The organism is Nocardia vaccinii NBRC 15922 (assembly GCF_001613305.1).
GTDB classification, from domain to species: Bacteria; Actinomycetota; Actinomycetes; order Mycobacteriales; family Mycobacteriaceae; genus Nocardia; species Nocardia vaccinii.
The window spans coordinates 1-98981 of sequence record NZ_BDCC01000039.1 but is presented as its reverse complement, the minus strand read 5'-3'; the positions used below and the strand labels follow the sequence as shown (position 1 = coordinate 98981).

Here is a 98981-nt window from a genome sequence, read left to right as displayed (position 1 = left end):
CCGTATCCATTTCCGGCATGAACGAGGCGCTCCGCGGTTACACTCCGCTGCCGCCTCCGCGCCCGACCGTTCATGCCGACGCCCCTTCATTACCTGTAGTGCGGTCGTCGCCGAGGGTGGCGATTTCCATCGGCACCGCAACAGCTTGTGCCGCACCGGGTTTGAGTTCGAACAGTTCGCGCAGAGCCTCGGCGTAGGTGCCGCCGCCGGGTGCGGATGCCAGCTGCTTGACCCGCACCGTCGGCGCGTGCAGCAGCTTGTCGACCACGCGGCGCACCGTGCGCGCGACCTCGGCCCGCTCGGGATCGGCCAGACCCGGCAGCCGCGACTCGAGTCGCATCAGCTCGGCCTCGACCACGTCGGCCGCGCGCTGCCGCAGCGCGGCCACCGTCGGGGTGACCTCCGCAACGCGTTGGCTCGCAAGGTATTTGGAGAGTTCCTCGGCGACGATGGCACGCGCGGCGGAGGTGTCGTCGGCGGCCGCGCCGGCCGCCGGATCACGCTGCAACGTCTCCATATCGATCACCGTGACGTCGGGCAGCCCGGCGACGGCGGGGTCCACGTCCCGCGGCAATCCCAGATCGCAGACGACCATCCGACGTCCGGCCGAGGCCGAATTCAGCGCCCGATGCGCGTCGGCCAGCGTCACCACCGCACCGACCGCGCCCGTACTGGTGATGACGATATCGGCGGCGGCCAGTGCGCCGACCAGATCGGTCAGATCCTGCGCGGTCGCCTCGACGCCGTGCATGCTCTCGGCGGTGTGCGCCAGCCGCTGCGCGCGTTCGAGGGTCCGGTTCACCACGATGATGCGGCCGATCCCGGCGCGCGCCAGATGCGCCACCGACAGTCCGCCCATCGCGCCCGCACCGACCACGACGCCCGTTCGTCCGGCCAGATCACCGAGTTCGGCCCGCGCCCGGTCCAACGCCACCGACACCACAGACGCGCCCGCGCGGTCGATCCCGGTCTCCGAATGCACCCGCTTACCCACGCGCAGCGCGTTCTGCGCCAACTCGTGCAGGGTGCGCCCGGCGGCCTGCTGCGCGTCCGAGGCCGCATAGGCGGCGCGAATCTGGCTGAGCACCTGCTGCTCGCCGACCACCATCGAATCCAGGCCGCTGGCCACCGCGAACAGATGTTCCGCCGCGGCCTCGCTGTAGCGCACGTAGGCGTGTCTGGTCAGTTCCGGCAGCGGCAGATCCGCGTGCGTGGCCAGCAGATCGCCGATCTCGGCCAGACCGCCGTGGAAGGCGTCGACCACCGCGTAGACCTCGACGCGGTTGCAGGTGGAGACGATCATCGCCTCCGAGACGTGCTGGGACTTCAGTATGCGGTCGATCAGCTTGGGCCGATCGTCTTCGGTGACGGCAACCTTCTCCAGCACCGCGACCGGAGCGCTGCGATGCGAAATTCCGACTAGAAGGATGCTCATTGCGCGACCACCGATCCGTTACTCATATGCGGTGTGTCCGAGGCCCCCGCGTGGTTACGCAGACTGCCTCCCCCGGACCCGCCGCGGCTGGTTGGCTCCATTGCCGAAACCACGACCCCCGCTGAGCGGATCGCGGACGCTGATGTGTGTAACGCTGCGGACGCCGGACGATGCGCGATCCCTCGGTCGTCCTCGGCCGCCGCCTCGGCGCTGCGCGCGCGCTCGAACGACAGCATCTGCATCTCCACGGCCAGATCGACCCGGCGCACCTCCACCGACGGCGGCGCGTCCAGCGCGATCGGGGAGAAACTCAGAACGCACTGCATCCCGGCGGCCACCAGCCGATCGCAGACAGCCTGCGCGGCCGGGTCCGGGACGGTGATGACCGCGATGGTCGGCTCGAGTTCGGCGACGGCGTCGTGCAGTTCGGCGACGTCGCGCACCGGCAGGCCGCTGATCATCGCGCCGATGACCTGCGGATCCCGGTCGAAGATGCCGACCATGGCGAATCCGCGGCGCCGGAAGCCGCCGTATCCGGCCAGCGCGCGACCCAGATTTCCGGCTCCGACCAGGATCACCCGATGTCCTTCGGACAGTCCGAGCACATCCTCGATGCGGGCATGCAACTTGGCCACGTCGTAGCCGACGCCGCGCACGCCGTTGGGACCGAGGAAGGAAAGATCCTTGCGCAGCTTCGCCGAACCGACACCCGCCGCGACAGCCAGTTCCTCACTCGATACGATGAGCACGCCCTCGTCGGCCAGGACGGCGAGGACCCGGAGATAGGTCGCCAACCGCGTGACCGTAGCCTGCGGAATGTCCTTGTACGGTGCGTTCGACCGCAGAGCCCTGCCGGAGACGCCTTCGGGCGTCTCATGCTGCTCTGTCACGTCGTTCGGCTCCTCGTCCGGCCGGGGGTCAGGTATCCGGTGTTTCTCCGCCGCCGACGCCTGCGGCCAGCGCCGTCTGGCGTCCATCGGGGGTTGTCGGCTGCTTCCGCTGCCGGAAGCGCGCGGCTTACGTGCCACCACCGTAACCGCTTGTGAAGCCCTGCACAAAGTCGGTGAATTCAGTCACTGCATTTTCGGCCTACGCTCCGCTTCGGAGAGGTCGGGACTCCCCGAGGAGCCATTCTTCCCTCATGCGCCTCGCCGCTTCACTCCCCGCTCCGTCCGTCCGGAATCGACCCGGGCCCCGACCTCGGTGTTGATGTCATCGAGAGTGAACGGAACCGGGTGACCTGCGTTGGTCCCGCATTCCTGTGTGAGCACCCCGGGCCGCGGCCTTCGGAGGTGGGCGTTGGTCGAGGTGAACGTGGCTGGTGATCCCGGATTTTCGGGTGATCAATCCATTCTCGGCGTCGACGTACAGATGTGGGGGAACACACAGGCATCCTGACAGCTTTAATGGGCGTATGAGTGATCGACATGCGGTGACGTTGCTGACCCGGGCGGGTTGCGGGTTGTGCACCGTCGCATGGGAGCAACTGCGTTCGATTTGCGCGGATTTCGGGATCGAGCCCGGGACGGTCGACGTGGACCAGGCCGCGGCGACCGATGCGGGGCTGCGGGCCGAATACGGCGACCGGTTGCCGGTGGTACTGCTCGACGGCAAGGAACACAGCTATTTCGACGTCGACGAATTGCGGTTGCGGGCCGATCTGAACCGCTGAGCTCCGGTGTGGGCAGCGCCTCGTCGTTCGTACGGCAACAGGTCACCCCACTCGGTTAATGTTGGGGTGTTCGCGCGACGGGCGGAGGTTAGTGGTGCCGGAACGATCCAAAGATGCGAGGACAGGTTTCATCGCGGGCAGATTCGGTGAATTCCCGGCACGGTGGGGGCAAGGTCTGTCCGATCAGCTCACTCGCATCACTCGCAGCCCGTTCGGGCCGAGCGAGGAGGAACTGCGCGCCAATGTCGCCGGTGAGGCCAGTGCCGACGCGGCGCTCGCCCTGCATGATGCGGAACTGGCGGAATCGGTTGCGGCGGAATATGATTCGCAGCCTCCCGAACACGCTCGCCCGCCCCGCGACCTGACCGCGGCGGCATTCTTCGACGTGGACAACACGATGGTGCAGGGCGCGTCGATCGTGCATTTCGCCCGCGGTCTGGCCGCGCGCAAATATTTCAAGACCTCGGATCTGGCCGATATGGCCTGGAAGCAGGTCAAATTCCGGGTCACCGGCAGGGAGAGCCAGGGCGATATGGCCAGCGGTAAGGAGAAGGCCCTGGCCTTCATCGCGGGCCGCTCCACCGCCGAACTGGCCGAACTGGGCGAGGAGATCTACGACGAGATCATCGCGGACAAGATCTGGCCAGGAACCCGCACGCTGGCGCAGATGCACCTGGACGCCGGTCAGCAGGTCTGGCTGGTCACCGCCACTCCGGTCGAACTGGCCCAGGTCATCGCCAAGCGACTGGGCCTCACCGGAGCCCTGGGCACGGTCGCGGAGAGCGAGGACGGGGTGTTCACCGGCCGCCTCGTCGGCGATATCCTGCACGGTCTCGGCAAGGCGCACGCGGTGCGAACCCTCGCCATCCGCGAGGGCCTGAATCTCAAGCGCTGCACCGCGTATTCCGACAGCCACAACGACATCCCGATGCTCTCGCTCACCGGTACCGCCGTCGCCATCAACCCCGACTCGGACCTGCGCGAGGTGGCCAAGAACCGAGGCTGGGAGATCCGCGATTTCCGCACCGGCCGCAAGGCGGCCAAGATCGGCGTGCCCACCGCGCTGGCCCTCGGCGCGGCCGGCGGCGCCGCAGCAGCAGTCCTCACCCGCAAACGAGCTGCGTCCTAGGCTGGGTTTTTGGCCTCCGCTTCGCTCGGCGGGGTTTTCGGCGCTGTAAGGCTCGTCGTTCAGCCCTCGAGACTCGGCCTTCGGCCATGCGCTTCGAGGGCTGAACGACGAGCCCGCGCCGAAAACCTTTGGTGTTGGTGTTGCTGAGCCTTTCGCTTCGCGGGCGACTTCCAGCGGGACGGAGACGCTTAGCCGCTGGGCACGATACGAGGCGGCTGGTCTCGAATACAGAACAGAAACGCTCCGCCGCTGGGCGCGATACGAACTGGCTGGTTTCGAGTGGGGAACAGAGACGCTCCGCCGCTGGGCACGTCGGATGTGGGTGTCGTGTCCGAGGGGCGGTCGGGTCCGGCCGCTTCGGAGGAATCGCCGCCCCCTTCGGGATGGCCCCTAGCCGCTGAAAGCGTTGCGGCGCTTGGCCAAACGCTTGTACAGCGTCTGCTGGATGGTCTCCCGGACCTGGTCCGTGATATCGAACATCGTCATCGCGTCATCGGCGGCCTCGGGATCGTATCCCCCGGTCCCGATGGGCTCGCCGAATTCGATGTACCACTTGGCGGGCAGCGGCATCATTCCCAGCAGACCCAGATGCGGAAACAGCGGCGTCACAGGGAAATACGGCAGGCCGAGCAATCGCGCCAGCGGCTTGAGGTCGGCGAGTTTCGGATAGATCTCCTCCGAACCCACGATCGAGCACGGGATGATCGGCACCCCGGTGCGCACCGCGGCGGAGACGAACCCTCCGCGCCCGAACCGCTGCAACTTGTACCGATCCCCGTAGGATTTCCCGATTCCCTTGAAGCCCTCGGGAAATACCCCGGCCAACTCGCCGCCGCGCAACAACCGCTCGGCATCGGCCGGGCAGGCCAGGGTGTGTCCGGCCTTGCGCGCCAACCCGCCCAGGACCGGCGTCTCGAAGACCAGATCGGCGGCCAGCAGGCGCACCACGCGCTGCGCGGGCTGGCGGTCGTGCACGGCCAGTTGCAACATCAGTCCGTCCAGCGGCAGCACGCCCGCGTGATTGGCGACGATCAGCGCGCCACCGGATTCGGGCAGATGCTCGATTCCGTTGACTTCCACGCGGAACCACTGTTCGGCCAACGGCCGCAACGCGGGCAACAGCACCGATTCCAGCAGGTGCTCGTCGAGGCCGAACTCGTCGACCTGGTAGTCGCCGGTGAGCCGGCGGCGGGCGAAATCGGCTGTGCCGCGAATGCCCTCGGCGACGGTGTCGCGCACCAGATCAGCCAGGGAGCGCGGCGGCGGCGGAGTGGTCTCGGCCAGGCGTTCGGTGAGCGAAGTCACCGGATTGCCCGCACTCTCCCCCGGCCAGCGCCGCGACACCGCGCGTTGCCGGGCTTCGAAGTCGATGTCGTGCAGTTGAATGACCTTGGCCACGTCGTTCATCGGTGTGCTCCCTCTCCGGCCCCGACAAGGCCGAGAAGTCTCGTTTCAGCGGCGTCGATCCAACGCGGATCCAGGACGGGCCGCAACGCTGCGCCCCCGACGAAATCGTCGAAGGCCTGCATCGTGGTCCAGCGCGGCTCGAACCCGAGTTCGGCGCGCATTCGGGTGGTATCCAGACCGCACCCGAAATGGAAGTAGTCGATCTGCTCGGACGTGAACTCCTGCATCACCGGCCCCATGAAACTGCGGCCCACGGTGCGGAACAGTGCGAACGGAATGGGCATCGCGATCCGCCCGGCTCGGCGGATCGCCTGGGACAACGTCAACGAACCGTCTCCGGCGACGTTGAACGTCCCGCCCGGCGCGGCCAGAGCCGCATGCGCCAGCGCGGCGATCGAATCCTGTTCGTGCAACACCTGCATCCGCGGATCGCGGCCGAGAACCGTCGGCGTCACCGGGGACCGGAAATACTGCACGCCACGGTCGGCCAGCCGAGCTCCGACGATCGGCGGAAAACGCAGAATTGCCGTGGCGATATCCGGGCGACGTCGCGCGAGCCCTCGCACATAACCTTCCATCTCGATCATGTCGCGCGCGAAATAACCACTCGGTGGGGTTCGCGCACTCATTTCCTCGGTGAATTTCGCCGGATCCTTCGCGCTGCATCCGTAGACAGCCGAGGAGGAGCGCACGACCACCCGGCGCACGCTCGGGGATTTCTGGCAGACCGCGAGCAGTTGCATCGCGCCGAGTACGTTGAAATCCTTCATCGCCGCGCGCCCGCCACTGGACGGCGGCCGGGACAGCACCGCGGGATGTACGACCGTATCCACCTCGTTACCGTCGACGATCTTGCGTATCAACGGATTACGAATATCGGCCCGGACGAATTCGGCGCGGCCCATGCGACGCAGCAACTCCCTGCCGGGTTGCCGGGCGTCGACCGCGATGATCCGCTCGACAGAGGGGTCGGCGGCTAGGGCGGCAACCACGTTGCCGCCGAAGAATCGACTGGCACCGGTGACCAGCACAACTCTCGGTCGGTGCCCGTCGCGCTCGTTCTGGCTCACGCCGAAAATCCCAACTGAACCCCTTTGCGGCCTGTCCCCGCGCTCCAGGGTAACGGGTTCCGCAGGCACCTGGAGAGGGTATTTACCAGGATCTAACGATGATTTTCGCCACCTGAAACGAAAGAACCCGCCATCTGTCGATGACGGGCCTGTCGATGGCTACAGCCTACTTGCCGAGTTTGCGGCGCTGCACCCGGGTGCGGCGAAGCAGCTTGCGATGCTTCTTCTTCGACATCCGCTTACGGCGCTTCTTGATCACAGAACCCATAGGGTTGTTCCTCGCGTTCTCTCTCTACTCGGCGCGCACGCCGGTTCACGTACGCTCTGTTCCCCGGGTCGCCCGGCCCGCATGGCTCCCGGTTTCCGCGCTCCCAATATTCGCGCTCACCGCTGCCTCGGCTCTCGGGCACCGGCAGGCGAACACGACGGTGATTCATCGTACCGGGCCGCTGACCGGCAAACGAAACGGGCCTCGCACCCGCCGCGCGTCCGAGCGGCGAGACGGGCCACGAACCGAAACGACCACTGCCCCGGTCACCCGGGGCATCGCTCCCGTTACGGGATCAACCCGCGTCGAAATACGAGGTCTGCAGATAATCGTGCACGGCCTTGGCGTGCACTCGGAACGATCTGCCGACCCGCACCGCGGGCAACTCGCCCGAGTGCACCAACCGATACACCGTCATCTTCGATACCCGCATCAGATTCGCCACCTCGGCGACGGTGAGGAACTGCGTCCCTCCATTGACCACGGGTCCCGTACTCGCAGAGCTGTTTCCAGACATCATTGCGTCACCGACCTTCGGCACGTCCGCGCCGCCGGCTTCCCCACCGGCGGAACAGACACGCACGTGCTCCTTGAAGCTTAGCGGGACCAGTGGGATTGCTGCGACGGGTGTGAGAAATCGGATTTGCCGGGCAGATAACCGGCCGGTCAGGCTACGGACGCGTGGCGTTCAATTACCTGCGCGAATCAGGGGTCACCCGTCGTGTGCCGCCGAGCGGTCACGCGCCGCGTTCAGGCCCTCGATGAACGCCGAGCGCACTCCGGCGCGTTCGAGCTCGCGCACCGCCGCGGCCGTGGTGCCCGCGGGCGAGGTGACCGCGGCGCGCAGTTCGGCCGCGTCCTGGCCGGACTCGTCCAGCAGCGCCGCCGAACCGAGCATCGTCTGCACCACGAGCCGAGTGGCCACCTCGCGGCTCAGGCCCATCCCGACGCCCGCCTCGACCATGGCCTCGACCACCAGGAAGAAATAGGCCGGACCCGAACCCGATACCGCGGTCACCGCGTCCATCTGGGATTCGTGCACGGTGACCACCTTCCCGACCGCGGACAACAGCTCGGACACCTGCTCGAGCTGCGCCGCGTCGGCGTGCCGGCCGGCCGCGATCGCGCTCATACCCTGGCCGACCAGCATCGGCGTGTTGGGCATCACCCGGACCACCGGGAATCCGGCGGGCAGTTTGGCCTCCAGACGTGCGGTGGTCACCCCGGCGGCCAGCGAGACCAGCACGCGTTCGCGCGCGTCATCCAGGTAGACCTTGCTCACCTCGGCGAGCACGCCGTCCACATCGCCGGGCTTCACGGCGACGACCAGCAGATCCGCACCGCTCGCGGCGTCGGCGACGGCGTCTGTGACCCGGATGCCGAGGCGCTCGCTCAGGAATTCCGCACGCGACGCCATCGACTCGACGACGACCAGATCCTTACTCGCCCAGCCGGATTCGATCAGACCGGCGAGCAACGCCTCGCCGATCCGTCCGCCACCGATCACCGCAATTCTCGTCATGGCGTCAAGGCTATCGGTGCCCCGCGACCCGGTTCCGGGCACGCCGTCGATCAGCGCGGGATGAGCGCGAGCTGGCGCGATTGCGCCACGACCGCACCGGTGGCATCCAGGACCAGCTGATCCTCGTCGAACATCCGCTCGCCGATCTCGTGAGCGGTGGCGATGACGCGCAGCCAGCCCGGGGCCGGGCGACGGCGCAGATAGGTGGTCATCTGCACGGTCGGGGCCCAGCCGAAGCGGCCCAGATTCATCGGCAGCGGCGGGCTCATATCACCGGCCATCATCGCGAAATAGGCCGCGACGTCCGGGTCCTGCTGGTCGCCCTCGCGGGCGCGGATCCACAGCCGCAGCCGCGGCTCGCCCTGTTCCTTTTCGAGGAAGCGGGCCCATTCGGGGTCCAGGGCCACCGAGGCGCCCTCGGAGACGTGCACCAGGCGGCCCATCGGCGAATCCGGCGTGTAGATCTGCGCGGCGGCGGGCGGTTCGGCGGGCATGTCGGTATGGCGGTCGGCGGTGTAGGCCGGGGCGTCGTCGTCGAGGTGACCGAAGGTGAACGCGGTGTGCACCAGCGTCCGCCCGCCCTGCACCAGGCCGGTGTCGACCAGGCAGATCTGCCGGCCGGTCTTGCGGATGCGGACCTCGTACTCGACCTCGCCCGCCTCGGGCGCGCCGAGGAAGTCGGTGCTGGCCGCGATCGGGAACATCTCGGACAGATCGGGCGCGGTGGCGCGCAGCCGGCGGGTGGCGGCCGCGGCGCTCGCGGCGACCATAGTGCCGCCGTGCAATTTACTGCCAATGGTCCAGATCGGCTCGATCGTGCCGTGGTAGCGACCGATCTCCGGGTCCCGGCCGGGCAGTTCGGTCAGTGCGCACACCCGGCTGAAGGGTGCGTCATCGAGATCCGGCACAGCTCCACTGTCCGATCGTTCGGCATCGATGGCCAGTTCCGTCACCGCCGCTCCTTCCCGCCGCATGGCTCGTACACCGTACAAGTGTTACCGCAGGCGCCGCGATTCCCGAACCGGATGTGACCAACTCACCATCGCGGCATCGGCGCGCGCTAACTTCCCCCGACGCCGCTGGGTTCCGGGGAGGACGCCGGTTCGTGGCGGTTGAGATGGGTGTGCGCGAAATCCAGCGCCCGCTGCAGCATGGCCGCGCGGGCCGCGGTCGTGCGGGCGTTCTGGGTATTCGCCTCGATGACGACCTGCCCACGAAAGCCGTTGCGCGCCAAGGTTTGACAGACCAGCGCACACGGCTGCGTCCCCTCACCCGGAATCAGGTGCTCATCGTGCGCGGCACCGCGTCCGTCGGCCAGATGCAGATGAGTCAGCCCCTCGCCCATGCGTGCGGCGAGCTGCATCGCATCCATACCTGCGGTCGCGGTGTGCGACAGGTCGAGGGTGTAGTGCTGGAAACCGGTATCGGTCGGGTCATAGGACGGGCTGAACGCCGTCACCGACAGTCCCGGCCCGCCCCGGCGCTCGAGCCGCCGCACCGACCCCTCGCGCCGCCCGAACAGACTGTCCGCGCGCATCGGGAACATATTCTCCACCGCCACCGCCACCGGACTGTTCTGCTCCAACTCGGCGACCTGTGCGGCGAATCCCTCGGCGTACCGGCGCTGCCAGCGGAACGGCGGATGCACCACCACGGTCGCCGCGCCCAGCGCCTCGGCGGTGCGCACACTGCGGTCGAGTTTCGCGGCCGGCTCCGCGCCCCAGACCCGTTGGGAGATCAGCAGACACGGCGCGTGCACGGCCAGCACCGGCATCGAATAACGTCGCGAATACTGCTGCACGGTGGCGATGCTCTGACTGGCCGGCTCGGCCCAGACCATCAATTCCACACCGTCGTAACCGATTTCGGCCGCATAGCGAAAGGCCGCCTCGGTGTTCTCCGGATATACCGACGCGGTCGACAATCCGACCTTGACCCCGGTCGCCGGCGAGTCTCTGTTGCCCACGTGCTCACTCCCGAATCAGTTCGTACTGAGCAGGAAAGCCAGTGGCCCGAGCGTCACGAAAATGCCTACGACGACCGCGATCACCGTGCTGTACATATCGTCGGTGCGCCGCAGCACCCGTACCAGCGCCACCAGTCCCAGGATCACCACCACCGCCAGCGCCAGCGCGACGAACGGCAGCAGATCCCACATCTTCTCGAAGCCCTTGAACAGCAGCATTCCGGCCACCGCCGCCCCGACGACCTGACCGGCCAGCACCAGCCACTGCCGGCGCTCGGATTCCTGACCACCGCCGAAGCTCAGCCACTGCGGCCGATCGCCCTGCAGCAACGCCTTGGAGCGAACACTCAGCGACCGGTCGCGCGAGGAGCGCCCCGGCGAGCGACGAGCCCGGCGGACCGGACGCTCGTCGAAATCGTCGTCCTCCTCGTCCTCGTCGTCGAAGTCGAGCAGGTCCTCCTCGTCCTCGTCGTAATCGAGGTCGAGATCGTCGTCCTCGATTGGATCGAAATCGGGGCCGACGGCGGGGTAGATCTCGGTGCGGCCGTGCACATCCACGGCCAGCAGATCGGTCACCGGCCGGACATCGCGAGGCAGCGGGTCGGAGGGCAGCGGCCGGCCGCCGCGGCGGTAGTCGAGATCCTCGCGCGGATCACCGACGGGCCCGGGGCCCGGCTTGCCCTGGTTGGCCAGGGACCACACCGCGGTCGACGGAACCTCCGCACCGTTGCGGGGCGGTTCGCCGCCGTTGCGGTCCGGGGGCGGCGGGAAGTCCGCGGGCGCACGCCGACGCGCCGACCAGGCCGGCAGGCCACCGGGCGGAGGCGGACCGTCGGCGCCGTTGCGTCGCCCCATCCGCGGGGCCGGGCCGGGCTCGCCGCGGTCGAGGTCGGGTGCGCGGCCCGGCTGCGCCATCGGCTCGGGGCCGCGCGGCGGACCCCACCCATCCGGGCCCGGAGAGAACGAATTACCGTTCGGAGCAGGAGAATTCGGTCCGGGAGCGAAAGCGTTGGCGCCCGGCCCGCGAGAGTCCGCACCGGGACCGAAGGGCGGACCACCGGGCCCGCGGGAATCCGGTCCGAACGAATTCGGGCCCGGCCCGCGAGAGTCCGGGCCGAACGAATTCGCGCCGGGCCCACGGGAATCCGGCCCCGGAGCGAAACCGTTGAGACCGCGGGAGTCCGGGCCCGGCGCATAAGCGTCCAAACCCTGCGGCCCGCGGAACGGCTGCACCTCGGTCAGCTGCTCATCGGGTTCGCGGCGACGCCTGCGCCCGCCGCCACCAGGCGAGGGCACTTCCGGAACCGGGGCCGAACCGAATGGATCGGCGTACGAATCATCTTGTGCGGCAAGTGATTCGGCTAGTTCGCGACGAGCCCGGCGACCACCCGGTGTCGGCTGGGCGGCACGGGGACTGCCGAACGGATCGGCGGATGCCTCCCGCCCGTTCGGTTCCGGCGCACGATACGAGCGATCCACCCCCGGCGAACCGAAATCGGTTGCGCCATAACCCGATCCCAGGTCCGATGAGCCGGACTCGTAACCACCGGAACCGAAGGAGCCGACCCCGAAACCGGTCGACGAGTAACCGGGCGACTCGCTCGGCGAGGAACCGCTCGGCGCGAGCGGGTCGTAGAAGGCGATCGGCCCCGACAGCGGCGAATAGTCCGATTCCGGCGTCGCGGAATAGGCGAGAGCGGGGTCCGGAGATGGCGGCGCGTCGTACCCGGCGGGCTCCTCCGGGGCGGCATGGGAGGAACCGCCCTCCCGCACCACGGGCATATCGCCGGTGAACTCGTTGACCCCGATACCGCGGCCGCTGCGCCGCCGGCGGCCACCGCCGCCGGAGGCGGGCGCGCCCTGGCCGTTGCGGGCCAGCAGCTCGGCGACCGAGAGCTGAGTCGAATCTTCACTCATCGCAAAACCGTTTCCGTCGGGCCCGGCACATCCGAGGACCGGCCGTTACCGGTCGACGGATCGCTGTCCAGGTCGGTATCTAGTTTGCGCAGGATCAATCCCTCCCGCAGCGCCCATGGGCAAATCTCGAGAGTATCCAGCGATAACGCACGCATACCCGCCTCCGCGACCAGTGCGCCGGCCACCAGTTGCTGTGACCGATCGGAGCTGACGCCCTCCAATTCTGCCCGGTCCGAGGCCGTCATTCTGGAGATGAACGCAATCAGCTGCCGCAGACCGGAGATGGTGAGAATACGCCTCTCCCGGGGGCCCGCGGCAGAGGGGGCGGCGCCGGTGAGCCGGGCCAGTGAGCGGAACGTCTTCGAGGTGCCCACCGCCAGATCCGGACGACCGGGCTCGAGCAGCTGTTTCGCCGGGGCCACCATCTCGGCCTCGAGCCAGTCGCGCAGCACCGCGATACGACGCTTACCCGGCGGGTCCTCGCGCAGCCACTCCCGGGTCAGCCGGCCCGCGCCCAATTGCAGCGACAGCGCGACATCCGGGGCCTCGTCCGCGCCGTTGCTCAACTCGAGTGAGCCGCCGCCGATGTCGAGGTTCAGGATGCGCCCCGCGCTCCAGCCGTACCAGCGGCGCACGGCCAGGAACGTCAGCCGAGCCTCGTCGACCCCGGACAGCACTCGCAACTCGACGCCGGTCTCCCGGCGCACGCGCAGCAGCACCTCTTCGGAGTTGGTCGCCTCGCGCACCGCCGAGGTGGCGAACGGCATCAGCTGAATGCACCCGGAAGTCTTTGCGATGCTGGCGAATTCGGCCACCGTCGCGATCAGCCGATCCGCGCCCGCGCCGGTGATGCGACCGTTGTCGTCCATATTCTCCGACATGCGCAAGGTGGCCTTGGTCGAACTCATCGGCATCGGGTGCCCACCCCGATGCGCGTCCACCACGAGCAGGTGGACGGTATTACTTCCCACATCGAGCACACCGAGCCGCACAACAACACGGTACTGGGTGGCGCTGTGACGTGTCGGAATACCGTTGGTACTCGGTACCCGGCCGGTCCGTGCGAACCGCCGCGGGAGCAATACACTCACACCTGTGACGGCAGGAGCTTCCGCGAGCGCCCCGACGGGGCTGCGACCAGCGACGAAGATCGACCCCAGCCCCGAGGTCGGTCTCGACTTCCCGCGCGAGTGGATCGAATTCACCGATCCGGCGAACGACGAGCACACCATCGCGGCCGACCTGACCTGGTTGCTGTCCCGCTGGACATGCGTCTTCGGCACCCCCGCCTGCCAGGGCATCATCGAGGGCCGCCCGGATGACGGCTGCTGCTCGCACGGCGCGTTCCTGTGCGACGACGACGATCGCAAGAAGCTCGCCAAGGCTGTGAAAAAGCTCACACCGCAGGATTGGCAGCTGATGGGCGAGGCCACCGACGCCGACGGCAAGGTGCGCAGGAAGCTCTATCTGGAAGAGGACGAACTGGACGACGAGCCGGCTCTGCGGACCCGCCGCTACGAGGGCGCGTGCATCTTCCTCAATCGGCCGGGCTTCGAGGGCGGGATCGGCTGCGCCCTGCATTCGATGGCCTTGCGCACCGGCGTGGAACCGCTGACGGTGAAGCCGGAGGTGTGCTGGCAGTTGCCGATTCGCCGCACCCAGGACTGGGTGGACCGCCCGGACGGCGTGCAGATCCTGCGCACCACACTGACCGAATACGACCGTCGCGGCTGGGGACCCGGCGGCGAGGACCTCAACTGGTACTGCTCCGGCTCGCCCGACGCACATGTCGGCTCACGGCCCGTGTGGCAGTCCTACGCGCCGGAGCTGATCGAGCTGATCGGCCGGCCCGCCTACGACGAGCTGGCCCGGCACTGTAAACGTCGCGAGGGCCTGGGCCTGATCGCGGTGCATCCGGCCACGGCGCGGGCACAGCACGGAGCCGAGGAGCGCACCGCCTGAACCAGTCCGGCCGCCGATGCGACGCGGGACATCGGGTCGGACAGATCTGTCCGACCGAGCAATCCTCGGGCAAAACAGCTTTCGGACGGCCGATCAGCTGCTCCCGACACTCGCGAGCGGGTGGGCGGCGCCGGGAGCGAACCCTGCGCGACACCCTTTCGCCATGCGGATGTCATCTTTCGATGTTAGAAACCACCGCCATGATGAGGAAACTGATCACCACCGCTCTGCTCACCGTCGCCGGCGCCGCGATCGTCGCCCCGGCCGCCCACGCCGACGACACCCGCGACTACAACGACGCCACCTCGAACTTCGTGCTGTACACCGACCCGGCCGCGATCAACGCCAAGGCCAACGGCAAGCAGGTCGTCGCCAGCATCTACGGCACGAGCCACCCGATCTACTGCAAGGGCGCGTCCCCCAAGGGCCCCTTCACCGACTGCATGCAGCACGACGACTTCGGCTGGTTCCACCTGAACCAGACCCAGCTTCCCCAGATCGGCACCGTCTGGGTCCACCTCACCTAGAACACCGCCGCGAGATCCGTGACGCCCGACGTTCCCGGTGATCCGGGAGCGTCGGGTGTTCGCGTATCGCCCTGGCTCGGAACATCGTTACCGACAACACATTCCATCATCGAGCGAGGTCCCGGACCATGGAACCGCCGTCTTGTAGCGATCCAGGTTCCGAGATGCGATATATGGACTATGAGCACGTTGAAAAAGGCTTCCAGCGCAATACTGTTCGCCACTTCGGCGATCATCGGACCGGTTGCGCTCGCCGGTTGCGACAATTCCGGTCACGGAACCGCGCCGAGCACCACGACCACCGTGGCGCCGACGGCGCCTTCCTCGGCATCTCCCACGAGCGCCACGGCGACCAGCGCGCCCCTGGTCCCGGCCTCGTCGGCCCCGGCCGTCGCGCCGCCACCCCAGACCGCGCAGCCGCAGGCCACCGAACCCCAGGCTCCGCAGCCCCAGGAGCCCCAACCCCAGGCTCCGCAACCCCAGGCTCCGCAGACTCATCCGCAGACCGCCGCGCCGAAACCCCCACCGACACTGTCGGATCCCGGCTTCACTCCGCGAGCCGGTTACTGAGGCGCCACGCACGATGCGAACGAATATCTTCACCGCGGCCCGAGGCCGCTTCGGCGGCGCCCTATTGGCCGCCTGCGCAACGGTGCTCGCCGTCGCCGTGAGCGGCCCGGCCCGAGCCGACTCTCCCGCCGACAGCTCCGGAGCACACCCGTCGGGCAGTGAATTGGTCGTCATGGGCGACTCGTACACCGCGAACGGCATTCGCCTGGACGGCGATTCGCGAGATTGCAACCACGGCCCGACCGCGTGGCCGATTCAGCTGAGCCGGCTGATGGGGATCGCGGGTACGCGGGATTTCGAGGACGTCTCGTGTCCGGGGGCGTCACTGCAGAGCCACACCGCCTACGACATCGTATCGGAGGCCCGCATCGCCGCGGCCGCGGGCGCGTTCGGTCCGCGAACCAAGGCGGTGGCCCTCCAGTTCGGCATGAACGACACCTGGGGGACCAGCAAGACGATGCTGTGGACCTCGATGGGACCGTGCATATTCAACTTTCGCGACGGCTGCGGCCCCGAGGCGGCGGCGCAGGGCCGGCTCGCCGATTTCCGAGCCATGACCGGGCAGGCGTACGCCGACCGGATCCGCGAGGTCGTCGACTACGTCCGCTATTACGCGCCGAATGCGCGCATCATCCTGGTCGGATATCCCGAACTGTTCCCGGCGCACTCGACGACGGTCTGCACCAGCGTCCTCGGTATCGGCACCATCGTGCAGGACCGCGGCGCCGGACTCGTGGACTACCTCGACCGGTTGCAGCAGGCCCAGCGCGACGCCGCGAAGCTGTTGGATCTCGAATTCTTCGACACCCGCGCGATCACCGCCGGGCACGGCCTGTGCTCGCCGCAACCATGGCTGAACGGGTTCTTCGACCCACGGGCCGACTTCGTCGGCATGCCGTTCCACCCCAGCGCTCAGGGGGATTCGGTGACGGCGCAGGCACTGTACCGCCGGATCGCACAGTGACCCAGGTGCAGTCACCGCCTGTGCACACCCCGGCGGCGGCTCCGCGACGGCACTCGGGGCGTCTGCCGTCGCTGACCGCCGCTCGGTGGTGGGCCGCCTGTGCGGTCTTCGCGGCGCATGCGCTGATTCTGTTGCCGGTCTACCCATTTCAGAAGACCGAACTGTTCCGGCGGATCCACCAGGACTTCGTGCCGATGCAGTTCGGCGCGGCCGGAGTGACGTTCTTCTTCGTGCTGTCCGGGTTCATCATCTACTGGTCGGCCGGACGCGGCGGTTCGGCGCGCAGCTTCTACCGCCGCCGGGTGCTCAAGATCTATCCGACGCACCTGATCACCGCGGCGGTGTTCATCCTCGCCGCGAGCGTGCCCCTGCACCGCGTGGTGGTGTGGTTGCCGAACCTGCTGCTGGTGCACAACTGGGTGCCGAAGTGGAGCACGGTCGGCGGGCTCAACGTGCCGTCCTGGTCGCTGTGTTCGGAAATGCTGTTCTACCTGAGCTTTCCACTGCTGTTGCCGCTCGTGCGGCGCATACCCTCGGCTCGGCTGCTGTGGTGGATCGCGGGCTTGCTCGTATTCGTCCTCGCGCTGCACGCGGCCTACCTGATCGCCTTGGACGGCCCGACCGCGATCGGCAATGCGTTCGCGCCGCGCCTGGTCGGCGGTGATGTGTCACCGCACGCCGAGCTGCACGCGGCCCGGATCTGGTTCGAGCAGCCGGATATCCCGGTGCTGCGCTCGTACTGGTTCAGCTACAACTTTCCGCTCTCGCGGCTGCCGGAGTTCTACGTCGGTGTGCTGACCGCCCGAATGGTGATCGAAAACCGTTGGCGCAACACGCGATTGACCCTCCCACTGCTCGCCGTGGCACTGTCCTACCTGGCCACCTGGGTGGTTCCGGTGGACTTCAAGATGTCGGCGCTGGAAGTCGGTCCGATGGCGGCGCTGATCGCCACGCTGGCCGTTCGCGATGAACGCGGACCGTCCGCTCGCACCCCGTCCAGGCCGATGGTGTGGCTCGGCGAGATCTCCTACGCCTTCTACCTGATCCAGTTCCCGATCATGGTGCTGGTGACCAGGTTCGTGATCGGCGGTCACCGATTCGGGCTGTGGGGCTGGCTGGGCTGTGCGGTCCTGTGCCTGCTCGGCTCGATCGTCGCGGCGGCAGCGATCTACCAGCTGGTCGATCTGCCCCTGATGCGCCGTTTCGCGCGGCCGCGCACGAGGACTCCGGCGGCGTCGACCTCGGCCGGACCCGGCTCCACCGGCTCGGCGCCCGACGGTTTCACCTGACCTGGAACCGCCGCCCGACGCGCAGCACCCGACGTTCCCGAAGATCCGGGACGTCGGGTGTTCTTCGTTTCACGGCCGGTCCGAAGGTGCCCGGCAGGCCCGCCGCGACCGTCGCGGCGAGCTCACGCCTCCAGCTTGTAACCCAGGCCGCGCACGGTGACCAGATGTTCTGGTTTGGCCGGATCCATTTCGATCTTCGAACGCAGTCGCTTGACGTGCACGTCCAGGGTTTTCGTATCGCCGACGTAATCCGCGCCCCAGACCCGGTCGATGAGCTGCCCGCGGGTGAGCACGCGACCGGAGTTGCGCAGCAGATATTCGAGCAGATCGAATTCCTTGAGCGGCAGAGTGACCGGCTTGCCGTTGACCTGCACGGTGTGCCGGTCCACGTCCATGCGTACCGGGCCCGCCTCGAGCACGGCGTTCTCGCTGCCGCCGTCCATCTCCTCACCCGCACCGCGCCGCAGGACGGCCCGGATCCGGGCGATCAGCTCCCTGGACGAATAGGGCTTGGTCACGTAGTCGTCCGCACCCAGTTCCAGGCCGACCACCTTATCGATCTCGCTGTCGCGGGCGGTCACCATGATCACCGGCACACTGCTGCGGATGCGCAGCTGCTTGCAGACGTCGGTGCCACTCATTCCGGGCAGCATCAGGTCCAGCAGGACGATATCCGCACCGGAGCGGTCGAACTCGGCCAGCGCGGAAGGTCCGTCGCCGACGACGGTGACCTCGAACCCCTCCTTGCGCAGCAGAAAGGCGAGCGGATCGGCCAGCGACTCCTCGTCCTCGACGATCAGCACACTCGTCATCGGGTTGCCTCCACACCGTTTGGTCTGGCTCGCCCCGGGGGGCGTGAGCCGGTTTCCTTCTTGCCCGCCGGAGATCCCGGCGGGATTCTCTTGTCCGCGGCGGCGGCCGCTACGGCCCCGCCGCGGGCACTGTGATCCTCGATCTCGACCGCGGGAATGCGCAGTGTGAACGTCGAACCCGTGCCCAGCTTGCTCCACAGCGTGATTTCGCCGTTGTGATTGGCCGCCACGTGCTTGACGATAGCCAAGCCCAGTCCGGTGCCGCCCGTGGCGCGCGAACGAGCCTTGTCGGCACGGAAGAACCGCTCGAAGACGCGTTCCTGATCCTCCTTGGCGATGCCGATACCGCGATCGGTGACCGCGATGTTGACATGGTCGTTGCGCAGCGCGCGGCTCACGGACACGTGCGAGCCGCGCGGGGAGTAGTTGATGGCGTTCTCCACCAGATTCGACAACGCCGTGATCAGCAGCGTCTCGTCGCCGAGAATTTCCAGCCCGCTGTTGGAATCGGTGCTGACGGTGATTCCGGCGGCTTCGGCGGCGGTCCGGGAACGTTCGATCGCGGCGTTCACCACGACGTCCACCTCCACGGCCTCGAGCTGCGGCAGCTTCTCCGCGCCCTGCAGCCGCGACAGCGCGATCAGCTCGGTCACCATCTTGCCCATCCGCCCGGATTCGGCCAGCAACCGATTGCCGAAGTGCCGCACCGAATCCGGATCGTCGGCCGATTCCAGCAACGCCTCGGCGAGCAGGCTCATCGCGCCGACCGGCGTTTTGAGTTCATGGCTCACATTGGCCACGAAATCGCGGCGAGTGGCCTCCATGCGGGCGGTCTCGGAATCGTCGTCGGCGAACAGCACGACGAAATTGGATTCTCCGCGCGAGAGCGGCCGGGCCATCCCGCGCACGGCGATGCGGCCGCGGCCGGGCACCGGATTCTTCAGCGTCAGATCGAATTCGACGTCGTCGCCGCTGGAGATGACCCTCTCCACCGCCGCCCAGGCGCGCTCGTCCAACAGGCGATTGCGGACCACACCCAATTCCTCGGCGCGCGGATTGACCAGCACCACGTCGCGGTATTCGTCGACGACCGCGATACCGCTCTCGGAGGTGAGCACGATCAGATCGAGCACCTGGGACATGGTCAGGCCACTCTCGGCCTCGCGCCGCTGGGCCTGGCGAGCATTCACATAAGGAATGAGCAGCCCGCCCACGGCCAGCCCGACGACGGCCGCGAGAACTGCCAGCAGCACGGCCTGCGGAACGCTCACAGGTGAATCGTACGGTCGCGGACCGACACGGCGAGTGCCGGACGGCTAAGTTTCACGCAGGTCGCAGGGCATTACGACGGTGTTAGCCAGTCGTTCACGCGGTGTTTATCGGCGAGTCGGCCCGCACCGGCCGGGCCGGTCCCCGCGCCATCGCCGATCCCGCGACCACATTGCGTTGCGGCACCGCGCATCTGGGGAATGCGCGAAGGCCACTCGAACTCGCCCGTCCGCGCGGCCGGCGGCTGTGACGAGCCCGGCGGGGTGCGCCACTTGTGAAGTTTGCCTCTTTTTCGCCGAAACGGAGTCCGTTCACCAACCGTCGTCGCCGCGCACGGGAACGTTCACGAAACTCGGATTGCGCGGGTCGAGCTGCACATGTTCGGGTTTCACGCCGGTGTCGACCAGCATCGGCAGAATCGGCAGGCCCTTGGGGAAATTTCCGGCGAACACGTCCACCCGCAGGCGATGCCCGGGGGCCAGCACCGCCCGAGTGGCGGGCAGCGCGATGTCCAGGGTGGTCGGCACGCCCGGCACGGTCGGCTGACGCCGGTCCAGCGAGGTATAGGCGCGCGGATCGGTGTAGTCACCGTCGGCCGAGCGCGAGCTGTGCGCCGCGTCGACCTGTCGCAGCGAGGCCATCAGCTGACCCGAGGACAGCACCGTCGACTGCCCGTCGGGGGCGACGTCGTTCAGCGTCGCCACCCAGTACCCGTCCGCGGCGTCCTGCACGGTCTCGAGATGGAGGGCGAGCGGGCCGGAAATCGTGGTCGCGCCCGGAACCGGCGCACTGGTGAAGGTCAGTGCGCCGGTCTCGGCGATCCGGGCGTCCTTACCGCACGCATCGATCACCGCGAGCACACCCGCGGTGGCCTGTGCGGCATCGTTGGAACACAGCGTGGTCAGGCCGGGCGCGACGGTCAGCCTGGTGGATTCGCCGGTGGGTGTACCGCTCAGCGATCCGTCGTACACGCTCGACGCGGTTCCACTTCGGTTGGCGGACAAGTACATTCGGCGATATTTCGCGGCCTCCTCGGCCGGCGCGGACGGGCCGAAACCGCCCTGGGTGACCCAGCCGCCGCCCTGTTCGCGCAACGTCACCGGACCGTAGCGATCGACACCGTTGTCGATTCCCTTGAGCCACTTGTCGAACCACGCGCGCTGCAACACGTCCAGCCGCGGCGGCAGGCCCGGCCTACCGGATTCGCTACCCGAGTTGAGGTGATAGGTATTGCCCATCAGCAGCTGCTTGTGCCCGGGCGCGAGCGGAATCTCGTTGTAGATCTTGGATTCCGAATAGGTGAACAGATCGTGCCAACCGCCGGTGACGAAGGTGGGGATCGCGATCCGGCTCGGATCACCCAGCCACGCTTTGCGTTCGCTGGACATATCGGTGAGCATCCGGCGCACCCGGGGATCCAGATCCTGCATGCGCGTTCGGGTGTAGGCGTTGATCAGCACGTCCATATAGGTGAACGGGTCATCGATGCGGTCGGTGAGCCACGTCGTATCGAACTTGCCGGTCACCAGCGACTGCAGATCCGGCACCCACTTGAGGCCGTTGATCGCGCCGAGCCACAACGGAATGAAGTTGAATCCGAAGCCGCCGCCCGGTGCGAGCACGTCGTCCACCAGATCGCTGCCCGGCACCACCGGGAAGATCGCCTTCAGCGCGGGCGGATGCTTTTCGGCAGCCTGCACCTGGTTGATACCCGAGTACGACAGCCCGTTCATCCCGACCTTGCCGTCGGACCAGGGCTGACGCGACGCCCAATCGATCGTCTCGACGGTGTCCTGCTGCTCGCGTTGGCGCAGCATATCCCAATCCCCTTGGGAGAAACCGGTTCCGCGCACATCGACCACGACCTGCGTGTAGCCGCTCTCGACCAGTTCGCGATCCACCGAGAAGTTGCGCAGTTCGCCGCCGCCGAGCGCCTTGGTCAGATCGGTGACGCCGGACAGCGGGGTGCCGGACAGATCGATCTGCCGGAACAGGTTCAACAGCGCATCGGACAGTCCCGGAACGGAATTCGCGTGGTCGGCCAGATTCGACACCAGTTTGGTGTACGGGGTCATGTTGAGCACGACCGGTGTTCGCACGTCGATCGGGCGTCCGGCCGGGTCGGCGGGACGGTACACGTTGCCCTTCAGCACCGTGCCGTCGCTCATGGTGATCGGCACATCCCAATCGATGTGGATGTTCGGGTACTGCTGCGGACCGTCCTCGGCGGCCGTCCAGGCGGCGCCCGCGGCGCCGCCGTCGGGCCCGGTCGGCTCGGGCGCCGCCGAGGACGTTCCGGTGAAGAACGGAAGTGCCAGGGTCGCTGCGGTCAGCACCGCCGCAGCACGGAACGCGTACTTCATCGGACGTGATCCACCTCTCGATCGAACGAAACGAGCGAGAGTTTAGCTACTGGCTAGTAAGTTGCAAACAACCGCTAACCCCTTATTTGGCGGCGCCCTGGCTCGCCACCGCCGCCGCACCCGCCGCGGCCGCCTCCGGATCCAGATACTCCCCCGGACCGATCGGACGCAGGTTCTCGTCCAGCTCGTAACGCAGCGGGATGCCGGTCGGGATGTTCAGCCCGGCGATGTCCTCGTCCGAGATGTCCTCCAGATGCTTGACCAGCGCGCGTAGCGAATTACCGTGCGCGGCAACGAGAACCGTCTTGCCCGCGCGCAACTGCGGGGCGATGTCCGACTTCCAGTAGGGCACCATCCGGGCCACCACGTCCTTCAGGCATTCGGTGGCCGGGGCCTCGATACCGGCATAGCGCGGATCGCCGTCCTGGCTGAATTCGCCGCCCGCCTCGATCGGCGGCGGCGGGGTGTCGTAACTGCGCCGCCACAGCATGAACTGGTCGTCGCCGTACTTGTCCCGGATCTCGGCCTTGTTCTTGCCCTGCAGCGCACCGTAGTGCCGCTCGTTGAGCCGCCAGTCCCGGATCACCGGAATCCAGTGCCGATCGGCCGCGTCCAGCGCCAGATTCGCGGTGCTGATCGCCCGCCGCAACAGCGAGGTGAACACGATATCGGGCAGAATCCCCCGCTCGGCCAGCAGCTCCCCGGCCCGCCGCCCCTCGGCCGCACCCTTCTCGGTCAAATGCACATCCACCCAGCCGGTGAACAGATTCAGGGCATTCCATTCGCTCTCGCCGTGGCGCAGCAACACGAGGGTGTACGTCATGCGGCCATCGTAGCGGGGGGCTCACCCGCCTCTCCGCGGCTCATCCGCCTCTCCGCGACTCCAGCGTGCCGTCGGGCGCGGGGAGACTTCGGCGTCGGGGCGACGGTTCGGTGGTTGGTTACCTTTCGGTCGTCCCCGGTGAGTTACCCATGTTCCTGCGAAATCAGCAAGCGACTTCTACGTTGCGTGAGTAGCCCGTGCTTCGCGTTTCGGTCCGACGGCCGGGTGCCTACTCGGGCTCCGAACCTACGTCGACGGGTCGGTCGTGGCATCAGGTGTGATCTGCTCGGTGGCCAGGACTGCCGCGCCGACAAGGGTTGCGCCGTTGTCGATTTGGGAGTGCACGACGCGCAGGTCGCGCAGGAAGCCGAGGCGGGCGTGCTCGGCTATCGCGGCGCGCATCGGGTTCCACAGGGGCTCACCGGATTCGGCGAAACCGCCGCCGATGACGACGCGGTCGATGTCCAGGAGGGCGGCGGCGGACGAAATCGCCTGGCCCAGAGCGGTTCCGGCGCGCTCGAGGGCGGCCAGGGCGATCGCGTCGCCGCCGTGCGCGGCCTGGGCGAGTTCGATGCCCGAGCGGCCGGTCCAGCCGTGATCGCGGGCCCAGCGCACCGAGGACATTCCGCTGGCCACCGCCTCCACACAGCCGATACCGCCGCAGCCGCAGCGTTCGCGGGAACCGGGCACCACGATGTGGCCGACGTGTCCGGCGTTTCCGGTGCGGCCGAGGGCGACCTTCCCGCCGGAGATGAACCCGCCGCCGATCCCGGAGGACACCGTCATGGCCAGGCCGTCACTCACCCCGCGCAGCCCGCCGATGTGATATTCGGCCAGCGCCAGGCACGCACCGTCCACCGCGAGCCGGACCCCGGCCCCCGGGAACAATCCCCGCACCGCGTCCACCAGCGCGAATCCGGAACTCCACTCCGGGATATTGAGCGGGGAGGTCGTTCCGGCCCGCACATCCACCGGCCCCGCGGCCCCGATCCCGACCGCGGCGACCCGCTCCTGGCCCACCACCTCGACGAGCAACTCCCGGCACGCATCCCACACCCCCTCGCGCGGCACCGCGATCTGCCGCACATCGCGCACCTGCCGCCCCGCGCCCACAACCCCGGCGGCGAACTTCGTCGCCCCGATATCCAAAGCCACACCGATCACAGCCCGAAATCCTCGCATCCGCGACCCGTTCACCGCACCCGAACCGCACCGTTATCGCTGCGCGGCCCAGCTGCCCACACTGCTTCCGAGCCCCGGCCGAGCAGACCCGTGTCCACCCTCCTCGGCTTCGACGCGGGCGTTACCGGCCGATCATTCGAATCGCGTCATCCTCTCGAACCGGAAACGCGGCAGCCGCCGTGGCGCGGCGGCTGCGCGCGAAATACCGGCGCGAGGTCCGGCCACCGCGACGCAGCATCCGGCCGCACCGGCACGAATCAGGCGGTGAACTCCGGGCCGTCGAAGCGGTCGAGGGTGGTGAAGTCCTCGACGGCGGCTCGGCGCAGTTTGGTGGGGCGGCGGACGGGGTGGCCGAGGGCCAGGGCGGCGGCCACCGCGAATTCGTCCGGGACGCCGAGCAGGGCGCGAACCTCGGCCTCCTGCCGGGTGAGCATGGTGGTCATGACGCCGCCCAGGCCGCGGTCGCGGGCGGCCAGCAGGATGTTCCAGGCGAACGGGTAGATCGATGCGCCGCCGACCAGGGTGTACCGGTCCAGGTCGCGGTCCGAGGCGGCGAGTGCGCGCAGATCGGCCAGCAGCACGATCAGGACGGGCACCTCGTGCAGTTGTTCGGCGAACGCACCCCGCTTCGCCGCGCTGGCGGGCGCGTCCCGCAGCGCCCGTGCCTCGGCCTCCCGGTCGGTGACCGGAGCCCACGCCACCAGCCCGGCCCGGCCCATTGCCAGATATTCGTCCCACCCCGGCAGATACAGATCCCGCAACCCGAGCCGCACCCGCGGATCCCGCACCACGACCGCCCGCCACCCCTGCCGGTTACCGCCGCTCGGCGCGAACCGGGCGTCGTCGAGAATCTCGTAGACCGTGCGGTCCTCGACCGCCTCATCGGTGAATTCCCGAACCGCCCCCGTGGTCCGCATGACATCGCTGAGCTCCATACCGCCCATTGTCGTCGTCGATCGGGGTGGTCCGGGAACTCAGGGCTCTTCGGCGTCCACCAGATGTTCGAAGGCGCGCAGGTTCTTCAGCGACTCACCCCGCGATACACGCCATTTCCATTCCCGCCGAATCGATTCCGCGAAGCCGAGTTCGAGCAGGACATTGAAGTCCCCGTCGACGGCCTCGAGGATCTGGCCGAAGATCCGGTCCAGTTCGTCCTCGGTGACCGCGTGCGTCGCGATCCGGCCGACGAGATAGATGTCACCCACTCGATCCAGGGTGTAGGCGACGCCGTAGAGGCGGCGGTTGCGGCGGAGCAGGAATTTGTAGACGCCCTCGAAATTCTCGTCCGGTTTGCGGCAGACGAACGATTCGATGCGCACCCCGTGCCTGCCGACGGTGAGCATGACCGAGGTCTTCAGCTTGCGTTCGCCGGGCAGCACCACGACGAACGTCTCTTCCCCGCTGCGGGTGTACTCCACCTCGCGATCGCGCAGCGTCCGCTCGATCAGCTCCGCGGTCTCGACGGTGTTCACCTGTGCACCACTCCCGTCCGTCGCCGCCACAGCGGGCGCGACCTGGTCTGATTGCCGTCGAACAGTACGGTACCCGCGAGCCGCGAGCGCACATTCCGGTGACTCCACAGCGCCTCGCCGTAACTGTCCAGCAAACCCTCGGCTGTGTGTTCCCAGGAGAATTCGGCGGCATGTGCGGCGGCCGCGACGCCCATGTCGCGCAGACGTCGCGGATCGTCCAGCATCGAGCGCAGCGACCCGGCCCAGTCGCCGATCCGGTGACCGGATACCAGCAGACCCGAAACCCCGTCGCGCACAGCGGTTCCCAGCCCGCCGACGTGCGCGGCGAGCACCGCGGTACCACTGGCCTGCGCCTCGATCGCGACCAGGCCGAACGATTCGTTGTAACTGGGCACCGCGACCACGTCCGCGGCGCGGTACACCTGCACCAGTCGCTGCGGGGCCTGCGGCGGCAGGAAGGTGACCCGATCGGCGATGCCGAGCGAGGCGGCGAGTTCGATCAGCGCGTCGGGGCGTTCGAGTCCGGAACCGGACGGGCCGCCCACGATCAGCACCCGCAGCGCGCGGCCGGGTTCCGCGCGCAACACCTGCGCGGCGGCGTGCACCAGCACGTCGGGGGCCTTGAGCGGCTGGATCCGGCCGACGAAGGCAACCACCTGCTCATCGGGCGAAATGCCCAGCTCGGCGCGGGCGGCGGCCTTGTCACCGGGACGATAACGCGCCAGATCCGCGCCCGGCAGCACCACGTCGATGCGCTCGGGGTCCGCGCCGTACAGCTCGACCAGTTGCCGGGCCTCCTCGGCGGTATTGGCGATCAGCCGATCGCTCTCCTCGACGAGCTGATGTTCGCCGATCTCCCGGGCCTTCGGTTCGGGTGCGTCGCCCTCGGCGAGATAGGCGTTCTTGACCGCGGCGAGGGTGTGCGCGGTATGCACCTGCGGCACCCGCCAGCGATCCCGCGCCAGCCAACCGACCTGCCCGGACAGCCAGTAGTGCGAGTGGATGAGGTCGTAGTGGCCGGGCAGCTGCCGGGCCTCCTGCCGCAGCACCTCGGCCGCGAACGGGCACAGCTGGGTGGGCAGATCGTGCTTGTCCAAGCCCTCGAACGGGCCCGCCACCACGTTGCGCACCAGGACGCCGGGAGCGGCCTCGACCACCGGTTCGTCACTCGAGGAGGTCGCGCGGGTGAAGATCTCCACCTCGACCCCGCGGCGGGCCAGCTGAATCGCGGTCTGCAGCACGTAGACGTTCATCCCACCCGCATCGCCGGTGCCCGGCTGCGCCAGCGGCGAGGTATGCACCGACAACACGGCTATCCGATTCGGCCGTAGGTCCGTACGTTGACTCACCACCTTTCCAGTGTGCACGTCCGGTACCGCCTGCCGATGCGGGCCGGACCACCAAGTGAGAGTCGTCACAATACGTTTCCCGGTATCCATCGCTCGGCGGACCGCTGCGCCCGCCGGGCCGGGCCACCACCGGCCAAGTCGAATCCACAGGGGCGCAATGTATTTCACAACCGGCACGAATGCGGTCCGGGCACAAACCCGCAGCGCGGCCTGCATCGGTATGCGATCACCCACACCAGACCGACGAGACCGCGCACCACAGGGTTCAAATCCGCGCCCCGGAAACATCGGTCACACCGGCATCGAACCGGACATTCGCGCGGGCCGCGACCGGATCGAACATCCTGAATACGAAAAAAGTTGCGGCGGTTGGCGTTTATTCCGACCGCATCGAGCGCGGCGATGGCATTTCAGTCGAGCGAATCGATGAACTCGGTGACCTCGGCCACGAAACGGTGCGGATCCTCGATGAACAGCCCGTGCTGTGCGCCTTCCCAGTAGGACGTGCGCACGTCCGGGGCGGCCTCCGCGATGTAGCGGCCGTTGTCGACGGGCACCACCGGATCGGCGGTGCCGTGCAGGACCAGCACCGGGACGTCCAGGGCGCGCAGCATCGCGGTGTTGTCGACGGTGCGGTAGAACAGCGCCTTGCGCACCCGCGGCGGGGTGGACAGGCTGCCGCCGAACAGGCGTTGCGCATCGCCGCCCTTGTCCCGCGCAGTACCGGTGTTCGCGCTGCCGAAGGCCGCGAATCCGCGCATCGCCCTGCCCGCACTCGCCTCGAACACGTCGGGAATGGCCTTCCGCATGGCCGGGCCGGGTTCCGCGCCGGGAACTCCGCGCCCGATCCCCGCCTGCGACCCGCAGTACACCACGCCCGCAACCGCCCCCGTGCCATTCGCCGCGAGATAGTCGCTGAGCACGATTCCGCCGTAGGACCACCCGAGCAGCACCGCCCCGGTCTCGACATCCTCCGCCGCCAGCACGGCCGCGACGTCAGCGGCCCAATTCGCCGGATCGTCGTAGCCGCCCTCGGGCGCATCGGAATATCCGTGCCCTCGCAGATCCACCGCGATCACCCGATACCGCCGAGCCAACTCCTCACCGGCAGTCCCCCAGTTCCGCAAATTCCCCGCCCACCCGTGCAGCAATACCAGCGGCCGCCCGCCCGCGGGCCCACTCACCCGATAGACGATCCCGACCCCGTCGGCACTGACCACTTCCCGAATACCCATAGGGCGAGGTTAGCCAGCCCGCCGCCACGGCCCCTCGGCTGGACAGCGGTCGTGATGCCCGGCTGATTGCGGGCACATAAGCTTCGGATATGAGTACTCGTAGTGCTGTTGTCACCGGGGCCAGTTCGGGGATCGGTGAAGCCACCGCGCGTGAGCTGGCGAAACAGGGGTTCCACGTGTACGTGGGGGCGCGACGGGTGGATCGGCTCGAGCAGCTCGCACAGGAGATCGGAGGGACCGCGCTGGCGCTGGACGTGACCGACGACGAGTCGGTGCGGACGTTCTGCGATGCGGTGGAGCGGGTCGACGTGCTGGTCAACAACGCCGGCGGGGCCAAGGGGCTGGCCACGGTGGCCGAGGCGAATCTGGACGATTGGCGGTGGATGTGGGAGACCAACGTGCTGGGCACGTTACGGCTGACCAAGGCACTGCTGCCGAAGCTGATCGCCTCGGGTGACGGACTGATCGTCACCGTCACCTCGATCGCCGCCCTCGAGACCTACGACAACGGCTCGGGCTACACCTCGGCCAAACACGCCCAGGGCGTCCTGCACCGCACCCTGCGCGGCGAGCTGCTCGGCCAGCCGGTGCGGCTCACCGAAATCGCCCCGGGCGCGGTGGAAACCGAGTTCTCCCTGGTCCGCTTCGACGGCGACGCCGAGCGCGCCGCCAAGGTCTACGAAGGTATCGATCCGCTGCTCGCGCAGGACATCGCCGAGATCATCGCCTTCGCCGCCGGCCGTCCGCCGCACGTCGACCTGGACACGATCGTCGTCAAACCGCGCGACCAGGCCGGGCCCGGCCGCTTCGCCCGCAAGCCCGCCGCCCCGTAGCTGCAGCGTGCTCCCCGCCTCCCGCGCCTTCAGCGTGTCGTCGGGTGTCCCGAGGCTTGCGCTTCGCGCCTTCGACGGGAACGCCGAGGTCGACACGCGCTCCGGCGCGAACGAGAGCGGACCCCGGCCTGGGACTAGCTCGGCATCGTCGCGTTGGTCTGCCATGAGAGCAGGGTCTGTTCCCACTCACGGTGTATTTGGTCGAGGCCGGAGAATCCGGCGTCCGCTCTGAAGCATGCGGTGGCACTGTCTCCATGGACAAGGAGAAGCACGCTCAGCGGAAGGCCGCCGAGGGTGGTCGTGATCGGATCGATCGCGGTGACGGGATCGCCGTGCAGCGCGAGGGGATGACGCAAAACGACATTCGACACCGAGGCCGGAGCACGTCGTGGCGTCGAGATAGCGGAAAACGTTGTTCGCATGAGCCATCCGGGCGTGCTGTCGAAGTTGCGGCGCATCGCTGCCCGGACCGTCGGCGACTTCAACGGTGCGGTGGCGCGGGTGGTGCTGGTCAGCCGTTGGTCGAAGGGGAGCAGCGCCCCCGGCAGTCTGAGGTAGGGGGTGGCTGTCCTGTTGCCCGCCAGGGCGACCTCCTCCGGGCGACGGACATTGGCCGACACCAGAAACGGTATGTCGGGCAAGTCGGCACTCCCGCGGATCTCGCTCTGCCAGCGGGCGAGCGCTTGGGCGAGCGCCGCGACATATACGTCATTGCGGGTGCAGCCGGAAGCGCGGGCGACGGAAGTGAGCGTGCTGGTGGGCACGCGGCTCCACGCGAATCCGACTTCATGGGTGGCCCGGCACCCGGGCACGTCCCAGGCACCCAGGCTCCGAAGGCTCTGCAGATCCTTCGAGGCGCACTGCACTCGCGTGCGGGCCGACGCGCGAGGGGATTGGGCGAAACCGTGATATGCCGCCGACGATTCACTCTCGGGGATACCAGGTGCGAACAGCGACTCCAGTGTTCGAAGCATTCCCGCACCGTCTTGTACGCCGTGGTGCACCAGATACAACAGGGCGTATCGATCCGGCGCGTAACCGCGCAGCAACCACATCCGCCAATGTGGAGCGTCCTCCGGCAGCGGAGCTTTCGCCAGCTCGACAACGACCTGCTCCAGATTTTCCTGGGCGGGCACAACGTGCTCGACAACATGGCTGGTCAGGTCCACCTCGTCGGCGACCGTCCAATGCCGGGCTCCCCGGGGCATCCATACAGCCAACGCCGGCACAGCAGCGAGCCGGGTAGCGATGTAGTCCCGGATGTCACCGAGGTGGGGCGGTTGCCCGTCGAAGTGAAGAACTGCGCCGATATTGAGCTTGATTTCGGGAGAGTCTAAACCGCGTAGTGTCCGATCCATTGCCGTTGCGGGCATGTCGAGGGCGTTCCGGAGTGCGCTCATTGTGCAGATTCCTTCAATTGTGCGGCTTCGGCGGCTGCGAGGAGGGCGTGAGCGAACATCGCCGGGGTGATGTGCCGATACCAATGCTGCCAGGTACGGACCTGGCAGTGGCCCAAGCCGCATTATCCTTGACACCCCGAAACATCCTCGACCACAACATCACCCAGCACCCGCCCCATCCATGACGAGATCAACCATCCTGCAGCACAACAAAATACAAGAGTCGTGTCGGCACTCCAGCCGCCAACCTCGTTGATCCTCTGGGACACAAGGAGATCACAGCCGTCATCCCTTCACGATATTGCGAACCGCTCGACCATATCGGAAGCCGGCCGCACCGTTGCGGTGATCGATCGACTATCACGCTCGCGGAACGACTTGTCTACTGCACCGGAGAAAGAAATCAGCGGCCCGAGCAGCCCCGACCAGGTCGTCGCCGCCGGGAAAGCACGCCATCGATACCGTCGGGCCTGCACCGCCGGGTTCGGCGTTCGACGCTTCGAATCTGCTGCTGCCGATGCGGCACAGCAGGATTGGCACGAAATATCGCTGGACAGTATGCTTCTCGAAGTAGCAATAGTTGTTCGGCGGCGGAAAGCAGGGATGTGCGGATCACCGCGTCCCCAGAACACACCAACATCCGGAGTGCCTTCTTGAGTACGACACAGCCCCGACCGGACACCCCGACCTGTCCGGTCGTTCACGGCTCACCGATGACTTCCGCAGGTCCGAGGGTTCCGCTGTACTCACCGGAATTCGCCTCGGATCCGCACCGCACTTACGACGAAATGCGAAGAAAGTACGGCTCTTTGGCTCCGGTTGAGCTGGCGCCGGGCGTGGCGGCCACGCTGGTGGTCGGGTATGGCGCCGCGCTGCGAATCCTCAACGATCCCGAACACTTCCCTGTCGATCCACGCACCTGGCAGCAGAACATCCCGGCCGACTGCCCGGTCCGGCCGCTGATGGAGTGGCGGCCCAACGGGACTCGAAACGACGGAGCAGCCCTCCTGCGCTACCGGCAGGCAATCACCACGAGTATCAATGCGGTAGATCAGTATGCTCTGCATGCCACCGTGGAGAAGGTCGCCATCCCGCTGGTCAACACCTTTTGCCAGGCCGGTGCAGCCGATCTGATCAGCCAGTACGCACTCCCGCTCGCATTCGCGGTCGTCGATTCCATGCTCGGCTGCCCACCGGAGATCGGACAGCGGGTCGCCGCAGGCATGGCCGCGATGCTCGAGGGGATCGATGCCGACGAAGGCAACAAGATGATCGCCGAGGCGCTGCTGGAACTGGTGGCCCTCAAACGGACGCATCCGGGCAACGACATCACCTCGCTACTGCTGCAGCATCCGGCCGAGCTCGATGAACTGGAGATGATCCACCAGCTGACCAGCTTCTACGGCGGCGGGATCGAACTGGAACAGAACCTGATCTGCAATACCCTGCTGCTGATCCTCTCCGACGAACGCTTCGGAGGAAGTGTCCTCGGCGGGACCCTGTCCACTCGCGACGCACTGGACGAAGTCCTGTTCGACAACCCGCCGCTGGCAAATCTCCTCACCACCTATCCCCGTCAGCCGGTCCTCATCGACGAGGTCTGGCTGCCCGCGCATCAACCGGTCGTCATCAGCATGGCCGGTTGCAATAACGACCCCGCGATCCGGACCGAGAATCGGACAGGCAATCGCTCGCATCTGGCGTGGGGCATCGGCCCACACGCCTGCCCCGCGCAGTCGCTGGCCTACCTGATCGCTCAGGACGCGATCGATCAGCTCCTCGATGCGCTGCCCGAGATCCAGCTGGCCATACCAGCTGATGCACCGACCTGGCGGCCCGGTCCCTTCCACCGCGCCTTGGCGGCCCTGCCGGTCACCTTTCCACCCTCTGCTCCGCTGAACGAGTACTGAGCATCTCGCGATCTCCCCGCGCGCCGGAAGCGACTACAGCCCTCGGTCTGGGCCGGGCCGGTCAGATCGCCCTCTTTCGCCCGCACACCTCGCCACGTCGGCCACCACTCATGACCAGTCGATCAGAGCTCAGGCCGCCCAACTCGTCGAGCACCGCCCTATGCAGCCGCCGCCACACGCCAGCTTTCGTCCACACCATGAACCGCCGATGCGCCGTCGGCACGCTCGCCCCGAACGCCGGCGGCAGCATCCGCCATGCCCAACCGCTGCTCAGCACAAACACCCCCGCCGTGAGCACCGCCCATCCTTGACAACCACGCCAATCGCAAGCTATTTCGATGCGAATACATGGAGTTACCCCGTGCATTTTCGAATCAGTTGTGCGGGTAGGAGATTCAGTTGCCCCCCGGCGGCCCGGGAGCGATCGGCGTGGCGGAGACGACGGGTGCGGGCTGGCCGTGCAACGCCGACATCGACTGCCACTTGTCCCAGGAGATCGTCCAGTCGTAGATGTCGCCGTCGGCGGCCGACAGGGCGATGGAGGTGCCGGTGACCTCGACCGGATCGCCGTAGAGGGCGGTCGGGAAGTACTTCTGGGCATCGGCGGTGCCGAGGTTGATGCAGCCGTTGGTGACGTTCGAATTACCTTGTGCGCCAGCGGACATCGGGTTGGCATGGATGAATTCGCCGTTGTTCGAGATGCGCACGGCCCAGCGCTCGCGAGCATTGGTGTAGAACGGCGGATTCGACATCGTGAAATCCTCGTACTTCTCGGTCACCACGTGGATGCCCGAGCGGGTCACGTTGCGCTTCTCATTGCCCTCGCCGTAGCTGCACGCGAAATCGAACAGCGTCGAACCGTCGCGGATCACCTGCACCCGGTGCGTCTGCGCGGCGCCCTTGACGATCTGACTGCGGCCGATCTTGAACGAGGAGGTCAGATCGGAGTCGCCGTAGTTGCCGCCGCCCATGTCCAGCCCGTACAACTTTGCCGCGAACTCGACCGTCGTCCCGGGCGCCCAGTACTCCTTGGGCCGCCAGTGCGCCCGCGAACCGCCGTTGTCGTCCGGCAGCCACGCCCAGCCGCCCTCGGTGGGCGGATTGGTGGTGACGGTGAACGACTTCTCCACCGCGGCCTTGTTCGTCACATGACTCTTGAACTGCAGCATGATCGGCGCGGCGATGCCGACCTCCTGACCGTCGCCGACGTTCACCGTCGCGGGCACGGTCTGCTTCGGCGACACCGTGCTGAACTTGCCGTCGATCGCGACGGGTTTACCGTCCGTGCCGACCGCGGTGCCCGACCAGGTGTAGGTCACGCCGTAGCCGAGCGGTTCGCCGATCCGGTAACTGGTCTTGTCCGGGGAGAGCGTGCCGGTTACCTGCTTACCGCCCGCATTGCTCAGCGCGATTCGTTCGATCGTGCCGTTGGCGACCTTGGCCGAGATCGGCGCGACCGGATTCACATCGGCGGCGCCCGCGCCCGGCTCGAAGGTCACCTCGGCGACCGGAGCCTTCTGCCGCGCGGAACCACCACCCCCGCTGCCGCTCGAACATCCGGCCACGAACGCGGCCGCCGCCAGCTGAGCCATCCCCGCGAGCGCGGCGCGTCGGCTGGTAACTCGTCGAATGTTCACTTCCGCGAATCTACCGCGTAAGTTTTCCGGCTCCGACCGAGTTTCGGGTGGTGCGCGCCACGCGCTCAGAGTGTCGAACCGACGATGACCGGCTCGGGTTCCAGGCGAATCCCGAAGCGTTCCGCGACGCCGTCACGCACGGTGCGAGCCAGCTCGAGCAGGTCCGCGGCGCTGGCATCACCCCTGTTGGTCAGTGCCAACGTGTGTTTCGTGGACAGCCGGGCGCGGGCGGAGTCACCCGGGTACCCCTTGCCGAATCCGGCCCGTTCGATCAACCAGCCCGCGGAGAACTTCACACCCGTTACCGACGGGTAGGCAGGGACTGTGACATCCCCCACATGACGTGCGATGGCCGCGCGCACCTCATCCTCCCGCTCCGGCGGCACCACCGGATTGGTGAAGAACGATCCGGCGCTCCAGGTGTCGTGATCCGCGGCGTCGAGCACCATGCCCTTACTCGCACGCAACCGCAGCACCGCCTCGCGCACCTGTTCCGCCGGACGGGTTTCCCCCTCGGCGACGTCGAGGGCGGCGGCCAGCTCGCGATAGTTCAGCGGCGCGCTGCGCCCGTCGGGATGCAGGCCGAACTCGACGGCCAGCACCACCGACCGGTCACTGTGCTTGAGTACCGAGGTCCGATAGCCGAAGCCCAGTTCGTCCGGTGCGGCCCAACGGATCTCGCCGGACGCGCGATCCAGCAGCCGGACCCGCCGCAACAGCTGCGCGACCTCCACGCCGTACGCGCCGACGTTCTGCACCGGTGTCGCACCCGCCGAACCGGGAATCCCGGACAGACATTCCAGCCCGCCGAATCCGGCCGCGACACTAGCCGCGACCACCTCGTCCCATACCGCGCCCGCCTCGGCCACCACCCCGTCCGAGCCGAATTCGATTCCGCACGTACCGATCCGCACCACGACCCCGCCGAATCCCGCGTCGGCGACCAGCAGGTTCGACCCGCCCGCCAGCAACAGCACCGGAATCCCGGCCGCGTCCAGGGTGCGCACCGTCGCGACCAGCGCCTCGACGCTCTCGCAGTCCGCGACCGTCGCCGGACCGCCGACCCGCAGCGTGGTCAACTCGGCCAGCGGAACCGAATTGCGCACCCGCGCACCGGTTGCGGCCAGCAGTTCGGTCACGTCCTCGAACGGCACCACCTGAGATGTACGCACAGTCACAGACGGTAGCCTGTTCGACCATGGCGACACCTCTGGCCTTCACCACGAACTACCAGTTCTCGACCGCGGCCGTACGCGCGGCGTTCGCGGAGGAACAGTACTGGAAGGACCGCCTCGCCGAGGTCGGCGGCCCGGCCGCGCGCCTGGAATCGTTCCACTACGACGGTGAACAGCTGCGGGTGGCGATGGTGCAGTCCATCCCCGAGGCGGAACTTCCCAGCGCGCTGACCTCGGTCCGCCCCGGCGATCTGATCATTCCTCGCACCGAGACCTACTCCGAATCCCAGGAGGCCGGCGTCTTCGAGGCCCATGTGCAGGGCGCGCCCGCGGAGGTGCGCGGCACGGTCACCCTCACCGGTGACGACACCTATGTGCAGGCGGTCATCGAGGGCACCGTCGCGGTGAGCGTCCCGCTGTTCGGCAAGAAGATCGAGGCGGTCGTAGCCGAGAAGTTGCTGGAGCTGCTGGCGGCGGAGGCGGAATTCACCAGTACCTGGATCTCGAACCGCTGAGCGAGCAGTAACCTAACTCCTCATGCCCCGCCGACTCGCCTACTCAGCCCGTTATCCGCTGCACACCACCAAGGAGGTGTACGCGGCGCTGTGCGACCGCGCCTACTGGGATGCGCGGATGACGAAGATGCGCGAGTACTCGCCCAATGAGGTGATCTCGCTGGAGGCGGGCGACGGCGGTATCGAGGTGGTGCTCGAGCACGTCCTGCCGCGCCGCATGCTGCCCGATCTGGCGCAGACGGTGATGCGCAAGGATATGATCATCACCCGCACCGAGTCCTACGGGCCGTACTGCCCCGAGGTCACGGGCACGTTCGACGCGACGATTCCGTCCGCCCCGGGCAGCCTGTCCGGCAAGATGCACCTGTTCCCCACCGATACCGGCTGCACACTGCGCACCACGCCGACGGCGCGGGTGACCATCCCGCTGCTCGGGCCCAGACTCGAACAGATGATGCTGATCAATCTGATCGATCTGTTGCGCGCCGAGGCCGAATTCACCACGCAATGGCTGGAAGAGCAGAACCCGACGAGCTGAGGCGGCCCGGATCCGGTAAGCCGCTCGGCGCGATCACCCGCGGGACGACCGGGATCAACCGCTTGCGGCGCAGCGATCGCTGGCTGGTCCACGACGAACTGATCCGCACCCGGCTGCGCGAGGCGGCCGATCCGCTCGTGGTCGACCTGGGTTACGGAGCGAGCCCCGTGACGACGCTGGAGTTGGCCGCGCGGCTGCGCCGGGTACGCCCCGACCTGCGGGTGGTCGGACTCGAGATCGACCCCGACCGCGTCGTCGCCGGCCGCGACGGTGTGCGCTTCGCCCGCGGCGGTTTCGAACTCGCGGGGCTGCGCCCGGTTCTGGTGCGCGCGTTCAACGTGCTGCGGCAGTATCCCGAGGAAGCCGTCGCCTCGGCGTGGGCCACGGTCCTGGGCGGCCTGACGCCCGACGGTCTCCTGCTCGAGGGCACCTGCGACGAACTCGGCCGCCGCTGCGCCTGGATTCTGCTGGACCGTTCCGGCCCGCTGTCGCTCACCCTGTCCTGGGACCCGTTCACCGTCGACCGTCCCTCGGACCTGGCCGAACGCCTCCCCAAGGCCCTGATCCACCGCAACGTCCCCGGCGAGGCGATCCACACCCTGCTCGCCGCCGCCGACCGGGCCTGGGCCCGCGCCGCTCCGCTCGCCCCCTACGGCCCACGGGTCCGCTGGCGAGAGACCGCGGAAATCCTGCGCGAGAACGGATTTCCGGTCCGCCCTTACCGCCGCCGCATGCGCGACTGTGTCCTTTCGGTGCCCTGGAATGTGGTCGCGCCCGCAAACGCTTGAACCACAGCGATCTTCACCCCGTACCCCGCAGGGCGGTGGCGGGGCGATATGGACGAGCAGAGCAGCCGCGGCAAGCCGGGTAGTGCGGCCGCGGCAGGCCGTGCCGTTGGGTGTGCCCGCGCCACAACAGCATTCAAGCCCGATTCACGGACCGTCGAAGCCGGGCAGCGGCATGGGCGGGCAGAGTCGCCGCGGCGGTGTGGATTTCGTCGCCGTCGCAGCGGCGGATGGCGATCGCGTCGGCGACCAGCTCATCCAGGGCGATCTGGCCGATACCGGATTCGGCCAGATCCAGCACGGTGCGCAGGGGTGTGGTCACCAGGAACGTGCCCGCCGATTCGACGTCGTCGCGGCGCAACGTCCGGCGCAGCACGACCAGTCCGGGCGAGCTGGGCAGCCGCCCCCCGCTGACCGACATGTGCACGAAGCGCGGGCGCAACCGGCCCAGTCCGTGCAGTTCGGCCGCGCTGTGGTGGGAGACCGCGGCCGCGCCGTCGAACCAGGCCGACCACATCGCGTAGTCGTCCAGCGGCCCGGGCGGCCAATCGCCCAGCCGCATCAGCCCGACGCCGACGCGCAGCGCCCGGCCCTCGTCCAGTGCCGCGCGGATCAGCTCCTCACATCCGGCCCGGACCACCGTGCGAGTGGTGAAGTATCCGGCGTACCGGCCCGCCAGTCGCCGCAGCACCGACCACGCCTGCACCGGATCGCGCACCTGTCCCGCCACACTCGTCTGCCGACGTTCGCGCGGACCGGCGTTGTTGCGCGGATTACGGCCTCCGGGCCCGCTACTGGCGGCGCCGGCTTCCCTGGACATGCGATCCAGGCTACGCCCGGAGCATGTGCCGTATGTCACATTCGGGCACGACTCGCAATCGATCCTTCAACCGTTCCACAGAACGAACTCAGAAAGTTCGGGAAGAATCGCCTCCATGAGCCTTCCAGACACCGTGACCGCCGCGCCGCGCCGCGGCCGGAACGTGCGCAGGATTGTGCTGATCGTCGGAATCGTGATCGTGCTGGCTGTCGTCGGCACCGCGGTCGGCCTCGAAACCTATGCCCGCAAACACTTTTCGCAATGCATCGCGACCCAGCTCGAAAAGAGCCTCGGCACCAAGGTTTCGGTGAGCTTCGGCGCGAAACCACTGTTGCTGACCTATCTCGACCACAAGGTCGGCTCGGTCACGGTGTCCAGTGACGACGCCCAGTTCGGCCCGGCGGTCGATATGAAGGTGCGCGCCACGATCCACGACGTCGCGATGAACGGGAACAGCGTCACCGTCGCCAGTTCCGACGCGGAGGCCAACTGGAGCGATGACGGGATCGCCCAAACGCTGCAGGGCCTGATCTCGGGCGTCACGTCGAATCCGAGTTCGGGCACCCTGGATGTGAAGGTGCTCGGCGGTCTGGCGGATCTGCAGTTGACCCCGCACATCGTGGGTGACCAAATCCGGGTCGACACCAACAAGGCCACACTGCTCGGCGTGATCGGCATCCCCAACGATCTTGTCGACAACATCGTCAAGTCGATGACCCAGAGTCTGCAGAACTATCCGCTGGACATGCATCCGAAGCAGGTGACCGTCACCGACTCGGGTATCGATGTGAAACTCGCCGGCGGCGCGAGCACCATGCAGAGCGACCCGAACACCCAGGTGCGCTGTTGAGCCGGCGACCTACTCCGGAAATCCTTGCAGCACAGCTCGAGAGGCGGACATGCCGAGTCTGGTCGCCCCCGCGGCGATCAGCTCGGCCGCGAATTCGGCGGTGCGGATGCCGCCGCTGGCCTTGATGCCCAGTCGCCCGCCGACGGTAGCGGCCATGATTCGGACCGCACGCAGCTCGGCGCCGCCCGCGGGATTGAATCCGGTGGAGGTCTTCACGAAATCAGCGCCGGCGTGCTCGGCGGCGCGGCATACCTCGGCGATCGTCGCATCGGGCAGAACCGCGGATTCGATGATCACCTTCAGCACAGTGTCGTCACCGACTCCCTCGCGCACGGTGACGATATCGGCGAGGACCGCGTTGTAATCCCCCGCCAGCGCCGCGCCGACGTCGATGACCATATCGACCTCGGCCGCACCTTGCTCCACCGCCAGCCGCGCCTCACTGCCCTTGATCAGCGAATGATGTTTACCCGAAGGGAATCCCGCGACCGTCGCCACGACGAGTCCGGGAGCACGAACCGGCAGCATCGACGGCGACAGGCACACCGCGTAGACGCCCAGTTCCACGGCCTCGCCGATGGTCGCGGCGACGTCGGCGACGGTCGCCTCCGGGGCGAGCAGGGTGTGGTCGATCATCGCAGCCACCTCCCGGCGAGTGAGCACGCGTTCTCCGGACTGCGGCGAGGTTTCGGCCATGGGCACAGAGTCTGGCACATCGCCCGCCGGGCACTCGGCCCGTGCGGTCCGGTAGCGACTCCCAGCCCGCACGAAGCGACAGCCGGATGGGAAAGGCGACACGGCTCCGCGCGATCCGAGCACCCGCAGGGCCACATACGCCCCGAAGGGAGGCTCGGTCACACGCGATAACGGCGGCGATACGACGATCTGTGATGCGGCGGAACACCATCCGCGCAGGCATGCGCCCGCACGCGCTGCGCGGAGAGGCGCGCTCGCGTATGGTCCGCGCCACGACACGCCGGCGGGTCCGTGCGGTGGTGGTGCGCGCATGTGGGCGGCTGAGGCGGAACGAATTTCGTTGCGTTCGGGACCGCTCGTCCCGCACACTCGTGATGGCCGGTCGTGCGGGCAGCAGTCGTATCACCACGGATGCGGCCGGGCTCAGTCGAAGGGGAGGAGCGGTCAGCGTGCTGATCCGTCGTGAACGGACCGGCGACATTCCCGCGATCGATGCGGTGCATCGAGCCGCGTTCGCGCGGTCCGAGGCAGATACCGATCCCGCCGAGGTCGACCTGGTTCATCGCTTACGCACCGATTCCGGGTGGATGCCGACGTTGTCGCTGGTCGCGGAGGCGGGCAACCGGGTGGTCGGGCACGTCTGCCTCACCCGCGCCGGTGTGGGGCCGTATCCGGTGCTGGCCCTCGGCCCGATCGGAGTCCTGCCCGAACATCAGCGCAACGGCGTCGGCTCCGCGCTCATGCACGCCGCCCTCGGCGCGGCCGATGCCCTCGACGAACCGCTCGTCGGGCTGCTCGGCAGCCTGGAGTACTACCCCCGCTTCGGTTTCCAGCCCGGCTCCTGCCTCGGCATCGTTCCGGACGAACCCTCCTGGACCTCCCATTTCCAGGTCCGCCTCCTCACCGCCTACGAATCCGGTATGACCGGCGAGTTCCGCTATCCGGAGCCGTTCCACACACTCTGAACTCGCGCAGTCTTCGCCACCTGCGAGGATGGGGGCCATGTGCGAGCGTCTGAGTCAACCGCCGGAACGAAGGGCGCGTGTCGGCCGCCGAGCCGAGCGCACACGTGAATCCGCGACAACCGTGGTCGCGTGCCCGAGCACGCCCGGTAGTCGAGGAGTCGCGGTATGAGCGCGACGGATGACGATCGGCGTTTCGTATTGACGCTGGGATGTCCGGACCGGCCGGGAATCATCGCGCGGATCACCTCGTTCATCGCCGGGTTCGGCGGATCGATCATGGAGGCCGGATACCACTCGGATATCGACTCCGGGTGGTTCTTCACGCGGCAGGCGATCACCGCGGCGACGGTGCCGTTCGGACTGGACGAGTTGCGGACGCGGTTCGGCGAGGTCGCGGCGGAATTCGGACCGGAGACCGACTGGCAGCTGCTCGACTCGGGGGTGCGCAGGCGCGCGGTGCTACTGGTCAGCCGGGATGCGCACTGTCTGCACGATCTGCTGGGCCGCGCGACGAGCGGCGAACTGCCCGCGACCATCGAAACGGTGATCGGCAACCATCCCGACCTGGCCGATCTGACCAGGGCGCACGGCGTGGAATTCCACTACGTGCCGTTCCCGAAGGATCCGGCCGAACGCGGCCCGTCCTTCGCCCGGGTGCGCGAACTGGTCGACGCCCACGATCCGCATGCCGTGGTGCTGGCCAGATTCATGCAGGTCATGCCGCCGGACCTGTGCGAGCACTGGGCGGGCCGCGCGATCAACATCCATCACAGCTTCCTGCCGTCGTTCGTCGGAGCCCGCCCCTACCACCAGGCCTTCGCCCGCGGCGTCAAACTGATCGGCGCGACCTGCCACTACGTCACCGCCGAACTCGACGCCGGCCCCATCATCGAACAGGACGTCATCCGCATCGACCACGGCGACGAGGTCCGCGACATGGTCCGCCAGGGCCGCGACATCGAACGCGTCGTTCTGGCCCGCGGCCTGCGCTGGCACCTCGAAGGCCGCGTCCTCGTCCACGGCCGCAGAACGGTCGTCTTCAACTAGAAGCCCCAAAGCCCAACCCCCGCAACGTTTCCCGCCTCACATCCATCGATCGCTGACTTGCTCGGCGACCGAATGCGCATGTCCGCTCAGGCCAACACCTCGCATCGCGCACAGCAGCGAAGCGTCTCCATCCCGCTGGCAGTCGCCCGCGAAGCGAAAGGTTCAGCAAGGCCAACCCGCCGGAGCGAAGCGGAGGCCAAAAACACAGGGCCAAGACCGGGCGCCCTTGACCGGCCCTGGCAGGTGGCGGGACCGGGTCTCGCCACCGGCTTTTCCTGCGGACCGTCGCTCTCGGCGACGGCTTCTAACTGGCCAGCGACGAATTGCGGCGGGCTACGTGGGTCATGCGGCGGAGTTCGGCGTTGAATTCCGCGGCGGCCTCGAGGTTGACCAGGTGGCCGGTGGGGAGGGTGAGCAGGCGGTCGAGGGCGCCGGTTTCGGCGAGGATGTCGGCGATCTCGATCGAGTGGAGGGTGGGCAGGAGTTTGTCGTACTCACCGGCGATGACGCTGGTGGGAACGGTGATGTGCGATGCCGCCGTGCCGAGGTCGATGATGGACAGGTCGCGGGCCACCGCGCCGCGGACGGTCGGCGAGCAGGAACGGACGATGGAGAGGGCGAACTCGGCCAGTTCGGGATCGCAGTCGGGGGTCATGATGCGGGACTGGAACAGTTTGCGGGCGGCGGCGAATCCGGGCAGCGGCACCGGTGCGCCGAAGACGGTCTGCGCGACCCAGACCGGGGTCGGCAGGTGCCCGCCGATCACCGGAATGATGGTGGCGCGGCCGGGAATCTGCCGCGCGGCGGTCGTGGCCAGCAGGATCGCCGAGGCGCGCTGGGCGACCTGCTGCGGATAGCGCTGTGCCCAGGCCTGAATCGTCATCCCGCCCATGCTGTGCCCGACGAGCACGGCCCGCCGGCCGGGACGCAGGACCGCGTCCAGCACCGCGGAAAGATCGTCGGCCAGCTGATCTGCGCCGAATGCCCTTGTGCCCCAATCGCTCTCGCCATGGCCGCGCTGATCGTAGGCGATGACCCGGAACTCCCCGGCGAACTCGTTGATCTGCGGATTCCAGTACTCGACGCAGCACGACCAGCCGTGGATCAGCACGATCACATCGCCCTGCTCGGGACCGTAGGCGTGCACTCGCAGCCGGGCGCCGTCCTCGGTGACCACCGAAATATCCTCGGCCGACGGATGTGAATCCAACGACGCGATCCGATACTTACGGCCACGCAGACGTCCGCGATGGGCCGCGGCCAGCGCATCGGCGCCGGAGCGAAATCCGGTCACCGCCTCGGGCAGATTCGCCAGCATGAGCACTCCTTTGTGTCCTCTCGCACATTACCGCGCTAACACGGCGCTTGCTAGTGCAAGCACCGCCGCTACGGCGGCGAGTAACGAATTACCCACGAATCGGCCATCGGAACCTCATCCGCGATCCCTACGCCGTGGCCTCCCGCACCGGAAACGCGGCGCCCAGCACTCGCGCGAGTTCGACATTGAACGCCTCGACCGCCTCGACATTGCCCAGATGCCCGGTCGGCAGGACCACGAGACGATCGAGCGAACCGATTTCGGCGAGGATCAGCGCGATCCGCTCGGCATGCACCGGGGGCGTCAGATCATCGGCACTACCGGCGATCAGGGTGGTCGGCACCCGCAGCGACGCCGCCGAACGCTTCAGCGCCAGGTCCGCCAGCATCACCCCGAACAACGCCCGCACCCGTGTCGGGCAGGACCGCACGATGGACAGCGCGAAATCGGCCACGTCTCCGGTGGCGGCCAGGCTCATCACCTGCCGCCGGAAGATCCACCGCACCGGCCCGATCGGCGGGAACACCAGTGGCGCGCCGAGCAGGAATTTCGCGAGCGGAAGCAGCAGCGGCAACGGCAGCCCCCGCAGCGGCGGTACGACGCTGGTCTCCACGACCAGATCGCCGGCGGCGGTATTGGTCAACACCGCCGCGGCCGCGCGAGCGGCCACCTGATCCGGATACCGCCCGGCCCACGCCTGGATCGTCATCCCGCCGAGGCTGTGCCCGACCAGCACGGCCCGCTGGCCGGGGCGCAGGGCGGCGTCCAGTACCGCGGAAAGATCCCCGGCGAGCAGATCGGTCGTCAGCGGGCTGTGGCCCAATTCGCTCCCGCCGTGGCCGCGCTGGTCGTAGGCGATGACGCGATACTGCCCGGCGAAGGCGTTGATCTGTGGATTCCAATACTCGATACAGCAGGTCCAACCGTGCACGAGCACGATGACATCTTCGCTGTCGGGTCCGTAGGCGTGCACCCGCAGTGTGGTGCCGTCCGATGTGGTCACCGGTATGACCGCGCACGGCGCAGTCGGCGGATTGAACCTTTCATCGGCATAGGTCCGGGTGCGCAGGCGGGCGCGATGGGCGCGCATCCAGCGGCGAAAGAACTCCAGCAAACCCGCGATCCAGGTAGGCAACGTTGCCCGCATCGGGACACTCCCTTGTGTGTTACTTACCGATACAGTAACGCCACCGAGAGGGGCTTGCCAGTGCGAGCGCTCTACCAGCGCGGACCGCGCTGCACCTCATCGACCTTCGGCCGGACGTCGGCCAGATAGACGCCGGTCGCGACCACACCCGCGATGAGCCCGAACATGCCGAGGCTGAACCAGCCCAGCAGCGGCAGCCCGACCACGGCCGTAGCGACGGCCAGGATCGAGATCCAGATCGGCTTGGTGAGCTTGTCGACCGCCGTGAAAGCGTCGCGACGCTGACGGATGGCGTGGACCAACGCGAACAGGCAGGCACCCAGTGCGGCGATCTGAATCACCAACATGGTCATGCCGATCAGGGAGTACACACCCCCAATGATAGGAGAAACGCCCCCGCGCAGCCGGACGGTGCGCGGGGGCGTTCTCTCGGATCAGGAGCCGAGATTACTGCCTGGCCGTGGTCGAGGCCTTCTTCGCGGGCGCCTTCTTGGCCGGGGCCTTCTTGGCCGCAGCCTTCTTGACCTGGGTTTCCTCGGCCGGCGCCGCGTCGGCCGGGGCGGGCTCGTGCGTCACCTGGACGACCTCGGCGTCGACGACCGGCTCGGACTCGACCCGCTCCTCGACGGTGCCCAGCAGGCCGCGGGCCTGGTCCGACACCTTGCCGATGACGTCCTCGGCGCGGGTGACGACATCGGTGTAGATGCCCTCGACCTTCTCGAAACGCTCCTCGAAGGCCGGGTTGGCACGCAGCCGGTCCACGGTCTCCTCGCCGCGCGAGGCCAGATCCTGGTACAGGTCCACCAGCTGGCGGTAGTACTGGTCGACGGCCTTGCGCAGTTCCTCGGGGCTGAGCCGCTCACGCAGATCGGCCAGATCCTCGGGGAGCTCGTTGGGCAGGCCGGTCAGCCGCTGACGCAGCGTCTCGAACTGCTCCTGCGCGTCGGCGGGGAGGTTCGCGATGCGCTCGCGGGCCTCGTCCACGCGGCCGGTGACATCGACGGTGGCGGCGCGCTCGCGTACCTTGCCCACCAGATCGTTGACGGCGGCGTAGAGGGCATCCCCGGCGCCGACGGTCGCGTAGAGCGGTTTGGTCACGGTGAGTGTTGCTTCGGTCATGGTTCGTTCTCCTGGCGTGGCGGAACGTCGGTGGTAGTGCTCGGAACGGCGTTGTCCCTGGCCCCCCTGGGAACGCCCCCCTCGGATTCCGTTGCGTCCCCTGCGAATTCGTTCCCCGCATTCTCGCGGCGGAACGATTCGTAGATGTCCAGCAGCACCTGCTTCTGCCGCTCGGTGATCACCGAATCGGCCAGCAGTGCGTCCCGGACCGGGCTGTGCGGCCTCTGTTCGAGGTAGCCCGCCCGTATGTACAAAACCTCCGAGGACACCCGCAGACCCTTGGCGATCTGCGCGAGTACCTCGGCGGACGGGTTTCGCAATCCGCGCTCGATCTGACTGAGATACGGATTGCTGACCCCCGCCAGCTGTGCGAGCTGCCGTAGCGAGACCTGCGCGGCCTCTCGCTGCGACCGGATGAAGCTCCCGATGTCGTGCGCCGCGTTGGCTACGCGGGCCACCTTCTCGCCGAGATCCGCGGACGTCTCCACGGTTTGCTCGACATTCTGCTCGGGACCCTCGGGATCCTGTGCCATCACTCACCTTCCGGCGGTTGTGCGATCGATTCTAGGGCAGAGTGCTAGCTCTTGCAAGCACTCTGTTAGCACTTCTCGAGAGCGTGTCGGGACCTAGCCCGGCCAGCCGGGGAACAGTAGATGCGAAACGGCGTAGATCACCAGCCCGGCGAGCGAGCCGACCACCGTGCCGTTGATCCGGATGAACTGCAGATCACGCCCTGCCTGCAACTCGATCTTGCGGCTCGCCTCGTCGGCGTCCCACCGGGCCACGGTATCGCTGATCAATGTCGCGATCTCGGACCCGTAGTTCAACACCAGATAGCGCACACCGCGCTCGAGCCAGCCGTCCACCTTCTCGCGCATCTCGGTCTCGCGGACCAGGCGCTGTCCGAGTTGCTGCACGTTCTCGGTGGTCTTGCGCCGCAACGTGCTGTTCGGATCGTCGGCCGACTCCAGGACCAGCCGCTTGGCCGCCCGCCATGTCGCGCGGGCCATTCCGGTGATCTCCTCGCGGCCCATGATCTCGGCCTTGATCCGTTCGGCCTTGGCGATCATCGCCTCGTCGTGCTGCAGGTCGTCGGCGAACTGGTCGAGGAAGCGATCGGCCGCCAATCGCACCTCGTGATCGGGCTGCGAGCGGATCTTCCAGGTGAATTCCACCAATTCCCGGTAAACCCGTTCGGACAACATGACATTCACGAATTTCGGCGCCCAGGACGGCGCCTCGGTCGCCACGATCCGGTCGAGCGTCTCCTGACTGCCCAGCGCCCACTGGTGCGCACGCTCGGCCAGCAGGTCCAGCAGCGGGGCCTGCCGGTTCTCGGCCAGCAATTCGGTCAGCACCCGGCCGATCGGCGGCCCCCACTGCGGATCGGCGATGCGTTTGACGATGGTGTGATCGATGATCTGCTCGACGTCCTCGTCACGCAGCGCATCGATCACCGCGCGCAGAATCGTGGAGGATTCCTCCGACACCCGCGCGGCATGTTCCGGATCGGCCATCCATCGCCCCACCCGCAGCGAAATCTGCGCCGAATCCACCTTCGCCACAACGGTTTCCGGGGACAGGAAATTCGTCCGCACGAAATTGCCGAGGCTCTCGCCGAGCTGGTCCTTCTTCTTCCGGATGATCGCGGTGTGCGGAATGGGCAGCCCAAGCGGATGCCGGAACAGGGCGGTCACCGCGAACCAGTCCGCGAGCGCACCGACCATCCCCGCCTCCGAGGCCGCGCGCACGTACCCCACCCAGTTGCCGCCCGCACCGCGCGCGCCGATCCAGCAGCACACCAGATAGATGATCGTCGCCGCGGCCAGGAAGGCCGTGGCGACGAACTTCATCCGGCGCAGATCGCGACGTTTACCCGAATCGTCCATCAGCTCGGCGAAGGAGCCGGGCGGATCCCGCCGGACCGGCCCACCTGTGGCATTTTTCACTCCCCGAGACGGTCCGGACCGACCGTCCGAAGCGCTCGGAGCGGGCGACTCGGACAAGGCGAGCGCCGTGCCGGTAACGCCTGTCCGCACCGGTTCGGGGCCCGTGGACACTGCATCGGCCCCGCGTGAGGCACTGCCGGGAGATTGCTCCATATTTCCATTCTGATCCGCTCATCCGACGCGGACGGTTCGGGCCGCCTTCGGTACCCGCTCGAAGTGGCGTCAGCGAACTCGGAACATCGCCGATCGGAAAGACCTAAGCTGGAGTGGCCCCGTACCCGACACGAGGAGTCACCCTGTCCACCGAAGCCGCCCCCAAAACCAGCCCGGCGCGTACGGTCCGGGTGGACGGTCGCAAGCGGCGCTGGCATCAGCACAAGATCGACCGGCGCGAGGAATTGGTCGACGGCACCCTGGCGGCGATTCGCAAGCGGGGCGGCGATGTCGGCATGGACGAGATCGCGGGCGAGATCGGCGTGTCCAAAACTGTTCTGTACCGGTACTTCTCGGACAAGAACGACCTGACCCGCGCCACCATGGAGCGGTTCATCGAGACCACGCTGATGCCGCGCATCTACGACGCGATCAGCGACGATCTGGACGAATATCAGCTGGTCCGCAACACCCTGGCCGCGTACGTGCACACCGTCGACGCCGATACCGACGTGTACCGGTTCATCATGGGTTACGGCTCCTCCACCGACAAATCCACGCTGGCGGACTTCGAGAAGCTCTTCGCCGACATCGTCGCCGCGGTCCTGCGTGACAAGGCATTCGGCCGCCACATCGAGACCGAGGGCGTCGAGCTGTACTCGTACGTCCTGGTCGGCGGCGTCCAGCTGGCGACGGACTGGTGGATCAGCAATCGCGGCATGTCGGCGGACACCATGCTCGACCACCTGACCATGATGGCGTGGAGCGCGATCGAGGGTATGGTCCGCGCGGGCGGCTCCCCCGCACGCTTCAACTCCACCCCGCACAGCCTGCCCGAACCCGACGACGCTTGACCCAGCTCCCCGCATCGGTAAATCTGATGTCGGGAGACCGCGCCATCAGGTCGCCCAACTGTGCAGAGGTAACACCCAAGCCCCTGAGATCCAGCCTGCGCGGGTGCCAACGCCCGGCAGCAAACCCGCCGCGCACCCACGACCGGCAGATAAGACGTGCAGCAGCAGGGAAGAACATGGGTAACTCAACGGGAACACTCGGAACTCGACCGGGCACCCGACCGCCGGCCCGGAACGCGAATCCCGCCACACCCCACGGCACGCCGACGTCGCGGAGAGGCGGGCAAGCACATGGGTAACCCCTCGGGAACGCCCGAAGCTCGACCGGGCACCCGACCGCCGGCCCGGAACGCGAATCCCGCCACACCCCACGGCACGCCGACGTCGCGGAGAGGCGGACGAGCACATGGGTAACTCACCGGGAGCGGCCGAAGATCCGCAGGAGCCACGACCGACGGCTCGAAGCGAAGGTCGCCCGGCGTCCGGAGACGCGCAGAAGACGCGGCGAGGCGAGCGGGCGATTCCCACCTCGCGGCTCGCCCGGGGGACCAAGCTCGGTGTCGCCGTCGCCGGAAATGTGTTGCGCGCGCAGAAGACTCGGCGTTCGATGCGCGGTCGCTCCGAAGAGGTGCGCGCCCGCATGGCCGAGGAGTCCACGATCCGCGCGGCCGAACAGCTGGTCATCGTGCTGGGCACCATGAAGGGTGTCGCGATGAAGCTCGGGCAGATCCTGTCGGTCCTGGACATGGACGTCGTGCCGACCCAGCACCGGGAACGTTTCCAGCATCGGCTCGCGGTCCTGCGCGACAGCGCGCCCAAGGTTTCCTTCGAGACGATGCGCGAACTCATCGAGACCGATTACGGCCGCCCGCTGAACGAACTGTTCGCCGAATTCGAGCCCGAACCGATCGCCGCGGCCTCCATCGGCCAGGTGTACCGCGCGCGGCTGCACGACGGCCGCGAGGTGGCGGTGAAGGTGCAGTATCCGGGCATCGATGCCGCGGTGCGCGCGGATCTGAAGAATCTGGCCATGTTCCGGCGCATCCTGGCCTCGGCGATGCCGTGGGTGACCCCGGCCGTGCTGGACGAGTTGCGCCTGCACCTGGAGAGCGAACTCGACTACACCACCGAGGCCGCCACCCAGCGTCAGATCGCCGAGCTCTACGCCGACCACCCGTTCATCGCGATCCCGACCAGCATGCCGGATCTGTCCAGCACCCACGTGCTGGTGAGCGAGTTCTTCCCCGGCCGCGGATTCGAGGAGATCCGGGAACTGCCCGCGGCCGAACGCAACCGGGTCGGCGAGATCATCTACCGCTTCTACGTGGGTTCGCTCTACACCTTCGGCGAATTCTGCGGCGATCCCCATCCGGGCAACATCCTGCTCGGCGAGGACGGGCGGGTGGCCTTCCTGGACTTCGGTCTCTACAACCGGATGCGCCCCGCCGACGTGCAGTTCGAGCTGACCTGCATCCGGGCCGCGGCCGAGGATCGCGCGGAAGATCTGCGTACGCTGATGATCGATCACGGCATCATCGATTCGCCGGAGGAGGTGACGGCCGAGGAATGTCTGGAGTACTGCCTGTCCGCGATCGAGTGGGCGCTGCTGGACGAAGATCTGACCATCACCCCCGAACTGGCCAGCGGGGCGGCCGTGCTGGCGATCGACCCGCGCGCCACCGAGCACGCCGGGATGAAGCAGCAGACCCTGCCCCCGGAACACCTGTTCTCGCGGCGCGCGGATTTCATGACGTTCGGGGTGCTGGGACAGTTGCAGGCCACGAACAACTGGCATCGCATCGCGCGGGAGTGGATCTACGGCGACACCCCGGTCACCGAATTGGGCAAGGCCCACCATGCCTGGCAGGCTCAGCGGCCCGCACCCGCGCCGAGTACGAAGGTATCCGCGTCGAAGTCCGGAAAACGGCGCGGCAAGGCATGATTCGCCTCATCAGATGGGAACGTCCATGACCCCGGAGAACACCGAGAACAACGCCGACCGGGAATTCGACCTCGTCCTGTACGGCGCGACGGGTTTCGTCGGCAGGCTGACCGCGCGGTATCTGACCGAAGCGGCGCCCGCGGACGCGCGCATCGCACTGGCCGGGCGTTCGGCGGAGAAATTGGCCGCGACGCGTGCCGAACTCGGCCCGGTCGCCGCCGACTGGCAACTGCTGGTGGCGGATTCGGCCGATCAAGACGCACTCGACGCGCTCGCCGCCCGGACCAGGGTCGTGGTCACCACCGTCGGCCCGTACCTGCGCTACGGCACCGGGATGGTCCGCGCATGCGCCGCGGCGGGCACGCATTACGCCGATCTGACCGGTGAGCCGCTGTTCATCCGCGACTGCATCGATCGATTCCACGACACCGCCGCCCGCACCGGCGCGAAAATCGTGAATTCCTGTGGCTACGACTCGATTCCGTCGGATCTGAGCGTGTATCGGCTGTACCGGCGCAGCGTCGAGGACAACGCCGGCGAGCTCACCGACACCACGCTGGTCGCTTGGCTGAAGGGCGGCGCGAGCGGCGGCACGATCGATTCCGGACGCGCGATGATGGAGGAGATCGCCCAGAACCCCTCCCGGGGATCCATTCTGTCCCACCCGTATTCGCTGAGTCCGGACAAGGCGATGGAACCCGAGGTGGGCCGCCAGACCGATCAGGCCCTGCAGCGCGCCTCGACGATCGATCCGAGTCTGCGCGGCTGGGTCGCGACCTTCGTCATGGCCGGTCACAACACCAAGATCGTGCGTCGGACCAACGGTCTGCTGGGTTGGGTGTACGGCAAGAACTTCCGGTACCGGGAGGTGATGAGCGCGGGCAGCTCACCGTTGTCCCCGCTGGTGGCGGCCGGTATCTCGGGTGGCGTGGCCGTGACGATGGTGGCCGGTGCGCTGTTGTCGCGCATTCCGCTGGGCCGTCGGCTGCTGGACCGCCTGCTGCCCGCACCGGGCACCGGGCCGGACGAGAAATCCCGCAACAGCGGCTGGTACACCATGAAGACGTTCGCGCACACCACTTCCGGCGCGAAATACGTGTGCACATTCGCCGGTCGGGGCGATCCGGGTTATCAGGCGACCGCGGTGATGCTCGGCGAATCCGGCCTGTGCCTGGCCTTCGACGAACTGCCCGAACTCGCGGGCGTGCTGACTCCCGGATCGGCCATGGGCGATCCGCTCACCGACCGGCTGCGGGCCGCGGACATCACGATCGAGGTCGCGCCCGCCTGACCCCGCACGACCTGCCTTCGCACAATCTGCTTTTGCACCACCAGCTTTCGCACCACCTGATTCGGAAAGAGCTACATCGTTGAACCTCGCTCGGCGCCTGATGAACCATCCCGCCTTCGCACTCGTCTACGAAAGAGTCTGGCGCCCGACGAGTTTCTTCCTCGTCTCCGGACGGACCATGCGGGCCGACCGTGCCGACGCCGTCCGCACACTGCAACTGGACCGAGCCCGAACCGTACTCGATATCGCCTGTGGGCCAGGGAATTTCACGCGTCACCTGAGCGCACATCTCGCCGTCGGCGGTCATGCCGTCGGCATCGACATGTCGGTCGCGATGCTGCGCCAGGCTCGTGCCGACAACGCCGGCCCGGAGGTGAGTTATGTGCGCGGCGACGCGCAGCGACTCCCGTTCCCCGACGGCAGTTTCGATGCGGTGTGCTGTTTCGGTGCGCTGTACCTGATTCCCGATCCCCTGACCGCGGCGCAGGAGATGATCCGGGTCCTGGCCCCGGGCGGTCGGATCGCGGTCAGCACCAGCCATCGCCACGAGAACTGGTTCGGCCGGGCGGTCACGGCGATCTTCGGGACCATCGGGTTGCGGTTCTTCCACGGCGATGAGTTCCCCAAGCTGTTCGCCGAGGCCGGGCTGATCGATGTCCGGCAGCGAGTGCATGGTCTGCTGCAGTATCTCGACGCCAGCCGCCCGGCCTGAAAAGTATTCCACGCCAGCGAGATCGGGCATGTCATAGATCACACGCAGGAGGTCTCGGCGGGAGGATCACAGGTCCGGTAATGTCGCGGTGGACCGCCGGAGCACCGCGGAGGCAGACATCACTCTCATCCGATCCCATCGTCGTTCGCCCGAAGGCCGCGACTAGTGCGATGGGTTCTCACTCCGGACGAGTTCGCGCACGTCTGGACCACCGAAACCGGCCTGGATTTCCGGCCCTACCCGGTCAATGCGGCCATTCCGGCCACACCCGCCCCCGGTCTGCGGCAACAGTACGCCCGCAACACCGACCCCGATCTGTCCGCGGCGCTGCTGCTGTGCGCCCGCACCGACACCACCACGCTCACCGTCTCCGGGGAACGTTCCGTCCCCGGCGCCGCGCCCGACCGGATTCTGGCCTGCGCCGCAGTCACGCTGACACACGCCGCGATCCTGATCGCGCGGGGTGAGTCGATCGTGGTGACGCTCGGTCCCGCACAGGCGATCGGCGATCATCTGGTCGAGGTGATCGGTTCGGCCCCCGCCGGGCGCACCGCGGTGATGCGCGAGGCGCAGCGGGCGGTGCTGGTGAGCGGCCGCCATCCCATACCGGCCGGTCCGGCCAGGTTCCAGCGCGCGCTGCGCGCGCCGGTCGATTCGCGCGGCATCGTCACCGTGACCACCGCCCCGCACAATCCGGCCCCGCCACCGACCCGGCACCGCACCTGGCTCGACGTCGCGGGAGACGGCCGTTATCTGCTCACCACCGCCGACCAGCTGACCCTCACTCCGGTCGACGACGACGCGTTCGCCGCACAACTACGTCAGCTCGCCGGTCTGCACTGACCGGCATCAGCCAGGACACGCACACCCACCAACCGGGACCGCTCGCGTCCGCGGGCGACCATACTGCACACATGTCCGAATCCACCTGGTCCGTTCCGGTCACCGAAGCACTGCATGCGAGCGGAGTGCGGGTCGCCGATATCGACACCAGTGCCACCCCTGGATTCCGCGGCGACAAGAAATCCGGTGAACTGCTGCTCGAGCAGCGCCGCGCGGTGCTGTCCGGACTGCAGGAAAAGCTCTACGCCAACGGCCGCTCCGGCGATCGGCGCAATATCCTGCTGATCCTGCAGGGTATGGATACCGCCGGCAAGGGCGGCATCGTGCGGCACGTGATCGGCTCGGTCGATCCGCAAGGTGTGGATCACGCCGCCTTCGGCGTGCCGACCGATCAGGAACGGCGGCACCACTATCTGTGGCGGATCCGCAAACAGCTGCCGCGCGGCGGGCAGATCGGGGTGTTCGACCGGTCGCACTACGAGGACGTCCTGGTGGTGCGGGTGCACGAACTTGTGCCGCCGGACGTGTGGGGCAAACGCTACGACGAGATCAACCGCTTCGAACGCACCATCGCCGCCGCCGGTACCACGATCGTCAAGGTCGCGATGTTCATCTCGCTGGACGAGCAGCGCAAACGCCTCACCCAGCGGCTCGACCGGCCGGACAAGCACTGGAAATTCGATCCGGCCGATATCGATGAGCGCGCCCAGTGGCCCGCCTATCAGAAGGCGTACCAGGACGTACTGGATCGCACCTGCACCGATTACGCGCCCTGGTACGTCATACCTTCCGACCGCAAGTGGTACTCCCGGCTCGCGGTCACCGAACTGCTCATCGACGCCCTCGAGAAACTCGATCTGGCCTGGCCACGCGCACGGTTCGACATCGAGGAACAACGCCGCCGCCTGGCCGCGCTCTGAATTCGGCAGCTGGACCGGGCGGTCACCGAGAGTTCACACACCTCGACGGGTAAATCTCGAGCTGCTCTCAGGTTCACCCGCAATCATGTGGTCCGGACACCCCGTGGCGGTCGACTGCCCGTACCATCGGGGCGGCACGGCTGTCGGACCAACACAGGAAAGGCGTGGTGAACTCCGAGGTGAGCAAGAATCCGCGTGGTAAGAACTCACTCGCCGCGGTGAAGGGTGGCGATCGCACCCGCACGATCCTGATTCAGGTGGCCGTCGTGGTCGTCCTGCTCGCGCTCATCGCCGCCATCGCGATCAGCATTGCGATCAAGCATTCGAACAACGTGAAGCGGGACGCCGCCAACCGTCCGGCGGTGACCGCACCCGCCGCACCCGACGGCCTGACCGGATCCATCACCGACAAGGGCGCGATCCGGATCGGCAAGCCCGGCGCCAAGGCCACCGTGCGCGTCGTCGCCGACCTGCAGTGCCCGGTGTGCAAGCAGTTCGAGGCGGCCAACGGCCAGATCCTCAGCGATGCGGTGAACAACGGCAATATCGCCGTCGAATACAACGTCATCTCATTCCTGGATCAGAATTCGGGCGGATCGCGCTACTCCTCGCGCGGCGCCAACGCCGCCTACTGCGTCGCGGACGCCGATCCGTCCAAGTTCCAGCCCTGGCTCAGCGCGATGTACCAGCAGCAGCCCGAGGAAGGCGCGGGCGGCCTGCCGGACAGCAAGATCATCCAGATCGCCACGGCAACCGGAATCACCGATCCGGCCGTGGCCAAGTGCATCACCGACGACAAATTCGACGCCTATGTGCAGAAGTCCACACAGGATGTGTTCGGCACCGGCATCAACGGCACGCCGACCGTCTTCGTGAACGACAAGAAGGTGCAGACTCAGGATGCGCTGTTCACCCCCGGCGGGATGAAGGCTCCGATCGAAGCCGCGCTCAAGTGATCTCCGTACCACCTCGCACCGCGTGGCTGCTGCTGGTCGGCAGCCTCGCGGGCTGGCTCGCGTCGGTCGTGCTCACGATCGAAGATTTCAAATTGCTGATGAACCCGGCTTACACGCCCTCGTGCAACATCAACCCGATCATCGCGTGTGGTTCGGTGATGGCGTCCAAGGAAGCGCACGTTTTCGGATTCCCGAATCCGGTCATCGGCGTGGTGGGTTTCTCGGTCGCGGTGGCCATGGCCGTCCTCGCGGTCGCCGGTGTCGCGCTGCCGCGGTGGTTCTGGGGCGGACTGTGGCTCGGTCTACTGGCGGGCGTCGTGTTCATCTGCTGGCTGATCTTCCACACCCTCTACCGGATCGGCGCGCTGTGCCCGTACTGCATGGTGGTGTGGGCGTTCACGCCGATCCTGCTGGCCGCCGTCGCCGGCCAGATCTGGGGTAACGCGAGGGGCGCGCTGCGAATTCTGGTGGAATGGCGCTGGACCTTCGTGACCGTGTTCTACGCGATCGTGCTGGTGATGGTCTTCCTGCGGTTCCAGAACTACTGGATGTCGCTGGTTTGAGGCTTCGCCGTCCCCGGCCTCGATCGGGCCGAACCGCCGTCAGTTGGGCGGCCCCGAGACCAGGACGACGGCGACCTCCCGCCGGGAGCCATCCGGTTCGGTGAGGTCCAGCCGCACCGTGTCGGCCGGTTTGCGGACGTTGAGCACGTACTTCAGGGTTTTCGCCGAGGAGACGGGATGTCCGTCCACGGCGGTGATCACCTCGCCCGCGGTCAGTCCGGCGGTATAGGCGGGCAATCCGTAGATACTCACGTCGACCCGGGCCCCGCCGGTGGACGCGTCCGAGGTCAGTACGCCCAAGGTCGCGGTAGGGCCGATGTGCACGGTATCGGTCGGCGTGCCGGAACGGATCTGCCGCACGATCGCCATCGCCCGATCGATCGGCACCGCGTAGCCGGTGGCCCGGCCGTCCGTCTTGGTCAACTCCCCCGACGCCGCGGTCACCACCCCGACGACCGCACCGTTGCGATCCACCACCGCGCCGCCGGACTGGCCGGAGGCCACCGGCGCGTCCAGTTCGAGCATTCCGGTCAGGGCCTTGCGACTCAGGTCGGCGGCGTCGCGCGCGACGATCGAGGTGTTCAGCGAGGTGACGGTGCCGGGTTCCGCGGTGGGATGTCCGGTGCCACCGGCATTGCCGATGGCCATGATCTGATCACCGGGCCGCAATGTGGACGACGCGCCCAGCCGGACGCTCGGCAGACCCACGGCCCCGTCCAAGGACAGCAGCGCGATATCGGCGGTGCTGTCGTAGCCCAGGACGGTCGCCGGAAATTGCGCACCCGTGCCCACATCGGCGACGGTGATGACATCGGCGCCCTTGACCACGTGATGACTGGTCAGCACCTGCCCGTCGGCGGACAACACGATGCCCGAACCGGCCGCGCCCATGCCGGTCGGCTCGATCGAGACGTTGACGTTCACCAGTTCCGGTTCCACCGTCCGGGCGATCGCGACCGGATCCAGCCGCGGCGGCGACGTCGGGACGGCGGCGGTCTCGGTGGCCCCGGTCCCGCTCACCCAATGCGGCAGCCCACCTTGCAGCCCGAGGGCGACAACCACCGCGAGCAGCACAACCAGCACGCCCGCCGCGGTGCGGCCGACCCTGCCGACCTGCCCTGGGGCATCGAAGTTCGCCACGTCATCGTCATGCGGCCGCTCGTCGGACATGGGCACTCCCGCCTCGTGCGCGCCTGGTCAGGCGTCGGCGATCGTGCAATTATATTTGGCCTCCGCTCCGCTTCCCGGGCTGTCTGTCCGAATTCGATCCCGGCCGCGGGCTCGTCGGCGTCAATCGGGAGCGGGTGGAACTCGGCGACATGTCACCGGTTGTTCAGCGCGGCGACACCGAACATGAATGCGGTGCCCGCGACGGTGCACAGCAGGGTCAGCCGGGACGGGTGTCCGGCGTGGGCCTCGGGCAGGATGTCGGCGGTCGCCAGGTAGAGCAGGAATCCGGCGAAATATCCGAGATACAGTCCGATCGCTTGGGGCGGGACCCGGATCAGTGAGCCGATCGTCGCGCCGAGCACCGGGGCGAGCGCGTCCAGGACCAAGAGCAGCAGAGAGCGGCGGCGGGCGTTGCCGTAGATCGTGGTGATGGTGAAGGTATTGAATCCATCGGCGAAATCGTGGCAGATCACCGCGATCGCCACCGCCGTGCCCACCCCCGTTCCCGCCTGGAAACTCAGCCCGATGCCGAGGCCGTCCAGGGTGCTGTGGAAGATCAGCCCGCCCGCCGCGAGCAGGCCCACCGATTCGAAACCGTGTGTGTGCGCGCCGAATTCGTATTCGTGTCCGGTGTGAACGGCCACCGCGCGCTCGATGATGTGGATGGTCAGGAAACCCACCACCGCGACCACCAGTGCGATCGGCACCCCGGCCACGGATTGCGGGGTCTGCGCGAGTGCCTCGGGCAGCAGCTCGAACGGCACCACGCCCAGCATCACCCCCGCCGCCAGGCCCAGGACGGCATGTTTGCGGTCCCCGATCCGCACCGCGACGAGGCCACCGATCAGCGTCGAGCACATCGACACCAATGCCACCAGGATCGCCATCGGTCCAGCATGTGACATGCGAGGATGCACCGGGCGCACCTGCCACCGGCGAGTTCGCCAACGTTTTGCAAAGCTAAGGATGCGAGAGTAGGCATACATTCATGACCACTGCTGCGGCATATTCCCTCTCCACTCCCGACGGCCGATTCGAGAAGACCTCGATCGAACGGCGCGAACTCGGCCCGCACGATGTGCTCATCGACATCAAATATGCGGGCATCTGCCACTCGGACATCCACACCGCACGCAACGAATGGGGTCGCACTCGCTACCCCTGCGTACCCGGTCACGAGATCGCGGGCATCGTCGCCGCGGTCGGCTCCGCGGTGACCCGGCACAAGGTCGGCGACCGCGTCGGCGTCGGCTGCATGGTCGACTCCTGCGGCAAGTGCGGATCCTGCGTGGCCGGTGAGGAGCAGTACTGCACCGGTGGCGGCACGATGACGTACAACACCGCCGTCTCCGAGGAGTTCCAGCCCGGCGGCAACACCTACGGCGGTTACTCCACTCAGGTCGTGGTGACCGAGAGTTTCGTGCTGGCCATCCCGGATGGCATCGGACTGGACGTGGCCGCACCACTACTGTGCGCGGGCATCACGCTCTACTCACCGCTGCGGCACTGGAATGCCGGTCCCGGCAAACAGGTAGCCATCATAGGTATGGGCGGGCTCGGACACGTCGGGGTGAAAATCGCCGCGGCCCTCGGAGCCGAGGTTACGGTGCTCAGTCAATCGCTGAGCAAACAGGAGGACGGCCGCCGCTTCGGCGCGCAGCACTACTACGCGACCTCGGACGAAAAAACCTTCAAGGACCTGCGCGGACGTTTTGATCTGATCATCAATACCGTCTCCGCGAATCTGCCGATCGACAACTATATGCGGCTGCTGAATCTCGACGGCACACTGGTGATTCTCGGTCTGCCCGACCAACCGCTGTCGGTGCAGCCGTTCACGCTGGCGAATTTCCGGCGTTCGCTGGCCGGTTCCATGATCGGCGGCATCGCCCAGACCCAGGAGATGCTGAATTTCTGCGCCGAACACGGGATCGGCGCGGATATCGAGGTCATTTCCGCCGACGGTATCGACGCAGCTTATGAGCGGGTGCTCGGCAGCGATGTCCGCTATCGCTTCGTGATCGACACCGCGACCATCTGATGTCCGGACCGGTCGAATGCCCCGTCGCGGCATTCGACCTGTCCCAGCTCTTCGTTATTTCATGGCTATCATCTGGCGCACCCGCGATAGTCCGTCACGGCGCGGCATATCAATTCCCGATGTGACCCTCATCACTACGTTTGCGTCCGCTCGAATACTCCACTACTAATTAGTGCGTTCGATTCGCACACAGCAGCTGACGGGCGATTCGCATGGGGGAGCCGAGACTTGGGGAATCCGTGGGGGATCGTTGTGTCAGGGAGGGAAATCAACATGAAATTCGGAAAGTTCACCGGGGTCGTTCTCATGGCGATCAGCGCCGTCGGCATCACCGCCGGCACCGCATATGCCGCCCCGGCGCCCACGGCCGTGCACAACGATGCGACTTCCGGTGTGGACAACGGAATTCACTACCGGACCTCGGTTTCCCCGGTCGGTGAAGCCATCACCGCGACGGTCGACGCCGGTCGTTTCGTGGCCGCCGCGGACGGTTCCACGGTCGCCCTGAAATCCGACACCGGCGCCACGCTGGATCAGGTCGGGCTGCACGGAAATCTGGGCGGTCACATCTTCACCGTCGCGCAGCGGATCAGTGCCGACGGACACACGCTGACCCTGACCCCGCAGGTAGCGCCGCGGGAGATCGGCCAGGTCAAGGACATCAACGCGATGAGCAACCTGTGGGGTCAGGTACAGAAGAACCTCGCCGGCGTGATCATCGGCGGCGCTCTCGGCGGCTTCCTCGGGAGCCTGCTGGGCTTCGGCATCTTCAGCCTCATCACCGGCCCCATCGGTATCGCGGTCGGCGCCGTCGCGGGTGGTTACGCCATGGGTGGCCAGCAGTTCCTGAATGCGGTGCAGGCCGCCGCCACCGGTCGGCCGTGACGCACTGATCGACGATCGAGCGATATCGACGGGCCCGCGTATCCGATATGTGGGCCCGTTTTTCTCGTATTCCGGTCCGGACAGAAATTCGCGGTCATCAGAGAAAATCCCGCAGAATTATCAGCGACCGCAGACCTGACCCGAATAGGACGGATCCAACGCCCGCAGGACGAGCCGAATCGCAATGGGCGACCGCGGAAATCCGACGTGTGTGACAGCCGCCCCGGCGCAGACCGCCTGCACCCAGACATTATCGACCACCGCTCGAGGCCCAGCGCGCAGAAATGTCGATTCCGGCGGCGTCGTCGTATCGTCCATTCGAGTCGCGATGACGGTGTAGTCGACGCCGGGTTCGGTATCGCCGCCCGCGTTGAGGTGGGCCAGGAATTTACTGCCGGTGATCTGCTGTACCGCGGAAATTCCGAGCACATTCGTCACCCCACCCGCCACCGGCCCCGCCGCGCTGGCGGTGTCCAGCGGATAGCCCAGCAGGACGGAGTCCGAACCGTGATTCGTGGCGCCCATGGTCACCAGCCTGCGAACCACGTTGCGCCGCGGGTCGGCCGGATCCGCGCCGCCCGCGAACCGCAGATACTGTCGCGCCACCACTCCGCCCTGGGAGTGCGCCACCAGGTCCACGTGCGCGGAAGACGTTGCGGCACGGACTTTTCCAACGAAGTTCGCCAGCTCCACGGCCGATTTGCCGATATCCCCGGTGCCGTAGATGCCCGGCATCCTGCCGAGCAGACTCGTGGTGTCGCGGCCGTAGTTGAGCGCGTACACGCAGTATCCCTGGGCCTTCAACGCCGGAGCGAGCTTGTTCCAGGCGTCCTGATTCCCCCAGGTGCCGTGGACGAGTACGACCGGATCCGGATGTGCCGCCGGAGGCTTGCACCGCCAATCGTTCGCACCGGGCGGCGGCACGCTGCCGTCGAGGACGGGTGCCGCGACCGCGGCGGGTCCACCGAATCCGGCCGTCGCACACAGAGCCAGAACGGCCAGGAGAAGAGCGGATGAGCGCATCCGCCATCTCCTTCGCGGCAAAGGCAAGTCACGGGACATCCGTCCGATCATAGAGCCGGACGCCGAAAGTGCCGTGAACGTGACCGGTGAAACAGCTGTGAGGCGACGCCTCGCATCGCCCACAGCCCAGGTAGAAACCTATTCTCCGGATTTTTCCCGAAGCGCCTTCTTGGCCGCTTCCTGGGCCGCGTCGACCTGTCCGGAGAATTTGCCGCCGGTCTTCCGGTCGACGGCGTCACCCGCCTTGTCGATCAGCGGATCGAGCTTGTCGGCGTGCTGTCCGGCCGCATCGACGGCCTTCTCGGCGACATCCTTGAACTTGTCGAATATTCCCATGCGATCTCCTGGTCAGAAAACGGTAGTTCGCACACAGCTAACCGGACCGGACAGGAGAGCGAAACCCGAGCCGTACCGCCGACGGGCCGCCCGCTGCGCGGCCTTCGAGCCACCAGCGCATCCTCAGCAAATGAGTCCCGCACCCCTCCGACGTCGCCCAGCTCGGCCGACGGGCGAGCCACACGACGGACTCGCTCCGGAACGCCCCTCTCGCGGCGAGTCCAGGGACCGACGAAGGCGAACGACTCGCCGGTCGCGCCGGACCCAGCGACACGCCGCGGACGACCTGCCCAGCCGCGCGGCGCGGTCGCCGGTGCTCAGCCCTCGGCTTCGGCGCGCCGTCGGACTCGGCGGGCAGCGGCGACCATATTGCGCAGAGCGGGTTCGAGTTGCCAGCCGTGCCGGGTCTTGAGACCGCCGTCCGGATTGGCCCAGAGGCGTTCGGGGGTGACGGCCCGGGCCGCGGCGCTGAGGAGTCCGTCCAGTTCGTCGATATCGGGAATGCGCGCCGAACGGCTTTCGTACACGCCCGGTCCCACACCGTGCGAGAGGCCGTGCCCCTCCTCGGTGTCACCGGCCAGCGCCTTGAGCACCCATTCGATCGAACGGGTGGCGACGATGGCCGTGACGTCCGCGTCGAGTTCCTCGATGGCCTGGACGATCTCGGCGCGACCGGAATAGGCGATATGCGTGTGGATCTGGGTCCGCGCATCGACACCCGAGGTCGCCAGGCGGAAGGCGTTCACCGCCCAGCGCAGGTACTCCCGGCTCTGTCTGCCCGCGCGCAGCGGCAACAGCTCCCGGATGGACGGCTCGTCGACCTGGATGATCGACACCCCGGCCTTCTCCAGATCGGCCAGCTCGTCCCGAATGGCAAGGGCCACTTGGTCCGCGGTTTCGTAGAGCGGCTGATCCTGGCGCACGAACGAGCGCGCCACCATCGTGACCGGACCTGTCACAATGCCTTTCACCGGTTTGTCGGTGAGCGACTGGGCGTAGGTGATCCATTCCACCGACATCGGCTTCGGCCGTGAGACGTCGCCGTACAGCACCGGCGGACGCACACATCGCGACCCGTAGACCTGCACCCAGCCGAAATGCGTTGTGGCGAAACCGTCGAGCAGTTCGGCGAAGTACTGGATCATGTCGTTGCGCTCGTGCTCGCCGTGCACCAGCACATCGAGGCCGATGTCCTCCTGCAGCCGGATGGTCGCCTCGATCTCCGATTCGATCCGCTTGCGGTACTCGTCGTAGGACAGTTTGCCCTCGCCGAGGTCGTAGCGCGCCTGGCGCGCCGCATCGGTCTGTGGGAACGAACCCAGCGTCGTCGAGGGCACCAGCGGCAGATTCAGCTTCTCGCGCTGGGCATCTCGTCGCACCTCGTACGGCTCGCGCTCGCGCATATCCGGCGTGATCGCGTAAACCCGTTGCCGCACAGCGTGTTTCTGCTTGAAGTGCACTTCACGCGGCCGACCCTGCCACTTCGCAGCCTCGCCTCCGACGAGCCCACCCTCGCCCTCGGTGAGCGCCTTCGCCAGCGAAACGACCTCCAGCACTTTCTGTTTCGCGAAGGCGAGGCGATCCGCGACCGGGCCGTCGATATCGTATTCCACCAACAGGTCGTAGGGCACGTGCAGCAGCGTCGTCCCGGTGGACACCACCAGATCCGGGCACACCTCGGCCAAGGCGCCGAGGTAGTCCAGCGTGACGCGACGATCCGCGCGCCACACATTGGTCCCGCCGATCACGCCCGCGTACAGCCGCTTGCGCTTGATCCCCGGGATCTTCGCCAACTCCTCGGGCCGCACCCGGTAACTGGCCAGATCCAGGCCGATCGCCTCCACCTGGGTCTGCGCCAGGATCGCGGTCGCCTCGCCGAAATCACCGTACTGACCGGTGACCAGGATGCGCGGCCGCAGCGGCGCGGTGGACAGCCGCTGGTATGCACGCAGGAATGCGGCCAGCTCGGCCGAGCTGCGGTCACTGGTGAAACACGGCTCGTCCAGCTGCACACAGGTCGATCCGCGCTTGGCGAGGATCTCGAACAGCTCCTCGTACACCGGCAGCAGCTCGTCCAGCAGACTCAGCCGATCGAATTCGGTCTCACCCGGAACCTGCCCGGCCTTGGACAGCAGCAGCAGCGACAGCGGACCCAGCACCACCGGGCGAAGTTCGATACCGCGCGCCATCGCCCGGTCGAATTCGTCGAGCATGGCCTCGGGATGCAGGGAGAACCGGGTGTCGGCATCGAGCTCGGGTTGGCGGTAGTGATAGTTGGTGCCGAAGAACCGAACCAGCTCGAGCGGCGGCAGATCCGGCCGCCCGCGCGCCATCAGAAAGTAGAAGTCCAAGGGGTGCAAGCCTTCTCGATACGGCTCGAACCGTTTGGGCACCGCACCGAACAGCAGCGCGTTGTCCAGGACGTGGTCGTAGAAGGAGAAGGTGTTGCCGGGAACCTGCGTCAGACCCGCTGCGGCCAGCTCACCGAACTGCGCCTCCTGAATCTCCCGCCCTACCGCCAGCAGATTCTCCCGCGAGAGACTCCCGTGCCAGTAGGACTCCAGGGCACGCTTGAGTTCACGATGCGGCCCGATCCTCGGATACCCGAGAATGCTCGACCCGAAGCCGTCGGTGACATTGACCATGAGCTGGAACTCCTCTCCGAGCTGCGGTCCCCGCGACCTGATTGCAGCTTACGGCTGGTGAAGCAGATTGCCGACGCGCTCGGCGTCGACGTGAAAGTCGACGAAACGAAACTTTGGGTATTCGCGCCATTACCCCGGTACTGCCTGGTCAACCCGGATAACCAGGCGGAACGCCGAAGCATCGAGCACTACATCGGAACATCGGGCACCCAATCGCAACCTCGCGCTCTCCCAGCCCCGCCCGGAGCGAGCCTTCGGGGCCGCGAACACCCCGGAGCGAAACGGAGGCCGAAAGCACAGCTCAGGCGCGGTTGTACTGGTAGAAGCCCGCGCCGGACTTCTTGCCGAGCAGACCCGCCTCGACCATGCGCATCAGCAGCGGCGGGGCCGAGTACAGCGGCTCCTTGAACTCGGTGTACATCGAATCCGCGATGGACTTCACCGTGTCCAGCCCGACCAGGTCGGTCAGCGCCAGCGGGCCCATCGGGTGCGCACAGCCCAGCACCATGGCCTTGTCGACGTCTTCCTTTGTGGCGAACCCGGATTCGACCATCCGGATGGCCGAGAGCAGATACGGCACCAGCAGCGCGTTGACCACGAAACCGGAGCGGTCGGCCGAGCGGACGACCTGCTTGCCGAGCACCTCCGAGGCGAAGGACTCCGCGCGTTCGGCGACCGCGGCACTGGTCTTGAGCGTGGTGACCAGCTCGACCAGCGGCAGCACCGGCACCGGATTGAAGAAGTGCATGCCGACCACGCGTTCGGGCTGGGTGGTGGCGACCGCGATCTTCATGATCGGAATCGAGGAGGTGTTCGACGCCAGCACCGCATCGGGATCGGTGACGACCTTGTCGAGCTCGGCGAAGATCGAGGTCTTGACCTCCTCGCTCTCCAGCACGGCCTCCACAACCAGCTGACGATCCGCGAAGTCGCCGAGGTCGGAGGTGAACCGCAGCCGCCAGGCCGCCTGCTCACGCTCGCGTTCGGTGATCTTGCCGCTGCTCACGCCGCGATCCAGCGACCGCAGGATGCGAGCGCGCCCGGCGGCGGCCAATTCCCGGGTCTGTTCGAACACGAGCACGTCGACGTGCGCCCGCGCGCACACCTCCGCGATTCCGGCGCCCATCTGTCCGGCGCCGATAACACCAACGCGTTGAATCTTTTGGCTGCTCACGTTGCCCGCTCCTGCTGGTTGTGTGGCGGTGGGTTCTGGATGCGCAGCCCCGCTGTGGTGCAGCTGAGACCGGCGATCAATCAAGGTATAGGTAAAAACCCTCCCCGCCGGGGCTGTTCGGTCGGGAAGGGCTGGTGGGCACTCGTTGCAGGAGTGCCGGGTCGGGTGGTGAGGACCATGTTCTTGCGAACTCAGGCCAACTGATTTCGCAAGAACATGGGTAACTCACCGGGTACGGCCAGAAGTGAAGGTCGTCCCCGCCGGCGGCCGCGTGCACGACCGGTGCGGCTCCCGAGTCTGGCCAAAAGGCTGGGAGAGGCGGACTAGAACTGGCCCTCTTCGGTGGAGCCCTTCAGCGCCGCGGTCGAAGTGTTCGGGTCGACCGTGGTGGCGATGGTGTCGAAGTAGCCGGCGCCGACCTCACGCTGGTGCTTGACGGCGGTGAAGCCACGCTCGGCGGCGGCCTTGAACTCGCGCTCCTGCAGGTCCACGAAGGCGGTCATGCCCTCGCGGGCGTAGCCGTAGGCCAGGTCGAACGCGGCGTAGTTGAGCGAGTGGAAGCCCGCCAGAGTGATGAACTGGAACTTGAAGCCCATCGTCGCCAGCTCCTTCTGGAACTTGGCGATCGTGGCGTCGTCCAGGTGCGCCTTCCAGTTGAACGACGGCGAGCAGTTGTAGGCCAGCAGCTGGTCCGGGAACTCGGACTTGACGCCCTCGGCGAACTTCCGCGCGACCTCGAGGTCCGGAATACCGGTCTCCATCCAGATCAGGTCGGAGTACGGCGCGTAGGCCTTGGCCCGCGCGATGCAGGGCTCGATGCCGTTCTTGACGTGGTAGAAGCCCTCGGAGGTGCGCTCACCGGTGATGAACGGACGGTCGCGCTCGTCGACGTCGGAGGTGATCAGGGTCGCGGCCTCGGCATCGGTGCGGGCGATGACGACGGTCGGGACGTCGGCGACATCAGCCGCGAGCCGGGCAGAGGTAAGCGTGCGGATGTGCTGCTGGGTGGGGATCAGCACCTTGCCACCGAGGTGTCCGCACTTCTTCTCCGACGCCAGCTGGTCCTCCCAGTGGGTACCGGCGGCACCCGCGGCGATCATGGCCTTCTGCAGCTCGTACACGTTCAGCGCACCACCGAAGCCGGCCTCACCGTCGGCGACGATCGGGACCACCCAGTTGTCGACGGAGGTGTCGCCCTCGACCTTGGCGATCTCGTCGGCGCGCAGCAGCGCGTTGTTGATGCGGCGCACGACCGACGGCACCGAGTTGGCCGGGTACAGCGACTGGTCGGGGTAGGTGTGCCCGGACAGGTTCGCGTCACCGGCGACCTGCCAGCCGGACAGGTAGATGGCACGCAGGCCGGCACGAACGGCCTGGACGGCCTGGTTACCGGTCAGAGCGCCGAGCGAGTGGATGTAGTCGCCCTCGGTGTTGACGCCCTCCCAGAGGATCTCGGCACCACGGCGCGCGAGCGTGTGCTCCTCGACGACGCTGCCCTGCAGCTTCACGACCTTATCGGCCGAGTACTCGCGGGTGACGCCCTTCCAGCGGGGGTTGGTGTCCCAGTCCTTCTGGATCTCCGCAGCGGTTTTCGGGGTGCCGGTGGTCGACATCTCTGACTCCACTTCCTAGTTCGGGTCGGGTGCCCCATGTGCGGACTTCGTCGGGTTCCGACTGCACTTCAGGCGGTCGGGGCCCTGCGATGTCCGAACACTGCTGGAGCGGCAATTTGCAGGCTTGCTATGCCCATCGGGTGTACTTCCACACGATTGCACACCAGAAAAGTGCCGTCTACCTGTTGCTAATGCAAATCTCGGCTAGCTTTCACACCCCATTTGCTAACTCTGCAAAATTTGCGCTCGAATTGCGGGCTCATAATCTACTAGCGGGTAGGCCTGACATGCGGATTTGCGTAACGGCCGTACTGTTAGCGCGGTCCATACCATCGACCGAATCGCGACACCGGCATTGCCGAGTGTGATGACCTTCACAAGCCATCGGACTCGGGTTCCGTGGCGGCGGTCACTGACGGCGGTCACATCCGGTGTCCCGGGACATCCGGGCCGCACCGGACTGCGAGACTTACCCAGCCGAATCCCCGCCCGAATCCAGCAGCCGAGGAGCACGATGCGGAAACTCTCGACCGCCGCCGCCCTTGCCGTCGCCGCGGCCACCGCTCTGCTACAGCAGCCGTTCGCCCAGGCCGCACCCGCCGCGGGCGGCTTCGAATCGGTCGCGCCACTGTCCACCGCGGCGACGCTGCCGGGTTCGGTGAATTCGCAACGATTCTTCTACGGCACCACCACCGTCGGCGACGCGCCGACCACGGCCAGTGCGGCGGTCTACTTCCCGCCGGGCGCACCACCCGCCGGAGGCTGGCCCGTCATCGCCTGGGCGCACGGCACCGTCGGCATCGGTGACGACTGCGCCTACAGCGTCGCCGGACCCGCCGCGGTCGATCGCGACTGGTCCTATCTCGGCGCCTGGCTGAAGCAGGGCTATGCGATCGTCGCGGCCGACTACGCCGGGCTCGGGTCCCCGGGCGCGCACCCCTATCTGGACGGCCGGGTCGAGGCGCACAACGTCGTGGACGCGGTCCGCGCGGCGAGTGGGCACTACCCGGCGCTGGCGCACAAGTGGGTCGTCGTCGGGCAGTCGCAGGGTGCGGGTGCGGCGGTCAGCACCGCGCGGTACGCGACCGCCTTCGGCCCGGATCTGGACTATCGCGGCGCGGTCGCGACCGGAACCCCCGCCTACATCGAGGATGTCCTGACCGCACTGGGTCCGGGCGTCCCGCCGATCGCGCTCAGCGGCGACATCACCGCCTATACGCTCTACATCCTGAACGGCCTGCGCACGGCCCGGCCCGAACTGAACATCGACTCCTACCTGACCCCGGAGGGCCGCTACTGGGTCGACCGCGCCCGCACCGAATGCCTCGGCCCGCTCGGCGCGGCCCTGATCTCGAACAGAGTGGTCGGCGGCAATTTCTTCGCCCGTCCCCTGGCCGCCATTCCGGACTTCCACGGCCTCCTGCACAACTACCTCGGCCTCCCCGAAACCGGCTACGACCGGCCGCTGTTCATGGGTCAGGGTCTCCTGGACATCGATGTGATCACCCCGGAAACCCTGCGTTTCGCCGCCGTCCTCACCGCCAACCGCCAGCCCCTCACCTTCCGCACCTACCCCACCGATCACAGCGGCACGGTCCTGGCCTCCCAACCCGACTCGATCCCGTTCGTGCGCAAACTCTTCGCCTGATACGGGTCCGCAACCAGCACCGATGCGGCGGAGGCTCGCCGATCGGCCTGTCCCCGAGCCGTACGGCCGGCTGTGTTCAGGGGCGGCGAAGGTGGTTCGGCGCGGTTACGCTCGGCGGAATGGATGTGGGACGCTGCGACGGGATTCTGCTCGCCGCGGGGGCGGGCACCCGATACGGGCGGCCGAAGGCGCTCGCCGAGGACGGTGCGTGGTTGCGGGGCGCGGTGGACGCACTGCTCGAAGGGGGATGTGTGCGGGTGCACGTGATACTGGGGGCGACGGGTCCGGCTCGGCCTGACGCGGACGGCCGATGGCTGGTGTGCGACTCTCCGGCCATCGCCATACCCGAAGGGGCGCAACCGGTTTGGGCAGCGGACTGGGCCGTGGGATTGGCCGCGTCGCTGCGCGCCGGGCTAACCGCCGCGGCGAGTGCGGCCGATCCGGCCGAGTACGCGGCGATCATGCCGGTCGACACCCCGGACGTCGGCGCGGACGTCGTGGCCCGGGTCCTCGCGGCCGCGCGCACCACGCCGAGCGGGTTGGCCCGCGCGGCTTTCCACGGCCGGCCCGGTCATCCGGTTGTGCTATCCCACAAGCACTGGGAAGCCGTGATCGATACCGCACAAGGAAATTCCGGAGCGAGGGAGTTTCTGGTCAAAAGACCGGATATTGTGGCCGTCACGTGTGACGATCTGGCGACGGGACGTGACCACGACTATCCGCCCACCGGCGCACGCTGATCGGGAGCTTGTGATGCGCGACATCGTCGATGACCTACTGCGGGTGTGGCACTCCGGGCGTATCGGCGCCCTCGCGACTCTGGTACGGACGTTCGGTCCGGCTCCCATGCCGATCGGTTCGGCGATGCTCGTCGATCCCGACGGACGCGTCTTCGGTTCGGTCTCCGATGGATGTTATGAAAGCGCCATCTATGACGCGGCAATCCACGCGGCTCGCTCCGGGCGCAAGGAATTGCAGCGCTTCGATCCCAGCACCGGCATGGACAGCGCCGACTGCGGCACCATCGATGTCTTCGTGGAACCGTTCTCCCGCAACGACTTTCCCGAATTTCCGGCTGTCGCGCAGGATCTGGCCGGATTCAAGCCGGTCACCCTGTTCACGGTGGTGTGGCATTCGGACCCGACGGTGATCGGGCAGCATCTGGTGACCGACCGGCGGCACAACACCGAACTGGTCGCGCTGCCGGAATCCGATGTGTTCTGCTGCTCATATGCCGCCGCACCGCGGCTGATCATCTTCGGCGCCAACGCATTCGCCGCCGCGCTGTGCATCCAGGGCAAGTTGCTGGGCTACCGCGTCACGGTCTGCGACGCCCGGCAGCGGTTCGCCGCCGAGCAGTCCTTTCCGGGGGCGGAGGTGATCGTCGACTGGCCGCACCGCTATCTCGAGGCGCAGGCCGCCGCCGGATTGATCGATTATCGTACGGCCCTGGTGACGGTCACCCAGGACCCCAAATTCGAGATTCCGCTGCTCACCACGGCGCTGCGACTACCCGAATTCGGCTATCTGGGCGCACTGGGCGCGGGCCCCGCGCACACTCAGCGCATGGAGGCCCTGTACGCCGGTGGTTTCAACGCCGAATCCCTGGCCCGGCTGTACACCCCCGCGGGCCTGGATCTGGGTGCGAGCACCCCGATGGAGACTGCCGTCGCGCTCGCCGCCGAACTCCTGGCCGTACGCTCGCGCACCCCATCGCATCACACCGGCCCCTTTCCCGCACTGACCACGCCCTGAACGTCACTCCCCCGCGAACCACGCCCGCGCCGAAGGCCGGAACAGCAGTACGACCAGCAGGATCGCGCTCGCCGGCCCCAGCCATCCGGGCGGGCGCCCCGCCGGAATCGACGGCACGGTCCACAGCATGTTCAGCACGGCCAGCAACACCGCGGTCACCCGAATCCCGCCGCCCACCGCCCCGAACGCCAGCGCCAGCGACCCCAGCAGCCAGCTCGGCACGAAGAACAGCGCGGTGATCCCCGCCGACCGCGCCCCGAACAACCACCCCGCCGAGGCCACACACACCAGCCCGATCACCGCCATCCCGCACGCCACCACCCGGGCCACCCGCACGGTCACCGGCATCCGCGCGGCCTCGTACTCCCCTACCTCAACCCCCTTGTCGGACATCATCTCTCCCATCCAGCAGGATCGATTCCACCACAGCGAATCCGAGGCGAACCCTACCGCCGGAGCCCACCGTCACCCTGGCGACGCGCCACCGGCAGCCGATCCCCCACGATCCGGTGCGGGGCGACGGCGTTCGGCGAGACCGGCGAGAACCGCGTAACCGGTAACGGGCGCCGGGTCGCGCGCACCTTCGGTGCTCGCCCCCGTGGCAGCGGTCGGCTAGCCGAGCACGCGCAGCAGGTGTTCGATCTCCTGCTGTACGGCACGGCGACCGGGGCCGAGGTATCGGCGTGGATCGGACACCGCCGCGTCGGCGGCGAGTTCCGCGCGGACCGACTGCGCCAGAACGATATTCAGCCGAGTCGCGATGTTGATCTTCCGCATGCCCGCGCGCACCGCCGAGCGCAATCCGGTGTCGGGCACCCCGGATGAGCCGTGCAGGACAAGGGGCACAGGCACTTTCGCGGCCAGCCGGGCGATCAGATCGTCGTCCAAGATCGCGTCGCGAGTGTGCATGGCATGCGAGGATCCCACCGCGACGGCCAATGCGTCCACACCGGTGGCCGCGACGAAGTCGACCGCCTCGTCCGGATCGGTGCGAACACCGGGCGCATGCGCACCGTCCTTACCACCCACCTCGCCCAGTTCGGCCTCGGCGAAGACCTCGCGTTCCCGGCACCAGCGCACGATTTTCGCTGTGCTGCGGACGTTCTCGTCGTAATCGAGCCGCGACCCGTCGTACATGACCGAGCGAACGCCGACTTCGACCGCCGCACGGATCAATTCATGCGAGGTCGCATGATCCAGATGCACCGCGAGCGGGGCCGTACTGTCCTCGGCGATCTGCAGGCACGCCCGCGCCAACGGCCGCAACCCGCCGTGATACCGGACGGTGTTCTCCGAGATCTGCAGGATCGCCGGACATTTCGCCGCCTCCGCGGCCGCGGCGATGGCTTCGGCGTGTTCCAGGGCGACCACGTTGAACGCCCCGAGCCCGCCCGGTTCGGCCGCGGCCAGCAGTTCGGGAACAGGGAGCAGACTCACGAGGCGACCTCCTGCGCTACAACCGGCGATTCCAACGCCGGCCTCCGGCGGCACGGCGCCGATTCGGCGACGACCGGGCTCACGACAGGACCGCCCTCGAACCCGAACCGACCCGAACGGCGATCAGGTCCCCGCGCCGGCCCATCCGACGCCATGTCATGAGGCCGTTTTCCCGGATACGGCGTCGAGTTCGGTGACCACGACATCCGGAGCCAACCGCTCGCGCAGCGCTCGATCGATCTCTCCGGCGACCGGAATCACCACGGCCGCAGCGGAAGTCGCGACCGCATCGGCCACGAGCGCGGCCCAGTCCGGTTCCGGCGCGGCGGCCAGTGCGGCGATGACGGCGGCGGCAGCGGCATCACCGGCGCCGGTCGGATTGCCCGCCATCGGCTCGGGCGGCACCCCGGACCAGGCCCCCGACGCGGTCACCGCGACGATGCCCTCAGCGCCACGGGTGGCGACCACCGCCCGCACACCACCCTCGATCAGCGGTCGCACCGCGGCGACCACCTCCTGCGGACTGCCCACGGGCGCTCCGGTCAATTGTTCGAGTTCGCCCCGATTGGGCATCAGCACGATGCCCGGCACCTCGGCGGCCAATTGCAGTGCGCGGCCGTCCACATCGCAGATCGTGGGCACCCCGGCCGCGAGCGCGGTGCGCGCCAGCTCGGCCGGAACCCCGTCGGCCACGCCGGCGGGCAGCGATCCGGACACCACCATCCCGCCTGAATCGTTCAGCATGCCCGCGACTCTGACCTTCAGCTGGTCGATCGCATAGGGTTCGCTCAATCGCGCGCCGGGCTCCCACAGCGAGGTGGCAGTACCGTCCCCGGATTCGCTGATCACCACGGTGCGCCGAATCCACGGCAGTGCGTGCACGAAATCCACCGGCAATTCGAGCTCGGCGGTCGCGGAGAACATGTGGTCCGCGAAACCGGTTGCCCGCGAATACTTTCCGAGCTGGTTCAACACACGCGAGACGTTGATCCCCTTACCGCCGATGCGCTGCTCGACCGACAGCACACGGTGCTCCCGCCCCCGCTCGAAACGCTCCACGCGATAGGTCATGTCGTAGGCGGGGTTCATGGTCACGGTCAGGATCACGTCAACTACCTTCCTCGTCGCAGGGTTCGACGCAACCCCATGTCCTCGTCGAGTACCAGGATGTCCGCGTACCGCCCGGGGCTCAGATCGCCGACGCCGCCCAGCCCCGCCGCCGCGGCCGGGGTGCTGGTTGCCGCGCGCACCGCATCGGCCAGTGCGACACCGCATTCCCGCACCGCCCAGCGCAGGCAGTCCAGCAGCGTCGACGTACCTCCGGCGATCGACCCGCTCGCGACCCGCGCCACCCCGCCGCTGACCCACACCGTCTGCGGGCCGAGCCGGTACTCCCCGTCGGGCAGCCCGGCCGCCTGCATCGCATCGGTGATCAACGCCACACGCCCGGGAGCGGTCGCGAAGGCCAGCGCGCCGAATCCGGGGTCGAGGTGCACACCGTCACCGATCAACTCCAGCACCGCATCGCCGTGGGCCGCGGCCACCAGCGAGGCGGCAACCGGTCCCGGGGCGCGATGATGCAGCGGCGGCATGCCGTTCGCCAGGTGGGTAACCAGGGTTCCGAATCCATTGGGCGACAGCGCATCCCGAAACTCATCGTAGTACGCGTCGCTGTGTCCCAGCGCGACGACGACACCGTTGTCCGCGAGTCGTTCGGCCGCCTCGAAAAATCCGGGGCGCTCCGGGGCGAGAGTCATCACCCGCAGTCGCCCGGCCGCCGCCATGAGCAGCCGATCGATCAGGGCGGGATCGGGATCGAGCAGATACCGCGGATCCTGTGCGCCGCAACGCACCTCCGACAGGAACGGTCCTTCGGCGTGCACGCCCGCGATCACCCCTTCGGCAGCCAATTCGCCCAGCATGGCGGTCTGGGCGACCATATCGTCCGGCGCGGCCGTCACGATCCCGGCCAGCACCGTCGTGCTGCCGTTGCGCAGATGATATTCGGCCGCACCGCGCGCCTCGTCCGGATTTGTCGTATCGAACCGATGCCCGAACCCACCGTGATTGTGGATATCGACGAGCCCGGGAATCACCGTCCCGTCGAAGGACGGCGGCGAAATGTCCGGATGTGCGCCGGCCCAGGACGCGAAGGATTCCACCGCGACGATCCGCTCGCCTCGGAACGTGACGACGCCGTCCTCGAACGAATTCGACGCCGCGACGATACGACCCCGCAGCCGGGTCTGCGGCTCTCGGTTCACACCATCACCTCGTCCATCACGCGCCCGCGCACTACCTGCCTCGATGCCCGCGCACGAACCGTACCCGCCCGGACTCCCCGCGCCGCAACCATTCGGCAAATTCGACTGGGACGGTTGCGTCGATAGATCATTCCAGCGTGCCCGAACGGGCATATCGGGCAGCCCCGACCAGCCCCGCACGCGCCCCGAACTCACCCAGCACCACCCGCGGCGCGGGGACCACACACAGCAGTTCGGTCAGCCGATCCTGCAGCGCACCGGTCAGCACCACACCCGCGCCGGCCAGCCCGCCACCCAGGACCACCAGTTCCGGGCAGACCGCGTGGATGACGCCGAACAATCCCTCGGCGAGTGCGTCGATGGCGTCGGCCACCACCGCTCGCGCCTCGGGATCACTGTCCAACACCGCGAAAACTGTTTCCGCCCCGGGGATTTCACGCCCGGTGCGGGCGGTGTAGGCACGGGCGATCGCCGCACCGGAGGCGACCGTCTCCACACATCCGACATTGCCGCACGGACAGCGCAGCCCGTCTCGATGGCGGACCGGAATATGCCCGTACTCCCCGGCCTGACCGGCCGCACCGCGCACCAGCCGCCCACCGACCGACAGGGTTCCGCTGATTCCGGTCCCCAGGATCAGGACGCACACGTCGTCACAGCCGCGACCCGCGCCGAATCGCCATTCGGCCCAGCCCGCCACCGCGACATCGTGTTCGATCAGCACCGGCATACCCCAGCGATCGGTGAACCGGCTGCCCACCTTCACATCCCGCCACCCGACGTTACTGCTGAACACAGCCAGCGAACGGACGGGATCCACGATGCCGGGCAGGATCACCGCGGCTTGCGCCACTCGACCACGTTGTGCGACAGGAAGTTCCGCGAGCAGCCGATCACCCAGCGCACCCATCGCATCGAAGGCCGCCGCGCCGGGCGGGGTCGCGACGGTACCGCTGCTCAGCACCTCGCCCGCGGCATCGGTGATCTCGGCTTTGATCGTCGTCCCGCCGACATCCACGGCCAGGACCGAATCCGCGGGTCCGGGAATGCGCACCACTGATCCGTCAGCCCAGGATCACCGAGCGATTCAGGCTGCGCGGATGGTCGGGGTCCAGCCCGAGATCGGCCGCGCGCATCTGGCACAGCCGGTGCACCCGCACCAGATCGGCCATCGGATCGATATCGCGATGTTCGAAGTGCGCGCCCGTGGCCGCGACGTCCTGCGCCAAACCGGACGGCAGCGCACCGAAGGCCCACACCACGCGCCCGGGCGCGGCGATGCTGACCGGTCCGTGCCGCCATTCGGTGGCCAGGTATCCCTCGGTCCAGGACTGGCAGGATTCGCGCAACTTGAGCCCGGCCTCGTCGGCGATCGCCGCCGCGAAACCCATTCCGACGAAACTGATCTGCTCGGCCGACCGCACCGCGGCCAGCGACTCTGCCGGGTCCTCCGCGAGTACCTCGCGGGCCTGCGCGATCACCGGCGCGAGATCCTCGCCCAGATGCCACCGCAGAATCGCCAGCGCGGTGGTGGCGAAACGGGTCTGCACCACCGACTGCTCGTCCACATCGGCGATGAGGATCGGATCGGCGAGGTCGAGCACCGGCGTACCCGGGCTCGAGCAGATCACCGCCCGCGGCACACCCTCGGGCAGCGCGCGCATCGCCTCGAGCACCTCGGTCGTGGTGCCCGAACGGCAGATGATCAGGTAGCGATCGTAGTCGCGGCCACGCACCTGCCCGGCGGGCCAGGCATCGGTTACCCCCTGCCCGGCGGATTCACGCAGCTCGGAGATCGCCCGGGACATGAAATACGAAGTGCCGCAACCGATCACGGCCACCCGCTCACCGGGCTGCGGCAGCAGCGCGGCATGGTCGGCGGCGATCCGCGCGGCGCGCGTCCAGTCGTCGGGCTGGGTGGCCGCCTCGGCGGCCAGATGGGACTCGGGAAGCGGACGGATTTCGGCGATGCGATCGGCGGAGGTCGGCACGCCACCAGAATCACCCCGATGATCGTTCATGTCAACTTTACATTCGAAACGGTCACATTCGATCATCGATTGGGCTAGATTCGGACCAATCGACCCGTTCGCTTCATCATCCGCGTTCGCCCCGCCGGGTGTGCAGCATTGAAAGGCTCTCTCGTGAAACGTCCACTCCGCGGCGCGTTGTCCGCGCTCGCGCTGGCCACCGGCCTGGCGCTGACCGTCTCGTCCTGTGGGTTCGGCGGCGGCAAATCCAATGCCGACGATCCCAACACGATCACCTTCCTGGCGCCGATCTACAGCGACGGCACGAAGGCCGAATGGGATTCGATCATCGCCGATTTCGAGAAGCAGAACCCGGGCATCAAGGTCGATCTGCAGATGGAGTCGTGGAAACAGATCCCCGACGTGGTCCGCACCGACCTGCAATCCGAGTCCAGCACACCCGACCTGCTCAACATCGACGCGTACTCGACCTACGCCTCGGACGGGAAGCTCTATCCCGCAAGCGATATCGCCGACCCGTCGGTGCTGAGCGATCTGCAGCACAGCTTCGTCCAGAACGCCTCGATGAACGGAACACAGTGGGCGCTACCGCTGTTCGCGTCCACCCGGACGCTGTTCTACAACACCGATCTGTTCGCGAAGGCGGGTATCGCCGCGCCCCCGAAGACCTGGGCCGAACTGACCGACGACGCGAAGAAGATCCAGGCCCTCGGCGGTGGCGTCTCCGGCTACGGCCTGCCGCTGGGTCAGGAGGAGACGCAGGCCGAGACCTCGCTGTGGACGTTCGGTGCGGGCGGGAGCTGGTCCGACGGTAACAACCTCACGGTCGACACGCCGCAGAACCTCGAGGGCGTGCGGGCGCTCGCGGCGATCGCCGATGCCGGTGCGACACAGCCGAATCCGGGCGCGACCGACCGCACCCCGCTGATCAACGTCTTCATCCAGGGCAAGATCGGCATGATCGAGGGCCTGCCGCCGGTGATCAATATGATCCAGCAGAAGAATCCGGGCCTGAAGTACGCCACCGCGCCGACGCCGACCAAGGACGGTGCGCCGGTGACCCTCGGCGTCGCCGATCATCTGATGGCGTTCAAGAAGAAGGTGGACAAGCGGCCGGCGATCAAGAAGTTCCTGGACTTCTTCTACCAGCCGAAGACCTACGCCGGATTCGTCAAGGCCGAGCATTTCATCCCGGTGACCACCAGCGGCGCTCAGGCCATGGCCGACGATCCGGTCGTGAAGGCTTTCGGCGCAACGCTTCCCGTAGCCAAGTTCTATCCGAGCAACAACCCGCAGTGGGCCAAGGTGGAAGGCGCGATGAAGCAGCAGCTCGGCACCGTCGCCCAGGGCGCCGATCCGGCGAAGGTATTGCAGACCATCCAGCAGGCGGCGAGTTGACCAGCGCCACGGCGGCATCGGTTCCGCGCCGATCCATGGCAACGCTGCGCGCGCTGCCGTGGATCGGCCCGGCGCTGGTGCTGATCGCCGCGATCGTGGCGTTCCCTGCCGCCTACATGATCTGGACCTCCACCCGCAAGCTCACCTCGTACGGGCAGGATCTGGGCCCGGCGGGAATGGCCAACTACCGCAGGCTGTTCGGGATCAGCGCGCTGGGCAGCGTGCTGGGGCATACGGTCGTGTGGGTGGTCGCGGTCGTACTGATCACACTGGTGCTGTCCGCGGCGCTGGCGCAATTCCTGAACAAGGATTTTCCGGGCCGCACCGCGGTCCGGCTGGCGGTGCTGGTGCCGTGGGCGGCCTCGGTGGTGATGACCACGACGGTCTTCGCGTACATGCTCGATCCGGATGTCGGGATCGCCAACCGCTTCCTGGTCGATATCGGCGTCCTGCACCGGGGCTTCGGATTCACCAAACAGGCGGGCCCGGCATTCCTGGTCGCGATCGGGGTCGCGGTATTCGTCTCCATCCCGTTCACCACCTACACGATTCTCGCCGGGCTGCAATCGATTCCGGCCGAGTTGGGTGAGGCGGGCCGGGTGGACGGCGCGAGCGCATGGCAGCGGTACCGCTATCTCACGCTGCCGCAGTTGCGTCCGGCGATCGCGGTAGCGGCGATCATCAACATCATCAACGTATTCAACTCGCTGCCCATCCTGCAGGTGCTGACCGGCAGTATCGCCGGATTCGGCGCGGACACCACGACGACGTTGACCTTCAAACTGATTCAGCAGAATCAGGAGCTGAACACCGCCGCCGCGCTGAGCGTGCTGAACTTCGTGCTGATCGTGGTGATCATCGTGATCTACATGAAACTGATCCGCCCGGCCGGAGAGGAAGCGCGATGACGTCGCAATCGATGACCGCGACAACGGTATCCGAGCCCACTGAACCTGCTGCCGCGCAATCCGTTTCGCCCACCGGGCCGAAACGTTCCGGGCGGCGTTGGGATCTCACGATCGTCGGCGTCGTCATCGCGCTGATCTTCCTGATCCCGTACATCGTGATGGTGCTCGGCTCGCTGAAGCCGCGTTCGGAGATCCTGCACATTCCGCCGAGTTACCTGCCGCACCAGTGGAGTCCCGGCAACTACGGCACCATGTGGCAGACACCGGAAACACCGCTCCCGTTCAATATGGTCAGCACCATCGTGATCTCGGTGTGCGCCACGGTGATCGTGCTGCTGGTGGCGATCCCGGCCGGGTATTACACCGCGCGACGGCGCTTTCCGGGCAAGCTCGCCTTCCTCGGCCTGGTTCTGGTCACCCAGATGCTGCAACCCGTGGTGCTGGTGACGGGTCTGATCCGGGAGTTCTTCGCACTCGGCATCAACGACACCTGGCTGGCGATGATTCTGGTCAACGCCGCGTTCAATCTGTCCTTCGCGGTGTGGATCCTGCACAGTTTCTTCGCCTCGGTACCGGTGGAGATCGAGGAGGCCGCACAATTGGACGGGCTCAACCGAATTCAGACGCTGACCCGGGTGAGCCTGCCGCTGGTGTGGCCGGGCATCGTCACCGCGACCATCTTCGCCTTCGTCTCCTGCTGGAACGAATTCGCCGCCAGCCTGGTCATTCTGACCACGCCGGAGAATCAGCCGCTGTCGGTGGCGCTGACCAAGTTCATCGGACAGTACGACACGGCTTGGCAGTACGTGTTCGCCGTCTCTACTGTCGGCGTGGTGCCCGTTGTCATCCTGTTCGCGTTGATCGAGAAGCGCTTGGTCGCGGGTCTGACCGCCGGAAGCGTGAAATGACCGCCGCGACAGACCGTTCTCAGCGCTGGAATCGCCTGCTGGAACTGCTCTCCGAGTCCGGACGGCTGACCGTGGAGGAGGCCGCGGCGATCCTCTCGGTCTCCCCCGCCACCATCCGGCGGGATTTCACCTCCCTGGCCGATCAGCAGCTGGCCACCCGCACACACGGCGGTATCGTGGCGACCTCGGTCGCCTACGATCTGCCGGCCCGCTATCGCGGCACCGGCGACGAACCCAAACAGCGCGTCGCGGAATACGCTGCGGCGCTGGTCAACCCGACCGAGGTGGTGGGCCTCAACGGTGGCACCACCACCACGGCGGTGGCCCGCGCCCTGGCTGGTCGCCCGGATCTGCCGACCTCGGCGGACAATCCGATGACCATCGTCACCAACGCGCTCAATATCGCGGGCGAACTCGTGCTGCGCCCGCATCTGCGCACCATCTGCATCGGCGGCCAGGCCCGCCGCGAATCGTACGAACTGCACGGTCCGCTGGCCGAGCGCGCTATGGCCCAATTACATTTGGACACCTTGATTCTCGGCGTGAACGCCATCACCGCCGCGGGCGGCGCCCAGGGTCGCCACCTGGACGAGTCCGGTATCAACGCCGAAATGGTCCGTCGTGCCGACCGCGTCATCGTGGTCGCCACTGCCGAAAAACTCGAAACCACTGCCCTGGCCCGCATTTGCCCCATCGAAGACGTGGACATCCTGGTCATCGACACCGCGGCCGACACAGAAGCCATTGCCGCCATCCGCGACGCGGGCGTCCGGGTGGACCTGGTCTGACCCCGTACCATCCTCCGTTGCTATACGGAAATATTTGGCGGGCAATATATCCGGCGTGGAACCACTCCCACCGAAGAACCTGCTGCTGGACGCCTGCCGGGGTCTGCCGCACGGGGAAAACCTCGTGCTGCGGTCCGCGTGTCGGCTGGCCGAGCTGCACGAACAGCGGCTCGATGCGAGTCCCGGGGTCACCGCCGATATCGATCGGCGCAGAGCGCACCTGGTACACGAGATAGATCGCTGGGTCGCGCGGGAGCTACCCCACGCCCACCGCGGTGTGCGATTGCATACCGAGACGGTGGGCACCGTGATCGATCGGCTGGCGCAGTTCTCGGCGCTGGCCTACCTGACTCTGACCACCGCGCCCGAATGGGTGATCAGCGATGCCTGGCGACGGCTCAGTCAACTGGCCGTCGCCTATGACGATCTGGCGGCGGAGGTCGTCGCGGGACGCTGCCGACTACCGGATCTGAGCGACCACCACGAATACGGACCCTGATTCGGCGGTACAAACCGGCGGGCCCGCACGGAGCACCGGCCACGTGACACCAAAAAGTTGCTGCCGGCGCCGCGGCCAAGGTTCAACGGCGCCGGCAGCGGGAAAACGGTTCAACCCCCATCTGTGATTGTGCTCCCGGGCACCCTCGTCGACCAGGTCTTTCACCTGAGAAGACGCTGATAAGTTGCCAGCAGATCGCCCAAAACGCCTAACGGCGGCGCTGGCGAGGGAGTGCAGCGCCGCCGATGGCTGGGATGACGGATCAGGGCAGTTGATCCGCGCCGGTCGAACCCGACAACTATCGATCCTGCGCCCGCTACCTCGAGAACCTCCGCGAGAAAACTGTGAATGAACTGGCAATGGCTCGACTCGGGGCGGTAGGCGCGCTCACCTCCTGATCACCTGAGTGCCGCTCATTCCGTCGTGGTGGGCACTGTGGCCAGTAGGGCACGGGTTTCCGCCACAACCCGATCGCTGAACTCGGGGTCGCGCACCTGCGCGGAGGCGAGCATGGGCTTGCCGTTCTCGTCGTAGTAGACGCCGGTCGCGTCCGATTTGTCGGTCAGGACCTTGGTGATGACACGGGCAGCGCGCTTCGGAGTACTCCAGTACTTGATCAGGGGCGCCAGCGGCGACATCGCATACTTCGCGATGAACCGGAGGAAGGCATTCGCATCGCGACCGAGCCCGGTTCCCGGGTTGAAACCGGGTTCGACGGCGTTGAAGCGCAGACGCGGCGTCTCCCGAGCGAATGCGAAAACCGTCGCGAGCTCACACTGCTTGGAAGTCGCATAGGCATCGAAGCCCGGATTCGACGAACCGCCGGGCATCCATTCGCCGCGGGCGCTCGCCTCCGCGCAGAGGTAGCGGCCACCGCGAAATCCGGCGACGACCGCGGGCTTCCGCTCGGGGTCCTCAACTCCCGAGCAGGTGAACACGATATTCGCGCCGTCGGGCAGATGCGGGATGAGCGTCTCCGTGAACACGAATGGCCCGAGATGATTGGTCGCGAAGGCAAGGTCCCACCCCTGCGCGCTTCGACCCGCCCGGACCGGCATGATGCCGGCATTGTTAACGATGCCGGCGATCGGAAGACCGAGGGCGATGATCTCCGCCGCCGCCAGTCGTACACGCCGGATATCGGAGAGGTCGCAGACGACCGATACCGCGTGACCGCCTGGCCGCGCGTTGATCTCGGCCTCGACCTCACCGAGCTTGTTCGGGTCTCGACCGACCAGGACAACAACGCCGTACTCGGCGAGCTCGAGTGCGGTGCGACGGCCGATGCCGGAAGTGGGACCGGTGATGATCCACGCCTGCCCCGGGGAAGGGGTGCGGGCCGAGTTGTTCATGGATGGTTCCTTTGCCGTCTTGGTGTGAAATCAGTCGTCCGCTGGGGGACAGGAGCCCGCGAGCACTCGCCAGATCGCCTCGAACGCGGCATCGCCGTAACCGTCGGGCTGGGCGGGCTCGCGAATCATGGCGTCCATGGTCGCGTCGGCCATGGCGGTCACCAGGGTCAGCACGAAACCGAGCGGAACATCCCGCATGGGGCCGTTCGCGCGGCTGCGCTCCAGCAGTTCCGCCATGCCGACCTGCGCCTGACGCACCGCCTGATGACTCTCGGCGGTGATGTCAGCCGCTACCTCCAGCCGGGCCAACGTCCGCCGCTTGTCCGGGTTGTTCATCGCCCAACGCAGCCACTGCCACCACATGTGACGCACCTGCTCGCGCGGGGCGCCGTCCGCGGGCAAGCCGACGATCGCCGCGGTCCCCATCTCGGTCTTGAGCTCGACATACAGCTCGTTCAGCAAGGTCGGCCTGGTGTCGAAATAGAGGAACAAGGAACCATTGGAAACTCCTGCCTCCTTCGCGATCGCGGCCATCGCCGCGCCCAGCCCCTGGGACGCGATCACACGGGTTGCTGCCGCCAGGATGGCGCTTCGCCGGTCCGCACTTCGAGGTCTGGGCATGTCCGAAAGCCTATAAAAGAGTGTCTAGTCAGTCAACTACGTCGGGCCGCTTCCCCTGGAACCAATCCAAGTCCGAGGGTCCGAAACGACACTCTCTCGTTCCGCCAACCGCGAACAACACCAACCGCGGGGCCGCGAACCGGCCGGAGCGAATCGGAGGCCGAGGCGGCTGAAGCGGAGGCCGAAGCTACAGCAGTGCTCGCACGGCGTCCATGGTGTCGGCATCGGCGGCCTCTTTGTCGGGCCGGTACCGCACGACTCGGGCGAATCGCAACGCCGCACCACCCGGATAGCGCGAGCTGACCTGCACCCCGTCCAAGGCGATCTCCACCACCAGCTCGGGCCGCAGGTAGACGGTGTGTGCGTCGCGGGTGCGCTCGTGGCGGGGGAATTCCTCGGTCTGCCAGCGCAGCAGGGCGTCGGTGAGGCCCTTGAAGGTCTTGCCGACCATGATCGGTTCGCCGCCGTCCGGATCGCGCGCACCCAGGTGCAGATTGGACAGGTAGCCGGTGCGGCGGCCGTATCCCCATTCCGCGCCGAGCACGATCAGATCCAGCGTGTGCGTGGGCTTGATCTTCTGCCAGGCCCGGCCGCGACGTCCCGCCGCATAGGGCGTGGTGAGCGATTTGATCACGATCCCCTCGTGTCCGGCGGCCAGGGCGGCGTCGAAATAGTCGGCGGCAGCCTCCGCATCCGGCCGCGCCAGCGCCGGGATACTATGTGCCGCAGCTATTTTCGCCAACGCATCCCGACGCTCGGACAGCGGTGCATCGAGCAGGTCCGCGCCGTCCAGGTGCAGGCAGTCGAAGAAATAGGGATGCAGGAGCAGATCGCGCGTCGAGGTGATCGGCTGCCCCGCGACGGTCGGCGCGATATCGGAGGTGGCGAATCGGCTCATCGTCTGCTGGAACGGCCGGGGCCGACCCGAATCGTCCAATGCCAGCGTCTCGCCGTCGAGAACTACGCTGTCGCAGGGTAATTCGGTGACGAGTCGAACCAGTTCGGGCACCCCGGCGGTGATATCGCGCAACGTCCTGGTGAATACCCACACCTGGGATCCCTTGCGGTGCACTTGAATTCGCGCGCCGTCCAGCTTGTACTCCACACTCACCTCGCCGCCGAACTCGGCCAGCGCCCCGTCCAGCGTCGCACCGGGCGAGGCGAGCATGGGCCGGATCGGCCGCCCGACTTCGAGGCCGAACTCCGCGAGCGCCCCCGCACCTCCGGTCATGGCCGCCACCGCGGTCACCGGCAGCCGCCCGGACAGCATGTATGCCCGGCGCACCTGATCCACCGGCACCTGCGCCGCACTCGCCACCGCCTCGGCGACGAGCGCGGCCAGCGCGCCCTGGCGCAGCTCACCGGTCAGCAGTCGCACCAGAAACTCCCGTTCCGGCTCGGTGGCAGCGCTCAACAACGCGGTCAGCAATTCCTGACGACGGGCCGAGGACCCCTTTCCCGCGGCGGCCGCCAGCTCGTCCAGGGCGTGTTCCACCTCGGCGACCGTCAGCACCGCCTCCGTCGCCGCGGCGGCATCGATCGCGGACAACGTGCGCCAGCCCGCGCCGAGCCGCCCCTGTGTCGGCTCTCCCGAAACCCACGCGACGACCGGGGCCAGCTCACCGCCGCCCGCCCGGACGAGTAAGTCGGCCAGGGTGGCGATCTTGAGTTTGCGCGATGAGGTCGCCCGCACGGTCCGCGAGGCTTCCACGACGTCCGAGAGCAGCACGAGTCCGACCGTAGCGCGGGGCTGTGACATATTGCTCAGCCGATTTGTTAATCGACTATTGGCAATGCTGCGAAGGCTTCCTAAAGTGGACATATGGCCAAGACTTATGTCGGGTCGCGGCTTCGTCAGCTGCGCGCGGAGCGGGGTATGAGCCAGGTCTCGCTCGCCAAGAAGCTGGACATCTCGGCGAGCTACCTCAACCAGATCGAACACGATGTGCGCCCGCTGACGGTGCCGGTGCTGCTGCGCATCAGCGAGGTCTTCGGCGTCGACACCAGCTTCTTCTCCTCACAGGACGATACCCGGCTGATCGCCGAGCTGCAGGAAGTGGTGATGGACCAGGAGCTCGCGATCGAGGCCGACGCGCAGGAGATCGCCGATATGGTCTCGGCGCATCCGAGTCTGGCGCGCGCGATGGTCAATATGCACCGCCGCTACCGCAACACCACCGCCCAGCTCGCCGCGGCCACCGAGGACCGCTTCTCCGACGGCAGCGGTTCGGGCGCGATCTCCCGTCCACACGAGGAGGTCCGCGACTTCTTCTATCAGCGGCAGAACTACATCCACGAATTGGATACCGCCGCAGAGGAACTCACCAACCGGATGCGCTTCCACGGCGGCGATCTCAAGCGCGAGATAGCGCGTCGCCTGTCCACTGTGCACGGCGTCCAGATCATCGAGCGAATCGATTTGGGCGAGGGCGTACTACACCGTTTCGACGCCGAGGCCGGGCGACTCGAGATCGCCCCGCACCTCTCGGGCGGGCAGCGAGTGTTCAAACTCGCCGCCGAACTGGCCTATCTGGAATGCGGCGAACTGATCGACAAACTGGTCGAAGAGGGTAATTTCGCCTCCGAGGACACCCGGATCCTGGCGAAACTGGGTCTGGCCAACTACTTCGCCGCCGCCACCGTGCTGCCGTACTCGCATTTCCACGAGATCGCCGAGGACTTCCGCTACGACATCGAGCGTCTCTCGGCGCATTTCACGCAGAGCTACGAAACCATCTGTCATCGCCTCTCCACCCTGCAGCGCCCGAAACTGCGCGGTGTGCCGTTCTCCTTCGTGCGTGTGGACCGCGCGGGAAATATGTCGAAACGGCAGTCCGCCACCGGATTTCACTTCTCCTCCTCCGGCGGCACCTGCCCGCTGTGGAACGTCTACGAGACCTTCGCCTATCCCGGCCGGATCATGACCCAGATCGCGCAGATGCCCGACGGCCGCCGCTACCTGTGGATCGCCCGCACCGTGGAACGCCGCGCCACCCGCTACGGCGAGCCCAGCAAGACCTTCGCCATCGGCCTGGGCTGCGAACTCCGCCACGCCGGACGCGTCGTCTACGCCGACGGCCTGGATCTCAACGACCCCCAGGTCACCCCGATCGGCGCAGGCTGCCGCGTCTGCGAACGCGCCAACTGCCCCCAGCGCGCCTTCCCGCCACTGGGTAAATCTCTCGACATCAGCGAACACCGCAGCTCCATCTCGCCGTACGTGTTGCGATAGGACCGTTTCCCGCCCGAGGTCATTCCCACTGAGCTGCAATGCGGTTCACGAGCGCATCGACGCATGCATCGGGAGATCGACCACCGAACACCGCAACTCGACCTCGCACGCCATCGCAACAGACGCGGTGGCCGCCGCTGCCGACCCGGATTGCCGAGGACAGTGCCGGGTCGATTGCGCTACATTCCCTCTGGGCCGCAGCACAGTTTCACCAGCGCGGTCGACGTGTGCGTCGGGGAGGTTCGGCAGTGGGTTTGCAGCCGGGGGCTGTGTTCAACGAGTTCACCATCGAACGCCTGCTCGGCTCCGGTGGGATGGGCACGGTGTACCTGGCCAAACACCCGCGTCTGCGCCGCCGGGTGGCGCTGAAGGTGCTCACCGACACCTTCACGCTGGATCCGAAGGCGCGCTTGGCCTTCGATCGCGAGGCGAACCTCGCGGCCGGGCTCGATCACCCCAATATCGTCCCCGTCTACGACCGCAACGCCGCCGACGATCCGGATCTGTGGCTGGCGATGCGCTACGTCGACGGCGGCGACGCGGCCGCACTGCTGAGCGATCATCCGGACGGCCTGGCCCCCGAGCGCGGTGTGCGGCTGATCGACGACGCCGCGCGCGCACTGGATTACGCGCACGACCAAGGGGTGCTGCACCGGGACGTGAAACCGGCGAATCTGCTCATCGAGACCGATCACCGGCACAACGAGCGCGCGGTACTGACCGATTTCGGCATCGCCCGCACCCTCGACGACACCGTGACCATGTCCGGAATCGCCGCCAGCTTCGCCTACGCCGCCCCCGAACGATTCACCGATGCACCCGCCGACCGCCGCGCCGACATCTACTCCCTCGGCTGCACCCTGTACCAGCTGCTGACCGGCCGGCCACCGTACCCGCGCAAGGACCAGGCAGCCGTGATCGGCGCACACCTGACCGCACCGCCGCCCGCACCCCGCGCCCTGCGCCCGGAACTCCCCGCCGAACTGGACGCCGTGATCGCCACGGCACTGGCCAAATCGCCGGCGGACCGATACGCCAGCTGCACCGCCCTGGCCGAGGCGGCGACACGGTGCCTGGCGCCGGCCGACATTACGGTGCGCTGGGGATCCGCACGGCCACATATATTTTCGGTCGGCCCGATGCTCCACTCACCTGTAGCCGAGCCGGCGCCTCCGCCGCCGGTCGCCCCACCTGCCCACCCCCCGTCAGCCGCCACCCCTACGCCTCGGCAACCAGTCGACGCCGACCGAGCAGCCTCACAATCAGCCGCCGAACCGGCCTCGCCAGTACCGGCCGACGACCGAGCGTCCCGGCAGCAGGTTGCCGATCGATCCTTCCCGCCACCGGCTCCCGGCTCAGCGACCTCGCAACCAGTCGAAGCCTCAGCGCTCGCCGACCCCACACTCCCGAGACCGGTCGGCAAGTCGATGATTCGGCCACCGATCGCTGATCAACCAGGCGCCGAATCACACTCGACGGCCGAGCCGACGCCCGCGCTGCCCGTTGCCGAATCAACGCCTTCGCCAACGGGTTCCGAGCCGCTGCCCCTGTCACCGAACGGCGAGTCGATACCCGCGCTGCCGAGCGTGGCGTCAGCGGCCGGCCCGGCGTCCGCCCGGATCGCGTCGGAGTCGAGGATCGGCGCCGACCGCCCGCCGCACGGTCGGCGGCTCGCGATCGCGGCGGGCTCGGGCATCCTGGTGGCGGCGGTCGCCGCGGCCGGTGTGCTCTACGCGATACGTGAGACCTCGACCACGCCCAACACGACGCCGACGTCTTCGGCTGTCTCACAACAGGTTACGCCGACGACAACGCCCCCGCCGAGCACCACGCAACCAGCGCCCGCGCCGGAAACCACGCTCGCCACCGCCGCCTCGCCCACCGAACAAGCCCAGCCGACCGCCCCTGCCATCCAGCCGAACACCTACACACCTGCGGCCCCACAGGTGGTCCCGCACTCGAAGTCGTACTAGATACGCTGTCCGGCAGGGTTGTCCACCCACTATTTCCCACTCGGCGCGAGCCGGGCCACCGGTCCCGGCCGGTCGCGCCACTACCGCTATCCGCCGGCGTGTGGGGCGCGTGCAGCGGAGGATCCTTCTCGAAGGACCTCCCCGGTGAGGTTGCGGTTGGCGTCCGATCCCAGGAACACGATCAGGCGGGCGACATCGTCGGGATCGGACAGTCGCCGGGTCGGGGTGCCCGCGGCAAGCTTGGCGATCACGGCGTCGGGAAACGCCGCCCTGGTTTCGGTGAGGGTGAGCCCGGGCGCGACGACATTGACGAGAATGCCGTCCCGGCCACCCTCCCAGGCGAGACTGCGCGACAGGCCGTACAGGCTGGATTTGGCCGTGCCGTATGGGCCGGGTCCGGGGATGCCTTCCTCGGCGACGCTGGAGGAGATCAGTACGATCCGCCCCCAGCCGTTCCTGCGCATGCCCGGCAGCACCGACCGGATCACCGCCACGGCGCCGATCAGGTTGGCGCCGATCATTCTGTGCCAGTGTTCGAGCGGCACATCCTCGAACCGAACACTCGGGTCGGGCGGGGCGTCCCCACCCCAATCGACCGCGTTGGCGACGAGGACTTCGATATCACCCCACCGCTCGGTGACCGCTTCCACCGCCGCCGTAGCGGTGGTGGAATCGGCGAGCCGCAACGGCACGACCATCGCCTCCCCGCCGGCCGCCTCGACCGCCGAGGCCGCTGTCTCCGCGCCCGCGCGGTCGGTGTGGTAGGTGATCGCTACTCGAGCCCGCTCGGCCCCGAACGCGCGAGCCGTGGCAGCGCCGATGCCTTTGGAGGCGCCGGTCACCAAGACCACCCGGCCCTTCATTCCCGTATCCATGTTTCTCCGATTTCCGTTGTTCCCGGGCAGGCGAGCGCCCGGCTGAAAGTTGTTGCAGGAGTGTTTGACTCAGCTCGACGGTGGTTGTCGTGACCCGATCGAGGTGCCGAGCGCGGCAGCGGCTTTCAACGCGGCAGCTTGCGAGGTCCGGTGAGCGTCCTCGAACTCGGCGAGGAACGGCACATGGAGCGCGTTGGTCAGTCCGGTATGGATGAAATGCAGATCCGTGAGCCCGAGTATCTCGAAATAGGCCCGCAGGTAGGGCTCCTGGTAGTCGTGCACCGCACGTGGTGTTCCCGGCGCGTACGAGCCGCCCCTGGCGGTGACCACGACGGCAGTCCGCCCAGCCAGCGGCAGCCAGGGAAAGGAGACCTGATCGATCCACGCCTTGAGCGTCGAGGGGAGTGAGAAGTTGTACATCGGGCTCGCGATCAGCAAGACATCGGCGGCAAGGAGTTCCTCGATGAGCGGCCGGCTGACCGCCCAGCTTCTCTCCTGTGCCGGTGTTCGCACCACACTCGACATGCCCTGCCAGCTCCCGGATTCCCGCGGCAGACGCCTGGGTCGCGATCTCGGTGCGGGCCTCATCGACCGGCGGCACGGGATCGAACCCCAGATCGCGATAGGTGTAGTCACCGCCGGGATGTGCAGTACGCCACTCGGCGGCGAACACTGCCGAGACTTCGCGGGAGAAAGACGCCCTTCTGGCGCTGGAGTCGATGTGCAGTAGATGGGCCATGGTGTCTCCGGTCTCTAGATTACATAGCCGACTATTTAATAGCCGACTGTACAATAGCCGACTATGGAATCACCCACTCGATCGGGCCGCGACATCGCTCGGGCCGCCGGTCCCGTCGGCTACGCTCTCGCTCTCGCCGCGCGCGCACATCGGGCCGATCTGACGCAGCGGCTCGCCCAGCTCGGGCTGCACCCCGGCCAGGAGCTCATCGTGGTCGACCTCCACGAGAACCCGGAGTCGACCCAGGCCGAACTGGTTGAGCGCATGGGTATCGAGCAGCCCACGATCGCCAAGACCATCAGCCGTATGGAGCGTTCCGGCTTCGTGGAGCGCACCCACGACGATTCCGACCGGCGAGTGATCCGGCTGCGCCTGTCCGCACGAGGGCAACAGGCGGTCGAGGCGGTGCGAGTCGCGTGGCGCGACGCCGAAATCGTGGTCACCAGTGGGCTCAGCGGGGCCGAACGCCGCCAACTCGTAAGTCTGTTGCAAAGGATCGCTGAACCGTGATTGCCGGATGATCCCCGTGGCGGAACAGCCCGCGCACGCGCGGCGACCGGTAGCCGGTCCGGCCGAGAGCGGCGAGTTCAGCGTCGATGTCGATGGCGCCGAAGAAGTCGATGTTCTCGCTGTGCGCCGATCCCGGTCCGCTCACAGCGGTCCGCGGGTGGGGAGGCGCTCCCGAACCGGTCCACGCCAGATATCGACCGTCGCCGTCGATCGCGGGCACCTGTTAGCGTGAGGCATGGTGACGACGAAGCCGCGTATCGAACCGGGCCGCCTGCGTGAACTCGGACCGGTGAATTGGGTTGCCTGGCAAATACTTTCGCGTGCGGCGGGCACTCCCGACGCCCATCTGTTCAGCACCCTGGGCCGCACCGGGGGGCTGTTCCGCGGCTGGCTGCACTTCTCCGGCCGCCTGATGCCCGGCGGCAAACTACGCCGGTACGAAACCGAACTGGTCATCCTGCGCGTGGCCCACCTGCGCAACTGCGAATACGAGACGGATCACCACATCCGTCTCGGCAAACGCGCCGGAGTGACCCGCGAAATCCTCGACCGCCTCCGCGAGGGCCCCGAGGCCTCCGGCTGGTCCGAGAAGGAACGCGCCCTCCTGACCGCCGTCGATCAACTGGTGCGGAGCCGTGACATCGACGACGTCGGCTGGTCGGCGCTGTCCGCCCATTACGACGAGCGGCGCCTCATCGAAATTGTCCTGCTGACAAACCAATACGAGGGACTGGCCAGCACCATCACCACCCTGCGCATCCAAACCGACCACTAGCCACCCAGCCATCTACCGGCGTCGTCCGCGACATCATCGGCAAGCTACCGGACCTGCCGGAAGGATGGCTCCAATGACCTATACGGTGGAGGCCCGACAGTGGGCCAAAGGATGGGAACTTCATATCGAGGGAGTGGGAGTCACACAAACTCGCACTCTCGCCAACGCCGAACAGGATGCCCGCGATTACATCGCCTCGCTACTGGATGTGGATGAGACCAGCGTATCTGTGCACGTGAACGTGGAGCTCGGCGAGATCGGCGAGCGAATCACCGCACTCCACGAGACTCAACGGCGTATCGACGAGGAGCGCGCCGCGGCAATCCGCCGGCCGTTTTCCACTCGTTGAACCCGCCCCGAATCAGCCTGCGCCAGCGGCCGATTCGGGGCGGGTCGCGAATTACTCAGCGGCAGCGGCGCGGAAGACCTCCGCCGCGGGTGTGGCGGGGCGGCCGATGAGTTCGGCCAGGTCACCGGAGGTGACATCGAGCCAGCCGTTGCGGATGCCGGTGTCGGCGTCGGCGAGGACCTGGGCGATCGGGGTGGGCAGGCCGTTCCTTTCCAGGGCTGCGGCGTATTCGGACTCGGGTACGTCCGAGTAGTCGACCGGTTTGCCGTAGACCTCTGAAACAATCTGCGCCAGAGCGGGGTAGGTGAGGCTGTCACCGCCGAGTTCGTAGCTGCGGCCCGCGTGGCCGTCGGTGGCGAGTACGGCGGCAGCGGCCTCGGCATAGTCGGCGCGGGCGGCCGCGGAAACCCGGCCTTCGCCCGCGCTGCCGTGCAGTACGCCGTGTTCGGCCGCCGCGGCGGCGCGGTCGGCATAGTTCTCCCAATACCAGCTGTTGCGCAGAAAGACATGCGGCACAGTCGATTCGGCCAATACCGCCTCGGTACCGCGATGTTCCAGAGCGAGAGCCATCGGGTTCTCATCGGCCCGCGGGATGCTGGTGTAGGCGAGCAGTCGCACCCCGGCGCGCTCGGCGGCGCGGATGACTCCGGTGTGCTGAGCGACCCGGTCACCGAAGTCGGTGCCGGAGATGAGCAGCAGCCGATCGACCCCGGCGAGCGCGCGGTCGAACGCCTCGTCATCGCCGTAGGACGCCTGCCGGACCTGCACACCTCGCTCGGCCAGATCGGCCACCTTCGACGGATTCCGGACGATCGCGACGATCGGTCCGACATTCCTGCGCAACAACCCCTCGACCACGAGACGACCCAGCTGACCACTGGCTCCGGTGACGGCGACAGTCACATCTACCTCCTCAACAGGTACAAATCATCCTGAACTAACTAATAGTAAGTACCACGCATTCCGAAACTACTGTGCGGCATGTCACTACCATGCCGATCGGTAGTATTGCGGTCATGAGCACGCGGGACATCCAGCCGACCGAGAGCGCCGACGCGGCGCTGGATTCGCTGGAACCCGACGTCTTCGCCCGAAACTGCACATCGCGCCCCGTCCTGCAGAATGTCGCGAGCCGCTGGGGCATCCTGGCCCTGGCCGCCCTCCGCGAGGGCCCCTACCGCTTCAACGCCCTGCGCCGCCGCGTGGACGGCGTCAGCGAACGCATGCTCTCGCAAACCCTGCAAACGCTCGAACGCGACGGCCTGGTCCACCGCGAGGCCCACCACACGATCCCCCCGCACGTCGAATACACCCTCACCCCCCTCGGCGCCCGGGTAGCCGAGAAAATCCACGACCTGATAGTCATCCTCGAAGGCAACATGGATACCGTCCGCGCCGCCCAGGCCGCCTACCACCGCGAGTGAATTGTGAAGTGGCAGAAACAGTTATCGAATCTGCCGCTGCTGGTTCATCTTATCGGCGCCCGCCCGGCCATCCGATGCCGACGGGGCGCCCATGCGCGGGGCAGGAGCACATGACTCGAGTTGCGCCGGGCGGCTGCTACTCCCAAGTGGACGGTGAAGTGACCTCTACGGCACGCGCCACCTGGCGCGGCATGAGCTTGGGTACATCGTCGAAAAGTGCCCTCCGGTTCGAAAACCGAAGGGCACTTCGCCGACACGTCACGACCGCAAATCATGCGCGACAACAGGTCTCGCATGAACATGGGTAACTCACCGGCGAAACGCGACCGCGCACCGGATCGCCGGCCCGAAGCGCAAGTCTCCGGGCACACGACGACACGCTGTAGTCGCGGAGAGGCGGGGAGTCTAGAAGTTGATCATGTGGCCCGCGAGGCCGTGGATCGCTTCCTGCAACGCCTCGCTCAACGTCGGGTGGGTGTGGACGTTGCGGGCCAGTTCGTTGACGGTCAGGTCCCACTTCTGCGCGAGGGTCAGCTCGGGCAGGAGTTCGGAGACGTCGGGGCCGATCAGGTGGCCGCCGAGAAGTTCGCCGTACTTGGTGTCGGCGATGAGCTTGACGAAACCGGTGGGGTCGCCCAGGCCGTGCGCCTTGCCGTTGGCGGTGAACGGGAAGGTGGCGACCTTGACGTCGTAGCCCTCGGCGCGGGCCTGCTCCTCGGTGAGGCCGAAGCTGGCGACCTGCGGCTGGCAGAACGTGGCGCGCGGCATCATCCGGTAGTCGCCCAGCGCTTGGGTCTCCGCACCGGCGATGGTCTCGGCCGCGACCACGCCCATCGCCTCTGCGACGTGCGCGAGCTGCAGTTTCGCGGTGACGTCACCGATCGCGTAGATGTGCGGGACGCTGGTGCGCATGTAGTCGTCGATCGCGATCGCGCCGCGATCGGTGAGCTGCACACCCGTGGCCTCCAGGCCGAAACCCTGTACGCGGGGGGCGAAACCGACGGCCTGCAGCACCTTGTCGACCGTGACGGTCTCCACCGAACCGGACTTGTTGTCCTTGATCGAGACGGAAACCTTCGAACCGTTGTCCTCGATGGACTGCACCGACGCGCCGGTGGTGATGGTGACGCCCAGCTTCTTGTACGCCTTGGTGATCTCCTTGGAGACGTCGGCGTCCTCGTTCGGCAGCGCGCGGTCCAGGAACTCCACGATCCGCACGTCGACGCCGTAGTTCTTCAGGACGTACGCGAACTCCATGCCGATCGCGCCCGCGCCGACGATCAGAATCGACCCCGGCAGGTCGCGGGTGAGGATCTGCTCCTCGTAGGTGACCACGTTCCGCGACAGCGACGTACCCGGCAGCAGTTTGGTCTCGGTGCCGGTGGCGATGATCGCGTTGTCGAACGTGATCGTCTCGCGGCCACCCTTGCTCAACGCGACCGAGAGCGTGTGGGCGTCGGTGAACGTACCGGCCCCGTCGTACTCATCGATCTTGTTCTTCTTCATCAGGAAGTGCACGCCCTTGACGCGGCCGTCGGCGACCTTGCGGCTGCGGTCGAACGCCGCGCCGAAGTCGAAACTGGCCTCGCCCGAGATACCGAACGTCCTGGCTTCCTTGGTGAAGATATGCGCGAGCTCCGCATTGCGCAGCAGGGCCTTGGACGGAATGCACCCGACGTTCAGGCACACCCCACCCCAGTATTTCTGCTCGACGATCGCTGTTCGCAATCCGAGCTGTGCGGCACGGATCGCGGCGACGTAACCGCCGGGCCCGGCGCCGAGAACGACGACATCGTAGTGGGAAGTCACGGCGACGAGTCTAGTCACCGCGCCCGGTCTCGCCGCCGTGGGTGGTGGCCCGCCACGAATGCGCACAGCAGTTCGTCGCGAGGACCGCGACGTCCTCGGTAAGAATGTCAGCTATGAGTGGCGCGCAGGAGCAGCAGACCGATCCCTACCTCTGGCTCGAGGAGGTGACGGGCGATCGGGCGCTGGATTTCGCCCGCGCGCACAACGACGTGGTCGTCGAGCGGTTCGCCACCACGGACCGGTTCAACGAGCTCGAGCATCGCATCCTGGACATGCTCGACACCGATACCCGCATTCCGTATCCGACCCGGCGCGCGCAGTGGCTCTACAACTTCTGGCGCGACGCAGAACATCCCAAGGGCCTGTGGCGGCGAACCAGCTTCGCCGACTACGCGACCGAGCACCCCGACTGGGAGGTGCTGATCGATCTGGACGCCCTGGCCGCGGCCGAGGAGGAGAACTGGGTGTGGGCCGGCGCGGCGGTGCTGCGACCCGCGCAGTCCCTGGCCCTGGTCAGCCTGTCCCGCGGCGGGGCGGATGCCAAGGTGGTGCGGGAATTCGACATGCGCACCAAACAGTTCCGCGCGCCCGAGGACGGCGGCTTCTACCTCCCCGAGGCCAAATCACAGCTGAGCTGGATCGATGCCGATTCGGTCTATGTCGGAACGGATTTCGGTCCGGATTCGCTCACCGACTCCGGCTATCCGCGGATCGCCAAGCGCTGGCGGCGCGGCACCCCACTGGCGGATGCGTACACGATCCTGGAGGGCGAGGCGAGCGATGTCGCGGTCTCCGCCGGATACGACCGCACTCCCGGGTATGAACGCCATTTCGTCTCTCGCGCAACGGATTTCTACAACGAGATCGCCTACCTGATCGAGGACGACGGCACCCCTGCGATGGGCGCGTCCGGGCCCGAACGCGGCCATCGACTCCGCCGCCTGGAAACCCCCACCGACGCCTCGGTGTCCTGGTACCGGGACTGGCTGTTGTTGCGGCTGAAGACGCCGTGGGAGGTGGGCGGCGCGACCTATCCCGCGGGCGCGCTGATCACTCTCGGACTGAACGAATTCCTGGACGGTGCAAGGAATTTCGAGACCATCTTCACCCCCGACGAGCACACCGCGCTGCACGGATACGGCTGGACCGAGAACCACCTGCTGCTGATCACCCTCGAGGACGTGCGGACCAGGCTCTACGTCCTGACTCCGAGCGACAGCGGCTGGACGCGCGAATCCCTCGCCGACGTCCCGCCGATGGCGACCACCAATGTGATGAACCTCGACCCGCTCGAGGGCGGCGACGAATTCATGCTCACCTCCAGCGGTTTCACCACACCCGCCACCCTGCTGTCCGGTTCGGTGGGCGGGCCGACCACGCTGCTCAAACAGGAACCCGGCTTCTTCGACGCCGAGGGCATCGAGACCGAACAGTTCTTCGCCCGGTCCGATGACGGAACGATGGTGCCCTACTTCGTGATTCGGCATCGCGATCGGCGCGGACAGGCCGGCCCGACGGTGATGTCCGGCTACGGCGGATTCGAAATCTCCCGCACCCCGGGCTATAACGGCGCGTCCGGGATGGGGTGGCTCGAGCGCGGCGGCACCTGGGTGATGACGAATATCCGCGGCGGCGGCGAATACGGGCCGCAGTGGCATACCCAGGCCCTGAAGGCCGATCGGCACCGAGTCTACGAGGACTTCTCCTCGATTGCGAAAGACCTTGTGGCACGAGGCATTACGAGCGCGCCACAGCTGGGTGCGGTGGGTGGCAGCAACGGCGGGCTACTGATGGGCGTCATGCTGACCCGGTACCCCGAACTGTTCGGCGCGATCGTCTGCCAGGTGCCGCTGCTGGATATGCGGCGCTACCACCTGCTGCTGGCCGGGGCGTCCTGGATGGCCGAATACGGCGACCCGGACAAGCCCGAGGAATGGGAGTACATCAGCAAGTACTCCCCCTATCAGAATGCCCGCGCCGACCGGCCCTATCCGCCGATCCTGCTGACCACCTCCACCCGCGACGACCGCGTCCACCCCGGTCACGCCCGCAAGATGGCGGCGCTGCTCGAGGAACAGGGCCACACCGTCTGGTACCACGAGAACATCGAGGGCGGACACGGCGGAGCGGCCGACAACAAACAGATGGCGTTTCAGGCAGCTCTGATCTACGAGTTCTTCACTCAGATCCTGATGAACGAACAACAACCAGATGGCACCGTGCCGATCACGCTCTGATCTACGAATTCCTCACCCAGATCCTGATGCCGGATCGCGCCCGAATCACCGGTCCCGCAGCCAGGTTTCGATCCGGTCGACCGTGCTGCGCGGATCGGTGATCCATCCGTTGTGCCCCAACGGTTTCGGCTCGTGCCAGGTAGTCACGGCGGCGTTCGGCAACTTCTCCAGCAGATGTTCGGCCGAACCGCGCGGGGTGAGCTCGTCACCCTCGAGGGTGATCGACAGCACCGGAAGCTTCAGGCGCGAGATGCGTTCCTCGTAGTCGATATCCGCACCGACGGGGACGAAGCGGCCGGTGCGGGCCAGCCGTGCCCAATCGGAGATGAGCACCTTGGACTGGCGGCCGAATCCACCGGCGGTGATGCGGTCGCCGGGCCAGAAGCCGGCGATATTGGCGGTGAGTGAGATGGCGGCCGGCCCCAGCAGCATTCCGGAGCGGAAGACGCCGCTGTACCCGCGGAAATACGGTGTGCCCGAGGCGATCAGGATCAGTCCGCCCAGGCGTCCGCGGATCCGCGCGGCGTACATCACGCCGAGTTGCCCACCCATGCTGTGCCCCAACAGAATCGGGGTGCTGTCCGGGAAACGTTCGCGCACCACCTCGAAGATCGCCGGGAAGTCCACCGAAACGAGCTCGTGGTAGCCGTAGGTGCTGCCCGCGTCCGGTTTCGGCCGGCTGTCGCCGTTCCCGCGCAGCTCCCCGATCGCGACGTCGACTCCGCGCCCGGCCAGCTCCCGGGCGAAATCGCCGTAATAGACCCCCGGCACCCCCAGCCCCGGGATGATCACCACCACAGCCCGCGGCGCATCCGGCGTGATCGGATGCCGGTGCTGCCCCCGCGCCGCGACCAACCGCACCGGCACGGTACTACCATCGGGCACCTGAATCGGAACAGTCTCCATGCGGGCACGCTACCGCGCGAGCGGTCGATCCTCGCGGCTCCCGCCCGCCCGCGCCACCTGCGTACGAACCCGAGGCCGAGCGCGCGCCGGCGTCGCCGGACGAGCGCCGTTCGCCGTTGCCTCATCAACGGGACCGGCGGGAACCCGGCCACCGCAGCGGCAAGTCCCGGACCGGGCGAATCATTGCCGGCGAAGCCGGCCGGACAAGCCGAATCCCGTGCTGTGCGCGGGGTTCACGCGCTGATGGTGTCCGGCTCGGGCGCATCGCCTTCGAAGCCTTCGCTGCGCTGCAACAACTCGCCCAGTCCGGTCCGGGTCGTCACCACGACGATCTGACTGCCCTCGGCGAGTTCGGTATCCGGGGCGGGCTGCCACTCGAGTCGCGCGCCCCCGCTGCGCTGCATGGCGATGACACGGGTGTGTTCGGGCAGGTCGGCGGTGTCCAGCGGCTTGCCGACCAGGTCCGAACCCGGTTGCACCGGGAGCTCGGCGACCATCAGGGTGGCCGCGCCGACCGCGAGAGTCGCGATCACCCGGCGTTCACTCATCGCCGCCGCGAAACCGTCGGCGGCGAGCTGGAAGACGCTGCGCACCACCGCTTTCTGCAGACTGCGCTGTACCCGGTCGGCGAGGTCGTCGTCGGACAGGCGCAGCACCACGCGCAGATCGTCGCGATAGGACTGGCCGAGCATGGCGGCCTCGAGATTGACCGCATCGCTGCTGGTGGCCAGCACGAGTGCCCGCGCCCGCGAAACACCGGCGGCCCGCAGCGTGTCATCCCACGTCGCCTGGCCGATGATGACCGGCGCGCCGAGCGCACGCGCCTGCGCGACACCGCGCGCGTTCTCGTCGTGATCCAACCCGACCACGCGAACCCCGAGATCGCTGAGCTGCTCGAGAACGCGCCTGCCGACATTGCCGAGCCCGGCCACGATGACGTGATCGCTGAAACGGGCCGGATCGGGCACGGTGATATCGGACAGTTGCGCCCGCACCACCCCGCCCACCACGAGCGCGGTCACGACCGGCGTCATCGCCAAGCCCAGGAAGGTGATGCCCAGTTGCACCGCCTTGAATGTCGCGGTCTTCTCCGGCTCCGGCGCGGCCGAACCCGCCGCATCCAGCATCGTCTCGTACACCGCCGCACCCCAGCCGGTTCCCACCAGGACGAGCAGGCAGCAGCCGAGTGCGATCAGCCCGATCAGCCCCATCAGCAGCCGAATCAGGTCGTGCCGGACCAGATATCGGATCAGGCTCAGCCAGACCCGCGGCGCCCCGGGCGAATACGGTTCGCGCCCGGACAGCGCCAGCACCCGTCCGGTGGCCGGTGCGACGGGCGTCAGCGCGATCTCGGCACCGGGCCCCTCCACCAGTCCGCACACCACCCGATCCACCGGCGTATCGGCCGAATTCCCCACGTAGAGAGTGCGATCGGCGAGCCGCAGATAGTCGAAGGCAGTCTCGGTGGCCGCCGCCGCGATGAACGAGGGCGCCGCCATCTCCGACATGGACAGCACGACGCAGTCGGCGAACAACGTCCGGATGCGAAAACCCAAGCCGGTATTGAACATCCGAATGACCAGCCGGATTCCCGGATTCAGCTCGTTCGCCCGCAACGCCGCGTGAAAGTTCTCCACATCGGCCTGATCCACCAGCGCCAACGCCCGCGCCTCGGCTACCCCGGCGGCCCGCAACGTCTTCTCGTCGATCCGCTCCGCACACTGGATCCGCACCCGCTCGAGCCGCTCGAGCTGCGGTATGTAACTTCCCTCCAGATTCGGCACGACGACCGTCACCGTGGCCCGCGCGAACCGCGTCACCAGCCGCAACGCCAACTGGTAGACCAGCGGATTATCCCCGCACACAACGAAAGCCGGCCCCACCGCACGCTCCTGCCCCGAACTCACATCCCGATGCTAGCGGCCCGACCCTCGCCTCACCGCCACCTCCGCCAACCCCGGACAGCACCACACCCGTCCCGCCGTTCGGACGCGCGGCGCTGCCGGAGCGGGTACGAGCGGCGAGACCGAGCAACCCGCGACGCGCCTTCGTACGCCGGAGCCGTCAGGCCAACCAACGCCAACACCAGAGGTTTTCGACACGGGCTCGTCGTTCGGCCCTCGAAGCGCATGACCGAACCCCGAGCCTCGACCACACAACGACAAGCCCTCGAACACCGAACCCCGCCGAAGCGAAGCGAGGCGAAAGACCAACGCGCCCAGCGGCGAAGCCGGAACTCGCCCGCGAAGCGAAAGATTCAGCAGACCAACCCAAATATTTTCGACGCGGGCTCGTCGCTCACCCCTCCAAGCGCATGACCGAACCCCGAGCCTCGACCACACAACAACAAGCCCTCGAACACCGAAAACCGGCCGAAGCGAAGCGAGGCGAAAGACCAACGCGCCCAGCGGCGAAACGTCTTCGTCTCGCTGGAACTCGCCCGCGAAGCGAAAGGCTCGACAACACCGACCCCAAGGTTTTCGGCGCGGGCTCGTCGTTCAGCCCTCGAAGCGCATGGCCGAAGGCCGAGTCTCGAGGGCTGAACGACGAGCCAT

General features: G+C 67.3%; 93 protein-coding genes and 1 pseudogene. 39 read left to right on the top strand and 55 right to left on the bottom strand.

All coding sequences use genetic code 11. The annotated features are described in order from the left end of the window. Positions 1 to 70: 70 nt before the first annotated feature. Together NV1_RS25665 and NV1_RS25660 are read right to left on the bottom strand one after the other, a co-directional pair. Positions 71 to 1435 (bottom strand): glutamyl-tRNA reductase, encoded by a 1365-nt coding sequence (locus tag NV1_RS25665; RefSeq protein ID WP_067896405.1) that lies wholly within the window; start codon positions 1433 to 1435, stop codon positions 71 to 73. Then, positions 1432 to 2325, bottom strand: coding sequence for a redox-sensing transcriptional repressor Rex (locus NV1_RS25660; RefSeq protein ID WP_157117362.1), 894 nt, complete (start codon positions 2323 to 2325; stop codon positions 1432 to 1434). Before NV1_RS25660 ends, NV1_RS25665 begins: the two co-directional genes overlap by 4 nt. A 524-nt stretch (positions 2326 to 2849) precedes the next feature. On the opposite strand from NV1_RS25660, the gene NV1_RS25655 reads away from it, so the two are divergent. Both NV1_RS25655 and NV1_RS25650 read left to right on the top strand, forming a co-directional pair. After that, positions 2850 to 3107 (top strand): glutaredoxin family protein, encoded by a 258-nt coding sequence (locus tag NV1_RS25655; protein ID WP_067896402.1) that lies wholly within the window; start codon positions 2850 to 2852, stop codon positions 3105 to 3107. A gap of 94 nt (positions 3108 to 3201) precedes the next feature. Next, a complete protein-coding gene (locus NV1_RS25650) occupies positions 3202 to 4236 on the top strand; it encodes an HAD family hydrolase (protein WP_373864653.1) in 1035 nt (344 codons plus the stop codon). A gap of 390 nt (positions 4237 to 4626) precedes the next feature. Here the strand turns inward: NV1_RS25650 and NV1_RS25645 are convergent, their stop codons facing one another. The 9 genes from NV1_RS25645 to NV1_RS25610 form a co-directional block, all read right to left on the bottom strand. Beyond that, entirely contained in the window at positions 4627 to 5643 is a 1017-nt protein-coding gene (locus tag NV1_RS25645) for a lysophospholipid acyltransferase family protein (RefSeq protein WP_067896400.1), read from the bottom strand. Next, a complete protein-coding gene (locus NV1_RS25640) occupies positions 5640 to 6713 on the bottom strand; it encodes an NAD-dependent epimerase/dehydratase family protein (protein ID WP_067896397.1) in 1074 nt (357 codons plus the stop codon). Before NV1_RS25640 ends, NV1_RS25645 begins: the two co-directional genes overlap by 4 nt. A 166-nt stretch (positions 6714 to 6879) precedes the next feature. After that, positions 6880 to 6981 carry a 30S ribosomal protein bS22 gene (locus NV1_RS42415; protein WP_003402602.1) on the bottom strand — a complete coding sequence of 34 codons (102 nt, stop codon included), beginning with the start codon at positions 6979 to 6981 and terminating at the stop codon, positions 6880 to 6882. Positions 6982 to 7276: 295 nt separating this feature from the next. After that, positions 7277 to 7501: a helix-turn-helix domain-containing protein gene (locus NV1_RS25635; RefSeq protein WP_067896462.1), complete on the bottom strand. Its 225-nt coding sequence runs from the start codon at positions 7499 to 7501 to the stop codon at positions 7277 to 7279. A gap of 192 nt (positions 7502 to 7693) precedes the next feature. Next, positions 7694 to 8503: a pyrroline-5-carboxylate reductase gene (proC, locus tag NV1_RS25630; protein WP_067896394.1), complete on the bottom strand. Its 810-nt coding sequence runs from the start codon at positions 8501 to 8503 to the stop codon at positions 7694 to 7696. A gap of 50 nt (positions 8504 to 8553) precedes the next feature. After that, the gene (locus tag NV1_RS25625) at positions 8554 to 9369 is read right to left on the bottom strand and encodes a thioesterase family protein (RefSeq protein ID WP_373864654.1); all 816 of its coding nucleotides are present in this window, start codon (positions 9367 to 9369) and stop codon (positions 8554 to 8556) included. A 194-nt stretch (positions 9370 to 9563) separates the two neighbouring features. Further along, entirely contained in the window at positions 9564 to 10469 is a 906-nt protein-coding gene (locus NV1_RS25620; RefSeq protein WP_067896391.1) for a sugar phosphate isomerase/epimerase family protein, read from the bottom strand. Positions 10470 to 10484: 15 nt separating this feature from the next. Continuing rightward, the gene (locus NV1_RS47235) at positions 10485 to 12386 is read right to left on the bottom strand and encodes an Rv0497 family membrane protein (RefSeq protein WP_067896388.1); all 1902 of its coding nucleotides are present in this window, start codon (positions 12384 to 12386) and stop codon (positions 10485 to 10487) included. Next, entirely contained in the window at positions 12383 to 13378 is a 996-nt protein-coding gene (locus tag NV1_RS25610; RefSeq protein ID WP_067896385.1) for a Ppx/GppA family phosphatase, read from the bottom strand. Before NV1_RS25610 ends, NV1_RS47235 begins: the two co-directional genes overlap by 4 nt. A gap of 103 nt (positions 13379 to 13481) precedes the next feature. Between NV1_RS25610 and NV1_RS25605 the strand changes: the two genes are divergently transcribed. Further along, on the top strand, positions 13482 to 14348 hold the full coding sequence (locus tag NV1_RS25605) for a DUF3109 family protein (RefSeq protein ID WP_245713917.1): 867 nt from the start codon (positions 13482 to 13484) through the stop codon (positions 14346 to 14348). A gap of 200 nt (positions 14349 to 14548) precedes the next feature. After that, on the top strand, positions 14549 to 14875 hold the full coding sequence (locus NV1_RS25600) for a hypothetical protein (RefSeq protein WP_067896383.1): 327 nt from the start codon (positions 14549 to 14551) through the stop codon (positions 14873 to 14875). 272 nt (positions 14876 to 15147) lie between these two features. On the opposite strand, the gene NV1_RS43805 is transcribed toward NV1_RS25600, so the two are convergent. Next, positions 15148 to 15303 carry a hypothetical protein gene (locus NV1_RS43805; protein ID WP_157117360.1) on the bottom strand — a complete coding sequence of 52 codons (156 nt, stop codon included), beginning with the start codon at positions 15301 to 15303 and terminating at the stop codon, positions 15148 to 15150. Positions 15304 to 15458: 155 nt separating this feature from the next. Here NV1_RS43805 and NV1_RS25595 point away from each other — a divergent pair, with 155 nt between their 5' ends. Both NV1_RS25595 and NV1_RS25590 read left to right on the top strand, forming a co-directional pair. Beyond that, on the top strand, positions 15459 to 16409 hold the full coding sequence (locus NV1_RS25595) for an SGNH/GDSL hydrolase family protein (RefSeq protein WP_067896380.1): 951 nt from the start codon (positions 15459 to 15461) through the stop codon (positions 16407 to 16409). A 5-nt stretch (positions 16410 to 16414) separates the two neighbouring features. Beyond that, complete coding sequence (locus NV1_RS25590; protein ID WP_245713916.1) at positions 16415 to 17698, top strand: acyltransferase family protein; 1284 nt, start codon at positions 16415 to 16417, stop codon at positions 17696 to 17698. Between the two features lie 122 nt (positions 17699 to 17820). Here NV1_RS25590 and NV1_RS25585 read toward each other — a convergent pair whose 3' ends face one another. The 9 genes from NV1_RS25585 to NV1_RS25545 form a co-directional block, all read right to left on the bottom strand. Continuing rightward, positions 17821 to 18510, bottom strand: a complete 690-nt coding sequence (locus NV1_RS25585) for a winged helix-turn-helix domain-containing protein (protein WP_067667943.1) — start codon at positions 18508 to 18510, stop codon at positions 17821 to 17823. Next, the gene (locus NV1_RS25580) at positions 18507 to 19781 is read right to left on the bottom strand and encodes a sensor histidine kinase (RefSeq protein WP_067896376.1); all 1275 of its coding nucleotides are present in this window, start codon (positions 19779 to 19781) and stop codon (positions 18507 to 18509) included. Before NV1_RS25580 ends, NV1_RS25585 begins: the two co-directional genes overlap by 4 nt. A gap of 309 nt (positions 19782 to 20090) precedes the next feature. Next, on the bottom strand, positions 20091 to 22142 hold the full coding sequence (locus NV1_RS25575) for a CocE/NonD family hydrolase (RefSeq protein WP_067896373.1): 2052 nt from the start codon (positions 22140 to 22142) through the stop codon (positions 20091 to 20093). An 82-nt stretch (positions 22143 to 22224) separates the two neighbouring features. Beyond that, a complete protein-coding gene (locus NV1_RS25570) occupies positions 22225 to 22965 on the bottom strand; it encodes a phosphoglyceromutase (RefSeq protein ID WP_067896371.1) in 741 nt (246 codons plus the stop codon). A gap of 246 nt (positions 22966 to 23211) precedes the next feature. Beyond that, entirely contained in the window at positions 23212 to 24129 is a 918-nt protein-coding gene (locus tag NV1_RS25565) for an ROK family protein (RefSeq protein WP_067896368.1), read from the bottom strand. Positions 24130 to 24404: 275 nt separating this feature from the next. Then, a complete protein-coding gene (locus NV1_RS25560; RefSeq protein ID WP_067896363.1) occupies positions 24405 to 25082 on the bottom strand; it encodes a nitroreductase family protein in 678 nt (225 codons plus the stop codon). Positions 25083 to 25121: 39 nt separating this feature from the next. Then, a complete protein-coding gene (locus NV1_RS25555) occupies positions 25122 to 25619 on the bottom strand; it encodes a type III secretion system chaperone family protein (RefSeq protein WP_067896452.1) in 498 nt (165 codons plus the stop codon). Next, positions 25616 to 27058 (bottom strand): D-inositol-3-phosphate glycosyltransferase, encoded by a 1443-nt coding sequence (gene mshA, locus NV1_RS25550; RefSeq protein ID WP_174557479.1) that lies wholly within the window; start codon positions 27056 to 27058, stop codon positions 25616 to 25618. Before mshA ends, NV1_RS25555 begins: the two co-directional genes overlap by 4 nt. A gap of 320 nt (positions 27059 to 27378) precedes the next feature. Next, a complete protein-coding gene (locus NV1_RS25545; RefSeq protein WP_067896360.1) occupies positions 27379 to 28203 on the bottom strand; it encodes an alpha/beta fold hydrolase in 825 nt (274 codons plus the stop codon). Positions 28204 to 28292: 89 nt separating this feature from the next. Here NV1_RS25545 and NV1_RS25540 point away from each other — a divergent pair, with 89 nt between their 5' ends. Beyond that, entirely contained in the window at positions 28293 to 29036 is a 744-nt protein-coding gene (locus NV1_RS25540) for an SDR family NAD(P)-dependent oxidoreductase (protein ID WP_067896357.1), read from the top strand. A 134-nt stretch (positions 29037 to 29170) separates the two neighbouring features. On the opposite strand, the gene NV1_RS25535 is transcribed toward NV1_RS25540, so the two are convergent. Beyond that, positions 29171 to 30436, bottom strand: a complete 1266-nt coding sequence (locus tag NV1_RS25535) for a wax ester/triacylglycerol synthase domain-containing protein (RefSeq protein ID WP_169813397.1) — start codon at positions 30434 to 30436, stop codon at positions 29171 to 29173. A gap of 713 nt (positions 30437 to 31149) precedes the next feature. On the opposite strand from NV1_RS25535, the gene NV1_RS25520 reads away from it, so the two are divergent. Next, positions 31150 to 32346: a cytochrome P450 family protein gene (locus NV1_RS25520; protein WP_157117359.1), complete on the top strand. Its 1197-nt coding sequence runs from the start codon at positions 31150 to 31152 to the stop codon at positions 32344 to 32346. 136 nt (positions 32347 to 32482) lie between these two features. On the opposite strand, the pseudogene NV1_RS46910 reads toward NV1_RS25520, so the two are convergent. From NV1_RS46910 to NV1_RS25505, 3 genes and pseudogenes are all read right to left on the bottom strand, one after another. After that, positions 32483 to 32647: pseudogene (locus NV1_RS46910) on the bottom strand (transposase); the annotation flags it as partial. 94 nt (positions 32648 to 32741) lie between these two features. Further along, the gene (locus tag NV1_RS25510; RefSeq protein ID WP_067896346.1) at positions 32742 to 33938 is read right to left on the bottom strand and encodes a L,D-transpeptidase; all 1197 of its coding nucleotides are present in this window, start codon (positions 33936 to 33938) and stop codon (positions 32742 to 32744) included. Between the two features lie 110 nt (positions 33939 to 34048). Next, on the bottom strand, positions 34049 to 35155 hold the full coding sequence (locus NV1_RS25505; RefSeq protein WP_373864652.1) for a UDP-N-acetylmuramate dehydrogenase: 1107 nt from the start codon (positions 35153 to 35155) through the stop codon (positions 34049 to 34051). Positions 35156 to 35181: 26 nt separating this feature from the next. On the opposite strand from NV1_RS25505, the gene NV1_RS25500 reads away from it, so the two are divergent. The 3 genes from NV1_RS25500 to NV1_RS25490 are packed head-to-tail and all read left to right on the top strand — an operon-like array spanning position 35182 to position 36999. Further along, positions 35182 to 35673, top strand: a complete 492-nt coding sequence (locus NV1_RS25500; protein WP_067896343.1) for a DUF2505 domain-containing protein — start codon at positions 35182 to 35184, stop codon at positions 35671 to 35673. Between the two features lie 22 nt (positions 35674 to 35695). Beyond that, the gene (locus NV1_RS25495) at positions 35696 to 36211 is read left to right on the top strand and encodes a DUF2505 domain-containing protein (RefSeq protein ID WP_067896340.1); all 516 of its coding nucleotides are present in this window, start codon (positions 35696 to 35698) and stop codon (positions 36209 to 36211) included. Beyond that, positions 36181 to 36999 (top strand): methylase, encoded by an 819-nt coding sequence (locus NV1_RS25490; RefSeq protein WP_067896337.1) that lies wholly within the window; start codon positions 36181 to 36183, stop codon positions 36997 to 36999. The genes NV1_RS25495 and NV1_RS25490 overlap by 31 nt, the downstream gene beginning before the upstream one ends. 133 nt (positions 37000 to 37132) lie before the next feature. Here the strand turns inward: NV1_RS25490 and NV1_RS25485 are convergent, their stop codons facing one another. Continuing rightward, on the bottom strand, positions 37133 to 37816 hold the full coding sequence (locus tag NV1_RS25485) for a type IV toxin-antitoxin system AbiEi family antitoxin (protein WP_245713915.1): 684 nt from the start codon (positions 37814 to 37816) through the stop codon (positions 37133 to 37135). Positions 37817 to 37931: 115 nt separating this feature from the next. On the opposite strand from NV1_RS25485, the gene NV1_RS25480 reads away from it, so the two are divergent. Then, positions 37932 to 38666, top strand: coding sequence for an LmeA family phospholipid-binding protein (locus NV1_RS25480; RefSeq protein ID WP_067896334.1), 735 nt, complete (start codon positions 37932 to 37934; stop codon positions 38664 to 38666). Positions 38667 to 38675: 9 nt separating this feature from the next. Here the strand turns inward: NV1_RS25480 and deoC are convergent, their stop codons facing one another. Then, positions 38676 to 39362, bottom strand: a complete 687-nt coding sequence (deoC, locus tag NV1_RS25475) for a deoxyribose-phosphate aldolase (protein WP_067896331.1) — start codon at positions 39360 to 39362, stop codon at positions 38676 to 38678. A 449-nt stretch (positions 39363 to 39811) separates the two neighbouring features. On the opposite strand from deoC, the gene NV1_RS25470 reads away from it, so the two are divergent. Next, the gene (locus NV1_RS25470; RefSeq protein WP_067896328.1) at positions 39812 to 40327 is read left to right on the top strand and encodes a GNAT family N-acetyltransferase; all 516 of its coding nucleotides are present in this window, start codon (positions 39812 to 39814) and stop codon (positions 40325 to 40327) included. 165 nt (positions 40328 to 40492) lie between these two features. Continuing rightward, entirely contained in the window at positions 40493 to 41374 is an 882-nt protein-coding gene (gene purU, locus NV1_RS25465; protein WP_067896325.1) for a formyltetrahydrofolate deformylase, read from the top strand. A gap of 304 nt (positions 41375 to 41678) precedes the next feature. Here purU and NV1_RS25460 read toward each other — a convergent pair whose 3' ends face one another. The 6 genes from NV1_RS25460 to NV1_RS25435 form a co-directional block, all read right to left on the bottom strand. Further along, positions 41679 to 42692, bottom strand: coding sequence for an alpha/beta fold hydrolase (locus NV1_RS25460; protein ID WP_067896322.1), 1014 nt, complete (start codon positions 42690 to 42692; stop codon positions 41679 to 41681). Positions 42693 to 42819: 127 nt separating this feature from the next. Beyond that, positions 42820 to 43839: an alpha/beta fold hydrolase gene (locus NV1_RS25455; RefSeq protein WP_067896319.1), complete on the bottom strand. Its 1020-nt coding sequence runs from the start codon at positions 43837 to 43839 to the stop codon at positions 42820 to 42822. A 71-nt stretch (positions 43840 to 43910) separates the two neighbouring features. Beyond that, a complete protein-coding gene (locus NV1_RS25450; RefSeq protein WP_067896437.1) occupies positions 43911 to 44192 on the bottom strand; it encodes a DUF2516 family protein in 282 nt (93 codons plus the stop codon). Positions 44193 to 44286: 94 nt separating this feature from the next. Continuing rightward, positions 44287 to 44958 carry a heparin-binding hemagglutinin gene (locus tag NV1_RS25445; RefSeq protein ID WP_067896316.1) on the bottom strand — a complete coding sequence of 224 codons (672 nt, stop codon included), beginning with the start codon at positions 44956 to 44958 and terminating at the stop codon, positions 44287 to 44289. Next, a complete protein-coding gene (locus NV1_RS25440; protein ID WP_084525759.1) occupies positions 44955 to 45491 on the bottom strand; it encodes a helix-turn-helix domain-containing protein in 537 nt (178 codons plus the stop codon). Before NV1_RS25440 ends, NV1_RS25445 begins: the two co-directional genes overlap by 4 nt. A gap of 93 nt (positions 45492 to 45584) precedes the next feature. Further along, positions 45585 to 46847, bottom strand: coding sequence for a DUF445 domain-containing protein (locus tag NV1_RS25435; protein WP_084525767.1), 1263 nt, complete (start codon positions 46845 to 46847; stop codon positions 45585 to 45587). A gap of 404 nt (positions 46848 to 47251) precedes the next feature. On the opposite strand from NV1_RS25435, the gene NV1_RS25430 reads away from it, so the two are divergent. The 8 genes from NV1_RS25430 to NV1_RS25395 all read left to right on the top strand — a co-directional run bounded on the left by NV1_RS25430 (position 47252) and on the right by NV1_RS25395 (position 55141). Further along, a complete protein-coding gene (locus NV1_RS25430) occupies positions 47252 to 47914 on the top strand; it encodes a TetR/AcrR family transcriptional regulator (RefSeq protein ID WP_245713914.1) in 663 nt (220 codons plus the stop codon). Between the two features lie 406 nt (positions 47915 to 48320). Continuing rightward, the gene (locus NV1_RS25425; protein WP_084525757.1) at positions 48321 to 49856 is read left to right on the top strand and encodes an ABC1 kinase family protein; all 1536 of its coding nucleotides are present in this window, start codon (positions 48321 to 48323) and stop codon (positions 49854 to 49856) included. A gap of 13 nt (positions 49857 to 49869) precedes the next feature. After that, positions 49870 to 51147 (top strand): saccharopine dehydrogenase family protein, encoded by a 1278-nt coding sequence (locus NV1_RS25420; RefSeq protein WP_245713913.1) that lies wholly within the window; start codon positions 49870 to 49872, stop codon positions 51145 to 51147. A gap of 79 nt (positions 51148 to 51226) precedes the next feature. Next, the gene (locus NV1_RS25415; protein ID WP_067896307.1) at positions 51227 to 51859 is read left to right on the top strand and encodes a class I SAM-dependent methyltransferase; all 633 of its coding nucleotides are present in this window, start codon (positions 51227 to 51229) and stop codon (positions 51857 to 51859) included. A gap of 165 nt (positions 51860 to 52024) precedes the next feature. Then, positions 52025 to 52702: an ESX secretion-associated protein EspG gene (locus tag NV1_RS25410; protein ID WP_067896304.1), complete on the top strand. Its 678-nt coding sequence runs from the start codon at positions 52025 to 52027 to the stop codon at positions 52700 to 52702. 71 nt (positions 52703 to 52773) lie between these two features. Next, complete coding sequence (locus tag NV1_RS25405; protein ID WP_067896301.1) at positions 52774 to 53622, top strand: polyphosphate kinase 2 family protein; 849 nt, start codon at positions 52774 to 52776, stop codon at positions 53620 to 53622. Between the two features lie 167 nt (positions 53623 to 53789). Then, positions 53790 to 54578, top strand: coding sequence for a DsbA family protein (locus NV1_RS25400; RefSeq protein WP_245713912.1), 789 nt, complete (start codon positions 53790 to 53792; stop codon positions 54576 to 54578). Next, positions 54575 to 55141, top strand: a complete 567-nt coding sequence (locus NV1_RS25395) for a vitamin K epoxide reductase family protein (RefSeq protein ID WP_067896296.1) — start codon at positions 54575 to 54577, stop codon at positions 55139 to 55141. Before NV1_RS25400 ends, NV1_RS25395 begins: the two co-directional genes overlap by 4 nt. A gap of 39 nt (positions 55142 to 55180) precedes the next feature. Here NV1_RS25395 and NV1_RS25390 read toward each other — a convergent pair whose 3' ends face one another. Further along, entirely contained in the window at positions 55181 to 56311 is a 1131-nt protein-coding gene (locus tag NV1_RS25390; RefSeq protein ID WP_067896293.1) for a S1C family serine protease, read from the bottom strand. A gap of 152 nt (positions 56312 to 56463) precedes the next feature. After that, positions 56464 to 57198 carry a ZIP family metal transporter gene (locus NV1_RS25385; protein ID WP_067896289.1) on the bottom strand — a complete coding sequence of 245 codons (735 nt, stop codon included), beginning with the start codon at positions 57196 to 57198 and terminating at the stop codon, positions 56464 to 56466. Positions 57199 to 57299: 101 nt separating this feature from the next. Here NV1_RS25385 and NV1_RS25380 point away from each other — a divergent pair, with 101 nt between their 5' ends. Further along, complete coding sequence (locus NV1_RS25380; protein WP_067896288.1) at positions 57300 to 58352, top strand: NAD(P)-dependent alcohol dehydrogenase; 1053 nt, start codon at positions 57300 to 57302, stop codon at positions 58350 to 58352. A gap of 273 nt (positions 58353 to 58625) precedes the next feature. Continuing rightward, on the top strand, positions 58626 to 59237 hold the full coding sequence (locus NV1_RS25375) for a DUF8020 domain-containing protein (protein WP_067896284.1): 612 nt from the start codon (positions 58626 to 58628) through the stop codon (positions 59235 to 59237). 120 nt (positions 59238 to 59357) lie between these two features. Here the strand turns inward: NV1_RS25375 and NV1_RS25370 are convergent, their stop codons facing one another. The 5 genes from NV1_RS25370 to aceA all read right to left on the bottom strand — a co-directional run bounded on the left by NV1_RS25370 (position 59358) and on the right by aceA (position 66028). Continuing rightward, positions 59358 to 60260 (bottom strand): esterase/lipase family protein, encoded by a 903-nt coding sequence (locus tag NV1_RS25370; RefSeq protein WP_067896280.1) that lies wholly within the window; start codon positions 60258 to 60260, stop codon positions 59358 to 59360. A gap of 138 nt (positions 60261 to 60398) precedes the next feature. Further along, a complete protein-coding gene (locus tag NV1_RS25365) occupies positions 60399 to 60596 on the bottom strand; it encodes an antitoxin (RefSeq protein WP_067896276.1) in 198 nt (65 codons plus the stop codon). Between the two features lie 317 nt (positions 60597 to 60913). Continuing rightward, entirely contained in the window at positions 60914 to 63241 is a 2328-nt protein-coding gene (gene metE, locus NV1_RS25360) for a 5-methyltetrahydropteroyltriglutamate--homocysteine S-methyltransferase (RefSeq protein WP_067896273.1), read from the bottom strand. Positions 63242 to 63542: 301 nt separating this feature from the next. Further along, positions 63543 to 64415 (bottom strand): 3-hydroxybutyryl-CoA dehydrogenase, encoded by an 873-nt coding sequence (locus tag NV1_RS25355; protein WP_067896270.1) that lies wholly within the window; start codon positions 64413 to 64415, stop codon positions 63543 to 63545. A gap of 323 nt (positions 64416 to 64738) precedes the next feature. Beyond that, positions 64739 to 66028 carry an isocitrate lyase gene (aceA, locus tag NV1_RS25350; RefSeq protein ID WP_067896267.1) on the bottom strand — a complete coding sequence of 430 codons (1290 nt, stop codon included), beginning with the start codon at positions 66026 to 66028 and terminating at the stop codon, positions 64739 to 64741. 514 nt (positions 66029 to 66542) lie between these two features. On the opposite strand from aceA, the gene NV1_RS25345 reads away from it, so the two are divergent. The 3 genes from NV1_RS25345 to NV1_RS25335 all read left to right on the top strand — a co-directional run bounded on the left by NV1_RS25345 (position 66543) and on the right by NV1_RS25335 (position 69431). After that, the gene (locus NV1_RS25345) at positions 66543 to 67676 is read left to right on the top strand and encodes a lipase family protein (RefSeq protein WP_067896263.1); all 1134 of its coding nucleotides are present in this window, start codon (positions 66543 to 66545) and stop codon (positions 67674 to 67676) included. 119 nt (positions 67677 to 67795) lie between these two features. Beyond that, positions 67796 to 68416, top strand: a complete 621-nt coding sequence (locus NV1_RS25340) for a nucleotidyltransferase family protein (RefSeq protein WP_067896259.1) — start codon at positions 67796 to 67798, stop codon at positions 68414 to 68416. Positions 68417 to 68429: 13 nt separating this feature from the next. Continuing rightward, complete coding sequence (locus NV1_RS25335) at positions 68430 to 69431, top strand: XdhC family protein (RefSeq protein WP_067896256.1); 1002 nt, start codon at positions 68430 to 68432, stop codon at positions 69429 to 69431. A gap of 3 nt (positions 69432 to 69434) precedes the next feature. Here the strand turns inward: NV1_RS25335 and NV1_RS46450 are convergent, their stop codons facing one another. From NV1_RS46450 to NV1_RS25305, 6 genes are all read right to left on the bottom strand, one after another. Next, positions 69435 to 69824, bottom strand: a complete 390-nt coding sequence (locus tag NV1_RS46450) for a hypothetical protein (protein ID WP_157117357.1) — start codon at positions 69822 to 69824, stop codon at positions 69435 to 69437. A 219-nt stretch (positions 69825 to 70043) separates the two neighbouring features. Next, a complete protein-coding gene (locus tag NV1_RS25325; RefSeq protein ID WP_067896251.1) occupies positions 70044 to 70868 on the bottom strand; it encodes a class II fructose-bisphosphate aldolase in 825 nt (274 codons plus the stop codon). A gap of 156 nt (positions 70869 to 71024) precedes the next feature. Further along, positions 71025 to 71975: a hexose kinase gene (locus NV1_RS25320; protein WP_245713911.1), complete on the bottom strand. Its 951-nt coding sequence runs from the start codon at positions 71973 to 71975 to the stop codon at positions 71025 to 71027. A gap of 5 nt (positions 71976 to 71980) precedes the next feature. Then, the gene (locus tag NV1_RS25315; RefSeq protein ID WP_067896248.1) at positions 71981 to 73132 is read right to left on the bottom strand and encodes an N-acetylglucosamine-6-phosphate deacetylase; all 1152 of its coding nucleotides are present in this window, start codon (positions 73130 to 73132) and stop codon (positions 71981 to 71983) included. Between the two features lie 127 nt (positions 73133 to 73259). Further along, positions 73260 to 74186 (bottom strand): ROK family protein, encoded by a 927-nt coding sequence (locus NV1_RS25310; RefSeq protein ID WP_245713910.1) that lies wholly within the window; start codon positions 74184 to 74186, stop codon positions 73260 to 73262. Positions 74187 to 74196: 10 nt separating this feature from the next. Next, positions 74197 to 75153: an SIS domain-containing protein gene (locus NV1_RS25305; protein WP_084525755.1), complete on the bottom strand. Its 957-nt coding sequence runs from the start codon at positions 75151 to 75153 to the stop codon at positions 74197 to 74199. A 123-nt stretch (positions 75154 to 75276) separates the two neighbouring features. On the opposite strand from NV1_RS25305, the gene NV1_RS25300 reads away from it, so the two are divergent. Genes NV1_RS25300 through NV1_RS25280 form a run of 5 tightly spaced genes read left to right on the top strand, consistent with a single transcriptional unit; the run spans position 75277 to position 79624 of the window. Then, positions 75277 to 76521 carry an extracellular solute-binding protein gene (locus NV1_RS25300; protein WP_067896245.1) on the top strand — a complete coding sequence of 415 codons (1245 nt, stop codon included), beginning with the start codon at positions 75277 to 75279 and terminating at the stop codon, positions 76519 to 76521. After that, on the top strand, positions 76518 to 77429 hold the full coding sequence (locus tag NV1_RS25295; RefSeq protein WP_245713909.1) for a carbohydrate ABC transporter permease: 912 nt from the start codon (positions 76518 to 76520) through the stop codon (positions 77427 to 77429). The genes NV1_RS25300 and NV1_RS25295 overlap by 4 nt, the downstream gene beginning before the upstream one ends. Next, entirely contained in the window at positions 77426 to 78337 is a 912-nt protein-coding gene (locus NV1_RS25290; RefSeq protein WP_218027210.1) for a carbohydrate ABC transporter permease, read from the top strand. Before NV1_RS25295 ends, NV1_RS25290 begins: the two co-directional genes overlap by 4 nt. Further along, complete coding sequence (locus NV1_RS25285) at positions 78334 to 79125, top strand: DeoR/GlpR family DNA-binding transcription regulator (RefSeq protein ID WP_067896239.1); 792 nt, start codon at positions 78334 to 78336, stop codon at positions 79123 to 79125. The genes NV1_RS25290 and NV1_RS25285 overlap by 4 nt, the downstream gene beginning before the upstream one ends. Before the next feature lie 55 nt (positions 79126 to 79180). Beyond that, positions 79181 to 79624 (top strand): DUF4254 domain-containing protein, encoded by a 444-nt coding sequence (locus tag NV1_RS25280; protein ID WP_067896236.1) that lies wholly within the window; start codon positions 79181 to 79183, stop codon positions 79622 to 79624. Between the two features lie 413 nt (positions 79625 to 80037). On the opposite strand, the gene NV1_RS25275 is transcribed toward NV1_RS25280, so the two are convergent. The 3 genes from NV1_RS25275 to NV1_RS25265 all read right to left on the bottom strand — a co-directional run bounded on the left by NV1_RS25275 (position 80038) and on the right by NV1_RS25265 (position 83326). Further along, positions 80038 to 80976: an SDR family NAD(P)-dependent oxidoreductase gene (locus tag NV1_RS25275; RefSeq protein ID WP_067896233.1), complete on the bottom strand. Its 939-nt coding sequence runs from the start codon at positions 80974 to 80976 to the stop codon at positions 80038 to 80040. 30 nt (positions 80977 to 81006) lie between these two features. Then, complete coding sequence (locus NV1_RS25270; protein ID WP_067896230.1) at positions 81007 to 81597, bottom strand: TetR/AcrR family transcriptional regulator; 591 nt, start codon at positions 81595 to 81597, stop codon at positions 81007 to 81009. 187 nt (positions 81598 to 81784) lie between these two features. Beyond that, positions 81785 to 83326: an ATP-dependent DNA ligase gene (locus NV1_RS25265; RefSeq protein ID WP_067896412.1), complete on the bottom strand. Its 1542-nt coding sequence runs from the start codon at positions 83324 to 83326 to the stop codon at positions 81785 to 81787. Between the two features lie 93 nt (positions 83327 to 83419). Here NV1_RS25265 and ramB point away from each other — a divergent pair, with 93 nt between their 5' ends. Together ramB and NV1_RS25255 are read left to right on the top strand one after the other, a co-directional pair. After that, positions 83420 to 84829 carry an acetate metabolism transcriptional regulator RamB gene (gene ramB / locus NV1_RS25260; RefSeq protein ID WP_067896227.1) on the top strand — a complete coding sequence of 470 codons (1410 nt, stop codon included), beginning with the start codon at positions 83420 to 83422 and terminating at the stop codon, positions 84827 to 84829. A gap of 248 nt (positions 84830 to 85077) precedes the next feature. Continuing rightward, a complete protein-coding gene (locus NV1_RS25255) occupies positions 85078 to 86802 on the top strand; it encodes a serine/threonine-protein kinase (protein ID WP_169813395.1) in 1725 nt (574 codons plus the stop codon). Positions 86803 to 86888: 86 nt separating this feature from the next. Here the strand turns inward: NV1_RS25255 and NV1_RS25250 are convergent, their stop codons facing one another. Both NV1_RS25250 and NV1_RS25245 read right to left on the bottom strand, forming a co-directional pair. Further along, positions 86889 to 87677: an SDR family NAD(P)-dependent oxidoreductase gene (locus NV1_RS25250; RefSeq protein ID WP_067896222.1), complete on the bottom strand. Its 789-nt coding sequence runs from the start codon at positions 87675 to 87677 to the stop codon at positions 86889 to 86891. Between the two features lie 69 nt (positions 87678 to 87746). Then, the gene (locus NV1_RS25245) at positions 87747 to 88202 is read right to left on the bottom strand and encodes an FMN-dependent NADH-azoreductase (RefSeq protein ID WP_218027209.1); all 456 of its coding nucleotides are present in this window, start codon (positions 88200 to 88202) and stop codon (positions 87747 to 87749) included. Between the two features lie 277 nt (positions 88203 to 88479). Here NV1_RS25245 and NV1_RS25240 point away from each other — a divergent pair, with 277 nt between their 5' ends. From NV1_RS25240 to NV1_RS25225, 3 genes are all read left to right on the top strand, one after another. Continuing rightward, entirely contained in the window at positions 88480 to 88926 is a 447-nt protein-coding gene (locus NV1_RS25240) for a MarR family winged helix-turn-helix transcriptional regulator (RefSeq protein WP_067896219.1), read from the top strand. Between the two features lie 235 nt (positions 88927 to 89161). Further along, positions 89162 to 89701 (top strand): carboxymuconolactone decarboxylase family protein, encoded by a 540-nt coding sequence (locus tag NV1_RS25230; protein ID WP_067896211.1) that lies wholly within the window; start codon positions 89162 to 89164, stop codon positions 89699 to 89701. Between the two features lie 73 nt (positions 89702 to 89774). Beyond that, positions 89775 to 90050, top strand: coding sequence for a hypothetical protein (locus tag NV1_RS25225; RefSeq protein WP_067896209.1), 276 nt, complete (start codon positions 89775 to 89777; stop codon positions 90048 to 90050). Between the two features lie 51 nt (positions 90051 to 90101). Here NV1_RS25225 and NV1_RS25220 read toward each other — a convergent pair whose 3' ends face one another. Beyond that, on the bottom strand, positions 90102 to 90953 hold the full coding sequence (locus NV1_RS25220) for an SDR family oxidoreductase (RefSeq protein ID WP_067896206.1): 852 nt from the start codon (positions 90951 to 90953) through the stop codon (positions 90102 to 90104). Positions 90954 to 91066: 113 nt separating this feature from the next. On the opposite strand from NV1_RS25220, the gene NV1_RS25215 reads away from it, so the two are divergent. Beyond that, positions 91067 to 91474 (top strand): winged helix-turn-helix transcriptional regulator, encoded by a 408-nt coding sequence (locus tag NV1_RS25215; protein WP_067896408.1) that lies wholly within the window; start codon positions 91067 to 91069, stop codon positions 91472 to 91474. Positions 91475 to 91879: 405 nt separating this feature from the next. Here the strand turns inward: NV1_RS25215 and lpdA are convergent, their stop codons facing one another. Continuing rightward, positions 91880 to 93283 (bottom strand): dihydrolipoyl dehydrogenase, encoded by a 1404-nt coding sequence (gene lpdA, locus NV1_RS25210; RefSeq protein ID WP_067896203.1) that lies wholly within the window; start codon positions 93281 to 93283, stop codon positions 91880 to 91882. Between the two features lie 113 nt (positions 93284 to 93396). On the opposite strand from lpdA, the gene NV1_RS25205 reads away from it, so the two are divergent. Further along, positions 93397 to 95520: a prolyl oligopeptidase family serine peptidase gene (locus NV1_RS25205; protein WP_067896200.1), complete on the top strand. Its 2124-nt coding sequence runs from the start codon at positions 93397 to 93399 to the stop codon at positions 95518 to 95520. Positions 95521 to 95565: 45 nt separating this feature from the next. On the opposite strand, the gene NV1_RS25200 is transcribed toward NV1_RS25205, so the two are convergent. Both NV1_RS25200 and NV1_RS25195 read right to left on the bottom strand, forming a co-directional pair. Then, complete coding sequence (locus tag NV1_RS25200; RefSeq protein ID WP_067896197.1) at positions 95566 to 96426, bottom strand: alpha/beta hydrolase family protein; 861 nt, start codon at positions 96424 to 96426, stop codon at positions 95566 to 95568. A 233-nt stretch (positions 96427 to 96659) separates the two neighbouring features. Continuing rightward, positions 96660 to 98333 carry an NAD-binding protein gene (locus NV1_RS25195; protein ID WP_067896194.1) on the bottom strand — a complete coding sequence of 558 codons (1674 nt, stop codon included), beginning with the start codon at positions 98331 to 98333 and terminating at the stop codon, positions 96660 to 96662. Between the last annotated feature and the right edge of the window lie 648 nt (positions 98334 to 98981).

What these genes read in the sequence shown, in the direction of transcription:
- NV1_RS25665 (WP_067896405.1), bottom strand. Translation starts at nt 1,435, where the DNA reads ATGAGCATCCTTCTAGTCGGAATTTCGCATCGCAGCGCTCCGGTCGCG.
- NV1_RS25655 (WP_067896402.1), top strand. Translation starts at nt 2,850, where the DNA reads ATGAGTGATCGACATGCGGTGACGTTGCTGACCCGGGCGGGTTGCGGG.
- NV1_RS25645 (WP_067896400.1), bottom strand. Translation starts at nt 5,643, where the DNA reads ATGAACGACGTGGCCAAGGTCATTCAACTGCACGACATCGACTTCGAA.
- NV1_RS42415 (WP_003402602.1), bottom strand. Translation starts at nt 6,981, where the DNA reads ATGGGTTCTGTGATCAAGAAGCGCCGTAAGCGGATGTCGAAGAAGAAG.
- NV1_RS25635 (WP_067896462.1), bottom strand. Translation starts at nt 7,501, where the DNA reads ATGATGTCTGGAAACAGCTCTGCGAGTACGGGACCCGTGGTCAATGGA.
- proC (WP_067896394.1), bottom strand. Translation starts at nt 8,503, where the DNA reads ATGACGAGAATTGCGGTGATCGGTGGCGGACGGATCGGCGAGGCGTTG.
- NV1_RS47235 (WP_067896388.1), bottom strand. Translation starts at nt 12,386, where the DNA reads ATGAGTGAAGATTCGACTCAGCTCTCGGTCGCCGAGCTGCTGGCCCGC.
- NV1_RS25600 (WP_067896383.1), top strand. Translation starts at nt 14,549, where the DNA reads ATGATGAGGAAACTGATCACCACCGCTCTGCTCACCGTCGCCGGCGCC.
- NV1_RS25595 (WP_067896380.1), top strand. Translation starts at nt 15,459, where the DNA reads ATGCGAACGAATATCTTCACCGCGGCCCGAGGCCGCTTCGGCGGCGCC.
- NV1_RS25585 (WP_067667943.1), bottom strand. Translation starts at nt 18,510, where the DNA reads ATGACGAGTGTGCTGATCGTCGAGGACGAGGAGTCGCTGGCCGATCCG.
- NV1_RS25575 (WP_067896373.1), bottom strand. Translation starts at nt 22,142, where the DNA reads ATGAAGTACGCGTTCCGTGCTGCGGCGGTGCTGACCGCAGCGACCCTG.
- NV1_RS25570 (WP_067896371.1), bottom strand. Translation starts at nt 22,965, where the DNA reads ATGACGTACACCCTCGTGTTGCTGCGCCACGGCGAGAGCGAATGGAAT.
- NV1_RS25560 (WP_067896363.1), bottom strand. Translation starts at nt 25,082, where the DNA reads ATGGAGCTCAGCGATGTCATGCGGACCACGGGGGCGGTTCGGGAATTC.
- mshA (WP_174557479.1), bottom strand. Translation starts at nt 27,058, where the DNA reads ATGGATACCGGGAAACGTATTGTGACGACTCTCACTTGGTGGTCCGGC.
- NV1_RS25545 (WP_067896360.1), bottom strand. Translation starts at nt 28,203, where the DNA reads ATGGGTATTCGGGAAGTGGTCAGTGCCGACGGGGTCGGGATCGTCTAT.
- NV1_RS25540 (WP_067896357.1), top strand. Translation starts at nt 28,293, where the DNA reads ATGAGTACTCGTAGTGCTGTTGTCACCGGGGCCAGTTCGGGGATCGGT.
- NV1_RS25535 (WP_169813397.1), bottom strand. Translation starts at nt 30,436, where the DNA reads ATGAGCGCACTCCGGAACGCCCTCGACATGCCCGCAACGGCAATGGAT.
- NV1_RS25520 (WP_157117359.1), top strand. Translation starts at nt 31,150, where the DNA reads ATGACTTCCGCAGGTCCGAGGGTTCCGCTGTACTCACCGGAATTCGCC.
- NV1_RS25510 (WP_067896346.1), bottom strand. Translation starts at nt 33,938, where the DNA reads ATGGCTCAGCTGGCGGCGGCCGCGTTCGTGGCCGGATGTTCGAGCGGC.
- NV1_RS25500 (WP_067896343.1), top strand. Translation starts at nt 35,182, where the DNA reads ATGGCGACACCTCTGGCCTTCACCACGAACTACCAGTTCTCGACCGCG.
- NV1_RS25495 (WP_067896340.1), top strand. Translation starts at nt 35,696, where the DNA reads ATGCCCCGCCGACTCGCCTACTCAGCCCGTTATCCGCTGCACACCACC.
- NV1_RS25490 (WP_067896337.1), top strand. Translation starts at nt 36,181, where the DNA reads ATGGCTGGAAGAGCAGAACCCGACGAGCTGAGGCGGCCCGGATCCGGT.
- NV1_RS25485 (WP_245713915.1), bottom strand. Translation starts at nt 37,816, where the DNA reads ATGTCCAGGGAAGCCGGCGCCGCCAGTAGCGGGCCCGGAGGCCGTAAT.
- NV1_RS25480 (WP_067896334.1), top strand. Translation starts at nt 37,932, where the DNA reads ATGAGCCTTCCAGACACCGTGACCGCCGCGCCGCGCCGCGGCCGGAAC.
- deoC (WP_067896331.1), bottom strand. Translation starts at nt 39,362, where the DNA reads ATGGCCGAAACCTCGCCGCAGTCCGGAGAACGCGTGCTCACTCGCCGG.
- purU (WP_067896325.1), top strand. Translation starts at nt 40,493, where the DNA reads ATGAGCGCGACGGATGACGATCGGCGTTTCGTATTGACGCTGGGATGT.
- NV1_RS25460 (WP_067896322.1), bottom strand. Translation starts at nt 42,692, where the DNA reads ATGCTGGCGAATCTGCCCGAGGCGGTGACCGGATTTCGCTCCGGCGCC.
- NV1_RS25455 (WP_067896319.1), bottom strand. Translation starts at nt 43,839, where the DNA reads ATGCGGGCAACGTTGCCTACCTGGATCGCGGGTTTGCTGGAGTTCTTT.
- NV1_RS25450 (WP_067896437.1), bottom strand. Translation starts at nt 44,192, where the DNA reads ATGACCATGTTGGTGATTCAGATCGCCGCACTGGGTGCCTGCCTGTTC.
- NV1_RS25445 (WP_067896316.1), bottom strand. Translation starts at nt 44,958, where the DNA reads ATGACCGAAGCAACACTCACCGTGACCAAACCGCTCTACGCGACCGTC.
- NV1_RS25440 (WP_084525759.1), bottom strand. Translation starts at nt 45,491, where the DNA reads ATGGCACAGGATCCCGAGGGTCCCGAGCAGAATGTCGAGCAAACCGTG.
- NV1_RS25435 (WP_084525767.1), bottom strand. Translation starts at nt 46,847, where the DNA reads ATGGACGATTCGGGTAAACGTCGCGATCTGCGCCGGATGAAGTTCGTC.
- NV1_RS25425 (WP_084525757.1), top strand. Translation starts at nt 48,321, where the DNA reads ATGGGTAACTCACCGGGAGCGGCCGAAGATCCGCAGGAGCCACGACCG.
- NV1_RS25420 (WP_245713913.1), top strand. Translation starts at nt 49,870, where the DNA reads ATGGGAACGTCCATGACCCCGGAGAACACCGAGAACAACGCCGACCGG.
- NV1_RS25405 (WP_067896301.1), top strand. Translation starts at nt 52,774, where the DNA reads ATGTCCGAATCCACCTGGTCCGTTCCGGTCACCGAAGCACTGCATGCG.
- NV1_RS25390 (WP_067896293.1), bottom strand. Translation starts at nt 56,311, where the DNA reads ATGTCCGACGAGCGGCCGCATGACGATGACGTGGCGAACTTCGATGCC.
- NV1_RS25385 (WP_067896289.1), bottom strand. Translation starts at nt 57,198, where the DNA reads ATGGCGATCCTGGTGGCATTGGTGTCGATGTGCTCGACGCTGATCGGT.
- NV1_RS25380 (WP_067896288.1), top strand. Translation starts at nt 57,300, where the DNA reads ATGACCACTGCTGCGGCATATTCCCTCTCCACTCCCGACGGCCGATTC.
- NV1_RS25375 (WP_067896284.1), top strand. Translation starts at nt 58,626, where the DNA reads ATGAAATTCGGAAAGTTCACCGGGGTCGTTCTCATGGCGATCAGCGCC.
- NV1_RS25370 (WP_067896280.1), bottom strand. Translation starts at nt 60,260, where the DNA reads ATGCGCTCATCCGCTCTTCTCCTGGCCGTTCTGGCTCTGTGTGCGACG.
- NV1_RS25365 (WP_067896276.1), bottom strand. Translation starts at nt 60,596, where the DNA reads ATGGGAATATTCGACAAGTTCAAGGATGTCGCCGAGAAGGCCGTCGAT.
- metE (WP_067896273.1), bottom strand. Translation starts at nt 63,241, where the DNA reads ATGGTCAATGTCACCGACGGCTTCGGGTCGAGCATTCTCGGGTATCCG.
- aceA (WP_067896267.1), bottom strand. Translation starts at nt 66,028, where the DNA reads ATGTCGACCACCGGCACCCCGAAAACCGCTGCGGAGATCCAGAAGGAC.
- NV1_RS25345 (WP_067896263.1), top strand. Translation starts at nt 66,543, where the DNA reads ATGCGGAAACTCTCGACCGCCGCCGCCCTTGCCGTCGCCGCGGCCACC.
- NV1_RS25340 (WP_067896259.1), top strand. Translation starts at nt 67,796, where the DNA reads ATGGATGTGGGACGCTGCGACGGGATTCTGCTCGCCGCGGGGGCGGGC.
- NV1_RS25335 (WP_067896256.1), top strand. Translation starts at nt 68,430, where the DNA reads ATGCGCGACATCGTCGATGACCTACTGCGGGTGTGGCACTCCGGGCGT.
- NV1_RS46450 (WP_157117357.1), bottom strand. Translation starts at nt 69,824, where the DNA reads ATGTCCGACAAGGGGGTTGAGGTAGGGGAGTACGAGGCCGCGCGGATG.
- NV1_RS25305 (WP_084525755.1), bottom strand. Translation starts at nt 75,153, where the DNA reads ATGAACGATCATCGGGGTGATTCTGGTGGCGTGCCGACCTCCGCCGAT.
- NV1_RS25290 (WP_218027210.1), top strand. Translation starts at nt 77,426, where the DNA reads ATGACGTCGCAATCGATGACCGCGACAACGGTATCCGAGCCCACTGAA.
- NV1_RS25285 (WP_067896239.1), top strand. Translation starts at nt 78,334, where the DNA reads ATGACCGCCGCGACAGACCGTTCTCAGCGCTGGAATCGCCTGCTGGAA.
- NV1_RS25275 (WP_067896233.1), bottom strand. Translation starts at nt 80,976, where the DNA reads ATGAACAACTCGGCCCGCACCCCTTCCCCGGGGCAGGCGTGGATCATC.
- NV1_RS25270 (WP_067896230.1), bottom strand. Translation starts at nt 81,597, where the DNA reads ATGCCCAGACCTCGAAGTGCGGACCGGCGAAGCGCCATCCTGGCGGCA.
- ramB (WP_067896227.1), top strand. Translation starts at nt 83,420, where the DNA reads ATGGCCAAGACTTATGTCGGGTCGCGGCTTCGTCAGCTGCGCGCGGAG.
- NV1_RS25250 (WP_067896222.1), bottom strand. Translation starts at nt 87,677, where the DNA reads ATGGATACGGGAATGAAGGGCCGGGTGGTCTTGGTGACCGGCGCCTCC.
- NV1_RS25245 (WP_218027209.1), bottom strand. Translation starts at nt 88,202, where the DNA reads ATGTCGAGTGTGGTGCGAACACCGGCACAGGAGAGAAGCTGGGCGGTC.
- NV1_RS25240 (WP_067896219.1), top strand. Translation starts at nt 88,480, where the DNA reads ATGGAATCACCCACTCGATCGGGCCGCGACATCGCTCGGGCCGCCGGT.
- NV1_RS25230 (WP_067896211.1), top strand. Translation starts at nt 89,162, where the DNA reads ATGGTGACGACGAAGCCGCGTATCGAACCGGGCCGCCTGCGTGAACTC.
- NV1_RS25225 (WP_067896209.1), top strand. Translation starts at nt 89,775, where the DNA reads ATGACCTATACGGTGGAGGCCCGACAGTGGGCCAAAGGATGGGAACTT.
- NV1_RS25215 (WP_067896408.1), top strand. Translation starts at nt 91,067, where the DNA reads ATGAGCACGCGGGACATCCAGCCGACCGAGAGCGCCGACGCGGCGCTG.
- NV1_RS25205 (WP_067896200.1), top strand. Translation starts at nt 93,397, where the DNA reads ATGAGTGGCGCGCAGGAGCAGCAGACCGATCCCTACCTCTGGCTCGAG.
- NV1_RS25200 (WP_067896197.1), bottom strand. Translation starts at nt 96,426, where the DNA reads ATGGAGACTGTTCCGATTCAGGTGCCCGATGGTAGTACCGTGCCGGTG.